Below are 113,630 nucleotides of genomic sequence, written 5' to 3'. Positions count from 1 at the left end.
ACTGGCCAACCAGGGCACCGAACAAGGCATGATCGGCAGCCGCGAAGAGCGCGAGGCGCTGATTGCCGACCATGCCGGCCAGGTACAACTGCCGCCCGTCGAAGTGGTCTGGTGGAATACCCGGGACAACCGCGTCGAGCGCACCAGCCTGCCGGCGCGCACCCTGACGGTGGCCGCCAACCCGCAGCTGGAAACCCCGGCCGACGCATCCGCCACCCCCACCACCGACGCCCTGCTGCAACCCCAGGCCCGCCTGTGGCCCTGGCAACTGGCTTGCGCCATCCTCGCCTTCACCACACTGCTGGGCTTCGGCCTGTGGTGGCGCGCGCGCCGACTGCCCGCAGTGATCCGCGCCGCGGTCGCCGGCCCCAGCGCGCGCACCCTGCTCGATGAACTGCGCCGCGCCTGCCAGGCCAACGACCCGCACGCCACCCGCCAGGCGCTGGACGCCTGGGCACGCCAGCAACCGGAGACCCTGGCGGACATGGCGGCGCGCTTCGTGCCGCTGTCCGACGCCCTGGACAGCCTCAATGGCGCGCTGTACAGCGACAGCGAAGGTGGCCGCAACTGGCAGGGCGAGGACCTCTGGCGCGCCGTGCGCAGCCTGCCGGGCGCCGATCCGGACGCCGCTCCCGCCACCGATCCGGGCAGCCTGCCGCCGCTCTACCCGCGCTGACGCAACGGCGGGGCTATGCTTGCTGGCGAGCCCCGCCAAGAGGCACCCAGATGCCCCGCGCCAGCCTTTGCGCCCTGTTCGTCGGCCTTTCGCTGACACTCACATCACGCGCCGAGCCCGCCCTGCCGCCGACACAGCCGCTGCAGGGGCCCGGCGGCTCGGCCTACAGCCACACCGACGTTCGCCAATGGCACTTCAACGCCGACGGCAACGAATACTGGGTCTTCACCCCTGCCCGCCCGCAGCCGCAAAGCGCGCCGCTGGTGGTCTTCACCCACGGCTGGAGCGTGATGCAACCGGACCTGTACCGCGCCTGGATCGAACACATCGTCCGCCGCGGCGCAATCATCATTTACCCGCGCTACCAGGCCAACCTGAAGACACCCGCCGCGGACTTCCTGCCCAATGCCGCCGACTCGGTGCGCCATGCCGTCCGCGACCTGCAGGCAGGAAGGCTCGGAGTGAAGCCGGAGCTTGCGCATGTGGCCTACCTCGGACACTCCGCCGGCGGCCTGATCGCCAGCGGGCTCGCCGCTTCCTGGCAGCGCCTGGACATCCCGAAGCCGCACGCGCTGATGGCGGTGGAACCAGGCAAGAGCAGTGGCCCGCGCTGGCGCCAGGTGCCGTTGGAGCCGCTGCTGAACATTCCCGCCGGAACCTTGCTGCTGGCCGTCTGTGGCGATGAGGACGAGCGCGTCGGCTGCGACGACGCACGGCGCATCTACCGGGAAAGCACCCAGGTCGCCGCGCGGGACAAGGACCTGCTGCTGTTGCGCAGCGACCGTCATGGCAGCCCGCCCCTGCTGGCCAACCACGCGGCGCCCAGCGCGCCACGCTTCGACCCGCGCTATCCGCCCAGCGACTCTTCCAGCTGGCTGCTCAATCGCGTGCAGGAACGGGTACGCCAGCGCCTCAAGCAGGGCCAGCCATCGGCCCACAACGCGCTGGCCACCGACGCACTGGACTGGTATGGCACCTGGAAACTGTTCGACGCCCTGTGCGACGCCGCCTTCTACGGCCAGGACCGCGACTACGCGCTGGGTGGCAAGCCGGCGCAGTTGTCGATGGGGCGCTGGAACGATGGGACGCCAGTGAAGGCGATCCAAAGGCTGTCGGCCCCCTGAAAACGCCACGCACCAATCGTCCGCTCAGTCCGGCTCGGAGCGGGAGAAACCGATCGCGGACGGAGTCCGCTCCTACCCAAGGTCATGCATCTGCGTAGGAGCGGACTCCGTCCGCGATGGATCCCCGGCAACTCCGAACCCGATTCGGAAAAAGGTTCAGCTACCGCTGTTCTCCATCACCGCGCCCTTGAACACCTCATCCAGCGGAACCTGATAGCCGATGGCGAGGCGGTTGGTCTCGTTGGCCATGGCCACCACCGCCAGCAGCTCGCCGAGCATCTCATCGTCCATCCCCGCCTTGCGCGCCGCCGCGCCGTGGGAGCCGATGCAGTAGTTGCAGTTGTTGGTGACGCTGACGGCGACGTAGATCAGCTCCTTCACCAGCGGGTCAAGTTGTCCCGGCCCCATCACCTCCTTGAGGCTTTCCCAGGTGCGCTTGAGGGTCTGCGGATGGTTGGCCAGGGCTTTCCAGAAGTTGTTCACCCAGTCGATCCTGCGGGTCGCCATGATGTCGTCGTAGACGGCACGGACCTCGGGGCTGGCGTCGGCGTATTCGATGAGCTGCAAGGACATGGGCACTCCTGGACCGGTTTCGGAATAAGAAAAGCAGGATTCGGAATTGGAAGATGGGGTTGGCGCTGGGGAAAGATAAGGCGCGCCATCCCATCCCCGTCAAGGAATCAGACACCATGCAACGCTTGCCCGCCCTGCTCTTCGCCGCCGCCCTGCTGCCCGTACTCACCGCTCCCGTCCAGGCCGCCCAGCCCGGCCTGTGGGACACCTACGCCAGCCTCAAGCAGCACGCCTGGGTTGACCTGACCCACGCCTTCGACGACGACACGCCGCACTGGAAAGGCTTCGAGCCCTTGGGCCGCAAAACGCTCTACAGCGTGGACAAGGACGGCTTCCAGGTGGAGCTGTACAGTCACGTCGGCCAGTGGGGCACCCACGTCGACCCGCCGGTGCATTTCCACAAGGGCCTGCGCAGCGTCGATCAGTTGGAGGTGAAGGAACAGTTCCTGCCACTGGTGGTGTTCGACGTCCATGAGCAGGTGGCGAAGAACCCCGACTACGTACTGACCCTGGCCGATGTGAAGGCTTGGGAAGCCAAGCATGGCCCGGTGCCCGAAGGCGCCTTCGCGGCGCTGCGCATCGACTGGTCCCAGCGCTGGCCGGACCAGGCGAAGATGCAGAACCAGGACGCCAAGGGCGTGGCCCACTATCCGGGCTGGAGCAAGGAGGCGCTGGTGTACCTCTACGAGACGCGCAAGATCACCGCGTCCGGCCATGAGACCACCGACACCGATCCCGGTCTGGCCACCACCAAGGACGACTACTCGCTGGAGTCCTACATCCTGGGCACCAACCACTACCAGATCGAACTGCTCGCCAACCTCGACAAGGTGCCCGAAGCCGGCGCGCTGGCGGTGGTGAGCTTCCCGAAGATCGCCCGCGGCACCGGCTTCCCGGCGCGGGTGTTCGCCATCCTGCCGTGATCCGGCACCTGTAGGAGCGCGCCATGCGCGCGATCGCGGGCATGGCCCGCTCCTACAGGGGAACCCGGCGGATCGAAGCCAATCGCGGACGAAGTCCGCTCCTACGCGATCTCATGCATCGTAGGAGCGGACTCCGTCCGCGATGGATCCCCGGCGGCTCCGAACCCTGATCCGGCACAATAAAAAAAACGCGGCCCGAAGGCCGCGTTTTTTTATTGCTTGAGAGCCGATCAGTGAACCAGGATCGACGCCTTCTTCTGCCGCACCTTCTCCGGGTTGATCAGGAAGCGCGCCAATGCCGGCAGCAGCCACAGCGCACCGAACATGTTCCAGAGGAGCATGAAGGTCAGCATCAGGCCCATGTCGGCCTGGAACTTGATCGCCGAGAAGATCCAGGTGGCGACGCCGATGGCCAGGCACAGGCCGGTGAACAGCACGGCCTTGCCGGTGGACTTCAGGGTCTCGTAGTAGGCCTCCTGCAGGGACAGGCCCTGGCGCAGGAAGGACTCCAGGCGGGTGTAGATGTAGATGCCGTAGTCCACGCCGATACCCACGCCCAATGCGATCACCGGCAGGGTCGCGACCTTCACGCCGATGCCCAGAGTTGCCATCAGCGCGTTGCCCAGCACCGAGGTGAGGATCAGCGGCAGCACGATGCACAGGGTGGCGGCGAAGGAGCGGAAGGTGATCAGGCACATCACCGCCACGCAGATGTACACCAGGATCAGGATGGTCAGCTCGGACTGCTTGATCACCTCGTTGGTGGCCGCCTCGATACCCGCGTTACCGGCAGCGAGCTTGAACTTCAGGTCGTCCTGGTTGTTGGCCTTGGCGAACTCCTGGACCACGCCGACCGCACGGTCGAGGGTCTCGGCCTTGTGGTCGTTGAGGAATACCAGCAGGGGCGCGAGCGAGCAGTTGCTGTTGAACAGGCCTTCGGCACGGCTGATGGAGTTGTTCAGCACGTCCTGGTTGCGCGACAGCGACTCCCACTTCAGGTTGCCCTCGTTCATGCCCTTGATCATCTGCTTGGAGACGGTGACCAGGGAGATGGCCGATTGCACGCCCTCGGTGTTTTCCAGGCGCCAGGCGAGTTCGTCGATGGCCGCCATGGTCTTGTGGGTGGAGCAGCCTTCGGCGGCGGATTCCACCATCACCACCAGCACGTCGGAGCTGGTCGAGTAGTTGCGGATGATGAAGTCGTTGTCCAGGTTGTAGCGCGAGTCCGGACGCAGTTCCGGCGCGCCCTGGTCGAGGTCGCCGATCTTCAGGTGATGGCCTTGCCACATGCCGCCGGCGAACATCACCAGGGCGATGACCACGGAAATGGGTGCCACTTTCGGACTGGCGAAGTTGGACAGCGCGCGCCAGAAGGGATGGTCGCGCACCGCGTCTTCCTTGCTGCGCTGCACCGCCTTCTTGCTGATGCCGATGTAGGAGATGGCAACCGGCAGCAGGATCAGGTTGGTGAACACGATCACCGCCACGCCGACCGAGGCGCCGATGGCCAGCTCACGGATCACGCCGATGTCGATCACCAGCAGGGTGATGAAGCCGACGGCGTCCGCGAGGATGGCGATCATGCCAGGCAGGAACAGCTGGCGGAAGGTACGGCGAGCGGCCAGCAGCGGGGTTTCCGCATCGCTGGACTGCAGGGCGATACCGTTGATCTTCTGCACGCCATGGGAAATACCGATGGCGAAGATCAGGAACGGCACCAGCATCGAGTACGGGTCCAGCCCGAAGCCGATGGTGTGCAGCAGGCCGAGCTGCCAGATCACCGCCACCAGGGTGGTGGAGAGCACGGCGATGGTCGAGCGCACGCACTTGGTGAACCACAGCAGCAGCACCAGGGTGATCACGAAGCAGATGCCGAAGAAGCCGACCACCAGCAGCAGGCCGTCGATCAGGTCGCCGACCTTCTTGGCGAAGCCGGTGATGTGCACCTTCACGTTGGGGTTCTGCAGCTGGTACTTGTCGCGGATCTTCTCTTCCAGCTCATGGGAGAACTGGCGGTAGTCCAGCTTCATCAACTTGCCCTGGTCCTTCGGGTCCGGATAGACCTCCAGCAGCGGCACGTCGACGATGCTCGACTTGAAGTTGTTGGCTACCAGGCGGCCGATCTGGCCGGACTTGAGCACGTTGTTGCGCAGCAGTTCCAGCGCCTTGGGCGAGCCGTCGTAGGTCTGCGGGATCACTTCGCCGCCGGCGAAGCCTTCCTCGGTCACCTCGGTCCAGCGCACGCTCGGGCTCCACAGCGACTTCATGCCGGAGCGGTCGACGCCGGGAATGTAGAAGACCTCGTCGTGGATCTTCTGCAGCGTCTCCATGTACTCCTTGGTGAAGATGTCGCCGTTCACCGCTTCCACCGAGATGCGCACGGTGTTGCCGAGGTTGGCCAGGTCGTTGCGGTGCTCCAGCATGTTCTGGATGAACGGATGCTGCAGCGGAATCATCTTCTCGAAGCTGGTGGACGGACGCACCTGGGTCGCCTGGTAGCCGAGGAAGATGGTCACCAGCAGGCAGGCGATGATCACGAACGGCCGGTGGGTGAAGATGATGCGTTCCAGGAAAGTCGCCTTGTCCTGTTGGTGTTTGCTCAGAGCGTTCATGCAGGCTCCCCGGCTTATTGTTGTTCTGTCAGCTCGGCGCCGGTCGCCGAAGCCAGGTGGATACCGCCCTGGCCGACCAGCACCAGGTTGCCGTTGCCGGCCGCGCTCACGCCGGCCAGGGACAGGCGGTCCGGACGGTTGACGACGCTGAAGCTCGCGCCGTCGTCCTTGCTTTCCAGCACGCTGCCGCCATGACCGACGATGACGATGGTGCCGTCATCCAGCAGGCTGCCTTCGGAGAGGCCGAACTCCAGCTCGCCGCCGTTGGCGGTGGGCAGGTTGACCTGCTGCCAGCTGTCGCCGAAGTCGGTGGTGCGGAACAGGTGGCCACGCAGGCCGTAGACCAGCGCGGTGCCGGCCTGACGGGTGCCGATGGTGCCGAACAGCGAGCCTTCGTACGGACCCTGGAGCTTTTCCCAGGTCTGGCCCCAGTCCTTGGAACGGAAGATGCTGCCCGCCTCGCCGACCACCAGCAGGCCGGAATCCTTCACCGCCGCGATGGCGTTGAGGTGGTACTGGTCCTCGTTGTCCAGGCGGTCGCTGGCGTCTTCCCAGTGCTGGCCGCCGTCGGTGGTTTCCAGCAACGCGCCGTAGGCGCCCACGGCCATGCCGTGGTTGTCGTCCTGGAACCAGATGTCCAGCAACGGCGCTTCGCGCTTGAGGTCTTCGAACTGGCGGGCCCAGGTGGTGCCGCCATCGGTGGTGACGAGAATCTGCGCGTCGTGGCCGACGGCCCAGCCCTTCTTGTCATTGAGGAAGAACACCGCGGTCAGCAGCTGGCGGGTCGGCACCTTGGCCTGGGTCCAGCTCTTGCCGGCGTCGTCGGAGTAAAGGATATGTCCGTGATCCCCCACCGCCACCAGGCGCTTGCCGGCCTGGGCGACGCCCAGCAACAGGCTGCTGGTGGCCTTGGCCGAGGGAATGGAGCTGGAGTCGCTGGCCGCCTCGGTCGCCGCGATGGCGGACAAGGGGGCGACGGACAGCATCAGCAGGGAAAGTGCGCCGAGCAGGGAAATCGATTTGCGCGACATCGGGACGGAGCGCGAAGTCTCCGACACGGACTGCTCGCTCGTAGTGCGCCACTGGGGCTCACGCATATGCCTTTACCTCTTTGTTCTTATTGCAGGCGGTATCGAGTGTGGTCGCTATATAGCCAGCCTTTGCCAGGGCTGACAATTAACGGCACGTTATCTTTTGTTAAGCGGCGGCGGCCTCATCCAAAAGGATGATTGCAGCTGGCCAGCAACGCTGTAAGGCGCGTCGCAGGCGGCTTGCAATGGGGAGAGTGGTAACACTTTCGCCCCGCCGCCGGTCGGATGCAGGCAAGAAAAAGCCCGCCAGGTGGCGGGCTTTTTCAAACGCGGGACGAACTCAGCGGGTGCCGCGACGACGCAGTGCGGAGGGGCTGAAGTAGGAATCGTCCGGCACCGCCTGGCTGAAGTCGATGGTGGTCGGCTCTTCGTTGTCCAGGTTCTGCACGTGGTAACGGCGGGCCTGGAGGTCGTGGAAGGTGTCCAGGGCGGTCCAAGTGGTGGGCAGCTCGTAGTAGTTCTTCAGGTACGCCAGCGATACGCGCCACAGCTCGCCACGGCCGTCGTACTGGTCGACCTCGGCGGCGCCCCAGCTGTCTTCGTCGAGGAACAGCACGCGCTTGGAATAGATGTGGCGCGCGCCCGGCTTCAGGGTGCCTTCGACGACCCACACGCGGTGCAGCTCGTAGCGGGTGTACTTGGGATTGAGGTGGCTGGGGGTCAGCAGGTCCTTGTACGTAACGTCCGGGCTGGAGACCTTGTAGTTGTTGTACGGGATATACATTTCCTTCTTGCCGATCAGCTTCCAGTCGTAGCGGTCCGGCGAGCCATTGAACATGTCGGTGTCGTCGGCGGTACGCAGGCCGTCGGCGGCGGCGATCGGGGTGTCGTAGGCCAGGTTCGGCGCACGGCGCACGCGGCGCTGGCCGGCGTTGTAGCCCCAGGCCTGGCGCGGTTCCTTCACCTGGTCCAGGGTCTCGTGCACCAGCGCGGCGCCACCGGCCAGGCGTGCCGGGCTCTTGGTGAAGGACAGGTAGTAGAACAGCAGGTTGTTCAGGTCGGCGAAGCTCTTGCCCTGGAGGTAGTACTTGAACAGCGCTTCCTGCTGCGAGGTCACCAGCGAATAGTCGCCGTTGCGCTGCACGGCCACTTCCGAGGCGCGGCGCACGACGAAGGTCCCGCGGTAGCGGGCGATGTGGTTCCACAGCGCTTCCACGCCGCTCTGCGGAATCGGGAACGGGATGCCACCGAAGGCATCGACGAAGCCGTTGCCGCCCTCGGCCAGCTTGGCGCTGGTGGCGTTCTTGAAGGTGTTGTCGTACACCCACTGCGGCGCCGAACCGCTGCGGCGGCTCGGGTACACCGGCATCTGGAAGGTGTCCGGGTAGGTGGCGAACAGCGCCAGGGTGCCCGGCGTCAGGTTGGCCTTGTACTGGTCCAGGTTGGCCTTGGTGATGGTGTACAGCGGCTTGTCCGCGGCGAACGGATCGATGTGGTGCTGGCCCGGCTTGTAGCCGGCCGGCGCCTGGGTGATGCCGCCAGTCCAGGCCGGGATGGTGCCGGCGGCGTTGCCGGCCTTTTCCGCGCCCAGCGGGGTCAGGGTCGACTGCAGCTTGGCCGCGTCCTGCGCGGAAACCGATGCCAGGGCACTGCCGGCGGACAGGGCAAGGGCCACCGCCGCGCCGATCAGGGTACGCATGTTGCGCATGGTGAATCTCCGTGAAATTCACGCGCCGGGCGTCTCGAACGTCCGGCGCATGCTTGTCGTTAGAAGGAGTACTTGACGTTGAAACCGACGTTGTCGCGGTCGCGGGCAGCGTTGTTCTGGCCGGCGCCATAGAACTCGGTGTACTGCAGCTCGGTTTCCAGGGCGTTCAGGTAGGTGGCCTTGACACCCAGGGTGTAGGCCTTGCGGCCTTCGATGAAGTTGCCGGTCTGGTAGGAGTTGCCTTCGAAGTCGTCCTTGTAGACGGCGTACGGCGAGACGTTCACGCCGGCAAACACGTCGTTCCAGGTACCCGAGAGCAACAGGGTGTAACCGTAGGAGTTGCGGTTGACCTGGTCGTCGCGGTCATAGCCGGAGACATAGGCGCCGTTGCCGCGGCCGGAGTAGTAGCGGGTGGTGCCATCGTAGGCGGTGTACTGCAGGCTGCTGCCGCGTAGTTGCTCGGAAGCCAGTTCCGCCACGCCCATCAGCGAGTCGAAGGACAGCTGCGGGCCGAAGTTGTAGATGGTACCCAGCGAGGTATTGAAGGCCTCGACGCGTTCGTAGTTGTGGATCTGGTCGTTGATCGCCACCGGACGGCCGCCGATGTTCACGGTCTTGCCGCTTGCCAGCCCCGGCGCCTGGACCAGCAGGTCGCCCAGCAGGTCGTTGGTGGTGGCTACGCCGATCGGCAGGTTCGGACGGTAGGCCACTTCGCCAAATACCGAGGCATCGCCCACGGTGGTGTTGAAGCTCAGGCCGTACATGCGGATGTTCTCGACGTACTCGCGACGGGCGTTGACCTGGTTGGCAACGTCCACCGCCGCCGCGCCGTTGACCAGCCCCAGCACCTGGCCGGCCATGGCGTTGCCGCTGCCGGCGGCGGCCATCAGCTGGTCGTAGGAGGAGAAGCCGCCCAGGCCCGCCAGCTGGTCCATGTCCAGACCGGCGTAGCTGCTGTTCAGGTCGGCGTAGATGGTCGGTTCCTTGGCGTGGTAATTGACGAAGTAGAAGCCGAACTCGGTAGAGTTCAGTTGCTCGGCAATGTAATGGAAGGACACGCCGAACTGGCCGTCGTCCTTGGCGTTGATGTCCTTGCCGACGTTGGCGACCTTGAACACGCCGTTGGAGTCCAGGTACTGGGTGCCCTGCAGGCCGCCGACATGGGCCGCCGAGAGCTGCGGATAGAGGCTCTGGAACAGTGGGTTGGCCAGCGCGTCGACCGTGGTGTAGGCAGTGTTGCCGCCATCGGCGAACAGGTCTGTCTCGGAGAAGTAGGTGCCGACCGGGTCGAGGCGGGTTTCCTTCCAGTTCCACTGGTAGAAGGTGTCCATCGACAGGTTATCGGTCAGGCCGACGTTGAAGCTCAGCGCCTCCACCGGCATCAGCACTTCTTTCAGTTCCGAGCCCGGCAGGCGGAACTTGGCGGCGTCCACCGGGTTGGTGGTGTTCACGCCGCCGCGATAGAAGAGGCCCTCGCCCCAGTTGAACACCTGGCGGCCCAGGCGCCCGGTCACCGGATGCTCGGCTACGTCCCAGTTGCCATAGAGATAGGCGTCGAGGATTTCCGCCCGGCTGCCGGCGACATCGCGGGTCTCGCTGGTGAAGTGGTCGTTGTTGGGATAGCTCTGGCTCGGCTGCGGCGGCTGGTTGTGGTCGTAGTAGTCGTTGCGCTTGTCCATGATCTGGGTGTCATAGAAAGCCGAGCCACGCACGAACATACCGTAGTTCTTGTAGGTCGCTTCCAGGTCGGACGTGACCTTGTACACCTCGGAAACCAGGCCGGTATCGAAGTTGCGGTTGCCGTCGTTGCCGTTGATGTCGTTGTTGCTCTTGTCCTGCCCCTGCACACGCCACAGGGTGCCGTAGGAAACCGTGGTATCCAGCGAACCGCTCACCTCGTTGTCGAGGAAGCTGAACTCGACGGCAGTGGCGGGAACCGACATCAGCAGCGGCAGTACGCCCGCCAGGGCAAAACCCGCGCGAGCGGGAGCGAAACGCAAGACGCGCTTGCGAACCGGGATTTCCATTAGGACTCACTCCATGGACTGATCATTCTGTAAGGGCGCCGCCACTGCGGGCAGTTCGCCTTGTCAGCCGTTACTCCACGGCCTTGTTGTCGTGCCCCCAAGGTGCTCGACAAGCCCCCTGACCCAATGGCCAGGCAAAGGCTAAGCGGGATCGGCCGGTGCAACGCCGATGCCAATTGCGGTAAATACGCTGGATTTGCTTACAAAAATTAAAGATATGGCCCGCTACTTTTTGTGACTGATCATCCACTGATCAAACCCACTGACCGATTGCGCCATCGGTCTCTCGAAATGGCGCGATCCGCCCCTGGAAGGCCCGACGCAGACAGGCCGGCACCCTGGCGCCAATTCATCCCAGCGATAAGGCGACTATCGTTTAATTTCGATAAGTAACAAAAAGGTGTTACCAGCCAATGCTGGTAACACCCTCAGCGAGACAGTAGGCGCCCCGGACGGGGCGCCGGCGGGAGGATCAGGCGAGGCTCTTGCTGACCACCTCGAAGACGTCGCTGGACAGCTCGCCGGACGCCAGGATGCGTTCCAGCTCGGCCTTCATCAGCGCCTGGCGCGCCGGTGCGTACTTGCGCCAGCGGGTCAGCGGGGTCAGCAGGCGCGAGGCGATCTGCGGGTTCAGTGCATTGAGCGTGATGATCTGGTCGGCCAGGAAGCGGTAGCCGGCGCCATCCACGCGGTGGAAGTTCACCGCGTTCTGGTTGGCGAAGGCGCCGATCAGCGCGCGGATCTTGTTCGGGTTCTTCAGGGTGAAGGCCGAATGCTGCATCAGCGCCTGCACGCGCTCCAGTCCGCCTGGCAGGGTGCAGCCGGCCTGGACGCTGAACCACTGGTCCATCACCAGCGGGTCATCCTTGAAGTAGTCGGCGAACATCGCCAGCGCTTCGGCCTTCTCGCTTTCGAAGGACGAGTTGACCAGCACGGCCAACGCGGTCAGGCGCTCGGTCATGTTGTCGCAATCCTTGTACTGCTCCTGGCAGGCCGCGAGCACCTCGGCCTTGCCGCTCTGCATGAGGTAGGACAGCGCGATGTTCTGCAGGCTGCGACGGGCGATGTGGGTCGCCTCGGCCACGTAGGCGGTCTCGCGGGACTGCTTGCGGTTGGCCTGGTAACGCTCCCACAGTTGCTCGTGCAGTACCGCGCCGATCTGCTGGCGGGCGAACTCGCGGGCAGCGTGGATGGCCTCGACATCCGCCACTTCGCTGATCTCGGTGAGATAGGCCTCGCTGGGCAGCGAGAGCATCTCGGCGACCATGGCCTGGTCCAGCCCGGTGTCCAGCAGCAGGGTGCGGAAAGCCGTGATCAGGCGCTGATCGAGCACCAGCTGCTCGCCACGCTGGTGCTGGCCGATCAGCTCCTGCAGGACCTGCACGGACAGCTGCTGGCCGGCTTCCCAGCGGTTGAAGCCGTCCTCGTCGTGCTGCATGAGGAACATCAGTTGGTCGCGGTCGTAGGGGAAGCTCAGCTTCACCGGCGCGGAGAAGCCGCGCAGCAGCGACGGCAGCGGCTTCTCGGCGAGGCCGACGAAGGTGAACGACTGCTCGGCCTCGGTGACCTGCAGCACGCGGTCGCTGCCGTGGGCGTGTTCTTCGCCCTGCAGGCGCAGCGGCAGGGCATTGCCCAGCTTGTCGATCAGGCCCATCTGCACCGGAATGACGAAGGGCTGCTTCTCGCTCTGCCCCGGCGTGGCCGGGCAGCTCTGGCGGAAGGTCAGGGTGTAGCTCTGCGCCGCGGCGTCGAAGCGCTCCTCCACCGCCAGGCGCGGGGTGCCGGACTGGCTGTACCAACGCTTGAACTGGGTCAGGTCGACGCCGTTGGCGTCCTCCATGGCCTTGACGAAGTCGTCGCAGGTCACGGCCTGGCCGTCATGACGCTCGAAGTACAGGTCGGTGCCCTTGCGGAAGCCATCGGCGCCCAGCAGGGTGTGGATCATGCGCACGACTTCCGAGCCCTTCTCGTAGACGGTCAGGGTGTAGAAGTTGGAAATCTCGATGAAGGAATCCGGGCGCACCGGGTGCGCCATCGGACCGGCGTCCTCGGCGAACTGGTTGGTGCGCAGGAAGGCCACGTCCTCGACGCGCTTGACGGTGCGCGAGTTCATGTCGGCGGAGAACTCGCTGTCGCGGAACACGGTGAAGCCTTCCTTGAGCGACAGCTGGAACCAGTCGCGGCAGGTTACGCGGTTGCCCGACCAGTTGTGGAAGTATTCGTGGGCCACCACGCCTTCGACGCGCTGGTGCGCGGCGTCGGTCGCCGTCTCGGCCTTGGCCAGCACGCAGCTGGAGTTGAAGATGTTGAGGCCCTTGTTCTCCATGGCGCCCATGTTGAAGTCGTTGACCGCGACGATCATGAAGATGTCCAGGTCGTACTCGCGGCCGTAGACCTTCTCATCCCAGCGCATCGAGTTCTTCAGGCTGTCCATGGCGTGCTGGACCTTGTCGATGTTCTCCGGCTCGACATAGATGCGCAGGGTGACTTCGCGCTCGCTCAGGGTGGTGAACTGGTCTTCCACGCACCAGAGGTCGCCGGCGACCAGGGCGAAGAGGTAAGCCGGTTTCTTGAACGGGTCCTGCCAGGTCGCCCAGTGGCGGCCGCCCTCTTCCGAACCGCTGGCCACCGGATTGCCGTTGGACAGGAGCACCGGGTACTTGTGCTGCTCGGCCGACAGCGTGGTGGTGAAGCTGCTCATCACGTCCGGGCGGTCGAGGTAGTAGGTGATCTTGCGGAAGCCTTCGGCCTCGCACTGGGTGCAGAACATCTTGCCGGACTTGTACAGGCCTTCCAGGGCGGTATTGCTTTCCGGGTGGATGCGCACGGTACTGTCGACGGTGAAGGTCTTCGCCGTCGGCTGCAGGGTCAGGTGGTTCTCGTCGAGCTGGTACTGGCCGGCTTCGAGGGTCTGGTCATCCAGCGCCACCGACAGCAGCTCCAGCTGCTGGCCGTCGAGCACCAGCGGCGGCAGGCCGTCGCCGCGCTCCGGGTTGCGGCGCATCACCAGCTGGGCGTGGACCAGGGTGTGGTCCTCGTACAGCTCGAAGGTCAGGTTGGTCTCGTCGATCAGGTACTCGGGCGCCTGATAATCCTTGAGGTAGATGACTTTCGGTTGCTCGGTACGCATGGCTTTGGGCCCCTTGAAAGGCGGCAGGCTGGATGGGCCGGCCGGAGGAATCTGGGTACTGACTCTAGCGAGCTAGAGCGAAGCAGGCGAGTCGGAACCGCATCTATCCCTAGATGCGGTTCCGGGCCGGAAATTCAATTCGGGTTCGATCAGAAGCTATTTACGATCTTGCGAGCTAGAGCCGTAGTAGGCGAAAAGTGCCCGAAGAGCGGAGTTTACGTGCTGTAAATGAGCATCTGAGGGCGCTTTTCAACGCCCTACGGCCGACGCGCAGCAGATCGTAAACAGGTTCTCAGGCGCTGATAGCAAGCTGATACGCCGTAAACTTGCGTACGTTGATCACGCCGGTATCGAAGATCAGGTACTGGCCCTTGATACCCTGCAGGGTACCCTCCACCACCGGCGTCTTGTCCAGATCGAAGCTGGTGATCTTGGCCAGGTAGGCCTCCACCGGATAGCTGATCTCGATGGGGTCCAGGTCGAGCACCGGCTGGATCGCCTGCAGGCCGAAGCGCTGTTGCAGGGCGACTATGCCCTCGGCACAGGTGTCGAACAGCTGCTCGCGGATGGCCACCAGGTCCAGCGGCTCGGCCTCACCCTTGAGCAACGCGCGCCAGTTGGTGCGGTCGGCGACCTGGCTGCGCAGCAGGTCCTCGACGAAGCCGGATTGCTGGCGGGTCGCCACGCGCATGATCGGCAGCGCCTGGCGCGCGCCCTGGTCGATCCAGCGGGTCGGCACCTGGGTGGCGCGGGTGATGCCCACCTTCACGCCCGAAGAGTTGGCCAGGTAGACCACGTGGTCGGTCATGCAGAAGCGCTCGCCCCACTCCGGCTCACGGCAGGAACCGTCCTCGTAGTGGCACTTCTCCGGGCTCATGATGCAGCTGTCGCACTGCGCCAGCTTGGTGAAGCAGGGATAGCAGTAGCCCTGGCTGAAGCTCTTCCTGGTCTTGCGTCCGCAGTGGCAGCAGTTGATCTCGCCCAGGTACTCCAGGCGCAGGGTCTTGCCGATCAGCGGGTTTACCGGGACTTCCGTCTCACCGAGGCGGAAGGCGTATTGCACGGGGCTTTCCAGGCGCGCCGACATCTTGTCCAGGGCGCCGCGTCCAAGCTCTACCATCAGAAAGCAGCCATCAATGCAGGGTATTGGTCGAGAACAGGATGTTCGGGATCGGCTCGGCGTGGGAGGCGCATTCCTGCGGACCCATGTAGCCGGTGCGCTGGTCCTCGGGCAGGTTCTTCAGCTCCCAGGCGATCACGGCCTGCAGCGACAGCTCCTTCTGCTCCTGGGACAGCTTGCGACCGTCGGGCCACTTGCCGATTTCCACGGCGAGCTTGAGGCTCTCGTAGAGCTTGGGGGTGATGTTCTGGATCATTTCGGCGAAGGACGACATGGGCCGGCTCCTGCTGGAGAAAACGAAGCCGGCATTCTACCGGGCCGGAAGCGTTGGCGCACGAACAGAGGTCAGGCGGTCGGTGAGCCCCTGCAGGCGCGCGCTCTGCGCGCCATTCGTGGGCATGGCCCACTCCTACAGGTCGAGACGCCGGGACACGCGCCCCTGTAGGAGCGCGCCATGCGCGCGACGCGTGGGCATCGCCCACGCCCGCAACCTCAATGTCCGGTGCGGCGCGCCAGCAAGCCGCCGATCAGGCCGCTCAGACAACCCGCCACCAGGCCGCCCACATGCGCGCCGTTGGCGATGGAGCCGAAACCGAGCAAGTCGATCACCCCGGACAGGCACACCAGCAGCCAGATCAGCATCATCGCCACCACGCCCTTGGGCAGCTGGTAGGCCGGGGTCGGCGCCATGCGCTGGAATATCCAGCAATGGCCGAGCAACCCGTAAAGCACGCCGGACAAGCCGCCGAACAGGCTCGACCCGCTGACGCCGAACTGCACGACATTGGAGATCAACCCGAAGCCCAGGCTCAGCCCCAGCAGCATCCAGGCACCCTGGCGGTACTCGATGCGCCGCCCGAGCTCCCAGTACCACATGCCGTTCATCGCCAGGTGCAGCCAGCCGAAGTGCAGCAGCATCGGTGAGAACAGCCGCCACCATTGCCCGGACGCCAGCGTCTCGGACAGCGGCACGAAGACCAGCTGGTCCTCGCTGACCATGCGGAAGTCCTGGAAGGTCAGCCAGCGCATGGTTTCCGGGTAGGTGCCGAGCAAAGTCACCGCGGCCACGATGCAGGTCACCAGCAGCACCGCGGTGGTCATCCAGCTCAGCTTCAACTGCTCCAGCAACCCCGGCCCACCGCGCCGGCGCTCAGCCTGCACGCTGAGCTGCGGGTCGCCTTGCGGATACCGTTCATACAGGGTGCGCACCTGTTCGGCCAACTGCGCATTGGGCACCCAGAGCACCTGCTCACCCGACTCCTCGCTGACCCGGAAGGGGACGTTCAGGCGCCGCAGCAGGGTGACGAACTCACCCAGGTCGACCGCCGCCGGCAGCCGTATCGCTTCCACCACACTCACGCATCGCCCTCCGGCCGCTTCACATCCACCCACACGAACTTGCTGCGCTCCAGACGGGTTTCATCGTCCAGCCGATAGGCCGCCAGCTTGCCGTACATCACCGCGCTGTAATCCAGGCACGCCAGGTTGGGCCGGATCGGCGACGGTGTGCCACGCCGCCAGTAGTGGCCGACGAACAGCAGCGGCTCGTCGGCGCCGTAGGTCAGCAGGCGCGACTTCTGCTCCTCGCTCAGGCGCTCGCTGGCGACTTCGTCGGGCAACCCGTCGGGCTGGAACACGATGTCGCCGTAGGTCTCCGGCTCGCGGTCCTCCGCCCAGAACTTGGTGCGGAAGAAGGCCCGGGTGAAGCCATCGCTGCCGGTCAGGGTCAGGCCGTTGGGCAGGCGCATGTCGGTACCACGCAGCAGGCGGTCGCAGGCCTGCTGGGCGAAGCTGCCGGGCTCCGCGGTGGCCTTGAGGAAGGCTTCGTCGATGCGGCCGTCGTGGAACTGCTGGCGCAGCGCGTCGATCACATCGTGGTCCCAGCAGGCGTGGACCATGCGGAAACGCCCGGCATCGAGAAACAGCGGCATGTCCTGGAACCAGCCAAGGAAATCGCGCCAGTCCGCTGGGTGGCCTTCGAACTGATCCAGGGTTTCCTTGATCAGCCGAGCGTGGCGCGGCGTGTGCTCGCGCACGTACTGGCGCCCGCTGCCCGGCGCGGCGGGCGTGGACCAGCCCAGCGCGTTGAATTCGTGGTTGCCCATGATGCACAGCGCCTCGCCGGCGGCGACCATGTCGTGCACCCGGTGCAGCGCTTCGCGGATGCGCGGCCCACGGTCGATGATGTCGCCGAGGAACAGCGCCTGTCGCCGGGCATGCCGCCAGACACCGCCCTGCAACCGGTAGCCGAGGCGCTCCAGTAGTACATCCAGGGTATTGGCGCAGCCGTGGATATCGCCGATCAGGTCAAAGCCACGCGAGGGGTCGAGTTCCATCACTCGCTGCTCCCGAGGCGGCTGCCCCAGCCCAGCTTGGTCCGGCAGACTTCGTAGTAGTTGTGGTCGATCGGATGGATCAGCCGCAGCTTCTGTGGCTTCTTGCTTACCGTGACGGTGTCGCCGGGGGCGCAGGTGAAGTGGTTCTGCCCGTCACAAGACACCTGCGGGTAGATCTGCATGTTCGGCGAGACGACGATCTTCAGCTCGCTGTTGCCGTCGACCACGATGGGCCGCCCGGACAGGGTATGCGGGTACATCGGCACCACGACGATGGCATCGAGCTTGGGATGCATGATCGGCCCGCCGGCGGACAGTGCGTAGGCGGTGGAGCCGGTCGGGGTGGCGACAATCAGGCCGTCGGCCTTCTGGCTGCAGACGAACTGGCCGTCGATGTGCAGCTCGAACTCGATCATCCGCGTCGACTTGCCGGGGTGCAGCACCACGTCGTTCAGCGCATCGCCCTGGCCGATGGACTCGCCGTGGCGGCGCACCTGGGCATCGAGCAGGAAGCGGCTCTCGACGATGTACTGGCCGCCGAGCACTTCGGCGACCTTGGTTTCCAGCTCGTCCGGGCGGATGTCGGTGAGGAAGCCGAGGCTGCCACGGTTGATCCCCAGCACCGGCACCTTGTGCCGCGCCAGGGCGCGCGCGGCGCCGAGCATGCTGCCGTCGCCGCCGACCACGATCACCAGGTCGCAGATTTCGCCCATGATCTTCCGGGAGCAGGTCTGCAGGCCGTGACCGGGCAGCACTTCGGAAATGGTGTCCTCGAGGATCACATGCAGATGGCGCTCGATGAGGAAGCGCTTCAGCCGACGGATGGTTTCCAGGACCTGGGTGCTGCCCAGGCGGCCGATGATGCCGATGTTGCGAAAGGGTTCCATGGGACTCCGGGCGGCTTTGCGGTGCGGGAATGACGGAATTATGGGCGAAACGCCGAAGCAGCGGCAAACCGCAGCGCTGTCTGAGCGGCTAGGCTAGGGGAATGAGCGCTCTTACCCCCCTGTTGGATGAACTCCTGATCGAGCTGCGCCAGCCGCAGGTCCGCGACCTGGCCTGGACGCTGCTCTCTCCGCCGCTGCTCAATTCCGGCAGCCCGGCCCTGCGCCACCCGCTGGCGGCCAGCCGCTGGCTCACCGAGCCTGAGCGGCTGGCCGACTGGCTGCGTGCACTGGAACGCTCGCCCGCGCACTTGCTGGAACAACTGGAAAGCACCCCGCACCAACGCCTGGGCCGCTACTACGAGCGCCTCTGGCAATACGCCCTGGAGCAGGCGCCCGACCTGCACCTGCTGGCCGCCAACCTGCCCGTGCGCGACAACGGCCACACCCTCGGCGAGCTGGACCTGCTGCTGGAAGACGACGACGGCCTGCATCACCTCGAACTGGCCATCAAGCTCTACCTCGGCCCCAGCGAAGACGGGCCGAACGCCTGGCTCGGCCCCGGCGCGGAGGACCACCTGCTGCGCAAGATCGAACACTTCTACCAGCACCAGTTGCCGCTCTCCGCCACGCCCGAAGGACTGCGCGTGGTTCGCGAATTCAGCGACGGCACACCCTCGGCAGGGCTCTGGCTCGGCGGCTACCTGTTCTACCCCTGGCCGGCGCGTTGCCCGCCGCCCGCCGGCGCCTGCGACCACCATCTGCACGGCCGCTGGCTGCACCGCCAGGAGTGGCCGCGCTATCAGGAGCAGCATCCGGAGGGCTGGCAGGTGCTGTCACGCAAACGCTGGCTGGCGCCAGCCGCCTGCGATGCCGATGGGCGCTGGACGGCCGCGCAGTTCGCCGACTGGCTGGCCCAACTGCCGGAGGACGGCTTCCCGCAATTGCTGGTCCGCCTGGCGTTCCAGGACGGGCGCTGGCGCGAACAGGAACGCCTGTTCCTGGTGGGCGACCGCTGGCCGCGGGTGCACAGTGGCTATTCGCGCTGAATGGCCAGCGCCTGGAGGCGCTCCTGCATCGCCCGGCGCCCCTGCAGACCGCCCGTATGGACAGCGACGATGCGGCTGCCCCGATCGATCCGCCCGGCCACCACTTCGTCACGCAGCGCCAGCAGCAGCTTGCCGGTGTACAGCGGCTCCAGCGGCACCCCGCACTCGGCTTCCGCATCCAGGATGAAGCGCGCCAATTCCGGGTCGATCCGCCCGAAACCGCCGCGGCTGGCATCGATCAACCGGTAGCCGGATATCTCGACGCCAGCCTCCGCCAATAGCCCGGGCACCTGCACCTCGACGCCATGCCCCGGCGGTACCGCCAGGGCGCCCACCACCGGGTGCGCGCCCTCCTCCCCCAGCACCAGGCCGGCCAGGGTGGTGCCGGTGCCGCAGGCGACCCACAGCTGCTGGTAGTCGCTCCAGCCAATGCCCGCCAACTGCTCGCGGGTCATTGCCACCATCGGCACACAACCTCGCGCACCAGGCAGACCGCCACCGCCCTCGCCCACCGGCAGCAGATCGGGGTGACGATCGCGCCAGGGCGCCCAGAAGCCCGGCTCATGCCGTTGGCGATAACCACCGTAGCCCAGCCAGTGCAGCTGCATGCCGAGCCGGCGCAGGTCGGCGACCGTGGGGTTGTCCTGCTCCTCGCCGCGCAGCAGCCCGACGGTGCGGAAACCGAAGCGGGCACCGGCCGCCGCCAGGGCATGAAGGTGATTGGAATGGGCTCCGCCCAGGCTCATCACGCCCTGGAGGCCAAGATCGGCAGCCTGCTTCAGGTAGGGCGCGAGCTTGAACCATTTGTTGCCGCAGATCAGCGCATCGACCTGATCCAGGCGCAACAGCGCCAGCTCGATGCCAGCGCGATCGAGCCAACTCAGGTGAACGGGTTGCAGCGGTGCGACGGGACGCCAGTCAGGGTACTGCAAGGCGCCCCGCTCAAGCCGTGGTGACGCTGCGCAGGCGGCCAGCGGTCTTGTGGCGCGCGCAGCAGTTGCTGTCGCCTTCGATGAAGCGCCCGGGCGTTTCCACGCGGTCGATCGGCAGGGCGCAGCGGTCGCCATTGGACAGCCGCCCCTCGCAGGTCGGCTGCTGGTAATGGGCCAACCACTGGCGGTACTGGTCTTCCGAGACGAAGCACTTGGCGGCGGCAAAGGCCATGGGGTTTTCCTGATAGCGGGTGACATCCGCCAGCGACAGCGTCAGGTGACCCGCGCCCGGGTGATAGACCACGAAGACCACACCCTGACCCGCCAGGCGCTCCAGCATCGAACTGTCCGCCGCCCCGGTCGACTGCGCCGCCAGTTCCTGGCGCAGGCTCTCGACGCTCTGCTGGAGTTCCTCCGCCTGCTCGCGCCATTGCGTGCTTTGCTGCTTCAGCAGGTCGAGCGCCTGCCGCAACCGCTCGGCGTCCTGGCGCTGCTTTTCGGCTTCCTGGTGCAGCGTCTGGTTTTCCTGTTGAAGCCGCCGGCTTTCCTGCTGAAGCTGCTGGTTCTCCTGCTGCAGCTGCTGGTCCAGCTCGTGGCGGTAACCCAGCTCTGCGTCGCGGACGGAAACCTGCTCCTGGTATCGAGCCTCCAGCGCGGCGATACGGGCCTTGGCCTCGTCCTCGATCTGCTGGCGCAATTGCTCCAGTTCGTCGCGGCCACTGGCCTCGATCTGCCGCAGCTGCTCCGTCAGTTCTTCACGGCCGCGCTGAAATCCGCTGACCTGCCCGTCCAGTTCACGACGCAGGTCGGCGTTGATGTCTTCTTCGCGCTTGAGCCCTTCGCGCAGTATCGAGACCTCGGCCTGCAGTACCTGGATCTGCTCCTGCGCATCGAGCTTCAGGCGGCTGAGTTCCTGTTCGTGCTGCTGGCTGATCTGCGACAGACGGAGCTCCTGCTGGTCGAGCAGCGCGGCAGTCTTCTGTTCGTGCTCCTGGAGCATTTCCCGCGCGAGCTTCTCGGCGGTTTCGCGGGACTCCTCCTCGGAAGGCGCATACCACTGGTGCTCGGCCGCCATCTGCAGGCGCTGGGGCTCGACGGCCGCCGGCTCTTCTTCCACCAGCACGCCGAGATTGTTGCGCTTCGCCGCGGCACGCAGCTTGGCCAGATGGCTGTCGTCGCCTTCGAACACCGGGTCCCACAGGTGCATCTGGTGCCAGGGCACCGGGCACTGGCTACGGCAGGCCAGGCGGATGGGGCCGGCGCCCAGGTCCGGGCCACGGCCGGCGCGATCGGCCAGGTTGCGCAGGGGCAGGTTCCAGCCGCGGTCGGCCTCACCGTTCTCGTCGAAGTCCAGGTAGAAAAACACCGCCGCCTTGACCATCAGGCGCGGGTTGATCAGCACATAGGCCAGTTGCACCTGCTGCTCGGCCAGGTCCGGCATCTGCACGACGTTATCGAGCAGCGCCTCGAATTCGGGGTAGAGCATTTCCTTGCAAACGCCACGGTCATTGAAGAAGACCACGGCTTCCACCATCTGAGGCTTCTTCTGCATGCTCATCGATTGACCTCTGGGCCTGTGCGGGAGGAAGTCTGGGAAATGATGCCGTAGGAAAGTGGCACCCTGATGGCAGGAATGCCCTGACATCCGGACCAGTCTAGGGGAAATAATGTCGCAGGCAATGTGACTGGGTTGGCACCCGACCTGCCGGTCAGGTCAGGCGGGTGAATGGCGAGACGAAACTGTGATGCAGTTTGTCATTCCGTAAAAAACGCAGGCCCCGGAGGAACGCTCCGGGGCCTGCGCTGCGGGGCTTTCGACTCAGAGTTCGGCGGCGAGGCGCGAGCCCTGATTGATGGCGCGCTTGGCGTCCAGCTCTGCGGCCACATCGGCACCGCCGATCAGGTGCACGCGCTGTCCGGCGGCGACCAGGCCGTCATGCAGTTCGCGCAGCGGCTCCTGGCCGGCGCAGACGACCACGGTGTCCACCGGCAGCACCTGCGGCTCGCCGCCGGCGACGCTGATGTGCAGGCCGTCGTTGTCGACCTTGAGGTATTCGACGCTGTTGAGCATCTGCACCTGCTTGTTCTTCAACCCGGTGCGGTGAATCCAGCCGGTGGTCTTGCCCAGGCCGTCGCCGACCTTGGACTTCTTGCGCTGCAGCAGGAATACCTGGCGCGCCGCCGCGTGCGGGTGCGGCTTGATGCCGGCAACGCCGCCTCGGGCTTCCAGGTTCTCGTCGATGCCCCACTCCTTCCAGAAGGCGTGGCGATCCAGACTGGTGGATTCGCCGTCGTGGGTGATGTACTCGGAGACGTCGAAGCCGATGCCGCCGGCGCCGATCACCGCCACTCGCTTGCCCACCGGCTTGCGCTCGAGAATGGCGTCCAGGTAGCTGATCACCTTGGCGTTCTCGATGCCCGGGATGGCCGGGGTGCGCGGCACGATACCGGTGGCGAGGATGATCTCGTCGAAGCCGCCCTTGGCCAGGTCGTCGACGCTGACGCGGGTGTTCAGGCGCAGGTCGACGCCGGTGGTCTCCAGCTTGCGCTTGAAGTAGCGCAGGGTCTCGTAGAACTCTTCCTTGCCCGGCACGCGCTTGGCCACGTTGAACTGGCCGCCGATCTCGCCGGCGGCATCGAACAGGGTCACCTCATGGCCACGCTCGGCGGCCACGGTGGCGGCGGACAGGCCGGCAGGGCCGGCGCCGACCACGGCGATCTTCTTCACGTGGGTGGTCGGGATATAGTTCAGCTCGGTCTCGTGGCAGGCGCGCGGGTTCACCAGGCAGCTGGTGAGCTTGCCGCCGAAGGTATGGTCCAGGCAGGCCTGGTTGCAGCCGATGCAGGTGTTGATTTCGTCGGCACGGCCTTCGGCGGCCTTGTTGACGAAATCCGGGTCGGCGAGGAACGGACGGGCCATGGAGACCATGTCGGCGTCGCCTTCGGCCAGCACCTGCTCGGCCACTTCCGGGGTATTGATGCGGTTGGTGGTGATCAGCGGAATGCCGATCTCGCCGCGCAGCTTGGCGGTGACCTTGGTGAAGGCCGCGCGCGGCACCTTGGTGGCGATGGTCGGGATACGCGCTTCGTGCCAGCCGATACCGGTGTTGATAAGGGTGGCGCCGGCCTGCTCAATGGCCTTGGCCAGCAGGACGATCTCGTCCCAGGTGCTGCCGCCTTCCACCAGATCGAGCATCGACAGGCGATAGATGATGATGAAGTTCGGACCCACGGCCTCGCGCACGCGGCGGACGATTTCCACCGGCAGGCGCATGCGATTCTCGTAGCTGCCGCCCCAGCGGTCGGTGCGGTGGTTGGTGTGGGCGACCAGGAACTGGTTGATGAAGTAGCCTTCCGAACCCATGATCTCGACGCCGTCGTAGCCGGCCATCTGGGCCAGGCTGGAGCAATTGACGAAGTCGGCGATCTGCTTCTCGATGCCCTCTTCATCCAGCTCACGCGGCTTGAACGGGTTGATCGGCGCCTGGATGGCGCTGGGCGCCACGGACTTGGGACTGTAGGCGTAACGACCGGCATGGAGGATCTGCATGCAGATCTTGCCGCCCGCCTCGTGCACCGCCTGGGTGACGACCTTGTGTTTCTCGGCCTCTTCCGGGGTACTCAGCTTGGCCGCGCCAGAATACACGCCGCCTTCCTCGTTCGGGCCGATGCCGCCGGTGACCATCAGGCCGACGCCGCCACGGGCGCGCTCGGCGAAGTAGGCCGCCATGCGCTCGAAGCCCTGCGGCTTTTCTTCCAGACCGGTGTGCATGGAGCCCATCAGGGTGCGGTTGCGCAGCGTGGTGAAACCCAGGTCCAGGGGGGCGAGCAGGTGCGGATAAGGGGCGGTCATACGTCCTCCAGCAGTCACGGTGGCGCCGCTCCCTCGGCGCGTTCGCTCAGGGAACGCGAGGCACGGGGCGCGGTCGGTATGGGGCAGACTCTAAGGAGCCACCCTGCCCCGCTCAATGATCAAAAGTAACAACTTACTGATCGCAGATGACACCGCGACTTGGCAACGCCCGGCCTAACCCCTACCCTGTGGGCATCTACCGAGTACTCGTTCCCCATGCGCAAGCTGATTTTCCTCATCCTGGTGATCCTGTTCGCCGGCTATGCCGGTTGGGCGGAGCGTCGCCCGGTGGGCCACTACCTCTCCGACCTGCGCAGCCAGGTCGCACTCAACCAGGGCGAGCCCTCCGAACGCGGCAACCTGCTGGGCGTGCAGCCGGAACTCTTCACCCAGGACTATCAGAGCGTCGAGCGCCTGCGCCTGAAATTCCACGCCTACCTGGCCAAGGCCCGTGACGAAGGGCTGATCAACCCGCGCACCGTGGTGGTCTTCCCCGAGCACATCGGCACCTGGCTGGTGGCCGCCGGCGAGAAGCCCGAGGTCTACCAGACCGAGCACCTGGCCGAAGCCATGGAGTGGATGGTTGCCAGCAATCCGCTGAAAGTGGCGCGCGGCTGGCTCGGCGCCAAGGCTGAAGACCGCATGGCCGATGCCCTGTTCCGCATGAAGGCGGTAGACATGGCCCACGACTACCAGACGCTGTTCGGCTCCCTGGCGAAGGAATTCGGCGTGACCATAGTCGCCGGCTCCATCGTGCTGCCCAACCCGCGTATCGTCGAAGGACAGATCCGCACGGGCAACGGCCGCCTCTACAACGTCAGCCAGGTCTTCGGCAGCGACGGCCTGCCGCTGGGCAAGCCGCAACGCAAGCTGTTCCCCATCGACGAAGAGAAACGCTTTACCCGTGGCGCCGACGCCGATGACCTGCAAGTGCTGCAGACACCCGCCGGGCGCCTGGGCGTGCTGATCTGCGCCGACAGCTGGTACCCGGCGGGCTATGCCGCGCTGGCGGCGAACAAGCCGGACTTCATCGTGGTGCCGGCCTTCCTCACCGGCAATGGCAACTGGAACAAGCCCTGGAAGGGCTACAACGGCGCCGCCACACCGAGCGACGTACAGCTCAAACCGGGCGAACTGAGCGAAGGCGAAGCCTGGGAACGACTGGCCCTGGCCGGACGCATCGGCGAAAGCGGCGCCCGTGCCGGCATCACCGTGTTCCTGCGCGGCCATCTCTGGGACCTGGGCAGCGACGGCCGCAGCCTGGTGGTCAGTGGCGACAGCCACACCCTGGCGCCGGACGGTCCCGGCGCTCGCCTGATCAATCTCTGGCTATGAGCCGTCCGACCATGCGTCTTGGCGATTTGTCCGTGGGCTTCGTCCACAGTCTCGCCGACGCACTGGCGGAAAGCGGCGTCGCACCGCAACCGCTGCTGGAACAATACGGACTGGATGCTGCACGCCTTGGCGAGCCCGGCGCGCGCCTGTCGATCCCGCGCTACATGCGCCTGGGGCACGCCGCCATCCAGCAGAGCGGCGACCCCGCCCTGGGCTTGCGCATGGGCCAGCTGAGCCGCCCCAGCCAGAGCGGCCTGGCCGGCGTCACTGCGGCGCAAGCACCCAACGTACGCGCTGCCGCCCGCGCACTGATCCGCTTCGAGACACTGTACGCGCACAACTACCGCGGCCAGAGCAGCTTCATCGAAGACGCCAGCGGCGCCTGGCTGCGCTTCTACTCCATCAGCCCGTACAACGCCTACAACCGCTTCGTGGTGGACTCGGTGCTGGCTGGCTGGGTGAGCATGCTTGGCAGCATCGGTGCGCACCCACTGCGCCCGGAGAAGGTCGAGATCGAGTATCCGGCGCCCGCCTGGGCTTCGCGCTTCGAGGAGATGCTGGGCTGCCCGGTGGAATTCGGCGCGGAGCACAACCAATTGCGCCTGGATCAGGCAGCGCTTGCGCGCAGCAACCCGGACCACTGCCCGAACACCTGGCGGCAATTGCTGGAAATCTGCGAGAAGGAACTGGAGCAGATGACCCGCACGCGCAGCCTGCGCGAGCGCGTCGCCCAACTGCTGGGACCGATGCTCAACGGTCGCGAACCGGACCTGGAGGAAGTCGCCGCGCGCCTGAAGCTGCCGACCTGGACGCTACGACGCAAGCTGGCCGAGGAAGGCACGCAGTTCCGCAGCATCCTCAATGACACCCGCCGCGACCTGGCGATGATCTACATCCGCGACACGGACCTCGCCTTTGGCGAGATCGCCTACCTGCTCGGCTTCGCCTCCGCGGAGGCCTTCCAGCGCGCGTTCAAGCGCTGGAGCGGGCAGACGCCGGGGGAGTTCCGCCGCGCCCAGCGCCACAGCGCCTGATCACATCTCCGTGGCGTCGTCGGCCGGCTCCGGCAGATCCTGTTCCACGGCGTGCAGTTCCAGCAGTTCTTCCTGATAGTCGTCCATTGGCTTTTCTCCTGACCGTTCGATCCGGTTTTAGCAAAGACCACGGATAAAAAGCTAGACGTCGAAAGTGAACGCGCTGTGACAGCGTCTTACAAAGCTTTTCGGACGGAAACGAAAAAGCCCTCAGGCATTGCTACCTGAGGGCTTTCGAATATGGCGCAGCGGACGGGACTCGAACCCGCGACCCCCGGCGTGACAGGCCGGTATTCTAACCGACTGAACTACCGCTGCGTGTCGGTTGGACTTGCGTCCGGTACAGCAACCTCCTTGCGCCTGGAGTGAGTCACTCGACAAGCCGGTTCGGGGTAGGAACCAAGGAGGGGGAAAATGGCGCAGCGGACGGGACTCGAACCCGCGACCCCCGGCGTGACAGGCCGGTATTCTAACCGACTGAACTACCGCTGCGCGTAACTTGCGAGAGTGGTGGGTGATGACGGGATCGAACCGCCGACCCTCTGCTTGTAAGGCAGATGCTCTCCCAGCTGAGCTAATCACCCTTCGTCTCGAAGTGGGGCGCATTCTACAGCCGACGAATCCTAAGTCAATGCCCTGATTGAACTTTTTTTCATTTTCCGCGAAAAAAGTTCGGCGCACTGTTACGACCTCGGTGCAGACCGGGGTTCGCGAGCAAGCTCGCTCCTACAGGTGTGGCACCTGCGCTCTTCTGTAGGAGCGAGCTTGCTCGCGAACAGCCCAACGCCCAAACCGTCCACCCACGCCGCAAAAGAAAAAAGGGCGACCCTCGGGCCGCCCTCCTCTTCCACGCCCGACACTCAGTCGAGGTAGATCATCTTGCGCGTCATGCCGCCGTCGATCATCAGCTCCTGGCCGGTGACGAAGCCGGCGCTGTCGCCGATCAGCCAGGATACCGCCGAGGCGACGTCCTCCACCGTGCCGACACGACCGACCAGGTGCTGATCATGGTCCAGTTCGGTCAACGGCTCGGCCTCGCGCTCGCGCAGGTCGCGGGCATCGATCCAACCGGGGGAAACCGCGTTGACGCGAATCTCCGGGCCCAGGCTGCTGGCCAGTGCATGGGTCAGCGACAGCAACCCACCCTTGCTTGCCGCGTAGGCTTCGGAGTTCGGCTCGGACTGGTGTGCACGGGTGGAGGCGATGTTCACGATGGAGCCATTGTGCGCGCGCAGATAAGGCGCGCAATGCTTGGCCAGCAGCATCGGACCGGTGAGATTCACCGCCAGGGCGCGGTTCCACTCGTTCAACCCCAGGCTTTCCAGCGCGCTGTTGTGCGGCCGGGCAATGGCGGCATTGCTGACCAGCGCATCGAGACGGCCATACAGGCCGATCACCTCGGCAATCGCCGCCGCCACCTGCCCTTCATTGGCCACGTCCAGCGCGATGAAGTTGGCGCGCTCGCCCAGTGCCGCGGCGACTTTCGGGCCGCGTTCACGGTCGATATCCGCCAGCACCACCTGCCAGCCCTCGGCGATCAGCCAGGCACTGATGCCCAGGCCGATGCCGTGCGCCGCCCCGGTAACCAGGACGACGCGCCCGTTGCCGAGGATGTCCGCCATGCTCACAGGGCCGCCAGGCCCCGCGCCAGGTCGGCCGTGATGTCGGCGACATCTTCCAGGCCCACGGCGACGCGGATCAGGTTGTCACGGATGCCGGCGTTCTCGCGCTCCTGCGGCGACAGGCGTCCGTGGGAGGTAGTGGCCGGGTGGGCGATGGTGGTCTTGGTGTCACCCAGGTTGGTGGTGATGGAGATCATCCGGGTGGCGTCGATGCAGCGCCAGGCCGCGGCCTTGTCGCCCTTCACCTCGAAGCTCACCACCGCACCGAAGCCCTTCTGCTGACGCTTGGCCAGTTCGTGCTGCGGATGGCTCGGCAGGCCCGCGTAGTACACGCGCTCCACGCCCGGCTGCTGCTCCAGCCACTCGGCAACCTGCTGGGCCGAGGCACTATGGGCCTGCATGCGCACGCGCAGGGTTTCCAGGCCCTTGATGAAGATCCAGGCGTTGAACGGGCTGAGGGTCGGGCCAGCGGTACGCAGGAAACCGACGACCGGCTCCATGTGCACGCGGCGACCGGCGACCACGCCGCCCATGGTACGGCCCTGGCCGTCGATGTACTTGGTCGCCGAGTGGATCACCACGTCCGCGCCCAGCTTCAGCGGCTGCTGCAGCGCCGGGGTGCAGAAGCAGTTATCCACCGCCAGCAGCGCGCCCTTGGCGTGGGCGATATCGGCCAGCGCGGCGATGTCCACCAGTTCGGCCAGCGGGTTGGACGGCGATTCGACGAAGAACAGCTTGGTGTTCGGCTTGCAGGCCGCTTCCCAGGCATTCAGATCACTCAGCGGCGGGTAGTCCACCTGGATGCCGAAGCGCTTGAAGTACTTCTCGAACAGGCTGATGGTCGAGCCGAACACGCTGCGCGAGACCAGCACGTGGTCGCCGGCGCTGCACAGGCTCATCACCAGGGAGAGGATGGCCGACATGCCGGTGGACGTGGCCACCGCCTGCTCGGCGCCTTCCAGCGCGGCGATGCGCTCCTCGAAGGTGCGCACCGTGGGGTTGGTGTAGCGCGAGTAGACGTTGCCCGGCACTTCACCGGCGAAACGCGCGGCCGCATCGGCGGCGCTGCGAAACACGTAGCTGGAGGTGGTGAACAGGCCTTCGCCGTGCTCTGCCTCCGGGGTGCGGCGCTGACCGGCGCGCACCGCGAGGGTGTCAAAGCCGACGCCCTCCAGGTCGCTGTCCAGCCGGCCGGCTTCCCATTCCTGAGCCATGCCCTGCTCTCCCTAATCGTTTGAATCAGTCGTTGTACAGATCGATGATGGCGCTGACCGCGGCACCCTTGCTCTTGGTCGCGTCGTTGCGCGCCTGGTCGATCTTGTTCAGATAGGCTTCGTCGACGTCGCCGGTGACGTATTCACCGTTGAACACGGCGCAGTCGAAGTGATCGATCTTGATCTTGCCGCCCTCGGTGGATTCGATCAGGTCCTGCAGGTCCTGATACACCAGCCAGTCGGCGCCGATCAGCTCGCAGACCTCTTCGGTGCTGCGGTTGTGGGCGATCAGCTCGTGGGCGCTCGGCATGTCGATGCCGTAGACGTTGGGGTAGCGCACCGCCGGGGCGGCGGAGCAGAAGTAGACGTTCTTCGCGCCGGCCTCGCGGGCCATCTGGATGATCTGCTTGCAGGTGGTGCCGCGAACGATGGAGTCGTCCACCAGCATCACGTTCTTGCCGCGGAATTCCAGCTCGATGGCATTGAGCTTCTGGCGTACCGATTTCTTGCGCGCTGCCTGGCCGGGCATGATGAAGGTACGGCCGATGTAGCGGTTCTTCACGAAGCCTTCGCGGAACTTCACGCCCAGGCGGTTGGCCAGTTCCAGCGCGGCGGTGCGGCTGGTGTCCGGGATCGGGATGACCACGTCGATGTCGTGGTCCGGACGCTCGCGGAGGATCTTGTCGGCCAGCTTCTCGCCCATGCGCAGGCGCGCCTTGTAGACCGAGATGCCATCCATGATGGAGTCCGGACGCGCCAGGTAGACGTGCTCGAAGATGCACGGCGCGTATTGCGGGTTGGCCGCACACTGGCGGGTGAACAGCTTGCCGTCTTCGGTGATGTACACCGCTTCGCCCGGCGCCAGGTCGCGGATCAGGGTGAAGCCGAGGACGTCCAGGGCCACGCTTTCCGAGGCGATCATGTATTCCACGCCGTTCTCGGTGTGACGCTGGCCGAAGACGATCGGGCGGATCGCATGGGGATCGCGGAAGCCGACGATGCCGTAGCCGGTGATCATCGCCACCACGGCGTAGCCGCCGACGCAACGGGCGTGGACGCCAGCAACCGCGGCGAACACGTCTTCCTCGGTGGGCTGCAGCTTGTTGCGCACCGCCAGCTCATGGGCGAACACGTTGAGCAGCACTTCCGAGTCGGAATTGGTGTTCACGTGGCGCAGGTCGGATTCGTAGATTTCCTTGGCCAGCTGCTCGACGTTGGTCAGGTTGCCGTTGTGCGCCAGGGTGATGCCATAGGGCGAGTTGACGTAGAACGGCTGCGCCTCGGCGGAGCTGGAGCTGCCCGCGGTGGGGTAGCGCACGTGGCCGATGCCGATCTTGCCGACCAGGCGCTGCATGTGACGCTGCTGGAAGACGTCACGGACCAGGCCGTTGTCCTTGCGCAGGTACAGGCGGTCATCCTGACAGGTGACGATCCCCGCAGCGTCCTGGCCACGATGCTGGAGAACGGTGAGCGCGTCATAGAGCGCCTGATTGACGTTCGACTTGCCCACGATACCGACGATGCCACACATGCGACGCAACCCCTAGTTGGTTTCAGGCTAAAACAATCCGTTACTCGGCAGTATCCACCGGACCTGCCGTTACGGCGACGGCTTCCCGTCGCCTCTACCCGCCCGTCACTGGGCCGGCAGCAAAGTACCCGCTCCGGACGGCGGAGCGATGGTAACGCCGGACATCCAGTGCCCGGCAAAGGTCAGAATGGTGTTCTTCGACCAATCGGCGACGATCAGGAAGTGTGGCAACAGCACCGATTGCTGCCACCACGGGTCCTGTTGCACCGGCGCCAGGCTCAGCAGGCCGACCAGCAGCACCACCAGCAGCACGCCACGGGCGCCACCGAACACCATGCCGAGCACGCGGTCGGTGCCGGACATGCCGGTCACCCGCACCAGCTCGCTGATGAGGAAATTGACAAGTGCGCCCAGCAACAGCGTGACGACGAAAAGAATGGCGCAAGCGGCGATGACGCGCCCCGAGGGCAACTGAATGTAGGGTGCGAGATGCTCGGCCAGGGCGCCGCCGAACATCCAGGCGACCGCACCGGCTACGATCCAGGTGACCAGCGACAGGGCTTCCTTGACGAAACCACGGCTCAAGCTGATCAGGCTGGAAATGACGATGATGCCGATCATCGTCCAATCGACCCAGGTAAATGCCACGTTGCGGCCCAGAAACGGAAAGGCCCCGCATTTTAGCAGAGGCCTTCGATTTAGAAGAGCCCCAGTTTGACATGGGGCTGATTGAGTCAGACTAACGAAGCAGTTCAGCCGCGTTCAGGCTGGAAACGCACCACGAAGCCATTGAGCTTTTGCTGCTTGCCCAGCTGGTCGCGCAGGCGGTCCGCCTCGGCGCGCTCGACCACCGGGCCGACGAACACCCGGTTCATGCCGTCGAAGCTGCGCACGTAGGCGTTGTAGCCCTGGCTGCGCAGCTGCTTCTGCAGTTCGTCGGCGCGGGCGCGGTTGGACAGGCTGGCCAGTTGCACCGACCAGCTCACCGGCAGGTTGCTGGCATCCAGGCGCTGTGCCGGAGCGGGCGCCGGGACTGGAGCCTGCGCCTTGGGCGCGGTATTGGCCTGGGCCGGCTGCGGCGCGGGAGCAGCGGGCTTGGGCGCGGGCGCTATCGGCTGGGCCGGGGCCGTCTGTACGGGGGCACTGGCGACAGGCGCCGACGGCGCAGGAGCGGTTGGCACGGGGGCGACTTCCGACTGCGCAGCAGCGTCGGCCTCTTCCGCCTGCGGCTCCGGCACCTCGGTGGGCTGCACCTCGACACTGGGCATGGCCGGCGGCTTGGGCATTACCGGCGCCTCGACCACGACCTGACGCATCTCGTCCTCGCGGGTAAACAGCATCGGCAGGAAGATGATGGCCAGCGCCAGCAGCACCAGCGCACCGACAACCCTCTGCTTGAGCCCCTTATCGAGCAAGGCCATGAATCACTCCCCTTATCCTTATCGAGCAGCCCTGACGAGCCACTCCAGGGCATCCGCCACGCTGTAGAACGAACCGAACACCAGAATCTCGTCGTCCGCCGACGACGCGTCGCACTGCGCTTCGAGCGCCGCAGCGATGTCCGCGTGACGACTGACGCTCGCGCCACGGGCACGCAGCGCAGCTTCCAGCTCTTCCGCCGGCCGACTGCGACCGGTGGGCAGCGGCGCGACGGCCCAATCCTGCACCAAGCCGAGCACGGGTTCCAGTACGCCGTCCAGATCCTTGTCCGCCAGCAGGCCGAATACCGCACGACGCACGCCCTTGGGCGGCGCCGCACGCAGGCGGCCGGCCAGGTACTGGGCCGCATGCGGATTGTGCCCCACATCCAGCAGCAGATGGCGCTCCTCGCCCCGCCAGTGCACGGTACGGCGATCCAGGCGCCCGGTCACGCGAGTACGTTGCAGAGCGGCGATCAGTTGCTCCGGCTGCCACGGCAGGTCCATGAGGGCATAGACCTGCAAGGCCAGCGCCGCGTTCTCCATCGGCAGATCGAGTGACGGCAGGTTATGCAAGGTCAGCGCTTCCCCGGCGGCATTGCGGCCGCGCCAGTGCCAGTCGCCCTCGCCCAGGGCCAGGTCGAAATCGCGACCGCGCAGCACCAGCGGCGAGCCCAGGCTGCGCGCCTGCTCCAGCAAGGGGGCCGGCGGCTCCAGGTCGCCACACACGGCTGGCTTGCCGGCGCGGAAGATCCCGGCCTTCTCGAAGGCCACGCTTTCGCGGGTATCACCCAGCCAGTCGGCGTGATCGATACCGATGCTGGTGACCACGGCGACGTCGGCGTCGACCAGATTCACCGCATCCAGGCGACCACCCAGGCCGACTTCCAGCACCACGGCATCGAGGCCCGCGCGCTCGAACAGCCAGAAGGCCGCGAGGGTGCCCATTTCGAAGTAGGTCAGGGAGATTTCGCCACGGGCCGCCTCGACGGCGGCGAAGGCTTCGCAGAGCGCCTCATCGCTGGCTTCGACGCCGTCGATGAGCACGCGCTCGTTATAGCGCAGCAGGTGCGGCGAGCTGTACACGCCGACGCGCAGGCCCTGCTCGCCGAGCAGGGCGGCGAGGAAGGCGCAGGTGGAACCCTTGCCGTTGGTGCCGGTGACGGTCACCACGCGGGGGGCGGGACGCCCCAGCCCAAGCCGGCCAGCTACCTCACGGGAGCGGTCCAGCCCCATGTCGATTGCCGTGGGGTGGAGTTGTTCGAGATAGCTGAGCCAGTCGGCAAGGGTACGTTGGATCATCCTGCGAGCGCGGTACTTGGAGTGTGGGTGAACTTGGCGAGCAGCTTGGCCAGACGCTCACGCATTTCGGAACGGTGCACGATCATGTCGATGGCGCCGTGTTCCAGCAGGAACTCGCTGCGCTGGAAGCCTTCGGGCAGCTTCTCGCGCACGGTCTGCTCGATCACGCGCGGGCCGGCGAAGCCGATCAGGGCGCGCGGCTCACCGACGATCACGTCGCCGAGCATCGCCAGGCTCGCGGATACGCCGCCGTAGACCGGGTCGGTCAGCACGGAGATGAACGGAATGCCTTCTTCGCGCAGGCGGGCCAAGGCGGCGGAGGTCTTGGCCATCTGCATCAGGGAGATCAGCGCTTCCTGCATGCGCGCACCACCCGAGGCGGAGAAGCAGATCATCGGGCAGCGATGTTCCAGCGCGTAGTTGGCGGCACGCACGAAGCGCTCGCCGACGATGGAACCCATGGAACCGCCCATGAAGGAGAACTCGAAGGCGCTGGCCACGACGGGCATGCCCATCAGCTTGCCGCTCATGGAGATCAGCGCATCCTTCTCGCCGGTGTCTTTCTGCGCGGCGACCAGGCGGTCCTTGTACTTCTTGCTGTCGCGGAACTTCAGGCGATCCACCGGCTCCAGCTCGGCACCGAGCTCTGCGCGACCCTCTTCATCGAGGAAGATGTCCAGGCGGGCACGGGCACCGATGCGCATGTGGTGATCGCACTTCGGGCAGACGTCCAGGGTCTTTTCCAGCTCGGGCCGGTACAGCACCGCTTCGCAGGACGGGCACTTGTGCCACAGGCCTTCCGGAACCGAGCTCTTCTTCGCCTCGGAACGCATGATGGAAGGGATCAGCTTGTCTACCAGCCAGTTGCTCATGCTCTCGTCTCCAGTGCAGGGGCACGGCCTGTCGCCATGCGCGTGTCCCTGAGCAAATTCATCGTCGCGGTTCCGGCCTCAGGACCCGAACCCCTCGCAAACACAGGCGCCGCCAAAAGCGTCGCCACGAATACACCACTCGATACGGGGCGTCAGTGACTTGCACCGACGACTCCCAGCGCTGCCAGGCAGCGATTGGGTAGTGGACGGCGGCAATCCGCACGTCGTCACATGAAGATTCCGCGTCACGCCACCGACCGGCACTGGGCGATGAAGTCACGGATCTTCTGCGCGTCCTTGATGCCCTTGCTGGCCTCGACACCGCCGCTGACGTCCACCGCATAAGGCCGCACCTGGGCGATGGCCTTGGCCACGTTCCCGGGCGTCAGCCCGCCCGCCAGGATCAGGGGCCGTTTCACATCCCTGGGTACCAGCGACCAGTCGAACGCCTGGCCGGTGCCGCCGGGAACGCCTTCCACGTAGGTGTCGAGCAGGAATCCGCTGGCCTGTGGATAGTTCGCGATCTGCGCCGCCACGTCGTCGCCCGGCTTCACGCGCAAGGCCTTGAGATAAGGCCGGTGCCAGCCGGAGCAGGCTTCGGGCGTTTCGTCGCCGTGGAACTGCAGGATGTCGAGCGGCACTGCGTCGAGGATATCCCCCAGTTCGCAGCGACTGGCATCGACGAACAGGCCGACCGTGCTGACGAAGGGCGGCAGCGCGGCGATGATCGCCCTCGCCTGCTGGACGCTGACCGCACGCGGGCTCCTGGCGTAGAACACCAGGCCGATCGCGTCGGCGCCCGCCTCGGCCGCGGCCAGGGCATCCTCGACTCGGGTAATACCGCAGATTTTGATGCGAACAGCGGACAAGATGCAGCAACCTTCAGGCAAGTGATCGATCGATGGTAGCAAATGCCCCTGGCATCGTCAGCCAAGGATATCGGGCAAACTTGAAAGGAAATGTGGCCCCAGGTAGCGCTCTGGCAACTCGAACTCTTCCGGGTACTCCACACGCACCAGATACAACCCGTACGGGTGCGCCGTAACGCCACCGGCGCGGCGGTCGCGCGCCGCCAGCACCTCCCCCGCCCACTCCACCGGGCGCTCACCGGCGCCGATGGTCATCAGCACGCCGGCGAAGTTGCGCACCATATGGTGCAGGAAGGCGTTGGCGCGGATATCCAGCACGATGAAGCGGCCATGCTCGATCACTTCCAGGTGATGCACGGTCTTCACCGGCGACTTGGCCTGGCACTGCACGGCGCGGAACGAGGTGAAGTCGTGGGTGCCGACCAGCGCCTTCGCTGCTTCGCGCATGCGCGAAACGTCCAGCGGGCGGTGGTTCCAGGTGACTTCCTCGGACTGGTGCGCCGGGCGGATCTGGTCGTTGTAGATCACATAGCGGTAACGCCGCGCCATGGCGGTGAAGCGCGCATGGAAATGCGCCGGCATCACCTTGGCCCAGGTCACGCTGATGTCGGCCGGCAGGTTGGCATTGCTGCCCATGATCCAGGCCTTCAGCGGACGCTCGACAGCGGTATCGAAATGCACGACCTGGCCGCTGGCATGCACGGCGGCATCGGTGCGCCCGGCACAGATGATCGACACGGGCTCGTCGGCCACTTTCGACAGGGCTTTCTCCAGGGCTGCCTGCACCGACGGCACGCCATCTTCCTGGCGTTGCCAGCCGCGATATCGGGCACCTTTGTATTCGACGCCCAGGGCAATCCTGGAAACGCCAGCGGCGGCCACTTCGGCCGCCGCTTGGGGTAGTGCTTCACTCATCTATCTGGAGCCTTCCGGCTCAGGCGATACGCCCGAGCAGTTCACGCGCTTCCTGCTGCTGGTTGTCGTTACCTTCGGCGAGCACTTCGTCGAGGATGTCGCGGGCGCCCTCGGTGTCGCCCATGTCGATGTAGGCACGCGCCAGGTCGAGCTTGGTGGCGGCCTCGTCGGCGCCGGAAAGGAAATCGAACTCGTCGTCTTCCTCGGCATTTTCGCCGGGTACGTCGAGATCATCCAGAGCAAAGTTCGCTTCCGGCTCCGCTTCCGGCGCCTTGGGTTCTTCAACGCCACCCGCCAGGCGATCCAGCTCCGCGCTCACCTCGTCGAGCTGGGCGGAGAAACTGTCGTCGGCCTTGATCGGCTCAGGCTCGTCGCCCGGCAGGGAAAGATCGAAGTCATCCGGCAGGTCGGCCAGGGACGGTGTGGCGCCGTGATCCTTGTCGAGGGAGAACTCCTCCGCACTGACACTGGACAGCGAGGTCGTGTCATCGTCCAGGCCCAGCAGGAAGTCCTCTTCCGGGGACGACGGAGCATCCTTCTCCAGATCAAGGCCGAAGTCGGCCAGGTCGTCGGACAGCGATACGTCCGCCGGCTTGGCGACCGGTTCCTCGTTCAGGTCGAGGTCGAAGGCGAAGTCGTCGTCCGCCTTGGCCGGCTCGGCGACAGGCGCGTCGAATGCCAGGTCGTCGTCCAGGTCGAAAGTGTCCAGCGACAGTTCGTCACCCTTGCTCTCGACCGGCGCCGGTGCCACAGGCTTGTCGGCATCCAGCTCGAGGTCATCCAGCGCCAGGTCGAAGGCGTCGTCGAGATCTCCCACCAGGGGAGCCGATTCGGCGACGGGTTCCGGCTGGGCCGGCGAATCCAGATGCAGATCGTCGAGACCGAAGCTGCCGAACTCCTCGGCAGCTGCCACGGCGGCGGCGCCCGCCGCACCGGCGGCAGCCAGCGCGACCATGCCCGGATAACGGGACTTCAGCTGCTCGACCTGGCCTTCGGCACCGCCCATCTCGCGCAATTCGTTTTCCTGACGGGCGAAACCTTCGCGGTCACCGATCTCGGCATACACCTCCATCAGCTTGAGACGCAGGTCGGCGCGCTGCGGCTCATCGTAGATGGCGCCCTGCAGGAGTTCGGCAGCCTGGTTGAAGCGGCCGTAGGCGATGTAGATATCCGCCTCAGCCAGGGCATCGCTGGTCTGCGCGGCAACACGTTCCGGAGCCGACGCCGCCGGAGCGGCCACTTCGGCAGCCTGCGGAACGTCGAGGGAGTCGAGGTCGCCATCACCCAGGTCGAGGTCACCGCCCAGGCCATGGTCGTCCGCGTCGGACGCGGCTTCCAGTTCCTCACGCTCCTTGGCGGCGCGGCGGCGGGAAATCACCATCAGCAGCACGAGCAGCGCCAGCACGGCGCTACCGCCGATGGCCCCCAGCCAGATCGGGTTGGCCAGGATTTCATCAATGAAGCTTTCCGAGACAGGCTCGACAGGAGCGGGTGCCGGAGCCGGTTTTGCCTCGGCCGGCTTGGCGGCCGCGGGTGCCGGAGCTGGAGCTGGAGCTGCAGGTGCGCTCGCCTCCGGAGCGACCGGTGCGGCAGGCGCCGCCGGCTCGCTCGACTGAGCTGGCGTTGCAGGCTGAGCCGGAGCAGCGGCTTGCTCCGAGGCTGCTGGCTGCGGAGCAGCAGGAGCAGCAGGAGCAGCAGAGGAAGCATCCGCCGCCGGCGCCTGGGTTGCGCCTTGCGGGGCATTGCCGAGTTGACTCTGCAGCTTCGCCAACTGGGCATCCTTCAGCTCGATGAGCTTCTGCAGCTTGTCTATCTGGCTTTTCAGGTCGCCCATGCGACTCTGCAGCTCTTCATTCTCGCGGCGAGTGGTATCCAGGCTTTCCTGGGTGACGGCCAGCTTGTCGGCAATGGCCTTACCGTCCTTGCTGCCCTTGTCGCCGCCCTTGGCCTTGCCGTTCTCGCCGGAGACCAGGCGCAGATTGTCCTTTTCCTCGGCCTGCGACGGCGCGGCGCCTGCGTTGGCGCGCGGCGTGGCATCCAGCTGACGGGCACCGCCGGTGGGCAGGCTGCGCCCTTCGCGCCAGGCGGTGTACTGCTGGGTCACTTCGGCGGCCGCATCGGGCTGGGTACGCGACTTGATCTGCTCCGCATCCGGCAGGCGCAGCACCTGGCCGCTCTTCAGACGGTTGATGTTGCCGCCAAGGAAGGCGTCGGGATTGAGGTCCTGGATCGCCAGCATGGTCTGCTGGACCGTAACGCTGTTGTTCGGACGCGCACGCGCTGCGATTTCCCACAGGGTGTCGTTGCGGCCGGTACGGTATTCGTTGCCTTCCAGACGACGCGAAGACGGTGCCGACGCAGCGGCTGGGCGCGGGGACGGCGCGGCGGCCGGACGCGGCGCGAGCGGAGCCGGTTGGCGGTAAACCGGCGCGGGCGCGGCCATGGGCGCGCGCGGCGCGGCAGCTGCGGCGGTCTGCGGGGAATACAGCGGCGGATCGAGCAGCACGGTGTACTCACGCAGCACACGGCCACTGGGCCAGAGCACCTCGACCAGGAAGTTCAGGTAGGGCTCCTGGACCGGGCGATCCGAGGTCACGCGAATGACGCTCTTGCCGTTCGGCTTGATGACCGGGGTGAACTTGAGGCCGGTGAGGAAGTACTGGCGATCGACGCCCGCCTTGTTGAACTCCTCCGGCGACGCCAGCTTCGGCACCACCTCGCCCTGGGCAAGATCACGGACTTCGACCAGGTCGATCTCGGCATCCAACGGCTGGTTCAGAGCCGAACGCAGGTGGATGTCACCCAACCCCAGTGCATGCGCCATGCCCGTGGTCAATGCCGAAGCAGCCGCGATTGCCTGCACCAGTTTACGAAGCCGGATCATATTTTAATCCCTTGTTTTAATAGCTTTTTCTGGATTAGAGCGAAGTCTATTAGGTTGTCGCTGCCCATGATGCCCGGCGTTTTCACGTCTGGAATCCCCCCTGTCAGCGCCAATCCCAGCCAGTATTGTCAAGCTAGAATACTTCTTCAAATATTCGGTAAGTATCTTTTACAGATAGTGTTTTATCAACAATTCGCCCAAGTTCACAGCATTCAGCGCTGCGCCTTTTCGTACATTATCTGACGCAATCCACAAATTCAGTTTGCACGGATTTGTCAGACCGGGACGCAGGCGACCGACATAAACAGTATCCTGCCCCTGCGCATCACCGATCACAGTCGGATAATCGTCTTCGACCCGCTCGATGCCGGGAGCATCGTCCAGGGCCGCCTGCACAGCTCCGAGCGAAACCGGTGCGGCGCTGGTGATCGACAGCATCAGCGCATCGCCGAAGAACACCGGCGCCATGGCACAGGTGACATCCAGCGCGCCGTCCAGCCCGGGGAAGAGTGCGATCAGCTCCGCCGCCATGCGCCGCTCCAGTGCCGAATGGCCCTGCTCATCCACCGCACCGACCTGGGCCAGCATGTTGAAGGCGTATTGCCGATCGACGAGCCGGGGCTCCAGCGGGCGAGCGTTGAGCAACTCGGCGGTCTGCCGGGCCAGTTCCTGAACCCCCTCGCGCCCCAGCACCGAAGCGGAAAGGCAGGCGGTGACGCTCAACTGGCGAACCTCAAGCACGTCTCGCAGCGCGGCGAGCACTTCGGCGACTTCCGCCGCCGGCGCACAGGGCGCCGCGATTTGCGCCGGCAAGCTGACCTGCTCCAGCGCCTCGCCGTTGGCCGCCGGCAGGACGACCGGGGACTGCCCGGCCAGCGCCGCGCCGCTCAGGTCGATCACACTGCAACCGGCCGCCAGCGCTTGGGTGGAACACTCACGGGCGGCATCGGCGGTGATGGAGAGGAAGGCCAGACGGACTTTGGCGAAGTCGAAATCGGACAACTTGCCGACGCGCACATTGCGCCCACGGTATGCCACCGATTTTCCGGCGGATTCGCCGGTGGCCAGCAGATACAGGGTGCCTACGGGAAAGTCCCGCTCTTCCAGCAGTTCGACCAGTGCCTCGCCCACAAGTCCGGTGGCGCCTACTACGGCGATGTCGATGGTTTCAGGCATCCAGTGTCTCGCGATATCAGGGAAGTAAACTGCGCTGCACTTTACTTGCCCCCCAACGGCGAGGCAATCGAGTGCCTCGCCGCCCATCGCTGCAGGATGGACTATGGGTGCGGAGTGCTTTCCGAAGTCTGGGCAGCCACGATGGACTCACCTTGTACTGGAGCGGGAGCCGCACCCGGCGCCGCGGGCGGAGCAGCCTTCGCGGAGGCGCCGGCCGGTTTCCCAGCCCGGTCCTGCTCCGCCAGCCGAGCAATCAGGCTGGCGATCTGCGCGTCCTTCAGTTCGACCAGCTTGTTGAGCTTCTCCATCTGGCTCTGCAGGTCGGCGATCCGGCTGCGCATTTCATCGCCTTCACGGCGGGCGCTGTCGAGTCCTTCCTGCAGCACGGCGAGCTGCTCGGCATCGGCCTTGTCCTTCTGGTTGGCCGCGCGCCCCGACACCAGGCGAAGGTTATCGCGAGCCTCGGCGCTGACGGGCGCAGCGCCCGCCTCGGTTCTTTTCGTCGCGTCCATCTGCCGGGCTTGTGGCAGGGCGACCTGGCGGCGTGCACGCCATTCGCCGTTCTGCGCCTCGATATGCGCCACGGCCTGCGCATGACTCCGCGCCCGCACCTGTTGCTCATCAGGCAGGCGCAGCACCTGGCCAACCTTCAGACTGTTGGCATTGCCATCGACGAAGGCGTCCGGATTCATCTGCTGGATCGCCGCCATGGTCTGCATCACCGACACGCTGGAGGACGGGCGATTGCGCGAGGCGATATCCCACAGGGCATCGTTGCGCTGGATGCGATAGCTGTCCGACGGCGCCGATGCCACTGACGGCAGCGCTACAGGCGCTGGCGCAGCCTGGCGGACAGGCTCGGTAACCGGACGGGTTACAAGGGCCGCTGGCGGGTTCACCGGCGTTGCAACGTAGCTCGGCGGGTCGAGCAGCAGCGTGAACTCACGCACCAGGCGCCCCTGCGGCCACACCACCTGCAGCACGAAGTTGACGTAGGGTTCCTGGATCGGGCGCTGCGACGTGACATGGATGACACCACGGCCATTCCTGCCGATGTCCGAACTGAAGCGCAGGCCGGTCACCAGCTGACTGCGGTCGACACCCAGGCGGTCGAAGTCCTGTTGGGAGGCGAGGCTGACCACCACCTCCTGCGCATTCAGGTCGCCCACGCCGCGCAGCTCGATGTTCGCCGACAGGGTCTGCCCAAGGACCGCCCGCGATGAAATCTCGCCCAGCTCCAGAGCACCGGCCGTGCCCGGCAGGAAGGCCGAGGCAATGGCCGCCGCCAACAAGAATCCGTGAATCCGAGACATCCTCTCCCCCGCAGCAAGTATCCGATTGGCCGGCGCGAAGAAGGCGCGCCGAAACCTGGGCTGCGAGGATAGCGACTGGTATCAGGCTGCTTTTCCGGGTCCGTCACAGAACACCGCGAAATCAAGGGAGAACCCCGCTGACACCGCGAACTTCGCACGTTTTTGTGCGCAAGATCACTTGCCGCAGAAAGCACGACGCCGGCACAAGGCCGGCGTCGTGGGGATCACAGCGAACGGATCAACGTTCGAGCAGGATGCGCAGCATGCGGCGCAGCGGCTCGGCGGCCCCCCAAAGCAGTTGGTCGCCGACGGTGAAGGCGCCCAGGTACTGCGAGCCCATGTTGAGCTTGCGCAGACGGCCGACCGGAACGTTCAGGGTGCCGGTGACGGCCGCCGGAGTCAGTTCGCGCATGCTGATCTCGCGCTGATTGGGAACCAGCTTGACCCAGGGGTTGTGCTGGCTGATCAGGCCTTCGATGTCGGCCATCGGCACATCCTTGTTCAGCTTGATGGTCAGCGCCTGGCTGTGGCAGCGCATGGCGCCGATGCGCACGCAGATGCCGTCCACCGGGATCGGGCTCTTGAAGCGGCCGAGGATCTTGTTGGTTTCCGCCTGGCCTTTCCACTCTTCGCGGCTCTGGCCATTGGGCAGTTCCTTGTCGATCCACGGAATCAGGCTACCAGCCAGCGGTGCGCCGAAGTTCTCGGTCGGCATCGCGTCGCTGCGGATGGCCTCGGCGACCTTGCGGTCGATGTCGAGGATGGCGCTGGACGGGTTGGCCAGGTCGTCGGCAACGGAGGCGTTGATCGCACCCATCTGCTTGATCAGCTCGCGCATGTTCTGCGCGCCGGCGCCGGAGGCCGCCTGGTAGGTCATGGCGCTCATCCACTCGACCAGGCCGGCTTCGAACAGGCCGCCCAGAGCCATCAGCATCAGGCTGACGGTGCAGTTGCCGCCGATGTAGTTCTTGGTGCCGGCGTCCAGCGACTGGTCGATGACCTTGCGGTTCACCGGGTCGAGGACGATCACCGCGTCATCCTGCATGCGCAGGCTGGAAGCGGCGTCGATCCAGTAACCCTGCCAGCCCGCTTCGCGCAGCTTGGGGAAGACTTCGTTGGTGTAGTCGCCGCCCTGGCAGGTCAGGATGACGTCGAGGGTTTTCAGTTCCTCGATGCTGTAGGCGTCTTTCAGAGGGGCAATGTCCTTGCCAATGGACGGACCTTCGCCACCCACGTTGGAGGTGGTGAAGAACACCGGCTCGATCAGGTCGAAGTCCCGCTCTTCCAGCATCCGCTGCATGAGCACCGAACCGACCATGCCACGCCAACCGATCAGACCTACACGCTTCATCGCTACTACACCTTCAAATATTTAGAGGGCCGTCGCTCCCGTTTCCTGCAAGGGGCCGGGAGCGAGCGAGCCGGAGAGATTACAGATTCCGCAGAGCCGCGACTACCGCATCGCCCATTTCGCGGGTACCGACCTTGGTGCAGCCTTCGGACCAGATGTCGCCGGTGCGCAGGCCCTGGTCCAGGACCAGGCTCACAGCCTTCTCGATGGCGTCGGCAGCGGCGCCCTCGTTGAAGGTGTAACGCAGCATCATCGAGACCGAGAGGATGGTCGCCAGCGGGTTGGCGATGCCTTTGCCGGCGATGTCCGGTGCGGAACCGTGGCACGGCTCGTACATGCCCTTGTTGTTCGAATCCAGAGATGCAGAAGGCAGCATGCCGATGGAGCCGGTGAGCATGGAAGCCTCATCCGACAGGATGTCGCCGAACATGTTGTCGGTGACCATCACGTCGAACTGCTTGGGCGCGCGGACCAGCTGCATGGCGGCATTGTCGACGTACATGTGCGACAGCTCGACGTCCGGGTAGTCCTTGGCGACCTCCTCGACCACTTCACGCCACAGCTGGCTGGAGGCCAGAACGTTGGCCTTGTCCACCGAGCACAGTTTCTTGCCACGCACGCTGGCCATGTCGAAGCCGACACGGGCGATGCGGCGGATTTCGCTCTCGCTGTACGGCAGGGTGTCGTACGCCTGGCGCTCGCCGTTCTCCAGCACGCGCTGCTCGCGGGGCGAGCCGAAGTAGATGCCGCCGGTCAGTTCGCGGACGATCAGGATGTCCAGGCCGGCAACCACTTCCGGCTTCAGGCTGGAAGCGCCAGCCAGTTGCGGATAGAGGATGGCCGGGCGCAGGTTGCCGAACAGGCCCAGTTGCGAACGGAGCTTGAGCAGGCCGCGCTCGGGGCGGATGTCACGCTCGATCTTGTCCCACTTCGGGCCGCCCACGGCGCCCAGCAGGATGGCGTCGGACTTGCGCGCGCGCTCCAGGGTCTCGTCGGCCAGCGGCACGCCGTACTTGTCGATGGCGGCGCCACCCAGGTCGTCGTGGGTCAGTTCGAAGCCCAGCTGGAACTTGTCGCTGGCCAGCTCCAGGACCTTGATCGCCTCGGCCATGATCTCCGGGCCGATACCGTCGCCGGGCAGAACCAGAATCTGTTTGCTCATCGCTTATATCCTTTGGCAAATAACGTATCGCCCCGGGCGGCTCGCACCACCCGGAGCGCTCAAGAAAGTGTTCAGCGCTCCGCCCAGAGCACCAGCACGTCGGTGCTGAAGGAGCCCTCGGCGTCGATCTCGAAATACTCGCGCACCTCATCGCCCACCGAAAGCTGCAGGGCACGAATGGCCTGGCGCATCACTTCGGGGGTGCGCATGCGCTCGACCCAGGAGGTGAACTCCAGGCGCAGGCGCTGGCATTTGGCAGCGGTGACCGCAAGCCCCGCCTCGCCGACCAGACGCGCCCACTCCGACGGGGAGTAGTCACGCACATGACTGGTGTCGCGCAGGACTTCGACAGTCTGCAGATGGGTGTCCAGCAGAGGCAAGCCCGGCGCCGCCACATCGATGAAGCAGGCCACGCCACCCGGCTTGAGCACCCGGCGCACTTCGCGCAGCGCCTGGCCGACGTCCCGCCAGTGGTGCGCAGAATAGCGGCTGAAGACGAAGTCGAACTCGCCATCCGCGAACGGCAATTGCTCGGCAGCGCCACAGCGGGTGGAGATGTTGCCCAGGCCACGCTCGGCGGCGGCCGAGGCCACCACGTCGAGCATCTGCTGGGACAGGTCATAAGCCACCACCTCGCCGGCCAGCGGCGCGACATTGAAGCTCACGTGCCCTGCCCCGCAACCCAGGTCCAGCACACGGGCACCGGTGGTCGCCGACAGTCGCTCGCGCAGTTGGGCGAATTCCTCGCCCTGGGCGTGTACGGCACTGGTCAGGTAAGCGTTGGCCTGGGCGCCGAACTGGCGCTGGACCACGTGCTCGTGGCGACTCTCGGTCATGGTGCTCTCCTTGATGGGTGATGCGACGCCAATCAGGCGTCGCGGAACAACCAGGGCTGGTTCTTCTTGTAGCCGGCTTCGAAACTGCGGATGGCGTCGGCGTCCTGCAGGGTCAGGCCGATGTCATCCAGGCCGTTGAGCAGGCAGTGCTTGCGGAACGCGTCCACTTCGAAGCTGTACTGCTTGCCGTCCGGACGGGTGACGGTTTGCGCGGCGAGGTCGACGGTCAGCTGGTAACCCTCGGTGGCTTCGCACTGGGCAAACAGCTCGTCCATCTCTTCATCTTTCAGGATGATCGGCAGCAGGCCGTTCTTGAAGCTGTTGTTGAAGAAGATGTCGGCGAAGCTCGGCGCGATCACGGCGCGGAAGCCGTACTCGTCCAGCGCCCACGGCGCGTGCTCGCGGGAGGAGCCGCAGCCGAAGTTCTCGCGGGCCAGGAGCACGCTGGCGCCCTGGTAGCGCGGGAAGTTGAGGACGAAGTCCTGGTTCACCGGGCGCTTGGAGTTGTCCTGGTTCGGCTGGCCGACGTCGAGGTAGCGCCATTCGTCGAACAGGTTCGGGCCGAAGCCGGTGCGCTTGATCGACTTGAGGAATTGCTTGGGGATGATCTGGTCGGTGTCGACGTTGGCGCGGTCGAGCGGCGCGACGAGGCCGGTGTGCTGAGTAAAGGCTTTCATTTATAGGTCTCCTCAGGCCTGCATCAATTCACGTACGTCGATGAAACGACCGGTCACGGCAGCCGCGGCGGCCATTGCCGGGCTCACCAGGTGGGTACGACCACCCGCGCCCTGGCGGCCTTCGAAGTTACGGTTGGAGGTGGAAGCGCAATGCTCGCCGCTCTCCAGGCGATCCGGGTTCATCGCCAGGCACATGGAGCAACCCGGCTCACGCCATTCGAAGCCGGCTTCGATGAAGATCTTGTCCAGGCCTTCCTGTTCGGCCTGGGCTTTCACCAGGCCCGAGCCCGGCACGACCAGCGCCTGCTTGACGGTGGAAGCGACCTTGCGGCCCTTGGCCACGGCGGCGGCGGCGCGCAGGTCTTCGATGCGCGAGTTGGTGCAGGAACCGATGAACACGCGGTCCAGCTGGATGTCGGTGATCGCCTGGTTGGCGTTCAGGCCCATGTACTTCAGTGCGCGGACGATGGAATCGCGCTTGACCGGGTCGGCTTCCACGGCCGGGTCCGGCACATTCTGGTCGACGGCCAGGACCATCTCCGGGGAAGTACCCCAGCTGACCTGCGGCTTGATGTCCTCGGCACGCAGCTCGACGATAGTGTCGAAATGCGCATCGGCGTCGGAAACCAGGTCGCTCCAGGCTTCCACGGCCTTGTCCCAGTCGCTGCCTTGCGGCGCGAAAGGACGGCCCTTCACGTATTCGATGGTCTTCTCGTCGCACGCCACCATGCCGACGCGGGCGCCCGCTTCGATGGACATGTTGCAGATAGTCATGCGGCCTTCCATGGACAGGTCGCGGATGGCGCTGCCGGCGAACTCCAGGGCATGGCCGTTGCCGCCCGCGGTGCCGATCTTGCCGATCACCGCGAGGACGATGTCCTTGGCGGTCACGCCGAAGGGCAGTTTGCCTTCCACGCGGACCTGCATGTTCTTCATCTTCTTGGCGACCAGGCACTGGGTGGCGAGCACGTGCTCCACCTCGGAGGTGCCGATGCCATGGGCCAGCGCGCCAAAGGCGCCGTGGGTCGAGGTGTGCGAGTCGCCGCAGACCACGGTCATTCCCGGCAGAGTCGCGCCCTGCTCCGGGCCGACCACGTGGACGATGCCCTGGCGGACGTCGTTCATCTTGAATTCGAGGATGCCGAAGTCATCGCAGTTCTCGTCCAGGGTCATCACCTGGATGCGCGACACTTCGTCGGCAATGGCGTCGATGCCGCCCTTGCGCTCGGCCTGGGTAGTCGGCACGTTGTGGTCCGGGGTCGCGATGTTCGCGTCGATGCGCCACGGCTTGCGGCCGGCCAGGCGCAGGCCTTCGAAGGCCTGCGGGGAGGTCACTTCGTGGAGGATGTGGCGATCGATATAGATGAGCGACGAACCATCGTCACGGCGCTTCACCTCGTGCATTTCCCAGAGTTTGTCGTAGAGCGTCTTGCCGGCCATCAGAGAATCCTCATCAGCGTATTTCTATGCCCCTCGGGCTTGTGGGGATGATGCTATGGAATGGCGACGAATAACTCAAATTCATATTTTTTATCCGAAGGATTCCCACAAGGAATACGGTGCGTTATAAAAGTCAGGCGCCGCTTCCAGAGCGCAGGGAGTCGACATGGACCTGACCAGCCTCAACACCTTCCTCGCCATTGCCGAATCCGGCAGCTTCTCCGAAGCCGGCGAGCGCCTGCACCTGACGCAGCCCGCCATCAGCAAGCGCATCGCCGCCCTGGAAAACCAGCTGGGCGTGCGCCTGTTCGACCGTGTCGGCCGCGAGGTCACCCTGACCGAATCCGGCCGCGCCCTGCTGCCGCGGGCCTACCAGATACTCAATGTACTGGACGACACCCGCCGCGCCCTGACCAACCTCAACGGCGAGGTGAGTGGCCGCCTGGTCCTGGCCACCAGTCACCACATCGGCCTGCACCGCCTGCCGCCGCTGCTGCGGGCCTTCACCAAGGCCCATCCGCAGGTGGCGCTGGACATCCAGTTCTGCGATTCGGAAGTCGCCTATGAAGAGATCCTGCATGGCCGCGCCGAGCTGGCGGTGATCACCCTCGCCCCGGAAACCGCCGAACCGGTGCGCGCCGTGCCGGTGTGGGACGACCCGCTGGACTTCGTCGCCGCCCCCGAGCACCCGCTGTCGGTGCAGGGTCCGGTATTCCTCGCCGACGTGGCGCGACACCCGGCGGTGTTCCCCGGCGGCAACACCTTCACCCACCACATCGTGCGGCGCATGTTCGAGGCCGAGGGCCTGACGCCGAACATCGGCATGAGCACCAACTACATGGAGACCATCAAGATGATGGTCTCCATCGGCCTGGCCTGGAGCGTCCTGCCGCGCACCATGCTCGACGACAGCGTGGTCCGCCTGCCGCTGCAGGACATCCAGCTCAGCCGCCAGCTGGGCTACATCCTGCATACCGAGCGCACGCTGTCCAACGCCGCGCGGGCCTTCATGCGCCTGCTCGACGCCCAGGCGGCCGGGCTTGCACCTGCCGCGGCCTAGCCTCTATTGTTCTGGCATAACTAGAAGAACAAGGGGCCCGAATGCCCGTCCGCACGCCACTTCGCCACCGCCTCCCGGGCGGAATCGGCTTATTGTCGGAGAGCGATGCATGACCCGACACGCCTCCTTCTCCGCGCCCGAATCCGAAGGCCAGGACCAGTACGCCAAGGCTTTCCATACCGGCCCCGACGCCATGGTCATCACCGACCGGGACAGCGGGCGCTTCCGCGAGATCAACGCCAGCTTCACCGAGCGCTTCGGCTGGAGCCGCGACGAGGCCATCGGCCAGACCTCCCTGCAACTGGGCATCTGGCGCAGCCTGGACGAACGCCAGCGGATGCTCGATACCATCGATGCCGAGCAGCGCATCGACGGTTTCGAAGTCACCCTCCTCACCCGCGAGGGCGAAGAACGCAGCGCCCGTGTCTACGGCTGCCAGATCGAACTGCAGGGCCATATCTGCCTGGTCCTCACCATCCGTGACATCACCCGCCTGCGCGCCCAGGAACAGGCCCTGCGCGACAGCCAGGAGCGTCTCGACCTGGCGCTGGACTCCGCGCAGCTGGGCATCTGGGACTGGGACATTTCCTCCGGGAGGATCTACGGCTCCCCCCGCGCCGCCGAACTCCACGAACTGCCGGCGCGGGACTTCCATGGCCCCTTCGGCGAGTTCTTCGCCTGCGTCGACGACGCCGACCGCCGGCGCATGCGCCAGGCCTACGCGCGCCTGGCCAAGGGACCGGACAACGACTACCAGTTCACCTACCGCGCCCAGCTCAAATCCGGCGAGGTGCGCTACCTGGAGAGCCGCGCCCGGCTCTACCGCAACGCCGACGGCAAGCCACTGCGCATGGCCGGCACCCTGCTCGACATCACCGAGCAGGTGGTGCGCGAACGCAACCTGGAAGCCTCCGAGGAAAAGTTCGCCAGCCTGTTCCAGGGCAGCCCCGACCCGATCTGCGTGACGCGGGTGCGCGACGGCGAGTTCATCGAGATCAACCCGAGCTTCTGCAGCACCTTCGGCTGGCGGGCCGAGGAAATCATCGGCCAGTCGTCGCACCTGATCGCCTTCTGGGCGGACAACCAGCTTCGCGAGCGGCTGTTCGAGCAACTGATGCGCGACCACTCGCTGCAGAACATCGAGGTGCAGTTCCTCACCCGCGAGGGCCGACCCATCACCTGCATGGTCGCCAGCCGACTGATCTGGGTCGATCGCCAGCTGTGCATCCTCTCCACCTTCCGCGACGTCACTGGCCGCCTGCAGGCAGAGGCGGAGCTGAAGGCCAGCCAGGAGAAATTCTACAAGGCGTTCCACTCCAGCCCCGACGCCATCACCATCACCGAGCGCAACAGCGGCCGCTACATCGAAGTCAACGAAGGCTTCCATCGCCTGACCGGCTTCCGCCCCGACGAGGTCACCGGACGTACGTCGGTGGAACTCAACATCTGGGGTGATCCGGAGGAGCGGACCAAGCTGCTGGCGGCACTCGACCGCGATGGCTATGTACATCACATGGAAATGCGCGGCCGGCATCGCGACGGCCAGATCAAAACGGTGGATGTCTCGGTCGAACCCATCGACCTGGGCGGGACCCCCTGCCTGCTGCTGACCGCCCGCGACACCAGCGAACTGCGCGAGGCGGAAGCACGCATCCAGCACCTCGCCTACCACGACGCCCTGACCGACCTGCCCAACCGCGCCCTGCTGATGGACCGCCTCAAGCAGCAGATCGCCCTGCTGCAACGCCACGCGCTGCGCGGCGCGCTGCTGTTCCTCGACCTGGACCACTTCAAGCACATCAACGATTCACTGGGACACTCGGTGGGCGATGCCATCCTGCAGATGGTCACCGCGCGCCTGGAAGCCAGCGTGCGCCAGGAAGACACGGTGGCCCGGCTGGGCGGCGACGAATTCGTGATCCTGCTGACCGGCATCGACGGCAGCCGTCTGGAGACCGCACGCCGCGTGCGCCAGCTCGCCGAAAAGCTGCGCGACCTGCTGGCCGAGCCCATGCTGCTGGACGGCCACCGCCTGCAGATCACCCCGAGCATCGGCATCGCCCTGATACCCGACGACGGCGCGACCCCCGAAGACCTGCTCAAGCGCGCGGACATCGCCATGTACCGCGCCAAGGACGCCGGCCGCAACACCGTGCAGCTGTTCCACGCCTCCATGCAGAAGGCCGCCAGCGAGCGCCTGCGCCTGGAAAGCGGCCTGCGCATGGCCATCGCTCGCCGTGAATTCAGCCTGCACTACCAGCCGCAGATCGACTCCCGCGGCGCGCACATCGTCGGCGCCGAAGCCCTGTTGCGCTGGGAACACCCGACGCAAGGCCCGCAATCGCCGGCCAGCTTCATCCGCGTACTGGAAGACAGCGGGCTGATCGTCGAAGTGGGCCGCTGGGTCATCGAGGAAGCCTGCCGCACCTGTGCACGCCTGCTCGCCGAAGGACGGATAGACCCCGAGGACTTCTGCCTCAGCGTCAACATCAGCCCCCGGCAGTTCCGCCAGAACGATTTCGTCGAGCGTGTCCTCGACAGCCTGCACAGGGCCAAGCTGCCCGCGCGCCTGCTGAAGCTGGAGATCACCGAAGGGATAGTCATCCAGCAACTGGAAGACACCATCGCGCGCATGCAGCGCCTGCGCGAAGCTGGCGTGCGCTTCGCCATGGACGATTTCGGCACCGGCTACTCCTCGCTCACCTACTTGAAGCGCCTGCCAGTGGACAGCCTGAAGATCGACCAGAGTTTCGTGCGCGATGCGCCAAACGACAGCAACGACGCCGAAATCGTCCGCGCCATCATCGCCATGGGCCACAGCCTGGGCCTGGAACTGATCGCCGAAGGTGTGGAAACCCCGGAGCAGCTGGCCCTGCTGGAAGAACAGGGTTGCCACCTGTACCAGGGCTACCTGTTCAGCCGGCCGGTGCCGCTGGAAGCCTTCATCGACCTGCTGCCACCCCGCTTCTCCTGAGGCGCTGCGCCCGGTCAGCCGGCCGGGCGCAACTCCGACATCACCACCATCACCTGCGCCTCATCCGCCTCACCGTCATTCAGGTAGAGGTGGCCGACGCTGCTGTCGAAGTAAGCCGTCTCACGCGGGCCGATGCTCACCGACTCGCCCGTCTCGAACTGGATGCGCACGCGTCCGGACACCACCAGGGCGAATTCCTGGCCGGGATGACGGACGAAATCGTCGAACTCCCCCACTTCGCGGGCGAAGATGCGCGCGTACAGCGGAGTCATGCTGCGCTGCGGGAAGTCACCGGCGATCGGATAGTACTCATAGCCCCCGGTGTCGTAGCCGGCGGCCTCATCGACGCGGGTCTTCACGAAGGTTTTCAGCCCGGACTGGGCGCCGACCGACGGTTGCGGGCGGAACAACTGGGCGATATCCACCTGCAGCGCGCGGGCCGCCGCCGCCAGCTTGTCATAGCTCACCGCGACCTGTGCCAGCTCCATCTTCGACAGCGTGGAAACCGCCACGCCAGACAGGTCGGAGAGCTGCTTCAAGGTCAGTTTCCGTTGCTTGCGCACCGCCCTCAGGCGCGCGCCGACTTCGTTCCGATCCAGTTGCTGCGGCTTGGGCTGGGCTTGGGCGGTTTCGCTCATGAGACATCTCGAAAGTGAATGCGGAAAGTTTACCGGGCCTTGCCTTGGCCGCAAAAATTCTCATATCTTAGATTTCTCACATAAGAGAAAACCTGCAGAAGGTCCTTGCCGTGAATCCATTCGACATCGTCATCATCGGCGCCGGCATCGCTGGCGCATCCCTCGCCTACCGGCTGAGCGAAACCCATCGGGTACTGGTGCTGGAGCGCGAAGAGCAGCCCGGCTACCACTCCACCGGACGCTCCGCCGCCATGTTCATGGAGGCTTACGGCACCCCGCAGATCCAGGCGCTGACTCGCGCCAGCCGGGCCTTCTACGAAAACCCGCCGGCCGGTTTCAGCGAGCACCCGATCCTCACCCCGCGCGGCTGCCTGTATGTCGGCGGTCCGGAGCAGGTCAACCTGCTCAAACAGGCAGAAGCCACACCCGGCGTGCAGCGCATCAGCACCGAACAGGCGCTGGAATTCCTCCCGTACCTGCGCGCCGACGCCATCGCCGGTGCGCTGTACGAACCCGATGCACGCGATCTCGATGTGCACGCACTGCACCAGGGCTACCTGCGTGGCCTGCGGCAGCGCGATGGCGAATTGCGCTGCAACCGCGAGCTGCTGTCGGCCCGGCACGAAGACGGCCTGTGGACGCTGGAGCTCAGCCAGGGCGAGACCGTGCAGGCCGGGCAACTGGTGAACGCCGCAGGCGCCTGGGCCGATCACGTGGCCGAACGCTGCGGCATCCGGCCGGTCGGCCTGCAGCCCTGCCGCCGCACCGCCTTCACCTTCCCGGTCCCGGACGGCGTGGACATCAGCCGCTGGCCGACGGTGATCGGCATCGACGAGAGCTTCTACTTCAAGCCCGACGCCGGCCAGCTGCTCGGCTCGCCCGCCAACGCCGACCCGGTACAGGCGCAGGACGTGCAGCCCGAAGAGCTGGACATCGCCCTGGGCGTATACCACATCGAAGAGCACACCACCCTGACGATCCGTCGCCCCAGCCACAGCTGGGCCGGCCTGCGCTCCTTCGTTGCCGACGGCGACCTGGTGATCGGCCATGACGAACAGAACCCGGCGTTCTTCTGGCTGGCCGCCCAGGGCGGCTATGGCATCCAGTCGGCCGATGGCGTATCGCGCCTGGCACAGTCGCTGCTGCTCGGCCAACCGCTTCCCGAATCCCTGCGCCAGGAAGGCGTGGATCCCCTGCGCCTGAGCCCGGCGCGCTTGCGTTGAGTCCCACCGGAGGCACTCCCATGAGCGATATCCAGCGTTATCCCAGCACCCTGCCCTTCCCCTTTTCCCGCGCCGTCAAGGCCGGCGGTTTCCTGTTCCTTTCCGGGCAGATCCCGATGACCGCCGATGGCCAGGTGGTAAAGGGCGACATCCAGACCCAGACCGAAGCGGTGATGACCCGCATCGCCGAGAGCCTGGAAGCCTGCGGCGCGAACTACTCCCAGGTGGTGAAGGCCACCGTGTGGCTGTCGGACATGGCGCATTTCGCCGGCTTCAACGAGGTCTACAAGCGCTACTTCGAGCAGGGCCTGCCGGTGCGTTCCTGCGTGGCCTCTGCCCTGGCGCTGGGCGTGGACGTCGAAGTGGAAGTCCAGGCGTTCGTCGGCGCAGCGTGATCCTTCCTCCGGCCTCGTCACAGGCGGGGCCACCCCCATAACAACAATAGGGTTTCGATCATGAAAACCAGTCTCAAGCTCGGTGGTGCCTACATAGGCCTGGTGGTCGGCGTCGGTTTCGCCTCGGGCCAGGAAATTCTCCAGTTCTTCGGCAGCTTCGGCATCATGGGCCTGGCCGGCGCAGTGGTGGCACTGGCGCTGTTCGCCTTCCTGCTGATGAACCTCTACCAGATCGGCAGCCGCCTGCAGACCCAGTCGCACAAGGAAGCCATGGAGTTCATCTGCGGCAAGCCGCTGGGCCGCGTCGTCGACCTGATGCTGACCTTCTTCCTGTTCGGCACCATGGTGGTCATGTTCGCCGGCGCCAACTCCTCCTTCGAGCAGCAACTGGGCATCGGCCACAATATCGGCGGCATCGTGCTGGGCGTGCTGACCATCATCACCGTGTGTCTGGGCCTGAAGCGGGTGATCACCCTGATGAGCCTGATCACCCCGGTGCTGATGATCATCGTGGCGATCATCGCCATCTATGCCCTGACGCACATCCACAAGCCGCTGGCCGAGCTGGAACAGATCGCCCTCGCCCTGCCGCACCCGGCGCCCAACTGGCTGCTCAGCGCCTTCCTCTATGTCTCCTACAACGTCGCCGCCACCGCGGCTGCCGTGGTGGTGATGGGCAGCAGCGTGCCGCACCTGCGCAAGGCAGGGCTGGGCGGCGTGATCGGCGGGGCTGGCGTCGGCGTGCTGATCCTGGTCATGGCCCTGGTGATGCTGGTGCAGATCGACGTGATCGGCGGCAGCGCCATCCCCACCCTGCTGCTGAGCAACCAGATCGCCCCCGGGTTCGGCGACGTGATGCTCGCACTGCTGCTGGTGAAGCTGTACTGCACCACCAGCGGCTTCGCCTACACCCTGGCCGCGCGTTGCGCCGCCTATGGCATGCCGTTCCGCGTCGCTGCAGTGGCCGCGGTGGTACTCGCGTTCATCGGTAGCCAGGTCGGCTTCGTCAAGCTGGTGGGGATCGTCTACCCGATCATGGGCTACCTGGGCTTCGTGCTGATGGTGGCCATCGTCATCGCCTGGTGGCGCAATCGCTCGGCGCCGATGCCGGAGCGGCAGAGCGCCTGATCCTGCACTCAGGAAAAAAGCGCAAACGAAAACGCCCGTCTCTTGCGAGACGGGCGTTCTGCTTTGCGGCTACGGCTCGGTCAGTGCCGAGGCGATGCTCAGCCTTCGATGGCCGGGCGCTGGCCGTTGATGGCGATCCGCTTGGGCTTGGCTTCTTCCGGAACGATGCGCACCAGTTCGATGCTCAGCAGGCCGTTCTTCAGCGACGCGCCCTGGACCTCGATGTGGTCGGCCAGGCGGAAGGACAGCTTGAAGGCACGCTGGGCGATGCCCTGGTGCAGGTAGGTGACGCTCTCGGAAGCCTTTTCGCGCTTGCCGCCGTTGACGGTCAGCACGCCGCGCTCCACTTGCAGTTCCAGGTCTTCCTCCTGCAGTCCGGCGGCGGCGATGACGATGCGGTAGTTATCGTCACCATGCTTCTCGACGTTGTAGGGCGGATAGGAACTGCCGCTTTCACTGCGCAGGGCGGACTCGAACAGATCGTTGAAACGATCGAAACCGACGGACTGGCGGAACAGCGGGGCGAGGGAAAGGACGTTGCTCATGGCGAATCTCCTGAATATTTCAGCAAGGTATGATCTGGAGCCTGATGTCAGAACTCCGGTGCGGGACCCGTCTTCGGCTTCCCGCAGGAACATAGATAGGGACGGCAGAATCCATTTCAAGCCCCCTTCGCAACAGGACGTTTTTCCATGAACAAGGTCATGCTGATCACTGGCGCCAGCCGCGGCATTGGCGCCGCCACCGCGCTGCTCGCCGCCGAACGCGGCTTCACCGTGGCGATCAACTACCGCCGCGAGCGCGAAGCAGCCGAGGCGTTGGTCGCTCAGATCACGGCGGCCGGTGCAAAGGCCCGCGCCTTTGCCGCCGATGTGGCGAACGAGGACGACGTGCTGCGACTGTTCCGTGAGGTGGACGACGCCTTCGGCCGCCTCGACGTGCTGGTCAACAACGCCGGCATCCTGGAACGTCAGATGCGCCTGGAAGACATGGATGTGGCGCGCCTGCAGCGGGTGTTCGCGGTGAACGTCACCGGCACCTTCCTCTGCTGCCGCGAGGCGGTGAAGCGCATGGCGCGCACGCATGGCGGCAGCGGCGGGAGCATCGTCAACGTCTCGTCCATGGCCTCGCGCCTGGGCTCGCCCAACGAGTACATCGACTACGCGGCAGCCAAGGGCGCGGTGGACAGCCTGACCGTCGGCCTGGCCAAGGAAGTGGCGAGCGAAGACATCCGCGTCAATGCCGTGCGGCCGGGGCTGATCAGGACGGAAATACACGCCAGCGGCGGCGAGCCGGGGCGCGTGGAGCGACTGCAATCGGCGATTCCCCTGGGCCGGGGCGGCGAGGCAGAGGAAGTGGCGCGGGCGATCCTGTTCCTCGCCTCGGATGAGTCCAGCTACAGCACCGGCAGCTTCATCGATGTCAGCGGCGGACGCTGATTCAAAATCGTGACGCACGCTTTTGTAGGAGCGAGCTTGCTCGCGAACCGCCCAACGACGGCGATTCGGGGTGAACTGCATTCGCGAGCAAGCTCGCTCCTACGAAGAGCAGATCAGGCGGCGACTTCGATCTCGACCTGCAGCATCCGGTCCAGCACCTCGCAGTCATTCTCCCGACGCACCTGGGCGAACAATTCCACCGCTTCGGGATAACTGCGCGTGAGCATCCCCAGCCACTGTTTCAGGCGCCCCGGCGCGTAACGCGGGGCCAGTTTGCGCCGGGCCTGGCGCCAGAAGTCGTCGAGCAGCACGCGCACTTCCGACCAGTGCATCGGCACCACTTCGCGGCCGTCACGCCAGGCAGCGATCTGCCGCGCGAGGTCGGGCCGGGAAACCAGCCCGCGCCCGAGCATGATGTCCGCCACGCCACTGATGGAACGGCAGCGGTGGTAATCCTCCAGGGTCCAGACTTCGCCGTTGGCGAATACCGGCACCTTCACCGCATCGGCCACTTTTGCCACCCACTCCCAGTGTGCCGGCGGCTTGTAGCCGTCCGCCTTGGTTCGCGCATGCACCACCACGTGGGCGGAACCTGCATCGGCCAGGGCGCGGGCGCAATCGATGGCGCCATCCGGGCTGTCGTAGCCCAGGCGCATCTTCGAAGTCACGGGAATCTGTGCGGGTACGGCGCGACGCACGGCCTCGATGATGCTGAACATCAGCTCGGGCTCCTTGAGCAGCACCGCGCCGCCACGGGAGCGGTTCACCGTCTTGGCCGGGCAACCGAAGTTCAGGTCGATCACCGGAGCGCCCAGCTCACAGGCCTGCACGGCATTCTCGGCCAGCAATTGCGGATCGGAGCCGAGCAACTGCACACGCATCGGCACGCCGGCGCGTGTACGGCTGCCGTGCGCCAGTTCCGGGGCGAGCGCGAGGAAGGACGACGGCGGCAGCAGCCGGTCGTTGATGCGGATGAATTCGGTGACGCACCAGTCGATGCCGCCGACGCGGGTCAGCACATCGCGGAGGATGTCATCTACCAGCCCTTCCATCGGTGCTAGGGCGATCTGCACGACGAGTGAGTCTCGGGCAATTGCGGGGCCGCGGATTGTAGGGAATGCGCTGCGCCGGGAAAAGCGCGGCGCGACGGATCACGCGCCGGCAGCGACGGCTTCCGGCGACAGCAAGGCGCGGCCATAACCCTCGATGAACTCCGCCGGCATGCGCTTGGGCTTGCCGGTGGACAGCTCGATGCAGACGAAGGTGGTCTGCGCGCGCAGCAGGGTCACGGCGTCTTCCGGGCGCACCAGCTGGAAGTGACGGGTCATCTTCAGGCGCTGATCGGATTCGACGATCCAGGTCGCCAGCTGCAACTGGTCGCCTTCGTAGGCGGCCGCCAGGTAATCCACCTCATGGCGCACCACGGCCATGGCGCGGTCCAGCCGACGGTACTCGGCCAGGTCCAGCCCCAGCCGCTGCGAGTGGCGCCAGGCACAGCGCTCCAGCCAACTGACGTAGACGGCGTTGTTGGCATGGCCGAGGCCGTCGATGTCCTCGGGCATGACCTCGATGTCGATGACAAACGGATCGGGCAACTGCCAACTCATGAGGAATGCTCCAGGCTTGCGGCCAGCTCGTGGGCTTCGATGGCCAGTTGAGTGATCTGGTCCCAGGCACGGGCGCGCACCAGGCTCGGCGGCGCGATCCAGGTGCCGCCGACACAGGCGACGTTGGGCAGGCGCAGGACGTTGAGCAGGTTTTCCTGGGTGATGCCGCCGGTCGGGCAGAAACGAATGCCGGTGAAGGGCTCCTTCAGGCTCTTGAGCATGCGGATCGCGGCATTGCCGTCGGCGGGGAACAGCTTCAGCGAGCGGTAGCCGTACTCCAGCGCCACCAGCACCTCCGAAGGCGTCATCACGCCGGGCAGGAACGGCAGCTTCGCATCGTCGGCGGCGGCCACCAGACGCGGCGTGCAGCCAGGGCTGATGGCGAACTGCGCGCCAGCGTCACGGGCTTCCTGGAATTGCTCGGTATGGATCAGGGTACCGGCGCCCAGGATCATCTCCGGCAGCTCGCGACGGATTTCCGCAAGGGCATCCAGCGCCTGCGGCGTACGCAGGGTCACTTCCAGCACGCGCACCCCGCCGTCATACAGCGCGCGGGCAAGATCGCCCGCCAGCGCCACATCCTCGATCACCAATACCGGCATGACCGGGCGCGCCTGCTGCAGCACCCAATCCAGCGAAAGATTCATGCGTTTCCCCCAATCGGCCACCCGCATGCGCAAGACCTCGCGCCCAGGCCGGGGCAGCCGGAAATGCCCGGAAGTCTACGCCAGGCCGCGAAGCCTGACGACCCGCAACGGGCCATCATGAAGCGAAAACGGCGGCCTGCGGCCGCCGTTATCAGGATGCTGAATGACTCAGGATGCCAAGGCCAGCGCCAGCGGCTCCTCGACGCCCTCCAGCAATTCCAGCACGGCCTCCGCCAGCGCAGCATCGGCCAGCACGCGGTGGTGCCCGCCGCTCGGCAGCCGCAGCAGCCGGCTGCCCGGCCAGGCATCGTGGATTGCGACGGATTCCGTCACCCGCACCTGGCGGTCATCCTCGGCGTGCACCACCAGACCAGGCATACCCAGCTCATAGCGCGCCACATCCAGCTGCTTCGCGGGAATGCCCGCCTGCTGCTCGACCTGACGGATGAAGCTCGAACGCGCCTGCGGCGGCAGACCGACATAGTTGGCGAAGCCACGCAGCACGGTCAGCACCTTGCTCGGCGCGGCGACGGTCACCAGGGTTTCGGTGCGCAGGCCCATCTGGGTCGCCAGCAATGCACTGGCGCCGCCCATGGAGTGGCCGATCACTGCGCGAAGCGGCGGCAGTTCACTGGCGGCTTCCAGCAGAGCGCGGGCGAACAGCACCACGTCAGCCTCGTTCCCCGGCGAGCGGCCATGGGCCGGAGCATCCAGGGCGATCACACCGTAGCCGGCGCCCACCAGCTTCTCGATCAACGCAGCGAATTGGGTCGGCCGCCCTCCCCAACCGTGCATCAGCAGCACCACCGGCCCTTCGCCCCAGCGCAGCGCGGACAGGCCGAAGCGCAGGGTGATGCGCTCGGAACTGGCCAGCAACGGCAATTCCCAATCGCGCGGCGGCAACTCGGTGGGCGTCATGAACAGCTGACGCATGCGTCCCGCCGCCCACTGCGGCGCAACACGGCCCAGGGTGGCGTTGATTCCACGAACCCAGTTCAGACTGTTCATTTTCCGTACCTCCTCAGATCACCGCTTTCTTCGCGGCACGCAGGACACGATCGGACAGGTCGCCCTTGCCCAGGGCACGGGCCAGCGCCAATCCGCCAATCATCAGGGCCATGTCGCTGAGCACCAGATCGACTTCCTCCGGCCGCCCGGCGAGGCTCGCCACCATCAGTTCCACATGTTCTTCCAGCGCCTCGCGGAAACCTTCCGGCAGGTGCGCCACTTCGCTCAGGGAACTGGGGATCGGGCAGCCTTCGTCTTCGGTGTCGCGATGCTTGCGCGACAGGTAGAACTGCGCCGCCAGTGCCCGGCGCTCGGCAAAACTCGTTTGCGGATCGAACATCTTCAGGCCGACCCGGCGCTTGCTCAGCAACTGGCGGAACGCCTCCAGCATCAGCGCATCCTTACTCTCGAAATGCGCATAGAAGCCGCCCACGGTCAGCCCCGCCGCCGCCATCACCTCGCCCACACTGGGATCGACCGGGCCGCGCTTGAGCAGCGCACTGGTGGCGGCGGAAAGAATGCGTTCGCGGGTCTGGGCTTTCTTGTCGCTCATGGCTGGCTTCTCGCTCGGACAAAATATTATGGAGAGAATATTATTCTCATAATAAAAATCAGCAAGCCGAAAGCGCGACCACTGGTCGGGAGAAAATTCTTCAGGAGGGAGAAAAACAAAAGGGCCACTGAAAGTCTCAGTGGCCCTATAGGCATCGCAGAGCGATAAAAATGGCGTCCCCTAGGGGACTCGAACCCCTGTTACCGCCGTGAAAGGGCGGTGTCCTAGGCCACTAGACGAAGGGGACATATCCTTCGAAGAAACCCACCTCATGGTGGATTCTGGCTTCATCCCGAATGGGAAATTGGTGGAGCTAGACGGGATCGAACCGTCGACCTCTTGCATGCCATGCAAGCGCTCTCCCAGCTGAGCTATAGCCCCAGATGACTCTGGCTGACGATGCGAGCGCATCGTCGCTGGATAGTGGCGTCCCCTAGGGGACTCGAACCCCTGTTACCGCCGTGAAAGGGCGGTGTCCTAGGCCACTAGACGAAGGGGACGCAAAACCTTCGATTTCGGCTTCGTCCGGACCGACGAAGCTTACTGGTAATTTGGTGGAGCTAGACGGGATCGAACCGTCGACCTCTTGCATGCCATGCAAGCGCTCTCCCAGCTGAGCTATAGCCCCAAAGTACCGCTGGATCTACCGTTCCGCTTCACCCTGTCATTCAGTTCGTCGCTGGAACGGGGCGCATCTTAGGGGCGAGGCGACACCCTGTCAACAACATTTTTTCAGATTTCTTATTTTTTTCTCCCAAAGAACAATCACTTATGTGCCAGCCCCGAATCCAGGCCAACGGAATCAGCAGCTCGCCTGCTCTCCTCCAGCCACGCCAAACGGGTTGCGCAGACATGAAAAAGGCCGGGCGCCTGACGGCGGCCGGCCTTCTCCAGTGTAGGAAAGATATTAGGCGCCGATGGCGTCGCGAATCTTTTCCCACTCCTTGGCTTCTTTCTTCGACGCACCGCCCAGCAGCTCCAGGGCCTGGCGCAGCCGGTAGCGCGACAGATCGGCGCCGAGGATTTCCATGGCATCGAGCACCGACACCGAGCTGGCCTGGCCGGTGATGGCCGGGAACATCAGCGGCATTACGTCACGCAGCTTGAGGCCCAGGTGCTCGGCCACGGCCTGGATGGTCGCGGTGATCTTGTCCTTTTCCCACTGGCGCAGCGCTTCCAGCTTCCACAGCACCAGTTGCAGCACCTGGCGAACCTGGGTGGCGTCGAGCTTCTTGTGCTCGAACAGCTTGGCGTCCAACTGCACGCCGCCACTGAAGAAGAAGCCGGCCAGTGGAGCGATCTGGCTGAAGTTCTCCACGCGGCCTTGCACGTGCGGGGCGATCTTCATCAGGTACTCGGGGTTGAGTGCCCACTTCTGCACTTCCTTGGCGAAGTCCTCCACCGACAGCTCGCGAATCCACTGGCCGTTCAGCCAGGAGAGCTTCTCGATGTCGAAGATCGGGCCGCCCAGGGACACGCGGGACAGGTCGAAGTGCTCGATCATTTCCGCCAGGCTGAACTTCTCACGCTCGTCGGGCATGGACCAGCCCATGCGGCCGAGGTAGTTCAGCAGCGCCTGGGGCAGCAGGCCCATGCGCTCGTAGAAGGTGATGGAAGTCGGGTTCTTGCGCTTGGACAGCTTGCTCTTGTCCGGATTGCGCAGCAACGGCATGTAGCACAGTACCGGCTGTGCCCAGCCGAAGTACTCGTACAGCTTGATCAGCTTGGGCGCCGAGGGCAGCCACTCTTCGCCACGCAGGACGTGGGTGATGCCCATCAGGTGGTCGTCGACCACGTTGGCAAGGAAGTAGGTGGGCAGGCCGTCGGCCTTCATCAGCACCTGCATGTCCATGCGATCCCACGGGATTTCCACGTCGCCGCGGAGCATGTCCGGTACCACACAGACGCCCTCGGTCGGAACCTTCATGCGCACCACGTGGGATTCGCCGGCGGCGATGCGCTTGGCCGACTCTTCCTTGCTCAGGTGCATGCAGTGGCCGTCGTAGCGCGGGGTTTCCTTGCGCGCCTGCTGCTCGGCACGCAGCGTGTCGAGGCGTTCGGCGGAGCAGAAGCAGGGGAAGGCATGGCCTTTCTCGACCAGTTCGTCGCTGTACTGCTTATAGATGGCGCCACGTTCGCTCTGCCGGTACGGGCCGTGCGGACCACCGACGTCCGGGCCCTCGTCCCACTCGATGCCCAACCAGCGCAGCGCGTCGAAGATCTGCTGTTCCGATTCGCGGGTCGAGCGCACCTGGTCGGTATCCTCGATGCGCAGGATGAACTGACCGCCGTGCTGACGGGCGAAACAGAGGTTGAACAGCGCGATGTAGGCGGTGCCGACGTGCGGGTCACCGGTGGGGGACGGCGCGATACGGGTGCGGACAGTGGTCATGAAGGCTCTCATGTGAATCGGTGAGGACAGCGCGGGCCACGGCACGCGCTCATGGACGCGATGTTATCAGGCGGGCCGCCCCCGGCTCCAGCCAACGCTCCGCATCGATCGGCAGGTTGTTGATCAGGAAGTCGAGGAAAGCCTTCACCTTCATCGCCTGGAAACGCCGCGACGGGTAGACCGCGTAGAGCTCGCCAACCGGCAGCTGCACCTGCGGCAAGACCCGCACCAGGCTGCCGCTGGCCAGTTGCTCGTCGACGATCAGCTCCGGCAGCGAGGCGATCCCGGCACCGGCCAGCACCGCTTCGCGGGCGAAGGTGATGTTGTTGCACGACAGCACCCGGTGGCAGGGAATGCTTTCGCCGCTCAGCGGCCAGTAGCGCTGGGAATCAGCCTGCAGCAGCACGGCACGGTGGCTGGCCAGGTCCTCGACCTGTTGCGGCTGGCCGTGCAGCTTCAGGTACTCAGGACTGGCGCACAGGCATCGATTGGTAATCAGCATGCGCCGGGCGATCAGGGTGGAGTCTTCCGGCTGGCCGACCATGATGACGATATCCACGCCCTCCTCCAGCGGATCGACAGTGCGCGAGGTCAGCTCGACCTCGGCGCTGATCTGTGGATAAAGACGCATGAAATCGCCCAGCACCTTGCCCAGGTACATCTGCCCGAACTCGATGGGCGCGCTGATGCGCAGCAATCCCGACGGCGCCTGTTGCAGTTGCATCACCGCCTGCTCGGCCTCGGCGAAGTCGTGCATGATCTGCCGGCAGCGCTCGTAGTAGGCCTGCCCCACTTCGGTCAGGCGCAACTTGCGGGTGGTGCGGTTGAGCAGCCGCACGCCGAGGCGCTCTTCGAGCAGGACGATGCGCCGGCTCACCGTGGACTTCTGCATGCCCAGGCTCTGCGCGGCCTGGGTGAAACTGTGCAGCTCCACGACGCGGGTGAAGATCAGCGCATCATCCAGCCCCATGATTGTTCCCTATAAGCAACAAAGTTTCCGAAGTGTAGCGGCTACGTGCCGCCACGGAACACTGTTACATTGGCAAACATTTTTCCGTCAACCAAACGCTCGTTTAACTATGCCTGCCCAACTGCAACGCCGCCTGACCGTGTTCCTCGTCATCCTCGTGGTGGTCTCCCTCGCCTTCCTGGCGCGCTGGTATTTCATCGGCCGCTTCGTCGAGACGACCGACAACGCCTACGTGCAGGGCGAAATCACTCGCATCGCCAGCCAGCTCGGCGCGCGCGTCGACGAGGTGCTGGTGCAGGACAACCAGCACGTGGAAAAAGGCCAGTTGCTGGTGAAGCTCGAAGCCGACGATTTCAAGCTCGCCCTGGAGCGCGCCAAGGCCACCCTGGCCACCCGCGAGGCCGAGCTGGAGCAGGCACGCAGCAAGCTCAAGGGGCAGTCGAGCAACATCGCCGCCAGCGAAGCCGACGTGAACGCCAGCCAGGCCACCCTCGGCCGTGCCGAGGTCGACCTGGGCCGCGCCCAGGCGCTGCGCGGGCCGGGCTATGTCTCGGAGGAGCGCGTCACCACCCTCACCGCCGATTCCCGCGTCGCCCGCTCGCAAGTGGCCAAGGCCCAGGCCGACCTGCAAGCCCAGCGCGTGCAACGCGACACCCTGAGCACCGACGTCCAGCGCCTGCAGGCGCAGATCGAAAGCGCCCGCACCGATGTCGCCCAGGCCGAACTCAACCTGGCCCGTACCGAAATCCGCGCGCCGGTAACCGGCCTGGTCGGTCAGCGCAACGCCCGCATTGGCCAGTACGTGCAGGTCGGCACCCAGCTGCTGTCGCTGGTGCCGGACGACGGCATCTGGATCCAGGCCAACTTCAAGGAAACCCAGATCGGCAAGATGCGCCCGGGGCAGAAGGCGCGGCTGGTGTTCGACTCCTTCCCCGACACCCCCATCGACGGCGAAGTGCAGAGCCTGTTCGCCGCCTCCGGCGCGCAGTTCAGCCTGCTGCCGCCGGACAACGCCACCGGTAACTTCACCAAGGTGGTGCAGCGCATCCCGGTAAAAATCACCTTCGTCGACGACAACCCGCTCAAGGGCCTGATCCGCCCGGGCATGTCGGTCGATGCCGAGGTCGAGTTGCGTGTCCGCTGATGCCCTGATGCGGCCGGTCGGGGAACCGACCCGCCGCGACTGGATCGCCGTATTCAGCGCCATGCTCGGCGCCTTCATGGCGGTCCTCGATATCCAGATCACCAACTCCTCGCTGAAGGACATCCAGGGCGCGCTGGCCGCCACTCTGGAAGAAGGCTCGTGGATTTCCACGTCCTACCTGGTGGCGGAAATCATCATGATCCCCCTCACCGCCTGGCTGGTGCAGCTGCTCTCGGCACGCCGGCTGGCCTGGATGATTTCCATCGGCTTCCTGTTTTCCTCGCTGCTCTGCTCCTTCGCCTGGAACCTGGAGAGCATGATCGTGTTCCGCGCCATGCAGGGCTTCACCGGCGGCGCACTGATTCCCCTGGCCTTCACCCTGGCGCTGATCAAGCTACCCGAACACCATCGCCCCAAGGGCATGGCGCTGTTCGCCATCACCGCCACCTTCGCGCCCTCCATCGGCCCGACCCTGGGCGGCTGGCTGACCGAGAACTTCGGCTGGGAATACATCTTCTACATCAACATCCCGCCGGGCCTGCTGATGATCGCCGGCCTGCTCTACGGGCTGGAGAAGAAACCGCCGCACTGGGAGCTGCTGAAAAGCACCGACTACGCCGGCATCGTCACCATGGCCATCGGCCTGGGTTGCCTGCAGGTGTTCCTGGAAGAAGGCCACCGCAAGGACTGGCTGGAGTCCAACCTGATCGTCGGCCTGGGCAGCATCGCCCTGGTCAGCCTGATCCTCTTCGTGATTCTGCAGACTTCGCGGCCCAACCCGCTGATCAACCTGGGCATCCTGCGCAACCGCAACTTCGGCCTGTCGAGCATTTCCAGCATCGGCCTGGGTATGGGGCTGTACGGGTCTATCTACGTGCTGCCGCTGTATCTCGCGCAGATCCAGGGCTACAACGCCATGCAGATCGGCGAGGTGATCATGTGGATGGGTGTACCGCAGCTGTTCCTCATCCCGCTGATTCCCAAGCTGATGAAGATCATCGAGCCTCGCCTGCTCTGCGCCCTGGGTTTCGGCCTGTTCGGCCTGGCGAGCTTCTGCTCCGGCGTGCTCAACCCGGACTTCGCCGGGCCGCAGTTCAACCAGATCCAGCTATTGCGCGCCCTCGGCCAGCCGATGGTGATGGTCACCATTTCGCTGATCGCCACCGTCTACCTGCAACCGCAGGATGCCGGTTCAGCTTCCAGCCTGTTCAACATCCTGCGCAACCTCGGCGGCGCCATCGGCATCGCCCTGCTGGCGACCCTGATCGATAGCCGTGCCAAGGTCTACTACGACTACCTGCGCGAAGCGGTGGTGCCGGTGAATGGCGCGGTGGACGAGCGCCTGGCGCAGTTGACGGCACAACTGGGCACGCAGCAGGCGGCACTGGGCAAGATCAGCGAGATCGTCCACCAACAGGCGGCGATCATGGCCTATAACGATGCCTTCCACGCCATCGGCATCGTGCTGGCGGTGAGCATGGTGGCGGTGCTGATGACCCGTTCGTTGCCGGCGGGCGTGGGTGCTGGCGCGGGAGCCGGGGCGCACTGAGCGACCCATTCGACCCCGCTTCGGAGCCAGCCCCAAAGCCCCTCACCCCAGCCCTCTCCCAGAGGGAGAGGGAGCCGTTCGGCATCAGTCGCAAAACGGAGTTAGCCGGCGAGCACCAGACTGCCAGCCCACTCCGGACAGTCCCCTCTCCCTCCGGGAGAGGGTTAGGGTGAGGGCCAGAATTGGCACAGGCTCATCGGGGCGGCAGTCGCTCAGCCCATCGCCACCATCCGATCCCGCAACTTGCCGATCTCGTCGCGCACCCCGGCCGCGGCCTCGAACTCCAGGTCACGGGCCAACTGGTACATGCGCTCTTCCAGCTGCTTGATGCGCTTGGCGATCTCGTCCGGCGTACGCAGCTCGTTCTCGTAGCGACCGCTCTCCTCCGCCACCTTCGCCAGGCTGCGGCGCTTGCCCTTGGCGCCCGGCACCACGGCGCCTTCGAGGATGTCCTTGATGTCCTTCTTCACGCCCTTGGGCACGATGCCATGCTTGGCGTTGAACTCCAGCTGCTTGGTACGACGTCGTTCGGTCTCGTTGATCGCTCGCTGCATCGAACCGGTGATGTTGTCGGCGTAGAGGATTGCCTTGCCGTGCAGGTTGCGCGCGGCGCGGCCGATGGTCTGGATCAGCGAGCGCTCGGAACGCAGGAATCCTTCCTTGTCCGCATCGAGGATCGCCACCAGCGCCACCTCCGGCATATCCAGGCCCTCACGCAGCAGGTTGATCCCCACCAGTACGTCGAAGGTGCCGGTACGCAGGTCGCGGATGATCTCCACCCGCTCCACAGTGTCGATGTCGGAGTGCAGATAACGCACCCGCACGTCGTGATCGCCCAGGTAGTCGGTAAGGTCCTCAGCCATGCGCTTGGTCAGGGTGGTGACCAGCACGCGCTGATCCTCGGCCACACGCAGGCGGATTTCCGAGAGCAGGTCGTCCACCTGGGTGGTCGCCGGGCGGATTTCCACTTCCGGGTCGACCAGGCCGGTCGGTCGCACCACCTGCTCGATCACCCGGCCAGCATGCTGGTCCTCGTAAGGGCCCGGGGTTGCCGAGACAAAGATGGTCTGCGGACTGATCGCTTCCCATTCCTCGAAGCGCAGCGGACGGTTGTCCAGCGCCGAGGGCAGGCGGAAGCCATATTCCACCAGGGTTTCCTTGCGCGAGCGGTCGCCCTTGTACATGGCGCCGACCTGGGGAACGCTGACGTGGGATTCGTCGATCACCAGCAGGGCGTTGGCCGGCAGGTAGTCGTAAAGGGTCGGCGGCGGCTCGCCGGGGCCACGCCCGGAGAGGTAGCGCGAGTAGTTCTCGATGCCGTTGCAGTAGCCCAGTTCGAGGATCATCTCCAGGTCGAAGCGGGTGCGCTGCTCCAGGCGCTGGGCTTCCACCAGCTTGTTGTTGGTGCGCAGGTAGTCCAGGCGCTGCTTGAGCTCGGCCTTGATGTGCTCCACCGCCTCCAGCAGCGTTTCCCGCGGGGTCACGTAGTGACTCTTGGGATAGAAGGTGAAGCGCGGCAGCTTGGTGATGACTTCGCCAGTCAGCGGGTCGAAGGCGGCGATGTTCTCCACCTCGTCGTCGAACAGCTCGACGCGGATCGCCTCCAGGTCCGATTCCGCCGGGAAGATGTCGATGACGTCGCCGCGCACGCGGAAGGTAGCGCGGGCGAAGTCCATGTCGTTGCGGGTGTACTGCAGGCTGGTCAGGCGGCGCAGCAGCTCGCGCTGGTCCATTTTGTCGCCGCGATCCAGGTGCAGCACCATCTTCAGGTAGGACGCCGGGTCGCCCAGGCCGTAGATCGACGACACGGTGCAGACGATGATGGCGTCCTCGCGCTCCAGCAGCGCCTTGGTCGCCGACAGGCGCATCTGCTCGATGTGGTCGTTGATCGAGGAATCCTTCTCGATATAGGTATCGGAGGACGGCACGTAGGCTTCGGGCTGGTAGTAGTCGTAGTAGGAGACGAAATACTCCACCGCGTTGTTCGGGAAGAAAGTCTTGAACTCGCCATAGAGCTGCGCGGCCAGGGTCTTGTTTGGCGCCAGGACCATGGTCGGGCGCTGCACCTGGGCGATGACGTTGGCGATGCTGAAGGTCTTGCCGGAGCCGGTCACCCCCAGCAGCGTCTGATGCGACAGGCCCGCTTCCAGCCCTTCCACCATCTGTCGGATGGCTTCGGGCTGGTCGCCGGCGGGCTTGAAGCGCGAATCCAGCTGGAATAACGACATGGGAACCTCGCATTGGCGTGTGACGCTTCGGTCGCCAAAGCGTCATACCAGTCGAAAAGCACGCGCGATAACTCGCCGCCTGCCACAGAGGCCTATATAATACCGGCCCGTCGACGCAACCCCCAGCGCCGTGAGCGGGGGTTGCAATTGCACTTCACTCCCGCCTTAGAGCTGCTGCCAAAATGAGTCTGTTCTCCGCTGTCGAAATGGCCCCCCGTGACCCCATCCTGGGCCTGAACGAAGCTTTCAACGCTGATACCCGTCCGGGCAAGATCAACCTGGGCGTAGGCGTTTACTACAACGAGGAAGGCCGTCTCCCGTTGCTGCGCGCCGTGCAGGCCGCGGAGAAAGCCCGCATCGAGGCCCACGCTCCGCGCGGCTACCTGCCGATCGAAGGCATCGCCGCCTACGATTCGGGCGTGCAGAAGCTGCTGTTCGGTGCTGACTCCGAACTGCTGGCCGAAGGCCGCGTCGTGACCACCCAGGCCGTCGGCGGTACTGGCGCACTGAAGACCGGTGCCGACTTCCTCAAGCGCCTGCTGCCCAACGCTACCGTCGCCATCAGCGACCCGAGCTGGGAAAACCACCGCGCCCTGTTCGAGGCTGCCGGCTTCCCGGTGCAGAACTACCGTTACTACGACGCCGCCACCAACGGCGTGAACCGTGCCGGCCTGCTGGAAGACCTGAACGCCCTGCCCTCGCAGTCCATCGTTGTGCTGCACGCGTGCTGCCACAACCCGACCGGCGTCGACCTGACCATGGACGACTGGAAGCAGGTCCTGGACGTGCTCAAGGCCAAGGGCCACGTGCCGTTCCTCGACATCGCCTACCAGGGCTTCGGTGATGGCATCGACGAAGACGCCGCCGCTGTGCGCCTGTTCGCCAAGTCGGGCCTGAACTTCTTCGTGTCCAGCTCCTTCTCCAAGTCGTTCTCGCTGTATGGCGAGCGCGTCGGCGCCCTGTCGGTCGTGACCAACAGCCGCGAGGAATCGACCCGTGTCCTGTCCCAGGTCAAGCGCGTGATCCGCACCAACTACTCCAACCCGCCGACCCACGGCGCCAGCGTCGTCGCTTCCGTGCTGAACAGCCCGGAACTGCGCGCTGTATGGGAAGAAGAGCTGGGCGAAATGCGCACCCGTATCCGCGCCATGCGCGTCGCCATGGTCGAGCAACTGGCCGCCCTGGGCGCCAAGCGTGACTTCGGCTTCGTTGCCCAGCAGCGCGGCATGTTCTCCTACTCCGGCCTGACCGCCGAGCAGGTCGAGCGCCTGAAGAACGAGTTCGGCATCTATGCCGTGGGCACCGGCCGCATCTGCGTCGCCGCGCTGAACAACGGCAACCTGGACACCGTGACCCGCGCCATCGTCCAGGTGCTGTAAAAAATTAAGGGGAAGTCATCGGAGCGATGTTGACTTCCCCTTTTTAATCAGTAAGATACGCCCCGTTGTTCCGCGATAGCTCAGTCGGTAGAGCAAATGACTGTTAATCATTGGGTCCCTGGTTCGAGTCCAGGTCGCGGAGCCAAAATTCAAAGCCCTCGGCACATGCCGGGGGCTTTTTCTTTGTGCCGCGAAAAACCAGCAGGCATCACCCGCCCTGGTGCACATCTCATAAAAAAGCCGGTCATCGACCGGCTTTCTTTCCCCGACAAGGCTCAGAGCGAAATCCTGTCCCGATTCTTGTCCAGGGTTCCCTTGCCAATGCCCTTCACTTCCAGAAGCTGATCGACGCTCGTGAACGGACCGTTGGTCGTACGGTAATCGATGATCGCCTGGGCCTTGACCTTGCCGATCCCCTTCAGCGACTTCTGCAGCTCTTCCACAGTCGCGGAATTGATGTTCACGGTCTCGGCTTGAGCGACCGGCGCCTTGCTGGCGGGAGCACTGGACTCGACGGCCGGAGCGGCAGCCGGCTCAGCCTTGGTGGCAGCACTGGCGACACCAGCGAAGGAAAGGCTGACCAGCAGGATCATGCTTGCAACGGAAAGCAGACTCTTCTTCATGAATCATTCCTTGATGAATCAGGTTTCTAGGCGGGCACCATTGCGCCGCCCAAAAAACATATCGTCAGGAATGCCCGTAAAAATGTCGGTTTAAAGAGTCGGCAGCAGATTCCGCCACAGCCGACAGATCGCAAGGAAACAACTGACGACGTTCGCAGATGCGGCTCTTCCGCCGCCTGCTAAGAGCCCCCAATCAGGGCTCCATTCGCCGATGCTGGTGGATGAGATCAACGATGTCACCCTCCGGGGAATAGCCATTGACCGTTTCACGCAGCAACTGGCGTACCCGCGCGTAGTTGCCCTGCTCGACCGCCCTGAGCAAGTCGGCCAGCACCAGCTTGAAACCCTCCCAAGGCATCAGCTCTTCGTTGGCCTTCATGATCATCGGATGCTCGGTGGCACTGACGTCATCGCCGATCAGCAACTCCTCATACAGCTTCTCACCCGGCCGCAGCCCACTGAACTCGATGGAGATATCGCCATGAGGCGTACGCTCCGAGCGCACGCTCAGTCCGGACAGGTGAATCATCCGCTCGGCCAGCTCGAGAATCTTCACCGGCTGCCCCATGTCGAGCACGAACACGTCGCCACCGCATCCCATCGAGCCAGCCTGGATCACCAACTGTGCGGCTTCGGGAATCGTCATGAAGTAGCGGGTGATGTTCGGATGGGTAACCGTCACCGGCCCGCCGCGCTTGATCTGCTCGCGGAACAGCGGAATCACCGAACCGGACGAGCCCAGCACGTTGCCGAAGCGAACCATGGTGAAGCGGGTCTTGTTGACCTGATGCACACCAGACTTGTCACCAAACAGCACCGGCGCCGGCTCCTGGCTCAGAGCCTGCAGGATCATTTCCGCCAACCGCTTTGTGCCACCCATGACATTGGTCGGCCGTACCGCCTTGTCGGTGGAGATCAGCACGAAACTCTGGACCCCGGCCTGCACCGCCACCTGGGCCGTATGCAGAGTGCCGAGTACGTTGTTGAGCACACCTTCGGAAATGTTGTGCTCGACGATCGGCACATGCTTGTAGGCCGCGGCGTGGTAGACGGTGACTACCTTCCAGGTCCGCATGACTTCGAGCAGCCGCTCGGGGCTGCGCACGGATCCCAGGATCGGCACCAGCTGAACCGGCAGGGACTCGCGCTTGATGCGCATATCCAGTTCCTGGTGCACGCGATAGAGGTTGTACTCACTGTGCTCGAACAGGACCAGCACCGTCGGCGAGGAGGCCAGTATCTGGCGGCAGAGCTCCGAGCCTATGGAGCCACCCGCCCCCGTCACCATGACCGCCTGGCCACGGATGCCATGCTCGAACAACTCCTTGCGCGGCTCGACCGCATCCCGCCCGAGCAGGTCGGAGATGTCCACCTCCTGGATATCATCCACGCGCACCCGTCCGTTGGCCAGGTCAATGAAACCCGGAACACTGCGCACGTGCAGCGGATAGGGCTCCAACAAGCCCAGGATTTCACGGCGGCGCGCACGCGAAGCGGACGGAATGGCCAGCAGCACTTCCTGTGCGCCGGTCTCCTCGATCAGTTGCTGGATATGCTTGGGCTTGTACACGCGAAGACCAGCAATAATCCGGTTGGCTATCTCGTCGTCGTCATCGATGAACGCCACCGGGCGCATGGCCCGCCCCAGGCGCAAGGCGGCAACCAACTGGTTACCCGCCGAACCGGCCCCATACACGACCACCTTCGGCAAGCCGTCCTGCTTGTTGAAGAAGGGCACGGCCTGCACGGCACTGTACCAGTCCCCCATGAAGTACTGGCGCATGGCCAGGCGCAGACCGCCCACCATCAGCAGGCTGAGCCACCAGTAATTGAATACCAGAGAACGGGGAACCGCCTCCACGACCGAACGATTCCAGTACACCACCAACGACAGCAATAGCGCAGACAGCGTCACTGCCTTCCAGATGGCGATCAGCGCGTCGTTACCGAGGTAGCGCATCACCGCGCGGTACATGCCGAAACGGATGAACAGCGGAAACGCCACCAAGGGCGCAGCAACGAACAACCAGCTGTGTACGCGCAGCGGATACATCAGGTCCTCTGTCCCCAGGCGGACGATGAACGCCATCCAGAGCGAGAACCAGACCAGAGTGATGTCAGTGGCGACCTGCAAGAGTCGCTTGTACCGTCGCGGAAGCCTCAGCAGGCGTTCTCGGAGCATTGGTGCTTGTCCTTCATCCAGAGCAGGGATAACGCTTCCCCCCGCTACATTGACCACCATTTCCAATGGAGTTCAGCTCACATCCTGATCATCCGGACGACCTGCACCCAGACGAGCCACGACAAGCACCAAAAACTCCGAGCAAAATCAGCCAATTTCGCACCTTCGGCGGTGATACCCAGCCCGCTCGGAGCGCCCCGATAAATCCTCTGTGGCGGGCACTCCGTGCAAAAGTGCGCGCTGGGGGAATTCCATATCAGCCCCCCCTGATCGCCACCGCGCAGATCAATGGAAGCCACATCGTCGCGCTCGCGCCGACCAGCCCGCAACCGAATGCACCTGCCAGGCAGGCACTGATAATCTCCAGACGGGCGATACTATCGATGCCACCCATGAAGTTGTTCAGATCTGGTAGCCCGACCGAGAATATTAAGGCTAGCAGATCTCCCGCCACACTCTGGCCAGATCCCGGAAAGCCAGAAAAAAGCGGTCTTATGGCCGCAACAGGCAATGGCAGCCGCCCTTGCGGGGCGCCCCTCAGAGTGGCGAAATTGGCTTTGGCACCTAGCCCGTAGAGCAGCGATAGCATCGTACTACCGACAGTTCAAGACCGGTCTCCTCGGGCCAACTGCGCTCCCTCCATTTCGTGCCAGGACTGGCCGCAAGACTTCTGCGGGAGGCCGTGATCAAGTCGGCGCGGTACCGCACTCCCCGCCCCACGCACAAACGCGCCTCGATCTGTAAAGCCTGACGCCCTTGGCGTCATCCAGAGTATCGTGCGAACCCCTGCTTAAAGAGGTGCAATAACCGGCCGCAGCGCATTCCAGGCATGGCAACTCGGGCACTGCCAGTGCAGCTCCCGCCCGGCGAAACCGCAGCGACTGCAGCGATAACGCGGCATTGTCCTATACAAGCCGATGATTACTGGGGCAATTTTTTCAATGGCGGACGGATTGACACCCGCCGTGCCAAGCGCCCCCAGGAACTCGCCAACGCCTTGCCAGGACGGGCGCTGCTCGACACGCCGCAACAAACTGTCACGCCAGTGCGTGGAGACATTGTCATCCTCGGTCTCGGCCAGGACTGCCAGGATCAGCGGTGGGACCTCTTCGGACTCCGCCAGGTTGCGCAGGAACTCTCGAATCAGCGGCACACCCAGGCAATCGTAGCGGCGCAACAGCGGCACGATCTCCCCCACGAAAGCCTTGGCGTCCCGTGCCACCTCGCCCATGGTGGCGACGGCCGCGGGATAATCCTGCCGCCAGAGTTCGCAATCCAGGCGCATCAGCAGCGCCCGCACGCAATGGCGATCTACCCGGCGAGCCTCGCGCAGAAGCTCCTGCATTCCGCTGCGGTCACCGCCGCGCCCCTTCTCCTGGGCCAGTTCGCAGTAGTAGTTGGCCAGCGCCGCGATCAGCTCGGGGCGACTGGGCACCAGTCGGGCCGCCAGTTCGATCGCCCGGGACCAGTTTTTCTCCCGCTCACAGATCAATCGTTGTTCGTCGAGCGCTTCCAGCGAAATCGGCTCGCCCTGCAGGTGGACCAACTGGTCCAGCAACTCTTCGGCACTGCCGAGCAAGCCACCGGCGATGAAGTCTCGCGCCAGTTCAAGGCGAACCTGGGAGGCCAGCGAAATATCCTCGCCAGCACGCCCCAGGAGGTCCTGGTGAATATGAATGGCTTTTTCGATGTCACCGCGCCGGCGGAACAGATTGCCAACATGCAGATGGCTTTCCAGCGTTTCCGGACTCAGCACCAGCCCCTGGGAGAGGCTTTCCAGCGCATCGTCGGAGTGGCGCTCCAGCAGGTTGTGCATGCTGTGGATGCGCGAACGCAGGTCATTGCCTTCGCGGGAGACGGGCTGGAAACGCGAACAGCGCCCCATCCACCAGCCGATGGCCAGAGCGCAGAAGAAGAACAGCGTGGCAATGACGCTAGGCATGATCCGTCAGCGACTTGTCACGCAGCGCGTCGTTCTCCTTGCGGAAGCGGGTGATTTCGGAGCGCATGCCGGCCATGCGGACGCGCGCCCTGGCGCGGACAGGAATGCCCATCAGCAGGCCAATCAGCCCGCCCAGGATGAAGGCCAGGGAAACGAACACCACCAGCGGCCATTGCGGCGACTGCCAGCCCAGGAAGGTCAGTTGCGCCGGCTGGAGGTTCTCCAGGACGAAAACCACGACCACGGCGGCCAGTACGACCAGCGCCAGGATGAACAGGAAACGCTTTACCCGAAGCATGGAAACTCCTTCAAAACGGATACCCCGGGGGCTCACTCGGGTTCGTTGACGCGGTCTCGCAGCTCCTTGCCGGGCTTGAAGTGCGGAACGAACTTGCCATCCAGGCGCACGGACTCGCCGGTCTTCGGATTACGGCCGGTGCGCGGGGCGCGATAATGCAACGAGAAACTACCGAAACCCCGGATTTCGATGCGATCCCCCGTCGCCAGAGCCTGGGACATTTGCTCAAGCATGGTCTTGATCGCCAGCTCCACATCCTTTGCGGAAAGCTGCCCCTGATGGGTGACGATTCTCTCGATCAACTCCGACTTGGTCATGGTTTTCCCTTCTTTTTCAAGCGGCTAGATCAGCTCAAGGTTCTTTTAGCATGCTGATCAGACTTTGAACAGCCCGAAGGGAGAGGATGTGATTTACCCCTGCCGGGTCATTATCGGGAATAAAAAATGGCCGACCTCCGGGGGAAGGAGGTCGGCCACGGTCGCACCCAGGAGCGAAAGGGTGCGCAAGGTAAAGCGGGATCAGGCGACGGCGGCGAGCTGGGCCTTGGCCTTGGACAGGCCCTTCTCGGCGAACTCGGCCCCCATGTTCAGGCCCTCGGCATGGATGAAGGTGACGTCGTGGATGCCGACGAAGCCCAGCGCCTGGCGCAGGTAGGGTTCCTGATGGTCCAGCGCACCACCGGCGTAGACGCCGCCGCGGCTGGTCAGCACGAAGGCGCGCTTGCCGGTCAGCAGGCCCTGCGGGCCGGTCTCGGTGTACTTGAAGGTGACTCCGGCACGCAGTACATGGTCCAGCCAGGATTTCAGGGTGCTGGGGATGGCGAAGTTGTACATCGGCGCGGCCAGTACCAGCACGTCGGCGGCTTGCAGTTCGGCGGTCAGCAGGTTGGAACGTTGCAGCGCGGAACGTTCGATCTCGGACTGTTCCAGCTCGGGCTTCATCCAGCCGCCCAGCAGGTTGGCATCCAGGTGCGGCACCTGCTCGACGGCCAGGTCGCGAACCTGGATCTCGTCCGCCGGGTGGGCGGCCTGCCATTGGGCGATGAATTCGCGGGTCAGCTGACGGGATACGGAACCTTGCTGGCGGGCACTGCTTTCGATAACCAGAACGCGGGACATGGATTCGACCTCCATCGGTCAGTGACTTGTCGATGGAGTGAATCCTAGAGATGGATAACTCGATAAAAAAGCGGAAATAATCGCTATTAACTATCGAATAAATTGATTTTCAGCTGAACTGCTTCTAGTCTTGGACGGATAAAGAAGGCTCTCAGGCCGGCGTACAGGTGAGCTTGATGCGCAGCTTGATGACCGAGCGGCTGAAGCTGGTGGCCATGTTCGCGTCCTTGCCCGGCTCCACGGTGGCCTTGCGCACATGGGGTGTTTCCGGCCCGTTGACGAACACGGCGGTGCAGGTCACCGGCTGTTGGCCGTTGTTACGCAGCAGGATCGCCCCCATCCGGTCACCGATGTCCTGGGTGTCATAGCTGACCTCTGTGCCATTGAGCTTCTTCTCGACCTCGATGGGATAAGCCAGGGCGGTCAACGGCAGCAGAGCCAGTACGGCACAGCAGATTTTTTTCATGGCGGTCTCTTGTTGGTTTTCTCCGGACCGCCAGATTAGACAAGAGGAAGCGAGGATGAAAGCGCCCCGCGTTACCCTGGATCAGTGGCGAACCCTGCAAGCCGTGGTCGATCACGGTGGCTTCGCCCAGGCGGCGGAAGCCATGCACCGTTCGCAATCGTCGATCAGCTACACCGTGGCGCGCATGCAGGAACAGCTCGGCGTGCCGCTGCTGCGCATCGACGGACGCAAGGCGGTGCTCACCGAGGCCGGCGAGGTGCTGCTGCGGCGCTCCCGCCAACTGGTGAAATCCGCCGGCCAGCTGGAAGAGCTGGCCCACCACATGGAACAAGGCTGGGAGCCGGAAGTTCGCCTGGTGGTCGATGCCGCCTACCCCACCGTGCGCCTGGTCCGCGCCCTCTCCGCCTTCATGCCGCAAAGCCGCGGTTGCCGCGTGCTGCTGCGCGAGGAAGTGCTCTCCGGCGTGGAAGAAGCCCTGGTGCAGGGCCATGCGGACCTGGCCATCAGCGGCCTGAACATCGCCGGCCACCTGGGCGCCGATCTGAGCGTGGTGGACTTCGTCGCGGTCGCCCACCCCGACCACCCGCTGCACCGCCTGCAGCGCGAGGTCACTCACCAGGATCTGGAAACCCAGATGCAGGTGGTGATCCGCGACTCCGGCCGCCTGCAGCCGCGCGACGTCGGCTGGCTCGGCGCCGAGCAACGCTGGACGGTGGGCAGCCTGGCCACCGCAGCCACCTTCGTCAGCAATGGCCTGGGCTTCGCCTGGCTGCCGCGGCACATGATCGAGCGCGAGCTCAAGGACGGCGTGCTCAAACCGCTGCCGCTGACCCAGGGCGGCGTGCGCGAGAGCCGCTTCTACCTCTACCCGAACAAGGAGAAGCCGCTGGGTCCGGCCACGCAGATTCTCGTCGAGCTACTGACCACCTTTGCCAGCGTCCCGCTGGACGCGCACTTCGCCGCCCCCGAGAGCCCGGCCTGAGGACAGGCCCCAGAGACCAAGCAAGGAGCCCGTCATGCCCTTCTTCGACCACGCCGGCCACCGCCTGCATTATGAGGAAAGCGGATTCGGCACCCCGGTGCTGCTGGTGCACGGCCTCGGCTCCAGCACCCGCGACTGGGAATACCAGGTGCCGGAACTGGAAAAACGCCACCGGGTGATCGCCCTCGACGTGCGCGGCCACGGCCAGTCGGACAAACCGCGGGAACGCTACAGCATCGGCGCCTTCGCCGAAGACGTGATCGCCCTGCTCGACCACTTGCATCTGGGCCGCGTGCATCTGGTGGGCATCAGCATGGGCGGCATGATCGGCTTCGAACTGGCCACCCGCTGGCCGGAACGGCTGAACAGCCTGACCATCGTCAACAGCGCGCCGGAGGTGAAACCCCGAACCCTGCGCGAATACCTGGAAGTGGCGCGCCGCCTGTTCCTCGCCCACGTGCTGGGCCTGGACACCGTGGGCAAGGCGCTGGCCAAGCTGCTGTTCCCCAAGCCCGAACAGGCCGACCTGCGCCAGAAGATCCAGCAGCGCTGGCCGCAGAACGACAAACGCGCTTACCTTTCCAGCCTGCACGCCATCATCGGCTGGGGTGTGCAGGAGCGCCTGGCGCGCATAACCTGTCCCACGCTGGTGATCAGCGCCGACCGCGACTACACACCCGTCTCACTGAAACAGGCCTACGTCGGAAACCTGCCCAACGCTCGCCTGGTGGTGATCGAGGATTCGCGGCACGCTACCCCGCTGGACCAACCGGAACGCTTCAACACCACCCTGCTCGACTTCCTCGAGCAGGTCGACCATCCCTAGAACCTAACGGAAACATCCGCCAAATGACTCTGTTCAAACGCTTCCTGCTCGCTGCCTGCTCCCTGGTCCTGGCCGGTTCCGCCTTCGCCGCCGACGCCAACAAGCCGCACGTGCTGCTGTCCACCACCCAGGGTGAAATCGAAATCGAGCTGTATGCCGACAAGGCCCCCATTTCTGTGAAGAACTACCTGTCCTACGTCGACAGCGGCTTCTACAACGGAACCATCTTCCACCGCGTGATTCCCAACTTCATGATCCAGGGCGGCGGCTTCACCGAAGCCATGAAGGAAAAAGACACCCAGGCACCGATCAAGAACGAAGCCGACAACGGCCTGCTCAACGAGCGCGGCACCCTGGCCATGGCCCGCACCAGTGCAGTGGACTCGGCGACCAGCCAGTTCTTCATCAACCTGACCGGCAACGACTTCCTCAACCACGGCAATCGCGACTTCGGCTACGCCGTGTTCGGCAAGGTCGTACGCGGCATGGGCGTGGTCGACCAGATCGCCCAGGTCCAGACCGGCAGCCACGGCATGTTCCAGGACGTCCCGAAAACCCCGGTCGTCATCCTCTCCGCCAAGCGTCTGTAAGTTTCCACGATTACGGCTGACGGAGGCCCTGTTCAGCGGGTCCAGGACGGACCCGCTACCAACCCGAGAAGAATCATGCTTTACCGTCGTTTCGAACGTCTGATCGACCCCTTCCGCGACGTCCCCGAGCGCATGCCGCCGTCCGACGTCATCCGCTTCTACGTCTATTACCTGCGCCAGGTCTGGCCGGTGTTCCTCGCCCTGCTCTTCGTCGGCCTGATCGTCGCGCTGATCGAAGTCGCGCTGTTCAGCTACCTGGGGCGCATCGTCGACCTCGCGCAAGGCACCGCCCCCACCAACTTCTTCGCCCTGCACGGCCGTGAACTGATCTGGATGGCCGTGGTAGCGCTGGTCCTGCGCCCGCTGTTCAACGGCCTGCACGACATGCTGGTACACCAGAGCATCAACCCCAGCATGACCAACCTGATTCGCTGGCAGAACCACCGCTACGTGCTCAAGCAGAGCCTGGGCTTCTTCCAGAACGACTTCGCCGGGCGCATCGCCCAGCGCATCATGCAGACCGGCAACTCCCTGCGCGACTCCGCCGTGCAGGTGGTGGACGCCATCTGGCACGTGGTCATCTACACCATCAGCGCCCTGGTACTGTTCGCCGAGGCCGACTGGCGCCTGATGATCCCGCTGGTGCTCTGGGTGATCGGCTACGTCGGCGCCCTCGGCTACTTCGTGCCCCAGGTGAAGCGCCGCTCGGTGGCCGCGTCCGATTCCCGCTCGAAACTCATGGGCCGCATCGTCGACGGCTACACCAACATCACCACCCTCAAGCTGTTCGCCCACACCCGCCAGGAAGAGGACTACGCCCGCGAGGCCATCGACGACCAGACCCGCAAGGCCCAGCGCGCCGGGCGCGTGGTGACCTCCATGGACGTCACCATCACCATCTTCAATGGCCTGCTGATCGCCGGCACCACGGGCCTCGCCCTGTGGCTGTGGACCCAGTCGCTGATCTCGGTGGGCGCCATCGCCCTGGCCACCGGCCTGGTCATCCGCATCAACAACATGTCCGGCTGGATCATGTGGGTGGTCGGCGGCATCTTCGAGAACGTCGGCCAGGTGCAGGACGGCATGCAGACCATCGCCCTGCCCCGCCAGGTGATCGACAAACCCGACGCCCGGCCACTGGTGGTAAACCGTGGCGAGGTGCGTTTCGAGCAGGTGTCGTTCAGCTACGGCAAGGGCGGCGGCCTGATCGACGGCCTCGACCTGGTGGTGCGCCCCGGCGAGAAGATCGGCCTGGTCGGCCCCTCCGGCGCCGGCAAGTCCACCCTGGTCAACCTGCTACTGCGCCTGTATGACCTGGAAGGCGGGCGCATCCTGATCGACGACCAGGACATCGCCGGGGTGACCCAGGAAAGCCTGCGCGCGCAGATCGGCATGGTCACCCAGGACACTTCGCTGCTGCACCGTTCGATCCGTTCCAACCTGCTCTACGGTCGCCCGGATGCCGGCGAGAACGAACTGCAGGACGCCATCCAGAAGGCTCGCGCTTCGGAGTTCATCCCGCAGCTGAGCGATGCCGAAGGGCGCACCGGCCTCGACGCCCACGTCGGCGAGCGCGGCGTGAAGCTCTCCGGCGGCCAGCGCCAGCGCATCGCGATCACCCGCGTGCTGCTCAAGGATGCGCCGATCCTGATCCTCGACGAGGCCACCTCGGCGCTGGACTCGGAAGTGGAAGCGGCGATCCAGGAAAGCCTGGAGACCCTGATGCAGGGTAAGACGGTGATCGCCATCGCTCACCGCCTGTCCACCATCGCGCGCATGGATCGCCTGGTGGTGCTAGAGCACGGGCGCATCGTCGAGAGCGGCAGCCATGCCGAGTTGCTGGCCCATGGCGGGCTGTACGCGCGGTTGTGGCGGCACCAGACGGGTGGGTTCGTCGGGGTGGATTGAGTCGCGAGCCGTTCGCGACTCTGCTCGGCGCCGGAACTCCCCTGTAGGAGCGCCCCATGGGCGCTATCGCGGGCATGGCCCGCTCCTACGGTTACCTGGAGCTGCGGCTCTCGTAGGAGCGGAGCTTCTCCGCGATCACCGCGAGAGCGGTGCCTGCCCTAAACACCGGCCTATCGGCCGGATCGCGGATAAAATCCGCTCCTACGAAAAGCCATCCCCATAAAAAAGCCCGGCGCAAGGCCGGGCACGTCCAGATCAGGACAGCTCAGTGTGTGTCCAGCAGCGCCAGCGCCTCGCGGCTCAGGCGTTCGACCGTGGCCCAGTCGCCGCTGTCGATGGCGGCCTTGGGCAGCATCCAGCTGCCGCCCACGCACATCACGTTGGCCAGCCGGTAGTAGTCATTCAGGTTGTCCGGGCCTACGCCGCCGGTGGGGCAGAACCGCACCTCCGGGAACGGCCCGCCGAAGGCCTTGAGCGCTTCCACGCCGCCGCAGACCTTGGCCGGGAACAGCTTGAAGCGGCGCAGCCCATGGCGGTACGCGGCCATGATTTCCGACGCGGTGGCCACACCTGGCAGCAGCGGCACAGGGCGGCCAACGGCGTATTGCAGCAACTCGTCGGTGCAGCCCGGCGTGACGATGAACTTCGCCCCCGCCTCTTCCGCCTGGCGGAAGGTCTGCGGATCGAGCACGGTGCCGGCGCCGACCAGCAGCTCCGGGCGTTGTTCGCTCAACTGGCGGATCGCGGTGAGCCCCAGCGACGTCCGCAACGTGACTTCCAGGACGGTGATCCCGCCAGCGGCAAGGGCATCCGCCATGGGCAGGATGTCCGCCTCGCGGTCGATGGTGATCACCGGCAGGATGCGTGCACGCTGCGCCAGGGCATCGATCTGCTGGATGTGTTGTTCAGACATTGCGGTAACTCCGTGCCTCAGGGGCACCAGTGGATCGAAAGAGGCGCGCGCAGGAACGCGTTGACCGGCATGCGCAGGTCGTCGTTGTCACTGAGCGCCTGGCTCAGGGTGGCCAGCTTGGCCTCGCCCTGGATCGCCAGGATCTGCATCCGCGCGCCCTGCAGCACGGCGCGGGTCAGGGTCAGGCGCTGACGGGGCACGCTCGGTGCCCACATCGGCAGGCAGCGGCGCGTGCTCGCGGGGTCCAGCGCTTCGGCCAGCCCTGGGCTGCCGGGGAACAACGACGCCGTGTGGCCATCGTCGCCCATGCCCAGCACCAGCACGTCGATGGGCAGGCTCAGCTCATGCAGGAATCGGTCAGCCTTGTCCGCCGCCTCGTCCAGCGAGGCCGCCGGCTGATAGAGACCGATGAAGTGCGCCCTGGCCGCCGCGCCCTTGAGCAGATGACGGCGCAGCAGGCCGGCGTTGCTGTCCGGGTGCGATTCGGGCACCCAGCGCTCGTCGGCCAGGCTGACGGACACCTTCGACCAGTCCAGCTCGGCGCCGCTCAGCGCTTCGAGGAAGGCCACCGGGCTGCGCCCGCCGGACACCACCAGCAGCGCGTGACCACGCGCGTTCAGCGCCTCGCGCAGGGCATCGGCTACCGCTTCGGCCAGGCCGAGAGCCTGCTCGGCGGCGTTGTTCCAGGTCGTCCAGGCCATGCCTTCAGCCAGTTTCGGTTCAGTGATCGCCATACCAGTCCCTCCCGTCGCGCGCGATCAGGGCAACAGCCGCCTGCGGTCCCCAACTGCCCGCCGGGTACGGCTTGGGCTGTTCGCCCAGACGTCCCCAGCCGGCGATCAGGTGGTCACACCATTTCCAGGCGAATTCCACCTCGTCCTTGCGTACGAACAGGTACTGATTGCCTTGCATGACTTCCAGCAGCAGTCGCTCGTAGGCATCCGGCGTACGGGCGGTGTGGAAGGTCTCGGAGAAATTCAGTTGCAGCGGGCCGGTGCGCAGTTGCATGCCCTTGCCCAGGCCCTGGTCCTTGGTCATCACCTGCAGGGAAATGCCCTCGTCCGGCTGCAGGCGGATGATCAGGCGGTTGCTGATCAGCGAGCGCTGCTCCGGGGCGAAGATGTAGTGCGGCGGTTCCTTGAAGTGGATGACGATCTGCGACAGCTTCTGCGGCATGCGCTTGCCCGTGCGCAGGTAGAACGGCACGCCGGACCAGCGCCAGTTGCGGATGTCCACGCGCAGCGCGACGAAGGTCTCGGCATCGCTGTTGGGGTTGGCGTTCTCCTCGGCGAGGTAGCCGGGCACCGCCTTGCCGTCGATGAAACCGGCGGTGTACTGCCCGCGCACCACGCGGGTGGCCAGCTGCTCCGGCGCGATGGGCTCTAGCGCGCGCAGCACCTTCACCTTCTCGTCGCGGATGCTGTCGGCGGTCAGGTCAGCCGGCGGGTCCATGGCGATCAGGCAGAGCAGCTGCAGCAAATGGTTCTGCACCATGTCGCGCAGTTGGCCGGCCTTGTCGAAGTAGCCCCAGCGGCCTTCGATCCCGACCTTCTCGGCCACGGTGATTTCCACGTGGGAAATGTTGTTCTGGTTCCACTGGGTCTCGAACAGGCTGTTGGCGAAGCGCAGTGCAATGAGGTTCTGCACCGTCTCCTTGCCCAGGTAGTGGTCGATCCGGTAGATGCGGTTTTCCGGGAAGAAGCGCGCTACCGCGTCGTTCACCGCGCGGGACGACTCCAGGTCGTGGCCGATGGGCTTCTCCAGCACCACCCGGGTGCGCTCGGCGAGGCCGACGGCAGCGAGGTTCTCGCAGATACCACCGAACACCGAAGCGGCGGTGGCGAAGTAGGCCACCAGGGTTCGTTCCTCACCGACCTGTTCGGCCAGCGCCGCATAGGAACCGGCATCGAGGAAATCCATGTTCAGGTGAGTCAGGCGTGCGCGAAAGCGCGTCCACACCGATTCATCCCACTCCTTCGCCGGCACCGCCAGGCGCAGGCGTTGTTCGACGATGGCCAGCGGGGCTTCGCCTGCGCCCTCATCACGGGCCAGGGTGAGAATACGGGTATCGCCGTGCAGCAGGCTCTCGCGATCGAGCTGGTACAGCGCGGGGAGCAGCTTGCGCAGGGCGAGATCACCCAGTGCGCCGAACAGCGCCAGGGTGCAGGGCAGAACGCGGACATCAGGCATTTGTTGTTACCAACCAAATTTTGAACGATAGTTAGCCTTCCACGCCGGCATTAAGACAAATATGTAGTAATTAAACAACATATTTTTGCCGTTTCGCGCCGTTGTTGGTCGCCTGCCGGCCTGACGTTAGGATAGCGCCGCTGGCCGCCCCTACCCGGCCAACCGTCGATTGCCCAAGGAGCACGGATGAAAAACCTGCTGGAGCAGATCCAGAGCCGTCTGGAACAGCTGAACAAGGCCGAGCGCAAGGTCGCCGAAGTGATACTGCGCGACCCGCAGCAGGCCACGCGCTTCAGCATCGCCGCGCTGGCCCAGGCGTCCAGCGTCAGCGAACCGACGGTGAACCGCTTCTGCCGCTCCTTCGGCATGAGCGGCTATCCGGAACTGAAGATCCAGCTGGCCCAGAGCCTGGCCAGCGGCGCGGCCTTCGTCGCCCAGGCAGTGGCCGAGAACGACGGGCCCGAGGCCTACACGCGGAAGATCTTCAGCAGCACCATTGCCTCGCTGGACAGCGCCTACAAACTGCTCGACCCGAAGGTGATCGACCGCGCCGTGGACCTGCTGATCCAGGCCCGGCAGATCCACTTCTTCGGGCTCGGCGCGTCAAGCTCGGTGGCGCTGGACGCGCAGCACAAGTTCTTCCGCTTCAACCTGGCGGTGTCGGCCCACAGCGACGTGCTGATGCAACGGATGATCGCCTCGGTGGCGCACACCGGCGACCTGTTCGTGGTGATTTCCTACACCGGCCGCACCCGCGAGCTGGTGGAGGTGGCGCACCTGGCGCGGCAGAACGGCGCCTCGGTGCTCGGCCTGACCGCCGCCGATTCGCCGCTGGCCCGTGCCAGCACCCTGAGCCTGGACATCCCGCTGCCGGAAGACACCGACATCTACATGCCGATGACCTCGCGGATCATCCAGCTCACCGTGCTCGACGTGCTCGCCACCGGCGTGACCCTGCGCCGCGGCGTGGATTTCCAGCCGCACCTGCGGCGGATCAAGGAGAGCCTGGTGCCGACGCGCTACCAGCTCGATGAGGAAGATTGAGGGAAATGCAGCTTTCGTAGGAGCGGAGCTTCTCCGCGATGCTCTAGTGCAAGGCTGAACGATTCGCGGACAAGGTCCGCTACGAGCCCCCTGCGACCGAGCAGCCCACTCCTACACCAGCAGGATCAAAAGTGGAGTCGGCCACCGCTTTTTGTAGGAGCGAGCTTGCTCGCGAACAGCCCTAGCCTCAGAGCCGCCGGGAAATCGGTTCGCGAGCAAGCTCGCTCCTACAGCCCGGCCCATCCACGAAGCTCAGACGATCAGACCAACCCGGCCCGCAGGTTCAGCAGCATCCGCTCGCCCTGCGCCAGGATCAGCCCACCCGCGCGATAGCCGGCAGCGCCGATACACAGGAAACGATCCGCCTCGGCCGCCGCCACCTGCTCCACCACGCGGCTGCCGGGGTGCCAGATGACGCTGCCTGCGCCGACGTTCTTGTCGATGCGCAGGCGACGCTGCCAACCGGCATCTTCCAGCACCAGAGCGCCCGTGTTGTAGAGCACCTGCTTGACCGCCCCGCGCGGAGCCCAGGTATTGGGCAGGCCGCTGGCCTTGCCGTCCAGCTCCATGCCGTGGACCATCGAGCGGCGCAGCGAGCCCACGCGCCAGTATGGCTGCAGGGCAAAGCTGAACAGGCAGTCGCTGTCGTCTTCGTGATAGCTGGAGAGTTCGATATCCAGGTCCTGGCCCAGGCGCGCCTCCAGGCGCACGTGCCAGTCCTCGACGTCCAGTTGCCAGCTGACCACCACCTTGCTGTCGTCAGCCCAGGCATCGAGCATCCTCCACTCGCGCTGGCGCGCCCAGCCGTGCTGAGGCCAGTCGGGCTCGACCGGGTGGCTGCCGAACCAGGGCCAGCAGACCGGGATGCCGCCACGGATGGGCGCCGTGCTCAGGCTCGGCCACTGGCTGGAACACCACAGCAGCGGGCGCGCGCCGCGGGGCTGGAAGTGCAGCAATTGCGCGCCCTGGCGGCTGAATACCGCCTGGCACTGCGGATGATCGATCAGCAGCAGGTCGCGACGCTGGAAGCGCACCCAGTCGAAGGGGCGCTTGGCCCGCATGGAATGAAAAAAGCGCTGCAGCGGATGCTCGAGCATTATCCGGATGTCCTGATCCAATCCCTGCCCGGACACTCCGGGGCGTAAAGAGGCTGTAGTTTCACTACATTCGATGAAAGGCGGCGATTCTACCCGCAAAGCCTAGTCACGCGCAGCGTCCACGCCAACGAAAAGCTCTCCGCACCGCCCGTTCAGCTCAGGACTTGGCCCTCAGAGCCTGCTCTAACGCCACACCGGCACCGAACAGGCCCGGATGCTCTGCCATCATCACCCACACCGGTACCTGCTCCAGGTATGGCCCGCTGGTCTTGCCGCGTGCCGCGAAGGCTGCGGCGAAACCGCTGCGCTGGAAGCGTTCGAGGAAGCGCGGAACGATACCGCCGGTGATGTACACACCACCCAGCGCTCCCACCGTCAGCGCCGCGTTGCCGGCGACCCGCGCCAGCCACAGGAAGAAATGTTCGAGCACCGCGTCGGCGTAGGCATCGCCGCTCATGGCGCGTTCACCGATCTGCGCCGCAGTGGCGCATTGCGGCTCGACGCCATCGATCTGGCAACTCATGCGGTAGAGGTTTTCCAGGCCGCTGCCGGATAGCACGCGCTCGGCCGAAACATGCCCGTACTTCTCGCGCAGCAATTGCCAGAGAGCGAAATCCCGCTCGGAGGTCACCGGCAGGTCGACGTGCCCGCCCTCGCAGGGCAACACCTCCCAACCGCCGGCCGGCAGCGGCATCAGGCTGGCGACGCCCAGGCCGGTGCCGGGGCCGATGATCAGTTTCGCCCGGCCCTCCAGCGCGTTGCCGGGGCGCACCTGCACCAGGTGCTCTTCCGAGAGTCGCGACGCCGCCCAGGCCATGGTGCTGAAGTCATTGACCAGCAGCAGATGCCTCAGGCCCAGTGCGGCGCGAAAGGCGTCGCGCTTGATCACCCAGTGATTGTTGGTGAAGCGGAAGTCGCCAGCGCCCACCGGCCCGGCGCAGGCCAGGCAGACGTTGTGGATGGCGGAGAGTGGCTGGCCGATGCGCTGCAGGTAGTCGCGTACCGCGTCTTCCGGACGCTGGTAGTCGGCGCAGGCCAGGACCTGGATGGATTCGAGGACTTCACCGCGCCACAGGGCGAAGCGGGCATTGGTGCCACCAATGTCGCCGACCAGGGCGAAAGCATTCTGGGCGTTGCTGGAATTCATGGCGAGCTCGGCCTGGAAGTTGTGAGAAAGGGCTCATGCCAGCATAGGACATCGACCCGGGCCCACCCGCGCGACGGTCACTCCATCGCGCGGGCGCGCGTCTCAGATCGAGCCGTTGAGTTCGGCGGTGAAGCTGCAGGCCCCCTGCTCCGCCGGGCTGAAGGCCTGGCGCATGAAGGCGAAGAGCTCCCGGCCCATGCCAAGGTTATCGATGACCGGGGTTTCCACCAGCGGACGGGCCTCCCATTCCGCCGCGTCCACCAGCACGCGCAGCTCGCCGGTGGTGCCGTCGACGCGCACCACGTCGCCGTCGCGCAGCTTGGCCAGCGGGCCGCCGTTGAGCGCCTCCGGGGACACGTGGATCGCCGCCGGCACCTTGCCGGACGCGCCGGACATGCGCCCGTCGGTCACCAGCGCCACCTTGAAGCCACGGTCCTGCAACACGCCAAGGAAGGGCGTGAGCTTGTGCAGTTCCGGCATACCGTTGGCGCGCGGGCCCTGGAAGCGCACCACGGCGACCAGGTCGCGCTCCAGCTCGCCAGCCTTGAAGGCCGCGGCCAGACTCGACTGGTCGTGGAAGATACGCACCGGCGCCTCGACGATCTGGTGCTCCAGCGCCACGGCGGACACCTTCATCACGCCACGGCCGAGGTTGCCTTCCATCAGGCGTAGGCCGCCTTCGGGGGAGAACGGCTTGTCGATGGGGCGCAGGATGTTCTCGTCCAGGCTCGCCGCCGGACCTTCGCGCCAGACCAGCTTGCCGTCTTCGAGGAAAGGCTCCTGCACGTAACGGCGCAGGCCCTTGCCGACCACGGTCTGCACGTCTTCATGCAGCAGGCCCCCATCGAGCAGCTGGCGGATCAGGAAGGACATGCCGCCCGCCGCCTGGAAGTGGTTGATGTCGGCCTGGCCGTTGGGATAGATGCGCGCCAGGGTCGGCACCACCTCGGAGAGATCGGCCATATCCTGCCAGGTCAGCTGGATGCCAGCGGCCTGGGCGATGGCCAACAGGTGCAGGGTGTGGTTGGTCGAGCCACCGGTGGCCAGCAGCGCCACCACGGAGTTGACCATGGCCTTCTCGTCGACGATCTCCGCCATGGGCACGAACTGGCCGTTTTCCGGCGTCAGGCGCGCGGCCTGGCGGGCGGCTTCGCGGGTCAGCTCGTCGCGCAGCGGGGTGTTCGGGTTGACGAAGGAAGCGCCCGGCAGGTGCAGGCCCATCACTTCCACCAGCAGCTGGTTGGTGTTGGCGGTGCCGTAGAAGGTGCAGGTGCCCGGCGCGTGATAGGAAGCCATTTCCGAGGCCAGCAGCTCCTCGCGGGTCGCCTTGCCTTCGGCGAACAGCTGGCGCACCGCGGCCTTCTCCTTGTTGGAGATGCCGGTGGGCATGGGGCCGGCGGGCACGAACACCACCGGCAGGTGGCCGAAGCGCAGCGAGCCGATCAGCAGGCCGGGGACGATCTTGTCGCACACGCCCAGGCACAGCGCGGCGTCGAACATGTTGTGGGACAGCGCGATGGCGGTGCCCATGGCGATCACATCGCGGCTGGCCAGGGACAGCTCCATCCCCGGCTCGCCCTGGGTGACGCCGTCGCACATGGCCGGCACGCCGCCGGCGAACTGGCCGACCGAGCCGATCTGCCGCAGGGCGTCCTTGATCAGCTCCGGGAAGCGTTCCAGCGGCTGGTGCGCGGAGAGCATGTCGTTGTAGGCGGAGACGATGGCGACGTTGGCCTGGTTCATCAGCCGCAGCGCCTGTTTGTCCGACTCGCCGCAGGCCGCGACGCCGTGGGCGAGGTTGCCGCAGGGCAGCGTGCCGCGATGCGGGCCCTTGGTGGCGGCTGCCTTGACCAGATCAAGGTAGCGCTGTCGCGTGGCCGCGCTACGAGCCTGGATGCGCTGGGTGACTTCGAGCACGCGAGGGTGCATGGCAGCATTCTCCTACAGACTATCAGTTGTTGTTTTTACAACATAATCTTCGAATAAAGCGTGATTACTTTTCTTCGAAGCGGAAATTTAATGTTTTTTACCACAACAAAAGAAAAGAGACGACATCCATGACTATACGCCTGGCGAGCAATGGATTCGGCCGCATCGGTCGGAACGTACTCCGCGCGCTCTACTTGGGGCCGTATCGGGACTGAGGTTCTTCGGCCGCCGGAGCTTGCTCGCGAACAGCCAGAGCACAATAGCAACGGCGCATAACGCTTCGCGTTATGCGCCCCACGCACTAGAATCCGCCGTCCACCTGCATCCGCCGCCCCCCATGCTCGCCCTCAAGCTCACCCTGGTTCCGCTGTTCCTGCTGCTGATCTCGCTCTCCGGCCGCTGGTGGGGGCCCGCCGTCGCCGGCTGCCTCGCCACCCTGCCCGCCATCACCGGGCCGATCCTCTACCTGATCACAATCGAGCACGGCCGCGACTTCGGCGCCCAGGCCGCGTTGCTCGCGCTGGCGGCGATCTTCGCCTCGGAGGCGTTCAACTTCACCTACGCCTGGACCTGCCGGCGCCACACGTGGCCGCTGGCGCTGAGCGGCGCGATGCTGGCCTGGCTGGTCGCCGCCTGGGGGCTGACGCAACTGCCGGTCCTGCCCGCCTGGGCACTGGGCGCTGCGGCGTTGGGCACGCTGACCAGCCAGTTGTTCATGCCGCGCGCGGAACTGCCGGCCGTCATCTCGCCCATCGGACGCTTCGAGCTGGGCCTGCGCATGTTTGCCGGTGCCGTGCTGACGCTCTCCGTCACCGCCCTCGCCGGCTGGGCCGGGCCGAGTTGGAGCGGCCTGCTGGCGGTGTTCCCGCTGCTCTCCATCGTGCTCTGCGTATCGTCCCAGCGACTCAATGGCTCAGGCTTCGTCATCGTCCTGCTGCGCGGCATGGTGACCGGACGGCCGGCCTTCGGCGCCTTCTGCCTGTGGCTGGCGTTGCGCCTGCCGGAGGTCGATACCCTGCAGAGCTTCGCCGAAGCGGCGCTGCTGTCGGTGCTGGTGCAAGGCGCGTTGCGCTGGATGATCGGGCGCCGGGCCAGAAAGCTGGCGAACCCGGCGGCCTGAAAAAGAAAAACGCCACGGCTCGATGAGCCGTGGCGTTTTCGTTTGAAGCGCGAGTGACGTTCAGAGCAGCGTGAAGCTCTGCTCCTTCACATTGTCCGAATCCAGGCCGACATAGACCTTGAACTCGCCCGGTTCAGAGGCGTAGCGCAGCTGGCTGTCGTAGAAGCGCAGGTCTTCCTCGCGGATCGGGAACTGCACCACTTTCGACTCGCCCGGCTGCAGCATGATCTTGCTGAAGCCCTTGAGCTCCTTCACCGGACGGCTGATCGAAGCGGCGACGTCGCGCAGGTAGAGCTGCACGGTGGTTTCGCCGGCAACCTTACCGGTGTTCTTCACGGTCACGCTGGCGGTCAACTGGTCGCCCTTCTTCAGCTTGCTGCCTGACATCTTCACGTCCGAGACGCTGAAGTCGGTGTAGCTCAGGCCATAGCCGAAGGGATACAGCGGGCCGTTCTGCGAATCGAAGTAGCGCGAGGTGTACTTGTTCGGGTGCTCGTGGTCGAACGGGCGGCCGGTGTTCAGGTGGTTGTAGTAGATCGGCACCTGGCCCACCGAACGCGGGAAGGTCATGCTCAGCTTGCCGGCCGGGTTGTAGTCGCCGAACAGCACGTCGGCGATGGCGTTGCCACCTTCGGTACCGCTGAACCAGGTTTCCAGGATGGCGTCGGCATTGGCGCTTTCCCAGCGCAGGTCCAGCGGGCGGCCGTTCATCAGCACCAGCACCAGCGGCTTGCCAGTGGCCTTGAGCGCCTTGAGCAGCTCGACCTGGCTCTGCGCGATGTGCAGGTTGGTCTTGCTCGACGCCTCGTGGGCCATGCCCTGGGCCTCGCCGACCACGGCCACCACCACGTCGGCCTGCTGGGCCTTGGCCACGGCCTCGTCGATCATCTCTCTCGGGCTGCGGGAGTCGACGCTGACGTCCTCGTTGTACTCGTTGAGGTACTTGATGATCTCCGCATCGTCGGTGACGTTGGCACCCTTGGCATAGAGCAGCGCAGCCTTGCCGCGGGTCGCGGTGCCCATGCCCTGGAGCACGGTCACCGCCTGGAAGGCCTTGCCGGCGGCGGACCAGCTGCCCATCACGTCGCGCTTGCTGTCGGCCAGCGGGCCGACCAGGGCGATCACGCCGTCACGCTTGAGCGGCAGCACGCCGTTCTGGTTCTTCAGCAGGACCATGCCCTTGCGCGCGATCTCGCGGGCGTCGGCGCGGTGCAGGCGCTCCTCGGCGTCGGTATCCACCGGGTCCTTGCCCTGCAGGTAGCGGTACGGGTCCTGGAACAGGCCCATGTCCCACTTGGCGGCGAGCACGTCACGGCAGGCGCGGTCGATCTCGGCCTGGCTGATCAGCCCGGCCTTGAGCAGCTCGGGCATGTGCTTGCCGTAGAGATCGTCGTTCATGTTCATTTCGACGCCGGCGTTGATCGCCAGGCGGGTGGCGTCGCGCTCGTTGGCGGCCACGCCGTGCTTGATCAGCTCGCCCACCGCGCCGTGGTCGCTGAGGGTCAGGCCCTTGTAGCCCCACTGGCCGCGCAGCAAGTCCTGCAGCAGCCACTTGTTGGCGGTGGCGGGCACGCCGTTGATGCTGTTCAGCGAGACCATCACCGCACCGGCGCCGGCATCGATGGCCGCACGGTACGGCGGCAGGTAGTCCTGGAACATGCGCTGCGGGCTCATGTCCACGGTGTTGTAGTCGCGGCCGCCTTCGCCGGCGCCATACAGGGCGAAGTGCTTGACCCCGGCCATGATGGTTTCCGGCTGGTCCAGGCCCTTGCCCTGGTAGCCCTTGACCACGGCGGCGGCGACCTTGCTGGTCAGCCAGGCGTCTTCGCCGAAGCCTTCGGAGACACGGCCCCAGCGCGGGTCGCGGGCGATGTCGACGGTGGGCGAATAGGTCAGGTTGAGGCCGTCGGCGCTGGCCTCGATGGCCGAGACGCGGGCGCTGCGCTCGATGGAGGCAAGGTCCCAGCTCGCCGCCAGGCCCAGGCCGATGGGGAACACGGTGCGATGGCCGTGGACCACGTCATAGGCGAAGAACAGCGGGATCTTCAGCCGGCTCTTCATCGCCGCATCCTGCAGGTCGCGAATGCCCGGACGCACCACGGTGTTGAACACCGCGCCGGTGGTGCCGGCGGCGATCTCTTCCAGCAGCACCGGCTTGGGATGGTCGGGACCGACGCTGACCAGGCGCAGCTGGCCGATCTTCTCTTCCTGTGTCATGCGCTGCATCAGGCTGTCGATGAAGGCATCCTTCGACTGACCAGGCAGCGGCACGGCGGGTGCGGCGGCGGGCGCCTGGGCGGCGGAAAGCGAAGCGCTATTGAGGCCCAGCAGAAGGCCGAGCCAGCAGATACGGCTGATTGGAGTTGTTTTCATATGGGTACTCAGCAGCCTGCGCGAAGCGCCGGGCCACTGTGGATTGTTATCGAGGGTCGTCGAAGGGACGGGGATTCCGGCGGCTCCCCCGGGTGTCGCCGCCAGCGCCGTTCGAACGCGGCACATAAGGTCGTCGCGCCGAAGGCGGAAGTCAATCACCGAACGGCTGGAAACCGCCGGTGAAAAGATGGGAAGCAGGACCTCAATGGTCGCGATTGCGCGCGTTGAACTCCATTTCCTCGAGCATCGCCTCGCGCAGGGCACGCTCCTCGTCCCACTCCTCTTCGGCCTCGGCAACCGGCGGCGTGGCGGCCGGCGCGGGCTCAGGTGCCGCGGGCTCGTCAGTGTCTTCCGGCGCCGAGTCCTGCGGCGGGACCTCAGGCAAGCCGAACACGCCGCTGAAGTCGGCATCGACGCCATTGTCCTCGGCATCCGCCGGGGGCAGGTCGATGAGGTCGTCGAAGTCGGTCTTCAGGCCCTGCTCCATTTCGTCCAGCTCGGCGAGCAGGCTGCGGAAGCTGGTCTCCTCCGGCTTTTCCTCCGGCGGCGCGGGCTCCGGTTCCTCTCCGGCATCGCGCAGCGCCTGGTCGGCCAGCGCCTGCAACGACGGTGGAACGTAGTCCTCGTCGTACTCCTCGGGCCCCGGCAGGCTGACCGTCGGCGCCATGTCCTCGAGGATCGGCTGCGGCTCGGGCTCCATCAGCTTCAGCTCGGCCAGCGGCGGCAGTTCTTCCAGGCTCTTCAGGTTGAAGTAGTCGAGGAAGGTCCGGGTGGTGGCGAGCATGGCCGGGCGACCGGGGACTTCGCGGTAGCCGACGATGCGGATCCACTCGCGCTCCATCAGTGTCTTGACGATCTGGGTGTTCACCGCGACGCCACGGATTTCCTCGATCTCGCCCCGGGTGATCGGCTGGCGGTAGGCGATCAGCGCCAGGGTCTCCAGCAGCGCACGGGAATAGCGCTGCGGGCGCTCTTCCCAGAGGCGGCCGACCCAGGGAGCGAGCTTCTCGCGAACCTGCAGGCGGTAGCCGGTGGCCACTTCCTTGAGCTCGAAGGCCCGACCGGCGCAGGACAGCGACAGCACCGCCAGCGCATCGCGGAACTGCTGCGGCTCGGGCCGTTCGACCTCCTCGAACAGCTCACCGAGGCGCTCCAGCGACAGCGGCTTGCCGGCCGCCAGGAGGATGCCTTCGAGCAGGGTCGCCAGTTCTTTGGGGTCGGACAGGTTCATCGAGTCGCTCAGTGGGTCAGCCGAAACGGGTGAAGGCCGGGTGATAGGCCACCTCGCCGCGCACCGCCTGGGCCTGCGCCGTCAGGCGCAAGCATTGGCAGTACGGGGCGGGAATGCCGGGGAATACCAGGGTGTCGTCGGCAACGAAGCCGAAGCGCGCATAGTAAGCCGGATCGCCCACCAGCACACAGCCGGCCACACCTTCAGCGCGCAGCTGCTCCAGGCAGGACTGCGCCAGTGCGGCGCCGATGCCGGCCTTCTGCCGGGCCGGCAGCACCGCCAGCGGCCCCAGGCCCAGCCAGCCGATGGACTGACCGTCGATGGTCACCGCCGAGGCGGCCAGGTAGCCAACCACTTCGCCGGCGTCTTCGGCCACCAGCGCCAGGCTGAGTGCGCCTTCCTCGCGCAGGGCCCGCACCAGCAGATGCTCGGTCTGCCGGCTGTGCGGATGGTCGGCGAAGGCCGCGCGCAGCAGCGCGTCGATGGCGGCGTGGTCGCCAGGTTGCTCAGAGCGAATCTTCAAGTTCATCGAGTGTTGGCTCCGGAGGCTCCGCCTCCTCGGGTTCGAAGGCGCCCTCACCTTCGTCCTGTGCGGCTTCGGCGGCGGGCGCACCTTCCGTGGTCTCGGTCCGGGCGCGCACATGGATCGGCGCGAAGGCTGCGTTCTGCACCAGTTCCACCAATTGCTCCTTTACCAGCTCCAGAACGGCCATGAAGGTCACCACCACGCCAAGCTTGCCCTCTTCGACCCGGAACAGGCTGATGAAGGGCACGAAGCCCTCGCCCTTCAGGCGTTCGAGGATTTCGCTCATGCGCTCGCGGGTGGAGAGCATCTCGCGGGTGACCTGGTGGCTCTCGAACAGGTCGGCGCGGCGCAGCACCTCGGCCATGCACAGCATCAGCTCCTGCATGTCGACGTCGGGCAGCAGCTTGCGCGCCCGTGCGTCAGGCGCGGCAACGCTGGGCAGGATGATGTCGCGGCCCAGGCGCGGCAGGGTGTCGAGGTCCTCGGCGGCCTTCTTGAAGCGCTCGTACTCCTGCAGGCGGCGGATCAGCTCGGCGCGCGGGTCATCCTCTTCTTCCTCGGCCTCGGCCGAGCGCGGCAGCAGCATGCGCGACTTGATCTCGGCGAGCATGGCGGCCATCACCAGGTACTCGGCGGCCAGTTCCAGGCGCACCGATTTCATCAGCTCGACATAACCCATGTACTGGCGGGTGATTTCCGCCACCGGGATGTCGAGGATGTTGATGTTCTGCTTGCGGATCAGGTAGAGCAGCAGGTCGAGCGGGCCTTCGAAGGCTTCGAGGAAGACTTCCAGGGCGTCCGGCGGGATGTACAGGTCCTGCGGCAGCTCGGTCAGGGCCTCGCCGTAGACCAGCGCCAACTGTACCGGTGCGCGGTATTCGGTGGCGCTGGAAGGATCGTCCGGCTCGGTCAGGTCACTCATCGGCCACTCGTCAGGCTCTTGGGGGAGATATGGGCGGCATTATCCCTGCTTTTGCCGGCCGTGGGTGGGGGAAATGGCGGAAGGGATGGGGGGATGGACGTACCGGCGTACAACCGCGAACGGTTGTACGCCCTACGGTCGCCGCTCAGCGATACGACAACCCCATGGCATGCCGCACCTCCACCAGCGTCTCGCGGGCAGTTTCGCGGGCGTGCTCGGCGCCCTCGGCGAGGATGCTGCGCACCAGTTCGGGGTTGTCCTCGTAGTCCAGCGCGCGCTCCTGGATCGGCGCCAGTTCCTGCTGGATCGCCTCGATCAGCGGCCGCTTGCAGTCCAGGCAGCCAATGCCGGCACTGCGGCAGCCTTCCTGCACCCACTGCTGGCAACCGGAGTCGGAATAGATCAGATGCCACTGCCACACCGGGCAAAGATCCGGATTACCGGGATCGTTACGGTGCACCCGCGCGGGGTCGGTGGGCATCCGCGCGATCTTTTCCTCCACCTCCGCCGGGCTGTCGCGCAGGGCGATGGTGTTGCCGTGGGACTTGGACATCTTGTGGCCATCCAGCCCCGGCATCTTCGGTTCATGACTGACCAGGGTCTGGGGTTCGGGCAACAGCAGCCGGCTGCTGCCTTCCAGGTAGCCGAACAGTCGCTCGCGGTCGCCCAGGGTCAGGCTCTGCTGCTCCTTGAGCAGCGCCCGCGCGGTTTCCAGTGCTTCGCTATCCCCCTGCTCCTGCCAGGTGCGGCGCAGGCTGGAGTAGAGCTTGCCGGTCTTCTTGCCCAGGCGGCCGATGGCGGTCTGCACCCGCTCCTCGAAGTCATCCTCGCCGCCGTACAGGTGGTTGAAGCGGCGGGCGATCTCACGGCTGAACTCGACGTGGGCGAACTGATCGGAGCCTACCGGCACCCAGCCGGCGCGGTAGATCAGGATGTCTGCCGCCTGCAGCAGCGGATAGCCGAGGAAGCCGTAGGTGGAGAGGTCCTTGTGGCTGAGCTTTTCCTGCAGTTCCTTGTAGGTCGGCACCCGCTCCAGCCAGGACAGCGGACAGATCATCGACAGCAGCAGGTGCAGTTCGGCGTGCTCGGGCACCTGGGACTGGATGAACATCGTCGCCGCGCTGGGGCTGACGCCCACGGCCAGCCAGTCGATGGCCATGTCACGCACATGCTGGCGGATGCTTTCGGTCTCGTCGTACTCGGTGGTCAGGGCATGCCAGTCGACGATGGAGAAGAAACACTCATATTCGTGCTGCAGCTTCACCCAGTTCTGCAGCACGCCGTGGTAATGCCCCAGGTGCAGGCGCCCGGTGGGGCGCATGCCGGACAGCACGCGGCGTTGGGAATCGACGCTGGCCAAAGATCAACCTCGCGGAGTCATCGGACGAAGTGCGCAGTATAGGCGCAGGGTCCGTTCAGGAACTGCTGCGCGTCGGGCCCGATGCGTTGAGCGGGCCCGCAAGCTCGTGAAACGCCCTCAGGCATTGACCATGAAGGGTTCCGGATCGCCACAGCCGACGCGCACCACCACCGGGTCCTCGTCGGTCAGGGCGATCACCGTGGAGGCCTCGCCGCCGCCGTAACCGCCATCGATGATCAGGTCGACCTGGTGCTGCAGCAGGTCGCGCATCTCGTACGGGTCGTTCAGCGGCTCGGTCTGCCCCGGCAGGATCAGGCTGACGCTCATCAGCGGCTCACCCAGTTCCTCCAGCAGCGCCAGGGCAATGGGGCAGGCCGGCACGCGCAGGCCAATGGTGCGGCGCTTGGGGTGCAGCAGCATGCGCGGCACTTCGCGGGTGGCGTTGAGGATGAAGGTGTAGGGGCCGGGGGTGTGCGCCTTGAGCAGGCGGAACAGGCCGGTATCAACCTTGGCGTAGAGCCCCAGCTCCGAGAGGTCGCGGCAGACCAGGGTGAAGTTGTGCTTGTCGTCCAGCCGGCGGATGTGGCGGATGCGCTCCACCGCCGACTTTTCACCGATCCGGCAACCCAACGCATAGGAGGAGTCGGTGGGATAGACGATCACGCCACCCTGGCGGACGATCTCCACCGCCTGCTTGATCAGGCGCGACTGGGGGTTCTCCGGGTGGACCTGAAAGAACTGGCTCATTGAGTCTCCTTGTTCCCTAGGGCGTTGTCCGCACTGGCGAAACGCGGCCAGAGCGGTGGCAGATCGTCCGGCACCGCGCGGTACAGGCCCAGTTCGGACCAGTCGCTGGGGCCGTGGAAATCGCTGCCGGCGGTGACCATCAGGCCGAACTCGCGGGCGAGGATGCTGAGCACGCCGACCTGCTCCGCCGGCTGCGGGCCATTGACCACCTCGATGGCATGGCCACCGGCGGCGATGAAGTCGGCCACCAGCTTGCGCCGCTTGGTCCGCGTGAAATCGTACTGGTAGGGATGCGCCAGGCTGATCCAGGCGCCGGCATCACGCAGGGTGCCGACCGCGTCGGCCAGCGAAGGCCAGTGCTGTTTGACGTCGCCCAGCTTGCCGGCGCCCAGCCACTTGCGGAAGGCTTCGGCGCGGTCCTTGACGTAGCCCTGGCGCAGCAGGAATTCGGCGAAGTGCGGGCGCGCCGGGGCGTTCTCGCTGTCGCCCAGCTCGCCCTGCACCGCCCGCGCGCCCTCGAAGGCACCGGGCATGCCCTTGGCGTCCAGGCGCCGGCCGATTTCTTCGGCGCGGGTCCAGCGGGCGCGGTGCAGGTCGTCCAGCGCCTTGACCAGCGACTCGGCGAGCGGATCGAAGCCATAGCCCAGCACATGGATGGTCGCCCCGCCCCAAGTGCACGACAGCTCCACCCCATCGACCAGCTCCATGCCCAGCTGACGTGCGGCTTCGCGGGCCTCGGGGAGGCCGTCGAGGGTGTCGTGGTCGGTCAGCGCCAGCACGTGCACGCCACGCCCATGGGCGCGCTCGACCAGGGCCGTCGGGCTGAGTAGTCCGTCGGACGCGGTGCTGTGGCAGTGCAGGTCAACTCGCATGCAGGGGTTCCGTAGGCTGGGGGCGGTTTATTTCTGTATAGACGCTTATGCGCGCCCGCTCTGCCGGTAATCGATTGAAACCATGCGCGGGTGCGGCGTTGGGCGGATGAGGCTTTCAGTTCACCGGCAGGTTGGTATTATGCCGGCTCTACCAGGCTCTGGCTGACGTAATGAAGCAATTCATCGATTTCATCCCCCTCATTCTGTTCTTCCTCGTCTACAAGCTCGACCCGCGCAACGTCGAATTCGCCGGCCAGAGCTTCTCGGTTGGCGGCATCTACAGCGCCACCGCCATGCTCATCGCGGCCTCCGTGGTGGTCTACGGCGCCCTGCTGATCAAGCAGCGCAAGCTCGACAAGGGCCAGTGGGTCACCCTCGCCGCCTGCCTGCTGTTCGGCGGCATGACCCTGGCGTTCCACAGCGAAACCTTCCTCAAATGGAAGGCGCCGGTGGTGAACTGGCTGTTCGCCCTGGCCTTCGCCGGCAGCCACTTCATCGGCGGCCAGCCACTGATCCAGCGGATCATGGGCCACGCGGTGCACCTCACCGATTCCCTCTGGGCGAAGCTGAATATCGCCTGGGTGCTGTTCTTCCTGATCTGCGGCTGTGTCCAGCTGTTCGTCGCCTTCACCTTCCAGAGCATCTGGGTGGACTTCAAGGTGTTCGGCAGCCTGGGCATGACCCTGCTGTTCCTGATCGGCCAGGGCGTGTTCCTGGCCCGCCACATGCACGATGAACCTACCGGCGAAAAACCCAAGGACTGACATGCTCTACGCGATCATTGCCCGTGACATCACCGCTTCCCAAGAACGCCGCCTGGCCACCCGCCCCGCGCACATCGCCCGCCTGGAGCAACTGAAGGAAGAAGGCCGCCTGGTACTGGCCGGCCCACACCCGGCCATCGACAGCAACGACCCGGGCGCCGCCGGCTTCACCGGCAGCCTGATCGTCGCCGAGTTCGAGTCCCTGGCCGCCGCGCAGGCCTGGGCCGATGCAGACCCCTACCGCGCCGCCGGCGTCTATGCCGAAGTCGTGGTCAAGCCGTTCAAGAAAGTCCTGCCGTAACCGCGCGCCTGTAGCAGCCCCGCGGCACGGATGTTCGCGGGGAACAGCAGCCGGACACCGCCGGGATGGCCGTGAACGGCGGACCATCATCGAACAAGGAGTCCCGATGCGCCGTCTGCCCCTGCTCGCCTGTCTCGCCCTGCCCCTGGCCGTCCAGGCCGAAGACCCCGCTCCGGAACAGCCTCCGGCCGCCGCTGTCGAAGTCATCGACGCCGCCAGCACCAGCGCTCACAGCGACCTCGAACGCCGACTGGCCGAGAGCGAGCAGCAACGCCAGGCGCTGGCCGCCCAACTGGCCGCGCAATCCACCGATCAGGACAATCGCCAGGACGAAGCCGTCATCGGCCGCCTGCGCCAGGAAAACCAGCGCCTGAAGCTGCAACTGCGCGAAGCCCAGTCGCAACAGCCGCCGCGCCTGCTGAACGAGCAGCAGACCTGGTACGCCGTCGGTGGTGCCACCGCCGTACTGGCCTTCCTGCTCGGCGCGCTGAGCCGTGGCAGCCGCCGCCGGCAACGCCGCGAATGGATCAACTGAAAGAACCGATTTCATGAGTGAACTGCTGCTGATCGACGACGACCGCGAGCTCTGCGAGCTGCTCGCCACCTGGCTGGTCCAGGAAGGCTTCAGCATCCGCGCTGCCCACGACGGCGCGCAGGCCCGCGCCGCGCTGGCCAGCCGCGCCCCGGATGCGGTCGTGCTCGACGTGATGCTGCCCGACGGCAGCGGGCTGGAACTGCTAAAGCAATTGCGCGGCGAACACCCGGACCTGCCGGTGCTGATGCTCTCCGCCCGTGGCGAACCGCTGGACCGCATCCTCGGCCTGGAACTGGGCGCCGACGACTACCTGGCCAAGCCCTGCGACCCGCGCGAACTCACCGCCCGCCTGCGCGCCGTGCTGCGCCGCAGCCACCCGGCGCAACCCAGCGCGCAGCTGGAGCTGGGCGATCTCGCGCTGAACCTCACACGCGGCGTGGCGAGCATCGGCGCCCAGGAAATCAGCCTCACCCTCTCCGAGAGCCGCATCCTCGAAGCCCTGCTGCGCCAGCCGGGCGAGCCGCTGGACAAGCAGGCCCTCGCGCAACTGGCGCTGGGCCGCAAGCTGACCCTATACGACCGCAGCCTCGACATGCACGTCAGCAACCTGCGCAAGAAGCTCGGCGGCCACCCCGACGGCCGCCCGCGCATCCTCGCCCTGCGCGGCCGCGGGTATTTCTACGCGCCCTGAAACGCCCGGACCAGGCGCCCTGAGCCGCCCCGGCGCAAGCTTTCGTAAAGTTCGTAGCGGGGCTTCACGTAATCTTTACCGAAGCTTTACCTGTGGCTGACTGCCCTTGACCTTGCCGACCCTAGACTGGGCCCATCCGGTAACGACCGGTCCCTGAAAGGAGAAACACCATGCGCAAGACCCTGACCGCCCTGCTGATCGCCGCCGCACTGCCGACCGTCGCACTGGCGGCCACTCCCGCGCCGACCGACGCCCCGCCGCCGGCCCCGTACATGAAAGACCATGGCCACGGCATGATGCGCGGCGAACGCGGCGGCATGTTCCGCGAACTGAACCTGACCCAGGACCAGCGCCAGCAGATCGGCAAGCTGATGGGCGACTCGATGAAGAATCGCCACGAGATCACCGAGAAATACTGGAACAAGCTGCCCGAGGCCGATCGCAAGGCCATGCAGGAAGAGCTCAAGGCCAACCGCGAGAAGTCCGAAGCCAGCATCCGCGGCCTGCTGACGCCCGACCAGCAGAAGAAGTTCGACGAACTGAAACAGCAGCGCGAACAGCGCCACGCCGAATGGGCCAAGTCCCAGAAAGGCACCACGACCAACTGATCGCCCAGTAAAGGCACAGGCGCCGGGATCATCCCGGCGTCCTGCCGTCAGTGGCGCGCCAAGAGCCTGCTCGCGATCTCGCGAGCTAGAGCAGAACAAGGCAAAAACAGGCGAGGACGCGGAGTTTACGAGCTGTAAATGAGCAGTCTGAGCCTGTTTTTAACGCAGTTATGCCGACGCGCAGCAGATCGCGAACAGGCTCTTATGGATATCCCATGCGGCTGAACAGGAAAACCATGCGCTCACTCTTCTGGCGGATCCTCGCCGCCTTCTGGCTCGCCCTGCTGCTGGTGGCCGGACTGTCGATCCTGCTGGGCCGCGCCCTCAACCAGGACACCTGGGTCATCGCCCGCTATCCCGGGCTGCATGACCTCGCCAAACAATGGACACTGCTCTACGAAACCCAGGGGCCGGAAGCCGCCCAGGGGATGCTGGACGCGCGTCGCAAGCAGTACGAACTCTCGGTGCAGGTCCTCGACGAGAGCGGCCAGCGCCTGGTCAACGGCACCTACCTGCCGCGTCCGCCCCGGCCCGGCGGCGCCTTCGACCGGGAAAGCCTGCCACGCTTCCCCTGGCGCCAACTGAGCCAGGAATACGTCAGCCCGCGTACCGAACAGACCTACCTGTTCATCTACCGAATCCCACACCCGGCGCTGCAGGCCTGGCACCGTGGCAGCCTCCTGTGGCCCCTCAGTGCGCTGGGCATCGCCCTGGTGGTGCTGACCGTGTTCAGCCTGCTGCTGACGCTCTCCATCACCCGCCCGCTGAACCGCCTGCGCCGCGCCGTGCATGACCTCGGCCAGACCACCTACCAACAGGACAGCCTCGCCCGCCTGTCGCGCCGTGGCGACGAACTGGGCGTACTGGCGCGCGACTTCAACCGCATGGGCGCCCGCCTGCAACGCCTGATCAGCAGCCAGCGCCAGTTGCTGCGCGATGTCTCCCACGAGTTGCGCTCGCCGCTGGCACGTCTGCGCATCGCGCTGGCCCTGGCCGAGCGCGCCGACCCGGAGCAACGCGCCGCCATGTGGCCGCGCCTGGAGCAGGAGTGCGATCGCCTGGAAGCCCTGATCGGCGAAATCCTCGCCCTCGCCCGACTCGACGCGGAACCCGGCCCGGCCAGCCGGATCGCCCTGCTGCCGCTGCTCGAACGCCTGCGCGACGACGCCCAGCTGCTCTACCCGGAGCAGCAGATCCAACTGGACATCGCACCGGAGCTCGCGCTCGACGGCTGGCCAGACATGCTCGAACGCGCCCTCGACAACCTGCTGCGCAACGCCCTGCGCTTCAATCCCGCCGGGCGGCCACTGGAAGTGCACGCCGAGGCCGAGGGCGAACGCCTGCACATCCACGTGCGCGACCACGGCCCCGGCGCCGACGCGGAGCATCTGGCGCAGCTGGGCGAACCCTTCTTCCGTGCGCCCAACCAGAGCAGCCCCGGTCATGGCCTGGGCCTGGCCATCGCCCGCCGCGCCATCGAACGCCACGGCGGTCGGCTGCGCCTGGGCAACCATCCCGACGGCGGCTTCCAGGCCAGCATCGACCTGCCGTTGCACCGGCCGGCCGCCTGAGCGACACCCCTTTTCCGGAGAACCCGCATGAGCCTTCCCGCACAGGCCGCCCTGTACCCACGCGCCCCGCTGCCACCCGTTGCGCGCCCCTTCGGCGCGCCGCCGGACGACCCGCAGAGCCTGGTACTGGCGGTGGAACTGGCGCGCCTGGCCACGCAGTGGCGCGAGCGCTGGCCCGGCCTGCGCCTGAACCTACCGCAATCGGGCACCTGGCCACTGGAAAGCTGGCCCGAGGCCCTGCGCGGAGCACTGGATGCGCTGTTGCAGGCCGCGCTGCAACGACGGCCGAACGCCGCGCTGGAGCTGACGCTCAGCTCAACGCGGGGACTCGTGAGAGTGGATCTGCAGGGCCACGACCCGCAGGCGCGGGCCTGGCTGCCGGACGCCCTGCGCCCGGCTCAGCGCCTTGCCGCGTGGCAGGGCGGACGCCTGCTCTGGCGCGCCCACGGCAAGGGCTGGAAGATTCGCCTGGGGCTGCCGCTCAGCCCTGCCAGGCAGTAACGAAGGCGGCCGGATCGAGCGGCGTCGGGCGGCGCAGCTCACCGATCGGCGTGCCCAGGTAGATGAAGCCGACGATGCGCTCGTTGGCTGCCAGCCCCAATCCTTCACGCACGAACGGATCGAAGGCCATGGCGCCGGTGCGCCACATCGCGCCCAGCCCCTGCGCATAGGCGGCCTCGACGATGCCGTAGGCGGCACAGCCAGCGGCCAGCCACTGCTCGATTTCCGGCACCTTGGGGTGCTCCTGCAGGCGCGCTACGGCGACCACCAGGGTCGGTGCACGCATCGGCATGGCGCGGGCCTTGTCCAGCGCCTCGGGCGCCGCGTCGGGTTGCCCGGCCTGCAAGGCACGGGCGAACAATTCGCCCAGGCGTACGCGCGCATCCCCTTCCACGGTCAGGAAGCGCCAGGGGCGCAGCTGGCCGTGATCCGGCGCGCGCAGGGCGGCGCGGAACAGGCCGTCCAGCTGTTCGGCGGACGGCGCCGGCTCACCCAGGCGAGCGTGGGATACACGGTTGTGCAACGCGACGAGAGCCTCCATGGGCCACCTCCAGACAAACTCGAAAGGCGCCATTGTAGACGCAAAGGGTTCGCATCTGCCCAGCGCTCGCTGCGCCGTCAGAGCCTGTTCAAGGACTCGTCGAGCGCAACTCAGGCAAGGCAAAAGCAGGCGAAAAAGCGCAGTTTACAAGTTGTAAATGAGCATTTTGAGTCTGCTTTTAACGCAGCATGAGTAAGCGCAGACAGACATTGAATAGGCTCTCAGGCTACCCGGTCCGGCGACAGCGTAGGCATCACCGGCGGCGTCAGCGGTGGCAGGCCATAGGCGGCGCGGGCGGCGTCGCAGTTGGGGTTGTGGACGCCATCGGTCCAGGAGGCTTCGAATTCCCGGCAGGTCGAGGAGCGCTGCTCGTACATCGTGCAGCGCACGCCGCAACCGACGTCGCCAAGCAGGCCGACGCAGCGCACCGGGCGCACCTCGGTGCCGCGCATGGCGACCCTGTATGGGCTGACCTGGACGACCTGATCATCCGGGACGACGCCACCGGCGGATTGGCACTCGCCGAAATAGAAGGACACACGGAAATGCGCGCAGCAGGCGCCGCAATTCAGACACGGATTGTTATTGGACATGGATGCGAATGCACCAGAGAAACCGGCGAGCGCCGGCGGGCTGCGCAAGATTCTATCCATCCCGTTGCGCTTGTGAAGAGGGCAGATTCACTCGGTTTACACTTGCCCGACGGCAGGTAGAATGGCCGGTTCACCGACACCCGAGCTCCGCCGCATGGCCCTGCCGACACTACGCACCCTTGGATTCATCATCGGCATCTTCGTGATCACCCTGGCGGTCGCCATGCTGATCCCAATGGCCACCCTGCTCTATTACGGGCGCGGCAGCGAACTGCATCCCTACATCTGGTCCGCGATCATCACCTTCACCTGCGGGCTGGGCATGGTCCTCCCCGGCCGCCCGGAGCAGGTGCACCTGCGCCCGCGGGACATGTACATGCTCACGGTGTCGAGCTGGGTGATCGTCTGCTTCTTCTCCGCCCTGCCCTTCATGTTCGCCCGGCACATCAGCTTCACCGACGCGATCTTCGAGAGCATGTCCGGCATCACCGCCACCGGCTCCACCGTGCTCAGCGGGCTGGACAGCATGTCGCCGGGCATCCTGATCTGGCGCTCGCTGCTGCACTGGCTGGGCGGCATCGGCTTCATCGGCATGGCGGTGGCGATCCTGCCGATGCTGCGCATCGGCGGCATGCGCCTGTTCCAGACCGAATCCTCGGACCGCTCCGACAAGGTCATGCCGCGCTCGCACATGGTGGCCAAGTACATCGTCGGGGTGTACGTCGGCATCACCATCGCCGGCGCACTGGCGCTGTGGTGGGCCGGCATGGGCCTGTTCGACGCGGTGAACCACGCCATGTCGGCGATCTCCACCGGCGGTTTCTCCACCTCCGACCAGTCGCTGGCCAAGTGGCACCAGCCAGCGGTGCACTGGGTGGCGGTGGTGATCATGATCCTGGGCAGCATGCCCTTCGCGCTCTACGTGGCCACCCTGCGCGGTCACCGCAAGGCACTGCTCAAGGACCACCAGGTCCACGGTTTCCTCGGCCTGCTGCTGTTCACCTGGCTGGTGATGGGCACCTGGTACTCGGTGAACTCCGACCTCGCCTGGTTCGACGCCTTCCGCATCGTCGCGGTGAACGTCACCTCGGTGGTCACCACCACCGGCTTCGCCCTGGGCGACTACAGCCTATGGGGGCACTTCTCGATCATGCTGTTCTTCTACCTGGGCTTCATCGGCGGCTGCTCCGGCTCCACCGCCGGCGGCATCAAGATCTTCCGTTTCCAGGTGGCCTTCACCCTGCTGCGCGCTAGCCTCTACCAGCTGATCCACCCACGCGCGGTGATCAAGCAGAGCTACAACGGCCACCGCCTGGACGAGGAAATCGTCCGCTCGATCCTGACCTTTTCGTTCTTCTTCGGCGGCACCGTCGGCATGCTGGCGCTGGGGCTGTCGTTCCTCGGCCTGGACTGGATGACGGCGCTGACCGGCGCCGCCAGCACCGTGGCCGGCGTGGGGCCAGGCATGGGGCCGATCATCGGCCCGTCGGGCAACTTCGCACCGCTGCCGGATGCCGCCAAATGGCTGCTCAGCGCCGGGATGCTGTTCGGTCGCCTGGAGATCATCACCGTGCTGGTGCTGTTCACGCCGGCGTTCTGGCGGCATTGAGTCCGGCGGAATTCCCTCGCGGGCATGGCCCGCTCCTGGAAAAGCCACGCGACGGCCGATAATGCCTGTAGGAGCGAGCTTGCTCGCGAACGCGTTTCCCGGCGACACCGGCATCAAGCTGTTCGCGAGCAAGCTCGCTCCTACGAAGAGCCGCCGGAGCGTTGTGCCCGCTTACAACCCTTCCCGATACTCCCCCGGCGTCTTCCCGAACCAACGGCGGAACGCCCGGAAGAAATTGCTCGGCTCGGAAAAACCCAGCAGGTAGGCGATCTCCAGCAAGGTCATGCGCGGCGTGGCCAGGTACTGCTGGGCCAGCTCGCGGCGGGTGTCGTCGAGCAGTTGCTGGTAGCTGGTGCCCTCCTCCTGCAAGCGCCGCTGCAAGGTGCGCTCGGACAGGTGCAGCGCCTGCGCCACGCTCTCGCGCCGGGGCTCGCCCTGGGGCAGCAGGCGGCACAGCACCTGGCGGGTCTGGTGGCTGAAGCGGCTGCTGACGAAGCGCGCCAGGTACTCCCCGGCGAAGCGGTCATGCAGGCGCGCCAATTCCTCGTTCGCGGTCGGCAACGGCGCAGCCATGTCTTCGTGGGAGAACAGCATGGCGCAGTGCGTATGGCCGAACATCAACGGCGCCTGGAACAGCTCGCGGTAGGGCCCGGCATCCTGCGGCGGCTCGCCCGCCAGGTGGACTTCCAGGGGTTTGATCGGACGCCCGGTGATCCAGCGCAACATGCTGATCAGGCTGGCCAGCGAGCATTCGGCGCTCTGCCTGGGCACCGGCAGGCGATCGCCGTGCACCACGATGCGGTACAGGCAGCCTTCGGGCAGGCGGCGGAAGGTCAGGTCGGCGCCCTCGGCGATGATCCGCTGGTAGCGCTCCAGGCGCTCGAAACCCTCGCCGAGGTTGCGGCTGGACATCAGCGCATAGCCCACCACCGGGAACGCCGGGGTGTGCACGCGGGCGATGTTGAGGCCGATGGCCGGGTTGCCGGACAGCTCCACCGCGCGGTTCCACAGGCGGCTCATGGCATCCTGAGGATAGCGCGCGTCGGGGTCGTCGAGAGCGGTGTAGTCCAGCCCCAGTTCGGCGAACAACGCCCTGCTGTCCAGACCTTCCAGTTCCAGCGACCGGACGATCCCCCGCACCCAGCTCGACAGGGTTGTACGCTCAGGCATGCTCGATTCTTCTAGTTATGCTGATGACTCGCGCCAGCGGCGCGGCGTAGCGGGATACTAAACTGGCTCCCCATGTCATCCGCAAGTCCGCCGGCCCGCACCTACACTGGGCCACCACAACAACAGGAGGTGCGCCATGAGCACCCGGACCGCCGATCGATTCCAGAGCTTTGCCGAGTTCTACCCCTACTACCTGCAGGAACACAGCAACCCAACGTGTCGCCGCCTGCACTACGTGGGCAGCCTGCTGGTGCTGTCGCTGCTCGGCTACGCCATCGTCAGCGGGCAATGGTTGTGGCTGCTGGCCTTGCCGCTGGCCGGCTACGGCTTCGCCTGGGTCGGGCATTTCGTGTTCGAGAAGAACCGCCCGGCCACCTTCAAGTACCCGCTGTGGTCCTTCATGGGCGACTGGGTGATGCTCAAGGACGCCTTCACCGGGCGTATTCGCTTCTGAGCCTCCGGCGCGGGCATTGAGCCTTCAGCGCGCGGCGTTGCGCTGGCCCGTGCGCTCGAACAGCATCGCCTGCACTTCGCCGCCGGCATGCTGCGCCACTCGCCGCCAGTTGGCCGGAACGTCGGGAATCTCTTCGTCGTTGTAGCGGCTCATGACCAGCCAGACCCGGCCCTCGTCCTGCGGCAGGTCGGCCAGGCGATCGACGAAGGAATGCCGCCGGTCGTCGATCAGCGAGCCGAAGCCGTAGAGGGTCGGCCGCCCGGACGAGCCATCCTCCGCCGGCGCGGTATACAGCAAGGGCTGGCTGCCGGTGTGGTTGTAGTAACGGAAGGCCAGGTACCAGAGGATGTCGTCCACCACGATGCGGTCGCCGCCTCGATAGTGCGTGTTGACGTAGGCGACCATGCCGTCGAACTGCTCGTCCGGGTCGGCCTCGTAGAGACGCCCCAGGCCCATGCATTCCAGGCCCAGCAGGGTCACCAGCAATACCGCGCCCAACACCCGGCGCGACGCCAGCAGGCGGTCCAGCCCCAGGGCCAGGAGCAGCGGCAGGCCGAGGGCGAAGGCGGTCAGGTAGCGCTCGACGAACACCGACGAGACGAACGACATGCCGTACAGCATCAGCAGCGGCAATCCGCAGTAGAGCGCCGCCAGCATCCCGACGCGCAGGCGGCTGCGGTCGCGGCGCAGCACCAGCAGCATTACCGCCACCAGTAGCACCGGCAGGCCCAGCAGCAAGGGCCAGGGCAGCTCGTTGCCATCCGATTGCGCCAGCCACTGCCAGAGCATCGAGGGCACCGACAGAGCATCCACGGGCGGCTCCCAGCCCACATCGCCGCCCGCCACCAGGTCGGCCATGTGCCGGGCCAGGTCGAGCATACCCGGAAGCCACGGCAGGAACAGCGCGGCCACGGCCAGATTGGCCAGCCACCAGTCGCGCCGCCGCAGCGGGCGGTCCGGCAGCGTCGCCAGCCAGAGCCAGTGCACCAGCAGCCCGAACACGCTGAAGTAATGGGTGTAGAACGCCGCCGTCATCAGCAGCGCGTACGCCACCAGGTAACGCCGCCGCTCCGTGTCCAGCCAGTAGAACAGGGCCAGGGTCGCCGCCAGCAGCCAACACCCCAGCAGCGAATACATGCGCACTTCCTGGCTGTAGCGCACCGCCGTGGGCAGCAGCGCCAGCAGCAAGGTGGCGAGGAAGGCCGCGCGGCAGCTGGCGAGCCGCCAGGCCAGCCAGCCGCCGAGGAACACCGCCAGCGAGCCGAACACCGCGCTCAGCAGGCGCAGCGCCAGCACGCCCTCGCCCAGCACCTGCACCCATAGGTGCAGCAGGAAGAAGTACAGCGGCGGGTGCACGTCGTGGGCGGCGTGATGCCAGAGTTCCAACGGCGAATAGAGGGCCAGGAGCAGGCTGGAGCTTTCATCGCCCCAGATCGCCGATGCGGTCAGCTCGTGAAGGCGCAGGACAGTGGCGAGCACCAGCAGTGGCACAAACCACCATTGGCGCAACAAAGCGGGCAGATTCGGCGGCTCGCGGGACGACATCGCAGTCTCATCGAAAAGAGGTTCCTGTCGCTGAGTGTAAGCCAGCCTCGGCCCGGTTACCGACGGATCAGCAACTCCCGCGCCCGCGCCTGGTCTTCCGCCGCCAGCTCCACCAGCCACTCCACCTCGCCGGCGATCAGGGCGCCCACCGGCACACCCTCGCGGTAGAGCACCCGGTTGCCCGCCAATGCTGGCACCTTGCGCCCCGGCAGCAGGGTGCCGGACAGGTTCAGCGGGTCCACCGCCGAGACCACCACCCACTCACCGCTGGGCTCGCGGCGACGCACCTCGCGCAGCAGGCCGACGGCCTCTGGGAGGGCGAACTGCTCGCCGGTGAGCCCGGCGACGAAGCGTCCACCACGGATTTCCCCGCGCGCTTCCAGACGGTGATAGACCCGCAGCAAGTCGCGCCATGGCGGCAGCCAGTCGGCCTCGCGGTCGAGCAGGCGCCAGCAGACCACGCCATAGCGGCGCAGCAGGGTCATGGCGACGTGTTCCAGGGTTTCCGCCGGCAACCGTGCGCCCGGCTCCAGCGTGGCCCGACGCAACAACGCCCAGCGCCCGGCATCGGCCATGCCGAACAATGGCGTGCGCGAGCGCCGTTGCGGCTGGCGCCGCGCGGCCGGCATCAGCAGTGCACGCAGGCCGGCGAAGCTGTCGGCATTCACCCGCCCGGCCGCCACCAGTTCACCCAGCACGGTTTCCAGCTCGGTGCGCAGCAGGTGGCTGTCGCTGGCCAGTTCGTCGAAGAAGGACGCGCCGTGCTCCTTGAGCACCTCCAGCACCTTGTTGGCCTTGGCGGACAGCTCGGCATCCGGCTGCGCCGCGCTCAGAGAACTCCACAGTGCCATCTGCGCGCGCGGCAGCAGGACGATGGGCGTGCTCTTGAGCGGCCCGCCGCGGCCACGCACCGAACCCCGGCTCGGCAGGCGCGCCCAGACCAGCCGGCCAGCACGGCACAGGTCGTCCAGCCAGTTGATCCCATAGTCGGCCACCCGCGCCGGCAGGATGTCACTCTCCCAGGCGCCGGCGGCTGCCTGGAAGCCCTCCAGCTGGCTGAGCACGCCGGCCAGGGACTCCGCGCCGCGCACCCGCGAGCCACTGGAAACCCGCTGCCAGTCGAACAGGAAGCGCATGAAATCGGCGCGCGGCACCGGCTCGATCTCCCGGCGCAGGCGCTTGACCGTGTAGCGATGGATGCGCGCCAGCAGGTGGCGCTCGCACCACTCGTCCTCGCTCGCGCCCGGCACGAAGCGTCCGCGCAGCACATAGCCCTCGCGCTCCAGGCTGGCCAGGGCAAAACCGACATCGCCGGCGGAGATGCCCAGGTCCTCGGCCAGCTCGCGTTGCAGACGGGGGCCGAAGCCGGTGAGCCGTGCACGGACCAGTTCGACTTGCGCCTCATCCGCCGCACAGGCTTCGCGCAATGCGGGCGGCAGGTCCAGAACCGGCGTCATCGCCGCCTGCGGGTGCAACGCCTGCCACTGGCTGAGTCGCTCCGCCGCCACCCAAACCTCTCCACCCGGCAATGACAGGCGTGTCGCCCTGCCCGCCTCGGCCAGCGACTTGAGCAGCTGGGGCCAACCTTCGTTGGCCTGCGCCTCGCTGTCGCGGATGCCGCCCAGGCCGGTCAGCGCCTCGTGCATCTCGTCGGCATCGCGGGCTTCCGGCCAGGCTTCGGCGCGCACCGCGGCAATGGCTTCCGCATCCAGCGCGCCCAGGTCGTCGGCGCTTTCCGGATCGGTCCAGCGGCGGCTCTGCACGGCCTGGGTCCGACGTTCCTCCAGCGGCGCGTCGTCGAGGAAGGCGTAGGGGCTGGCCGTCAGCACTTCCGCCGCCAGCGGCGAAGGTGCCGGCAGGTCGCGCGCCAGCAGCGTTACCTCGCCGCGCTCCATGCGCCGCAGCAGGGCCAGCCAGCCTTCGCTGTCCATGGCCTCGTGCAGACAGTCATCGAGGGTCTGCGCCACCAGTGGGTGATCAGGTATCTCGCGCTCGCCGACGATGTTCTCCAGGCAGGCCACCTGATCGGGGAACACCGAGGCGAGCAGGTCCTCGCTGCGCATGCGTTGCAACTGCGGGGCAACCTTGCGCCCGCCGCTGTAGCGCGGCAGGGCCAGCGCGGTGGTGGCGTTCCAGCGCCAGCGCACGCCGAACAGCGGCGCATCGAGCAGCGCCTGGATCAGCACCTGTTCGGCGCTGTTGGAGTGCAGATAGCGCCAGACTTCCTCCAGCGGGAAGCTGTGGCTGGTGGACAGCGACAGGATGATGGCGTTTTCGGTGGCGGCGGCCTGCAATTCGAAATTGAAGGTACGGCAGAAGCGCTTGCGCAGCGCCAGGCCCCAGGCGCGATTGAGACGGCTGCCGTAGGGCGAATGGATGACCAGCTGCATGCCGCCGGATTCATCGAAGAAGCGTTCGAGGATCAGCGTCTTCTGGGTCGGCAGCGCACCGAGGGCATGACGGGCCCGGGCCAGGTATTCCACCAGTTGGCGTGCCGCGCCTTCGTCCAGCGCCAGTTCGTCCTGCAGCCAGCCGATGGCCCGGGCCAGGGGCTCTGCATCACCCTCGCCCTGCGCCAGCAGCTCATCCAGCCGGGCGCGCAGGCGCGCGACGCTGAACGACAATTCATCGCTGCGGCCGGGCGCTTCGCCGAGCCAGAAGGGAATGTTCGGTGGCTGGCCTTGGGCATCCTCGACGCGCACCCGGCCCGGCTCGATGCGCAGGATGCGGTAGGAAATATTGCCCAGCTGGAACACGTCGCCGGCCAGGCTTTCCACCGCGAAATCCTCGTTCACCGTGCCCACCGTCAGCCCCTGGGGCTCCAGCAGCACGGCGTAATCACCGGTGTCGGGAATGGTGCCGCCGGAGGTGACCGCCGTCAGCTTGGCTCCGCGCCGCCCACGCAGGCGCTGGTGCACAACGTCGCGGTGCAGGTAGGCGCCGCGCTGGCCGATGCGGCTGGTGTAGCCCTCGGCCAGGGTGCGCAGCAGCGCGTCGAAGTGTTCACGGGGGAGATCGGCATAGGGTTGGGCGGCGGTGAACAGCTCGAACAGTTCCGCCTCGCCCCACTCCCGGCAGGCCACTTCGGCGACGATCTGCTGCGCCAGCACGTCCAGCGGCGCGCGCGGGATCGTCAGCGCGTCCAGCTCGTCGCGGCGCACGCTGTCGAGCAGCGCCACGCACTCGATCAGGTCGTCCCGCGAGGCCGGGAACAGCCGCCCCTTGGGCGTGCCGCCGACGCTGTGCCCGGAGCGCCCGACGCGTTGCAGGAAGGCGGCGATGGAACGCGGCGAACCGAGTTGGCAGACCAGTTCGACGTCACCGATATCGATGCCCAGCTCCAGCGAAGCAGTCGCCACCAGCACCCGCAGCTGGCCGGCCTTGAGCCGCCGCTCGGCGCCCAGGCGCAGCTCCTTCGACAGGCTGCCGTGGTGCGCCGCCACCCAGCCGGCGCCGATGCGCTCGGCCAGGTGCCGGGTGACCCGCTCGGCCTGGCGCCGGGTGTTGACGAATACCAGGGTGGTGCGGTGTTCCTTGGCCAGCTCGGCGAGGCGGTCGTAGACCTTGTCCCAGACGTCGTGGGACATCACCGCTTCCAGCAGCGCCGGCGGTACTTCCAGGTTCAGGTCGCGCTGGCGGCTGTAACCGATGTCGATGATCCGGCAAGCCGCCCGTTGCCCCACCAGGAACGCCGCCACCGCCGAGAGGGGCTTCTGCGTGGCGGACAGGCCAATGCGCACCAGCGGCGCCTCGCACAGCGCCTGCAGACGCTCCAGCGACAGCGCCAGATGGCTGCCGCGCTTGCTCGCCGCCAGCGCATGGATTTCGTCGACGATCACGCTACGCGCCCCGGCCAGCATGGCGCGGCCGGAATCGGAGCCGAGCAGCACGTAGAGCGATTCCGGGGTGGTCACCAGGATGTGCGGCACCTGCCGGCGCATCGCTTCGCGCTCGCTGGAGGTGGTGTCGCCGGTGCGCACGGCGGTGCGGATGTCCACCTCCGGCAACCCCATCTCGCCCAGCACGGCGCGGATGCCGGCCAGCGGTTCCTCAAGGTTGATGCGGATGTCGTTGGACAGCGCCTTGAGCGGCGAGACGTAGACCACCGTGGTGCGGTCCGGCAGCTCGCCGCCGTTGCCCAGCCCCTCGCGCACCAGCGCATCGATGGCCGCGAGGAAGGCGGTGAGCGTCTTGCCCGAGCCGGTGGGCGCGGCCACCAGGGTCGATTCGCCGGCCTGGATCGCCGGCCACGCCAGGGCCTGCGCCTGGGTCGGCGCGGGAAAGTGGGCGCGGAACCAGGCGGCCACCGCCGGGTGGAAGGCGGCCAGCACGTCCCGGTTGCGGGGAGAGAGCGAGGTGGAAGTCATGGCCTCACTATGGTGGCGCGCGATGCCCGTCACAAGGACCGCCGATCGTGGCTCGCCGGCCGTCGCGCTTCCCGCTACGCTGCGCAGAACGGCATCCGGACACACCGACATGAGCGAAAAAGACCGCGACTGGTACTGGCAGCAGGTCAAGCAACAGAACCAGAAGCAAGCCGAGCAGGAGGAACGCCAACGGCGCAACTGGCGCCAGTGGGTCAGGCCGCTGCTGTGGCTGCTCATCCCGCTGCTGCTCATCGCCGTGGGTACGGCGCTCTGGCGCGACCCCGCCAGCCAGCACTGGCTGCAGGAGCGCTGGGCACTGCTGCAAAGCCGACTGGGCCTGGCGCCCACGACGGAGACCGCCGCCCCTGCCCCTTCGCGCTACAGCGACAGCCCGCGCACGCTGGCGCAGTGCATCAAGCCTGGCAATGTGATCGACGATGAAGTGCGGGCGTGTGTGAAGGGGTATCGGCCGAAGACCTGGTGAGTCGCGCCGGCCTGCTCTGTAGGAGCGGACTCCGTCCGCGATGTTCTAGCTCTTTGGTGGGGAGAATAACGCCTAAAGCGTTATCCGCCGTCTTGATCGGTGTTTTTGCGCCGCTTCAGTGTGTGCTGAAAGATCTTGTTTCGCCCCCTCGGGCGAGTCACTTTTCTCAAACGCCAGAAAAGTAACCAAAAGGGCTCGTCCCGACATCCGGCCCCGGCTTCGCCGGG

At 65.7% G+C, this 113,630-nt stretch carries 97 protein-coding genes, 8 tRNA genes and 1 pseudogene (1 of these 106 running past the window's edge); 33 read left to right on the top strand and 73 right to left on the bottom strand.

From position 1 onward, the window contains the following. Nucleotides 1–676: the final stretch of a BatD family protein gene (locus J5M67_RS05670; RefSeq protein WP_207884344.1), read on the top strand. 974 nt of this gene lie to the left of the window's left edge; 676 of the gene's 1,650 nt are visible here — the last part of the coding sequence; the start codon falls outside the window, past its left edge; its stop codon occupies nucleotides 674–676. Nucleotides 677–726: 50 nt separating this feature from the next. After that, on the top strand, nucleotides 727–1,800 hold the full coding sequence (locus J5M67_RS05665; RefSeq protein ID WP_243434519.1) for an alpha/beta hydrolase fold domain-containing protein: 1,074 nt from the start codon (nucleotides 727–729) through the stop codon (nucleotides 1,798–1,800). Between the two features lie 156 nt (nucleotides 1,801–1,956). Here J5M67_RS05665 and J5M67_RS05660 read toward each other — a convergent pair whose 3' ends face one another. After that, complete coding sequence (locus tag J5M67_RS05660) at nucleotides 1,957–2,373, bottom strand: carboxymuconolactone decarboxylase family protein (RefSeq protein ID WP_207884343.1); 417 nt, start codon at nucleotides 2,371–2,373, stop codon at nucleotides 1,957–1,959. A gap of 116 nt (nucleotides 2,374–2,489) precedes the next feature. On the opposite strand from J5M67_RS05660, the gene J5M67_RS05655 reads away from it, so the two are divergent. Then, nucleotides 2,490–3,296: a cyclase family protein gene (locus tag J5M67_RS05655; RefSeq protein WP_207884342.1), complete on the top strand. Its 807-nt coding sequence runs from the start codon at nucleotides 2,490–2,492 to the stop codon at nucleotides 3,294–3,296. A 230-nt stretch (nucleotides 3,297–3,526) separates the two neighbouring features. Here J5M67_RS05655 and J5M67_RS05650 read toward each other — a convergent pair whose 3' ends face one another. The 10 genes from J5M67_RS05650 to J5M67_RS05605 form a co-directional block, all read right to left on the bottom strand. Further along, nucleotides 3,527–5,908 carry an RND family transporter gene (locus J5M67_RS05650; RefSeq protein ID WP_207884341.1) on the bottom strand — a complete coding sequence of 794 codons (2,382 nt, stop codon included), beginning with the start codon at nucleotides 5,906–5,908 and terminating at the stop codon, nucleotides 3,527–3,529. Between the two features lie 14 nt (nucleotides 5,909–5,922). Further along, nucleotides 5,923–7,005: a YCF48-related protein gene (locus J5M67_RS05645; RefSeq protein WP_207884340.1), complete on the bottom strand. Its 1,083-nt coding sequence runs from the start codon at nucleotides 7,003–7,005 to the stop codon at nucleotides 5,923–5,925. A gap of 274 nt (nucleotides 7,006–7,279) precedes the next feature. Next, entirely contained in the window at nucleotides 7,280–8,647 is a 1,368-nt protein-coding gene (locus J5M67_RS05640) for a DUF1329 domain-containing protein (protein WP_207884339.1), read from the bottom strand. A gap of 59 nt (nucleotides 8,648–8,706) precedes the next feature. Next, entirely contained in the window at nucleotides 8,707–10,674 is a 1,968-nt protein-coding gene (locus tag J5M67_RS05635) for a DUF1302 domain-containing protein (protein WP_207884338.1), read from the bottom strand. Nucleotides 10,675–11,146: 472 nt separating this feature from the next. Continuing rightward, nucleotides 11,147–13,804 (bottom strand): aminopeptidase N, encoded by a 2,658-nt coding sequence (gene pepN / locus J5M67_RS05630; RefSeq protein WP_207884337.1) that lies wholly within the window; start codon nucleotides 13,802–13,804, stop codon nucleotides 11,147–11,149. Between the two features lie 292 nt (nucleotides 13,805–14,096). Continuing rightward, nucleotides 14,097–14,924, bottom strand: coding sequence for a DUF2797 domain-containing protein (locus J5M67_RS05625; protein WP_207884336.1), 828 nt, complete (start codon nucleotides 14,922–14,924; stop codon nucleotides 14,097–14,099). Between the two features lie 13 nt (nucleotides 14,925–14,937). Beyond that, nucleotides 14,938–15,198, bottom strand: a complete 261-nt coding sequence (locus J5M67_RS05620; protein WP_207884335.1) for a YeaC family protein — start codon at nucleotides 15,196–15,198, stop codon at nucleotides 14,938–14,940. A 218-nt stretch (nucleotides 15,199–15,416) separates the two neighbouring features. Then, nucleotides 15,417–16,283 carry a rhomboid family intramembrane serine protease gene (locus tag J5M67_RS05615; protein ID WP_207884334.1) on the bottom strand — a complete coding sequence of 289 codons (867 nt, stop codon included), beginning with the start codon at nucleotides 16,281–16,283 and terminating at the stop codon, nucleotides 15,417–15,419. After that, on the bottom strand, nucleotides 16,280–17,260 hold the full coding sequence (locus J5M67_RS05610) for a metallophosphoesterase (RefSeq protein ID WP_207884333.1): 981 nt from the start codon (nucleotides 17,258–17,260) through the stop codon (nucleotides 16,280–16,282). The genes J5M67_RS05615 and J5M67_RS05610 overlap by 4 nt, the downstream gene beginning before the upstream one ends. Next, a complete protein-coding gene (locus J5M67_RS05605; protein WP_152224645.1) occupies nucleotides 17,260–18,147 on the bottom strand; it encodes an NAD(+) kinase in 888 nt (295 codons plus the stop codon). Before J5M67_RS05605 ends, J5M67_RS05610 begins: the two co-directional genes overlap by 1 nt. Nucleotides 18,148–18,248: 101 nt before the next feature. Between J5M67_RS05605 and J5M67_RS05600 the strand changes: the two genes are divergently transcribed. Continuing rightward, nucleotides 18,249–19,193 carry a DUF1853 family protein gene (locus J5M67_RS05600; RefSeq protein WP_207884332.1) on the top strand — a complete coding sequence of 315 codons (945 nt, stop codon included), beginning with the start codon at nucleotides 18,249–18,251 and terminating at the stop codon, nucleotides 19,191–19,193. Here J5M67_RS05600 and J5M67_RS05595 read toward each other — a convergent pair. From J5M67_RS05595 to J5M67_RS05585, 3 genes are all read right to left on the bottom strand, one after another. Beyond that, nucleotides 19,181–20,092 carry a 1-aminocyclopropane-1-carboxylate deaminase/D-cysteine desulfhydrase gene (locus J5M67_RS05595; RefSeq protein WP_243434528.1) on the bottom strand — a complete coding sequence of 304 codons (912 nt, stop codon included), beginning with the start codon at nucleotides 20,090–20,092 and terminating at the stop codon, nucleotides 19,181–19,183. The two genes, J5M67_RS05600 and J5M67_RS05595, sit on opposite strands and share 13 nt — an antisense overlap. A gap of 43 nt (nucleotides 20,093–20,135) precedes the next feature. Further along, nucleotides 20,136–21,683 (bottom strand): chromosome partitioning protein ParA, encoded by a 1,548-nt coding sequence (locus J5M67_RS05590; protein ID WP_207884330.1) that lies wholly within the window; start codon nucleotides 21,681–21,683, stop codon nucleotides 20,136–20,138. Nucleotides 21,684–21,944: 261 nt separating this feature from the next. After that, entirely contained in the window at nucleotides 21,945–23,978 is a 2,034-nt protein-coding gene (locus J5M67_RS05585; protein WP_207884329.1) for an NADPH-dependent 2,4-dienoyl-CoA reductase, read from the bottom strand. A 216-nt stretch (nucleotides 23,979–24,194) separates the two neighbouring features. On the opposite strand from J5M67_RS05585, the gene J5M67_RS05580 reads away from it, so the two are divergent. Further along, the gene (locus J5M67_RS05580) at nucleotides 24,195–25,313 is read left to right on the top strand and encodes a carbon-nitrogen hydrolase family protein (protein WP_207884328.1); all 1,119 of its coding nucleotides are present in this window, start codon (nucleotides 24,195–24,197) and stop codon (nucleotides 25,311–25,313) included. Continuing rightward, a complete protein-coding gene (locus J5M67_RS05575; protein WP_207884327.1) occupies nucleotides 25,310–26,347 on the top strand; it encodes an AraC family transcriptional regulator in 1,038 nt (345 codons plus the stop codon). The genes J5M67_RS05580 and J5M67_RS05575 overlap by 4 nt, the downstream gene beginning before the upstream one ends. Before the next feature lie 241 nt (nucleotides 26,348–26,588). Here J5M67_RS05575 and J5M67_RS05570 read toward each other — a convergent pair. The 20 genes from J5M67_RS05570 to leuC all read right to left on the bottom strand — a co-directional run bounded on the left by J5M67_RS05570 (nucleotide 26,589) and on the right by leuC (nucleotide 46,929). Then, nucleotides 26,589–26,665 (bottom strand) — tRNA-Asp (locus tag J5M67_RS05570). A gap of 97 nt (nucleotides 26,666–26,762) precedes the next feature. Further along, nucleotides 26,763–26,839 (bottom strand) — tRNA-Asp (locus J5M67_RS05565). A gap of 16 nt (nucleotides 26,840–26,855) precedes the next feature. Beyond that, nucleotides 26,856–26,931 (bottom strand) — tRNA-Val (locus J5M67_RS05560). 276 nt (nucleotides 26,932–27,207) lie between these two features. Further along, a complete protein-coding gene (locus tag J5M67_RS05555) occupies nucleotides 27,208–27,975 on the bottom strand; it encodes an SDR family oxidoreductase (protein ID WP_207884326.1) in 768 nt (255 codons plus the stop codon). Then, nucleotides 27,972–29,183 carry an O-succinylhomoserine sulfhydrylase gene (locus J5M67_RS05550; RefSeq protein ID WP_207884325.1) on the bottom strand — a complete coding sequence of 404 codons (1,212 nt, stop codon included), beginning with the start codon at nucleotides 29,181–29,183 and terminating at the stop codon, nucleotides 27,972–27,974. Before J5M67_RS05550 ends, J5M67_RS05555 begins: the two co-directional genes overlap by 4 nt. A 25-nt stretch (nucleotides 29,184–29,208) precedes the next feature. Further along, complete coding sequence (purF, locus tag J5M67_RS05545; RefSeq protein WP_207884324.1) at nucleotides 29,209–30,714, bottom strand: amidophosphoribosyltransferase; 1,506 nt, start codon at nucleotides 30,712–30,714, stop codon at nucleotides 29,209–29,211. A 105-nt stretch (nucleotides 30,715–30,819) separates the two neighbouring features. Then, nucleotides 30,820–31,362 (bottom strand): CvpA family protein, encoded by a 543-nt coding sequence (locus tag J5M67_RS05540; RefSeq protein WP_207884323.1) that lies wholly within the window; start codon nucleotides 31,360–31,362, stop codon nucleotides 30,820–30,822. A 104-nt stretch (nucleotides 31,363–31,466) separates the two neighbouring features. Beyond that, nucleotides 31,467–32,135: an SPOR domain-containing protein gene (locus J5M67_RS05535; RefSeq protein ID WP_207884322.1), complete on the bottom strand. Its 669-nt coding sequence runs from the start codon at nucleotides 32,133–32,135 to the stop codon at nucleotides 31,467–31,469. Nucleotides 32,136–32,153: 18 nt separating this feature from the next. Continuing rightward, nucleotides 32,154–33,434, bottom strand: coding sequence for a bifunctional tetrahydrofolate synthase/dihydrofolate synthase (folC, locus tag J5M67_RS05530; RefSeq protein ID WP_207884321.1), 1,281 nt, complete (start codon nucleotides 33,432–33,434; stop codon nucleotides 32,154–32,156). Further along, nucleotides 33,431–34,306 carry an acetyl-CoA carboxylase, carboxyltransferase subunit beta gene (gene accD / locus J5M67_RS05525; RefSeq protein WP_207884320.1) on the bottom strand — a complete coding sequence of 292 codons (876 nt, stop codon included), beginning with the start codon at nucleotides 34,304–34,306 and terminating at the stop codon, nucleotides 33,431–33,433. The genes folC and accD overlap by 4 nt, the downstream gene beginning before the upstream one ends. Nucleotides 34,307–34,551: 245 nt before the next feature. Continuing rightward, nucleotides 34,552–35,175 (bottom strand): phosphoribosylanthranilate isomerase, encoded by a 624-nt coding sequence (locus tag J5M67_RS05520; protein WP_207884319.1) that lies wholly within the window; start codon nucleotides 35,173–35,175, stop codon nucleotides 34,552–34,554. Between the two features lie 57 nt (nucleotides 35,176–35,232). Beyond that, entirely contained in the window at nucleotides 35,233–36,090 is an 858-nt protein-coding gene (truA, locus tag J5M67_RS05515) for a tRNA pseudouridine(38-40) synthase TruA (RefSeq protein WP_207884318.1), read from the bottom strand. 19 nt (nucleotides 36,091–36,109) lie between these two features. After that, nucleotides 36,110–38,974: a FimV family protein gene (locus tag J5M67_RS05510; RefSeq protein WP_207884317.1), complete on the bottom strand. Its 2,865-nt coding sequence runs from the start codon at nucleotides 38,972–38,974 to the stop codon at nucleotides 36,110–36,112. A 168-nt stretch (nucleotides 38,975–39,142) separates the two neighbouring features. Further along, complete coding sequence (locus tag J5M67_RS05505; protein WP_207884316.1) at nucleotides 39,143–40,150, bottom strand: aspartate-semialdehyde dehydrogenase; 1,008 nt, start codon at nucleotides 40,148–40,150, stop codon at nucleotides 39,143–39,145. A gap of 101 nt (nucleotides 40,151–40,251) precedes the next feature. Beyond that, nucleotides 40,252–41,439: a FimV family protein gene (locus J5M67_RS05500; RefSeq protein ID WP_207884315.1), complete on the bottom strand. Its 1,188-nt coding sequence runs from the start codon at nucleotides 41,437–41,439 to the stop codon at nucleotides 40,252–40,254. 262 nt (nucleotides 41,440–41,701) lie between these two features. Further along, complete coding sequence (gene asd / locus J5M67_RS05495; protein ID WP_207884314.1) at nucleotides 41,702–42,814, bottom strand: aspartate-semialdehyde dehydrogenase; 1,113 nt, start codon at nucleotides 42,812–42,814, stop codon at nucleotides 41,702–41,704. 79 nt (nucleotides 42,815–42,893) lie between these two features. Further along, the gene (leuB, locus tag J5M67_RS05490) at nucleotides 42,894–43,976 is read right to left on the bottom strand and encodes a 3-isopropylmalate dehydrogenase (protein ID WP_207884313.1); all 1,083 of its coding nucleotides are present in this window, start codon (nucleotides 43,974–43,976) and stop codon (nucleotides 42,894–42,896) included. A gap of 71 nt (nucleotides 43,977–44,047) precedes the next feature. After that, nucleotides 44,048–44,812 carry a class I SAM-dependent methyltransferase gene (locus J5M67_RS05485; RefSeq protein ID WP_207884312.1) on the bottom strand — a complete coding sequence of 255 codons (765 nt, stop codon included), beginning with the start codon at nucleotides 44,810–44,812 and terminating at the stop codon, nucleotides 44,048–44,050. Between the two features lie 32 nt (nucleotides 44,813–44,844). Then, complete coding sequence (leuD, locus tag J5M67_RS05480; protein WP_207884311.1) at nucleotides 44,845–45,489, bottom strand: 3-isopropylmalate dehydratase small subunit; 645 nt, start codon at nucleotides 45,487–45,489, stop codon at nucleotides 44,845–44,847. Nucleotides 45,490–45,501: 12 nt separating this feature from the next. Beyond that, entirely contained in the window at nucleotides 45,502–46,929 is a 1,428-nt protein-coding gene (leuC, locus tag J5M67_RS05475; RefSeq protein WP_207884310.1) for a 3-isopropylmalate dehydratase large subunit, read from the bottom strand. Nucleotides 46,930–47,095: 166 nt separating this feature from the next. On the opposite strand from leuC, the gene J5M67_RS05470 reads away from it, so the two are divergent. Together J5M67_RS05470 and J5M67_RS05465 are read left to right on the top strand one after the other, a co-directional pair. Beyond that, nucleotides 47,096–47,989, top strand: coding sequence for a LysR family transcriptional regulator (locus J5M67_RS05470; protein WP_207884309.1), 894 nt, complete (start codon nucleotides 47,096–47,098; stop codon nucleotides 47,987–47,989). Nucleotides 47,990–48,098: 109 nt separating this feature from the next. Next, on the top strand, nucleotides 48,099–50,963 hold the full coding sequence (locus tag J5M67_RS05465; protein ID WP_207884308.1) for an EAL domain-containing protein: 2,865 nt from the start codon (nucleotides 48,099–48,101) through the stop codon (nucleotides 50,961–50,963). Nucleotides 50,964–50,977: 14 nt separating this feature from the next. Here J5M67_RS05465 and J5M67_RS05460 read toward each other — a convergent pair whose 3' ends face one another. Beyond that, nucleotides 50,978–51,601: a helix-turn-helix domain-containing protein gene (locus J5M67_RS05460; protein ID WP_207884307.1), complete on the bottom strand. Its 624-nt coding sequence runs from the start codon at nucleotides 51,599–51,601 to the stop codon at nucleotides 50,978–50,980. 110 nt (nucleotides 51,602–51,711) lie between these two features. On the opposite strand from J5M67_RS05460, the gene J5M67_RS05455 reads away from it, so the two are divergent. Genes J5M67_RS05455 through J5M67_RS05445 form a run of 3 tightly spaced genes read left to right on the top strand, consistent with a single transcriptional unit; the run spans nucleotide 51,712 to nucleotide 54,347 of the window. Beyond that, entirely contained in the window at nucleotides 51,712–52,824 is a 1,113-nt protein-coding gene (locus tag J5M67_RS05455; protein ID WP_207884306.1) for an FAD-binding oxidoreductase, read from the top strand. A gap of 20 nt (nucleotides 52,825–52,844) precedes the next feature. Beyond that, nucleotides 52,845–53,219, top strand: coding sequence for a RidA family protein (locus tag J5M67_RS05450; RefSeq protein WP_207884304.1), 375 nt, complete (start codon nucleotides 52,845–52,847; stop codon nucleotides 53,217–53,219). 60 nt (nucleotides 53,220–53,279) lie between these two features. Then, nucleotides 53,280–54,347 carry a hypothetical protein gene (locus J5M67_RS05445; RefSeq protein ID WP_207884302.1) on the top strand — a complete coding sequence of 356 codons (1,068 nt, stop codon included), beginning with the start codon at nucleotides 53,280–53,282 and terminating at the stop codon, nucleotides 54,345–54,347. 98 nt (nucleotides 54,348–54,445) lie between these two features. On the opposite strand, the gene J5M67_RS05440 is transcribed toward J5M67_RS05445, so the two are convergent. Then, nucleotides 54,446–54,892: an Hsp20 family protein gene (locus J5M67_RS05440; RefSeq protein ID WP_207884300.1), complete on the bottom strand. Its 447-nt coding sequence runs from the start codon at nucleotides 54,890–54,892 to the stop codon at nucleotides 54,446–54,448. A 147-nt stretch (nucleotides 54,893–55,039) separates the two neighbouring features. Here J5M67_RS05440 and J5M67_RS05435 point away from each other — a divergent pair, with 147 nt between their 5' ends. Further along, a complete protein-coding gene (locus J5M67_RS05435) occupies nucleotides 55,040–55,786 on the top strand; it encodes an SDR family oxidoreductase (RefSeq protein WP_207884299.1) in 747 nt (248 codons plus the stop codon). Nucleotides 55,787–55,899: 113 nt separating this feature from the next. Here J5M67_RS05435 and J5M67_RS05430 read toward each other — a convergent pair whose 3' ends face one another. The 11 genes from J5M67_RS05430 to J5M67_RS05380 all read right to left on the bottom strand — a co-directional run bounded on the left by J5M67_RS05430 (nucleotide 55,900) and on the right by J5M67_RS05380 (nucleotide 62,963). After that, entirely contained in the window at nucleotides 55,900–56,859 is a 960-nt protein-coding gene (locus J5M67_RS05430; protein WP_207884297.1) for a tRNA-dihydrouridine synthase, read from the bottom strand. 78 nt (nucleotides 56,860–56,937) lie between these two features. Next, nucleotides 56,938–57,393, bottom strand: a complete 456-nt coding sequence (locus J5M67_RS05425) for a thioesterase family protein (RefSeq protein ID WP_207884295.1) — start codon at nucleotides 57,391–57,393, stop codon at nucleotides 56,938–56,940. Beyond that, on the bottom strand, nucleotides 57,390–58,040 hold the full coding sequence (locus tag J5M67_RS05420) for a bifunctional 4-hydroxy-2-oxoglutarate aldolase/2-dehydro-3-deoxy-phosphogluconate aldolase (protein WP_207884293.1): 651 nt from the start codon (nucleotides 58,038–58,040) through the stop codon (nucleotides 57,390–57,392). The genes J5M67_RS05425 and J5M67_RS05420 overlap by 4 nt, the downstream gene beginning before the upstream one ends. Before the next feature lie 168 nt (nucleotides 58,041–58,208). Then, the gene (locus J5M67_RS05415; protein ID WP_207884291.1) at nucleotides 58,209–59,048 is read right to left on the bottom strand and encodes an alpha/beta fold hydrolase; all 840 of its coding nucleotides are present in this window, start codon (nucleotides 59,046–59,048) and stop codon (nucleotides 58,209–58,211) included. Between the two features lie 13 nt (nucleotides 59,049–59,061). Further along, nucleotides 59,062–59,601 (bottom strand): TetR/AcrR family transcriptional regulator, encoded by a 540-nt coding sequence (locus J5M67_RS05410; protein WP_207884289.1) that lies wholly within the window; start codon nucleotides 59,599–59,601, stop codon nucleotides 59,062–59,064. Between the two features lie 171 nt (nucleotides 59,602–59,772). Next, a tRNA-Glu gene (locus J5M67_RS05405) sits at nucleotides 59,773–59,848 on the bottom strand. Between the two features lie 58 nt (nucleotides 59,849–59,906). Then, a tRNA-Ala gene (locus J5M67_RS05400) sits at nucleotides 59,907–59,982 on the bottom strand. A gap of 43 nt (nucleotides 59,983–60,025) precedes the next feature. Continuing rightward, a tRNA-Glu gene (locus tag J5M67_RS05395) sits at nucleotides 60,026–60,101 on the bottom strand. Between the two features lie 52 nt (nucleotides 60,102–60,153). Further along, a tRNA-Ala gene (locus J5M67_RS05390) sits at nucleotides 60,154–60,229 on the bottom strand. Nucleotides 60,230–60,508: 279 nt separating this feature from the next. Beyond that, nucleotides 60,509–61,993 carry a glutamate--tRNA ligase gene (gene gltX, locus J5M67_RS05385; RefSeq protein WP_207884287.1) on the bottom strand — a complete coding sequence of 495 codons (1,485 nt, stop codon included), beginning with the start codon at nucleotides 61,991–61,993 and terminating at the stop codon, nucleotides 60,509–60,511. A 49-nt stretch (nucleotides 61,994–62,042) separates the two neighbouring features. Next, nucleotides 62,043–62,963, bottom strand: coding sequence for a LysR family transcriptional regulator (locus J5M67_RS05380; RefSeq protein ID WP_207884284.1), 921 nt, complete (start codon nucleotides 62,961–62,963; stop codon nucleotides 62,043–62,045). 109 nt (nucleotides 62,964–63,072) lie between these two features. On the opposite strand from J5M67_RS05380, the gene J5M67_RS05375 reads away from it, so the two are divergent. Continuing rightward, nucleotides 63,073–64,107: an HlyD family secretion protein gene (locus J5M67_RS05375; RefSeq protein ID WP_207884282.1), complete on the top strand. Its 1,035-nt coding sequence runs from the start codon at nucleotides 63,073–63,075 to the stop codon at nucleotides 64,105–64,107. Between the two features lie 7 nt (nucleotides 64,108–64,114). Beyond that, the gene (locus tag J5M67_RS05370; protein ID WP_207884496.1) at nucleotides 64,115–65,656 is read left to right on the top strand and encodes an MDR family MFS transporter; all 1,542 of its coding nucleotides are present in this window, start codon (nucleotides 64,115–64,117) and stop codon (nucleotides 65,654–65,656) included. Nucleotides 65,657–65,868: 212 nt separating this feature from the next. Here the strand turns inward: J5M67_RS05370 and uvrB are convergent, their stop codons facing one another. Beyond that, entirely contained in the window at nucleotides 65,869–67,884 is a 2,016-nt protein-coding gene (uvrB, locus tag J5M67_RS05365; RefSeq protein ID WP_207884280.1) for an excinuclease ABC subunit UvrB, read from the bottom strand. Between the two features lie 182 nt (nucleotides 67,885–68,066). Here uvrB and J5M67_RS05360 point away from each other — a divergent pair, with 182 nt between their 5' ends. Together J5M67_RS05360 and J5M67_RS05355 are read left to right on the top strand one after the other, a co-directional pair. Further along, nucleotides 68,067–69,263 (top strand): amino acid aminotransferase, encoded by a 1,197-nt coding sequence (locus J5M67_RS05360; protein ID WP_207884277.1) that lies wholly within the window; start codon nucleotides 68,067–68,069, stop codon nucleotides 69,261–69,263. Nucleotides 69,264–69,332: 69 nt separating this feature from the next. Continuing rightward, nucleotides 69,333–69,408, top strand: a tRNA-Asn gene (locus tag J5M67_RS05355). A gap of 130 nt (nucleotides 69,409–69,538) precedes the next feature. Here the strand turns inward: J5M67_RS05355 and J5M67_RS05350 are convergent. The 7 genes from J5M67_RS05350 to J5M67_RS05320 form a co-directional block, all read right to left on the bottom strand. Then, the gene (locus J5M67_RS05350; protein WP_207884275.1) at nucleotides 69,539–69,886 is read right to left on the bottom strand and encodes a helix-hairpin-helix domain-containing protein; all 348 of its coding nucleotides are present in this window, start codon (nucleotides 69,884–69,886) and stop codon (nucleotides 69,539–69,541) included. A 193-nt stretch (nucleotides 69,887–70,079) separates the two neighbouring features. After that, nucleotides 70,080–72,068 carry a nucleoside-diphosphate sugar epimerase/dehydratase gene (locus J5M67_RS05345; protein ID WP_207884273.1) on the bottom strand — a complete coding sequence of 663 codons (1,989 nt, stop codon included), beginning with the start codon at nucleotides 72,066–72,068 and terminating at the stop codon, nucleotides 70,080–70,082. 790 nt (nucleotides 72,069–72,858) lie between these two features. Then, a complete protein-coding gene (locus J5M67_RS05340) occupies nucleotides 72,859–74,010 on the bottom strand; it encodes a tetratricopeptide repeat protein (protein ID WP_207884270.1) in 1,152 nt (383 codons plus the stop codon). Continuing rightward, complete coding sequence (locus tag J5M67_RS05335) at nucleotides 74,003–74,308, bottom strand: lipopolysaccharide assembly protein LapA domain-containing protein (RefSeq protein WP_207884263.1); 306 nt, start codon at nucleotides 74,306–74,308, stop codon at nucleotides 74,003–74,005. The genes J5M67_RS05340 and J5M67_RS05335 overlap by 8 nt, the downstream gene beginning before the upstream one ends. 32 nt (nucleotides 74,309–74,340) lie before the next feature. Then, the gene (ihfB, locus tag J5M67_RS05330; RefSeq protein WP_015478091.1) at nucleotides 74,341–74,625 is read right to left on the bottom strand and encodes an integration host factor subunit beta; all 285 of its coding nucleotides are present in this window, start codon (nucleotides 74,623–74,625) and stop codon (nucleotides 74,341–74,343) included. Nucleotides 74,626–74,826: 201 nt separating this feature from the next. Next, nucleotides 74,827–75,426: an FMN-dependent NADH-azoreductase gene (locus tag J5M67_RS05325; protein ID WP_207884261.1), complete on the bottom strand. Its 600-nt coding sequence runs from the start codon at nucleotides 75,424–75,426 to the stop codon at nucleotides 74,827–74,829. Between the two features lie 151 nt (nucleotides 75,427–75,577). Continuing rightward, entirely contained in the window at nucleotides 75,578–75,892 is a 315-nt protein-coding gene (locus tag J5M67_RS05320) for a 3-phosphoglycerate kinase (RefSeq protein ID WP_207884258.1), read from the bottom strand. A gap of 55 nt (nucleotides 75,893–75,947) precedes the next feature. On the opposite strand from J5M67_RS05320, the gene J5M67_RS05315 reads away from it, so the two are divergent. The 4 genes from J5M67_RS05315 (at nucleotide 75,948) to J5M67_RS05300 (ending at nucleotide 80,198) form a co-directional block, all read left to right on the top strand. Then, nucleotides 75,948–76,874 carry a LysR family transcriptional regulator gene (locus J5M67_RS05315; RefSeq protein ID WP_207884256.1) on the top strand — a complete coding sequence of 309 codons (927 nt, stop codon included), beginning with the start codon at nucleotides 75,948–75,950 and terminating at the stop codon, nucleotides 76,872–76,874. Nucleotides 76,875–76,908: 34 nt separating this feature from the next. Next, nucleotides 76,909–77,700 (top strand): alpha/beta fold hydrolase, encoded by a 792-nt coding sequence (locus J5M67_RS05310; RefSeq protein WP_207884254.1) that lies wholly within the window; start codon nucleotides 76,909–76,911, stop codon nucleotides 77,698–77,700. 29 nt (nucleotides 77,701–77,729) lie between these two features. Further along, nucleotides 77,730–78,290 carry a peptidylprolyl isomerase gene (locus tag J5M67_RS05305; RefSeq protein WP_243434525.1) on the top strand — a complete coding sequence of 187 codons (561 nt, stop codon included), beginning with the start codon at nucleotides 77,730–77,732 and terminating at the stop codon, nucleotides 78,288–78,290. Between the two features lie 75 nt (nucleotides 78,291–78,365). Continuing rightward, complete coding sequence (locus J5M67_RS05300; protein ID WP_207884250.1) at nucleotides 78,366–80,198, top strand: ABC transporter ATP-binding protein; 1,833 nt, start codon at nucleotides 78,366–78,368, stop codon at nucleotides 80,196–80,198. A gap of 265 nt (nucleotides 80,199–80,463) precedes the next feature. Here J5M67_RS05300 and J5M67_RS05295 read toward each other — a convergent pair whose 3' ends face one another. The 3 genes from J5M67_RS05295 to zwf are packed head-to-tail and all read right to left on the bottom strand — an operon-like array spanning nucleotide 80,464 to nucleotide 83,301. After that, on the bottom strand, nucleotides 80,464–81,111 hold the full coding sequence (locus J5M67_RS05295) for a bifunctional 4-hydroxy-2-oxoglutarate aldolase/2-dehydro-3-deoxy-phosphogluconate aldolase (protein WP_207884248.1): 648 nt from the start codon (nucleotides 81,109–81,111) through the stop codon (nucleotides 80,464–80,466). 17 nt (nucleotides 81,112–81,128) lie between these two features. Continuing rightward, entirely contained in the window at nucleotides 81,129–81,845 is a 717-nt protein-coding gene (pgl, locus tag J5M67_RS05290; protein ID WP_207884246.1) for a 6-phosphogluconolactonase, read from the bottom strand. Further along, a complete protein-coding gene (gene zwf / locus J5M67_RS05285) occupies nucleotides 81,832–83,301 on the bottom strand; it encodes a glucose-6-phosphate dehydrogenase (protein WP_207884244.1) in 1,470 nt (489 codons plus the stop codon). Before zwf ends, pgl begins: the two co-directional genes overlap by 14 nt. Nucleotides 83,302–83,487: 186 nt before the next feature. Here zwf and J5M67_RS05280 point away from each other — a divergent pair, with 186 nt between their 5' ends. Next, the gene (locus J5M67_RS05280) at nucleotides 83,488–84,345 is read left to right on the top strand and encodes a MurR/RpiR family transcriptional regulator (protein ID WP_207884242.1); all 858 of its coding nucleotides are present in this window, start codon (nucleotides 83,488–83,490) and stop codon (nucleotides 84,343–84,345) included. A gap of 260 nt (nucleotides 84,346–84,605) precedes the next feature. Here the strand turns inward: J5M67_RS05280 and J5M67_RS05275 are convergent, their stop codons facing one another. The 3 genes from J5M67_RS05275 to edd form a co-directional block, all read right to left on the bottom strand. Further along, complete coding sequence (locus tag J5M67_RS05275) at nucleotides 84,606–85,442, bottom strand: D-hexose-6-phosphate mutarotase (protein ID WP_207884240.1); 837 nt, start codon at nucleotides 85,440–85,442, stop codon at nucleotides 84,606–84,608. Between the two features lie 157 nt (nucleotides 85,443–85,599). After that, complete coding sequence (locus J5M67_RS05270) at nucleotides 85,600–86,589, bottom strand: glucokinase (protein ID WP_207884238.1); 990 nt, start codon at nucleotides 86,587–86,589, stop codon at nucleotides 85,600–85,602. A gap of 102 nt (nucleotides 86,590–86,691) precedes the next feature. Continuing rightward, a complete protein-coding gene (edd, locus tag J5M67_RS05265) occupies nucleotides 86,692–88,518 on the bottom strand; it encodes a phosphogluconate dehydratase (RefSeq protein ID WP_207884236.1) in 1,827 nt (608 codons plus the stop codon). Between the two features lie 128 nt (nucleotides 88,519–88,646). Between edd and J5M67_RS29545 the strand changes: the two are divergent. Beyond that, a pseudogene (locus J5M67_RS29545) lies at nucleotides 88,647–88,727 on the top strand (hypothetical protein); the annotation flags it as partial. A 128-nt stretch (nucleotides 88,728–88,855) separates the two neighbouring features. Beyond that, nucleotides 88,856–89,638 carry a hypothetical protein gene (locus J5M67_RS05260; RefSeq protein WP_207884234.1) on the top strand — a complete coding sequence of 261 codons (783 nt, stop codon included), beginning with the start codon at nucleotides 88,856–88,858 and terminating at the stop codon, nucleotides 89,636–89,638. Nucleotides 89,639–89,698: 60 nt separating this feature from the next. Here the strand turns inward: J5M67_RS05260 and bglX are convergent, their stop codons facing one another. The 7 genes from bglX to J5M67_RS05225 all read right to left on the bottom strand — a co-directional run bounded on the left by bglX (nucleotide 89,699) and on the right by J5M67_RS05225 (nucleotide 97,669). Then, nucleotides 89,699–91,996: a beta-glucosidase BglX gene (gene bglX / locus J5M67_RS05255; protein WP_368735921.1), complete on the bottom strand. Its 2,298-nt coding sequence runs from the start codon at nucleotides 91,994–91,996 to the stop codon at nucleotides 89,699–89,701. Nucleotides 91,997–92,213: 217 nt separating this feature from the next. Further along, on the bottom strand, nucleotides 92,214–93,242 hold the full coding sequence (gene scpB / locus J5M67_RS05250; protein WP_207884232.1) for an SMC-Scp complex subunit ScpB: 1,029 nt from the start codon (nucleotides 93,240–93,242) through the stop codon (nucleotides 92,214–92,216). A 16-nt stretch (nucleotides 93,243–93,258) separates the two neighbouring features. Continuing rightward, on the bottom strand, nucleotides 93,259–93,771 hold the full coding sequence (locus J5M67_RS05245) for a GNAT family N-acetyltransferase (RefSeq protein ID WP_207884228.1): 513 nt from the start codon (nucleotides 93,769–93,771) through the stop codon (nucleotides 93,259–93,261). Next, nucleotides 93,749–94,561: a ScpA family protein gene (locus J5M67_RS05240; protein WP_243434524.1), complete on the bottom strand. Its 813-nt coding sequence runs from the start codon at nucleotides 94,559–94,561 to the stop codon at nucleotides 93,749–93,751. The genes J5M67_RS05245 and J5M67_RS05240 overlap by 23 nt, the downstream gene beginning before the upstream one ends. A gap of 274 nt (nucleotides 94,562–94,835) precedes the next feature. Next, nucleotides 94,836–96,050, bottom strand: a complete 1,215-nt coding sequence (locus J5M67_RS05235; RefSeq protein WP_207884224.1) for a tryptophan--tRNA ligase — start codon at nucleotides 96,048–96,050, stop codon at nucleotides 94,836–94,838. A 117-nt stretch (nucleotides 96,051–96,167) separates the two neighbouring features. Continuing rightward, complete coding sequence (locus J5M67_RS05230; protein WP_207884222.1) at nucleotides 96,168–96,797, bottom strand: L-threonylcarbamoyladenylate synthase; 630 nt, start codon at nucleotides 96,795–96,797, stop codon at nucleotides 96,168–96,170. Beyond that, nucleotides 96,794–97,669 (bottom strand): PHP domain-containing protein, encoded by an 876-nt coding sequence (locus J5M67_RS05225; protein WP_207884213.1) that lies wholly within the window; start codon nucleotides 97,667–97,669, stop codon nucleotides 96,794–96,796. The genes J5M67_RS05230 and J5M67_RS05225 overlap by 4 nt, the downstream gene beginning before the upstream one ends. A gap of 170 nt (nucleotides 97,670–97,839) precedes the next feature. Here J5M67_RS05225 and J5M67_RS05220 point away from each other — a divergent pair, with 170 nt between their 5' ends. The 7 genes from J5M67_RS05220 (at nucleotide 97,840) to J5M67_RS05190 (ending at nucleotide 102,640) form a co-directional block, all read left to right on the top strand. Further along, complete coding sequence (locus J5M67_RS05220; protein WP_207884211.1) at nucleotides 97,840–98,433, top strand: septation protein A; 594 nt, start codon at nucleotides 97,840–97,842, stop codon at nucleotides 98,431–98,433. A 1-nt stretch (nucleotide 98,434) separates the two neighbouring features. Next, nucleotides 98,435–98,734 (top strand): YciI family protein, encoded by a 300-nt coding sequence (locus J5M67_RS05215; protein ID WP_015478115.1) that lies wholly within the window; start codon nucleotides 98,435–98,437, stop codon nucleotides 98,732–98,734. Between the two features lie 106 nt (nucleotides 98,735–98,840). After that, nucleotides 98,841–99,269 carry a translation initiation factor 2 (IF-2, GTPase) gene (locus tag J5M67_RS05210; RefSeq protein ID WP_207884209.1) on the top strand — a complete coding sequence of 143 codons (429 nt, stop codon included), beginning with the start codon at nucleotides 98,841–98,843 and terminating at the stop codon, nucleotides 99,267–99,269. Between the two features lie 13 nt (nucleotides 99,270–99,282). Further along, the gene (locus J5M67_RS05205; protein WP_207884207.1) at nucleotides 99,283–99,960 is read left to right on the top strand and encodes a response regulator transcription factor; all 678 of its coding nucleotides are present in this window, start codon (nucleotides 99,283–99,285) and stop codon (nucleotides 99,958–99,960) included. Nucleotides 99,961–100,130: 170 nt separating this feature from the next. Beyond that, on the top strand, nucleotides 100,131–100,568 hold the full coding sequence (locus J5M67_RS05200; RefSeq protein ID WP_207884205.1) for a Spy/CpxP family protein refolding chaperone: 438 nt from the start codon (nucleotides 100,131–100,133) through the stop codon (nucleotides 100,566–100,568). Between the two features lie 236 nt (nucleotides 100,569–100,804). Then, the gene (locus J5M67_RS05195) at nucleotides 100,805–102,139 is read left to right on the top strand and encodes a cell wall metabolism sensor histidine kinase WalK (protein WP_207884197.1); all 1,335 of its coding nucleotides are present in this window, start codon (nucleotides 100,805–100,807) and stop codon (nucleotides 102,137–102,139) included. Between the two features lie 27 nt (nucleotides 102,140–102,166). Then, nucleotides 102,167–102,640 carry a hypothetical protein gene (locus tag J5M67_RS05190; RefSeq protein ID WP_207884195.1) on the top strand — a complete coding sequence of 158 codons (474 nt, stop codon included), beginning with the start codon at nucleotides 102,167–102,169 and terminating at the stop codon, nucleotides 102,638–102,640. Here J5M67_RS05190 and J5M67_RS05185 read toward each other — a convergent pair. Both J5M67_RS05185 and J5M67_RS05180 read right to left on the bottom strand, forming a co-directional pair. Next, nucleotides 102,621–103,181: a nitroreductase family protein gene (locus tag J5M67_RS05185; RefSeq protein ID WP_207884193.1), complete on the bottom strand. Its 561-nt coding sequence runs from the start codon at nucleotides 103,179–103,181 to the stop codon at nucleotides 102,621–102,623. The two genes, J5M67_RS05190 and J5M67_RS05185, sit on opposite strands and share 20 nt — an antisense overlap. Nucleotides 103,182–103,402: 221 nt before the next feature. Next, complete coding sequence (locus J5M67_RS05180) at nucleotides 103,403–103,774, bottom strand: YkgJ family cysteine cluster protein (protein ID WP_207884190.1); 372 nt, start codon at nucleotides 103,772–103,774, stop codon at nucleotides 103,403–103,405. A 154-nt stretch (nucleotides 103,775–103,928) separates the two neighbouring features. Here J5M67_RS05180 and J5M67_RS05175 point away from each other — a divergent pair, with 154 nt between their 5' ends. Beyond that, the gene (locus J5M67_RS05175) at nucleotides 103,929–105,383 is read left to right on the top strand and encodes a TrkH family potassium uptake protein (protein ID WP_207884188.1); all 1,455 of its coding nucleotides are present in this window, start codon (nucleotides 103,929–103,931) and stop codon (nucleotides 105,381–105,383) included. A gap of 171 nt (nucleotides 105,384–105,554) precedes the next feature. On the opposite strand, the gene J5M67_RS05170 is transcribed toward J5M67_RS05175, so the two are convergent. Then, complete coding sequence (locus tag J5M67_RS05170; RefSeq protein WP_207884186.1) at nucleotides 105,555–106,553, bottom strand: AraC family transcriptional regulator; 999 nt, start codon at nucleotides 106,551–106,553, stop codon at nucleotides 105,555–105,557. Nucleotides 106,554–106,689: 136 nt separating this feature from the next. Here J5M67_RS05170 and J5M67_RS05165 point away from each other — a divergent pair, with 136 nt between their 5' ends. Beyond that, a complete protein-coding gene (locus tag J5M67_RS05165; protein ID WP_207884184.1) occupies nucleotides 106,690–107,007 on the top strand; it encodes an Mpo1-like protein in 318 nt (105 codons plus the stop codon). 24 nt (nucleotides 107,008–107,031) lie between these two features. On the opposite strand, the gene J5M67_RS05160 is transcribed toward J5M67_RS05165, so the two are convergent. Further along, entirely contained in the window at nucleotides 107,032–108,552 is a 1,521-nt protein-coding gene (locus J5M67_RS05160; RefSeq protein ID WP_207884182.1) for a glycosyltransferase family 39 protein, read from the bottom strand. Between the two features lie 56 nt (nucleotides 108,553–108,608). Beyond that, nucleotides 108,609–112,919: a DEAD/DEAH box helicase gene (locus J5M67_RS05155; RefSeq protein ID WP_207884181.1), complete on the bottom strand. Its 4,311-nt coding sequence runs from the start codon at nucleotides 112,917–112,919 to the stop codon at nucleotides 108,609–108,611. A 109-nt stretch (nucleotides 112,920–113,028) separates the two neighbouring features. Here J5M67_RS05155 and J5M67_RS05150 point away from each other — a divergent pair, with 109 nt between their 5' ends. Continuing rightward, nucleotides 113,029–113,403 carry a hypothetical protein gene (locus J5M67_RS05150; protein ID WP_207884177.1) on the top strand — a complete coding sequence of 125 codons (375 nt, stop codon included), beginning with the start codon at nucleotides 113,029–113,031 and terminating at the stop codon, nucleotides 113,401–113,403. Nucleotides 113,404–113,630: the final 227 nt, after the last annotated feature.

The organism is Pseudomonas sp. 30_B, assembly GCF_017491605.1.
Taxonomy (GTDB): domain Bacteria; phylum Pseudomonadota; class Gammaproteobacteria; order Pseudomonadales; family Pseudomonadaceae; genus Pseudomonas.
This window is presented reverse-complemented; position numbering and strand designations above follow the sequence as displayed.

Coding starts and splice junctions, on each gene's coding strand:
- J5M67_RS05665 (WP_243434519.1), top strand. CDS start 727: ATGCCCCGCGCCAGCCTTTGCGCCCTGTTCGTCGGCCTTTCGCTGACA.
- J5M67_RS05660 (WP_207884343.1), bottom strand. CDS start 2,373: ATGTCCTTGCAGCTCATCGAATACGCCGACGCCAGCCCCGAGGTCCGT.
- J5M67_RS05655 (WP_207884342.1), top strand. CDS start 2,490: ATGCAACGCTTGCCCGCCCTGCTCTTCGCCGCCGCCCTGCTGCCCGTA.
- J5M67_RS05650 (WP_207884341.1), bottom strand. CDS start 5,908: ATGAACGCTCTGAGCAAACACCAACAGGACAAGGCGACTTTCCTGGAA.
- J5M67_RS05645 (WP_207884340.1), bottom strand. CDS start 7,005: ATGCGTGAGCCCCAGTGGCGCACTACGAGCGAGCAGTCCGTGTCGGAG.
- J5M67_RS05640 (WP_207884339.1), bottom strand. CDS start 8,647: ATGCGCAACATGCGTACCCTGATCGGCGCGGCGGTGGCCCTTGCCCTG.
- J5M67_RS05635 (WP_207884338.1), bottom strand. CDS start 10,674: ATGGAAATCCCGGTTCGCAAGCGCGTCTTGCGTTTCGCTCCCGCTCGC.
- pepN (WP_207884337.1), bottom strand. CDS start 13,804: ATGCGTACCGAGCAACCGAAAGTCATCTACCTCAAGGATTATCAGGCG.
- J5M67_RS05625 (WP_207884336.1), bottom strand. CDS start 14,924: ATGGTAGAGCTTGGACGCGGCGCCCTGGACAAGATGTCGGCGCGCCTG.
- J5M67_RS05620 (WP_207884335.1), bottom strand. CDS start 15,198: ATGTCGTCCTTCGCCGAAATGATCCAGAACATCACCCCCAAGCTCTAC.
- J5M67_RS05610 (WP_207884333.1), bottom strand. CDS start 17,260: ATGGAACTCGACCCCTCGCGTGGCTTTGACCTGATCGGCGATATCCAC.
- J5M67_RS05605 (WP_152224645.1), bottom strand. CDS start 18,147: ATGGAACCCTTTCGCAACATCGGCATCATCGGCCGCCTGGGCAGCACC.
- J5M67_RS05600 (WP_207884332.1), top strand. CDS start 18,249: ATGAGCGCTCTTACCCCCCTGTTGGATGAACTCCTGATCGAGCTGCGC.
- J5M67_RS05590 (WP_207884330.1), bottom strand. CDS start 21,683: ATGAGCATGCAGAAGAAGCCTCAGATGGTGGAAGCCGTGGTCTTCTTC.
- J5M67_RS05585 (WP_207884329.1), bottom strand. CDS start 23,978: ATGACCGCCCCTTATCCGCACCTGCTCGCCCCCCTGGACCTGGGTTTC.
- J5M67_RS05580 (WP_207884328.1), top strand. CDS start 24,195: ATGCGCAAGCTGATTTTCCTCATCCTGGTGATCCTGTTCGCCGGCTAT.
- J5M67_RS05575 (WP_207884327.1), top strand. CDS start 25,310: ATGAGCCGTCCGACCATGCGTCTTGGCGATTTGTCCGTGGGCTTCGTC.
- J5M67_RS05550 (WP_207884325.1), bottom strand. CDS start 29,183: ATGGCTCAGGAATGGGAAGCCGGCCGGCTGGACAGCGACCTGGAGGGC.
- purF (WP_207884324.1), bottom strand. CDS start 30,714: ATGTGTGGCATCGTCGGTATCGTGGGCAAGTCGAACGTCAATCAGGCG.
- J5M67_RS05535 (WP_207884322.1), bottom strand. CDS start 32,135: ATGGCCTTGCTCGATAAGGGGCTCAAGCAGAGGGTTGTCGGTGCGCTG.
- folC (WP_207884321.1), bottom strand. CDS start 33,434: ATGATCCAACGTACCCTTGCCGACTGGCTCAGCTATCTCGAACAACTC.
- accD (WP_207884320.1), bottom strand. CDS start 34,306: ATGAGCAACTGGCTGGTAGACAAGCTGATCCCTTCCATCATGCGTTCC.
- truA (WP_207884318.1), bottom strand. CDS start 36,090: ATGAGTGAAGCACTACCCCAAGCGGCGGCCGAAGTGGCCGCCGCTGGC.
- J5M67_RS05510 (WP_207884317.1), bottom strand. CDS start 38,974: ATGATCCGGCTTCGTAAACTGGTGCAGGCAATCGCGGCTGCTTCGGCA.
- J5M67_RS05505 (WP_207884316.1), bottom strand. CDS start 40,150: ATGCCTGAAACCATCGACATCGCCGTAGTAGGCGCCACCGGACTTGTG.
- asd (WP_207884314.1), bottom strand. CDS start 42,814: ATGAAGCGTGTAGGTCTGATCGGTTGGCGTGGCATGGTCGGTTCGGTG.
- leuB (WP_207884313.1), bottom strand. CDS start 43,976: ATGAGCAAACAGATTCTGGTTCTGCCCGGCGACGGTATCGGCCCGGAG.
- J5M67_RS05485 (WP_207884312.1), bottom strand. CDS start 44,812: ATGACCGAGAGTCGCCACGAGCACGTGGTCCAGCGCCAGTTCGGCGCC.
- leuD (WP_207884311.1), bottom strand. CDS start 45,489: ATGAAAGCCTTTACTCAGCACACCGGCCTCGTCGCGCCGCTCGACCGC.
- leuC (WP_207884310.1), bottom strand. CDS start 46,929: ATGGCCGGCAAGACGCTCTACGACAAACTCTGGGAAATGCACGAGGTG.
- J5M67_RS05470 (WP_207884309.1), top strand. CDS start 47,096: ATGGACCTGACCAGCCTCAACACCTTCCTCGCCATTGCCGAATCCGGC.
- J5M67_RS05465 (WP_207884308.1), top strand. CDS start 48,099: ATGACCCGACACGCCTCCTTCTCCGCGCCCGAATCCGAAGGCCAGGAC.
- J5M67_RS05460 (WP_207884307.1), bottom strand. CDS start 51,601: ATGAGCGAAACCGCCCAAGCCCAGCCCAAGCCGCAGCAACTGGATCGG.
- J5M67_RS05450 (WP_207884304.1), top strand. CDS start 52,845: ATGAGCGATATCCAGCGTTATCCCAGCACCCTGCCCTTCCCCTTTTCC.
- J5M67_RS05445 (WP_207884302.1), top strand. CDS start 53,280: ATGAAAACCAGTCTCAAGCTCGGTGGTGCCTACATAGGCCTGGTGGTC.
- J5M67_RS05440 (WP_207884300.1), bottom strand. CDS start 54,892: ATGAGCAACGTCCTTTCCCTCGCCCCGCTGTTCCGCCAGTCCGTCGGT.
- J5M67_RS05435 (WP_207884299.1), top strand. CDS start 55,040: ATGAACAAGGTCATGCTGATCACTGGCGCCAGCCGCGGCATTGGCGCC.
- J5M67_RS05425 (WP_207884295.1), bottom strand. CDS start 57,393: ATGAGTTGGCAGTTGCCCGATCCGTTTGTCATCGACATCGAGGTCATG.
- J5M67_RS05420 (WP_207884293.1), bottom strand. CDS start 58,040: ATGAATCTTTCGCTGGATTGGGTGCTGCAGCAGGCGCGCCCGGTCATG.
- J5M67_RS05415 (WP_207884291.1), bottom strand. CDS start 59,048: ATGAACAGTCTGAACTGGGTTCGTGGAATCAACGCCACCCTGGGCCGT.
- J5M67_RS05410 (WP_207884289.1), bottom strand. CDS start 59,601: ATGAGCGACAAGAAAGCCCAGACCCGCGAACGCATTCTTTCCGCCGCC.
- gltX (WP_207884287.1), bottom strand. CDS start 61,993: ATGACCACTGTCCGCACCCGTATCGCGCCGTCCCCCACCGGTGACCCG.
- J5M67_RS05380 (WP_207884284.1), bottom strand. CDS start 62,963: ATGGGGCTGGATGATGCGCTGATCTTCACCCGCGTCGTGGAGCTGCAC.
- J5M67_RS05375 (WP_207884282.1), top strand. CDS start 63,073: ATGCCTGCCCAACTGCAACGCCGCCTGACCGTGTTCCTCGTCATCCTC.
- J5M67_RS05370 (WP_207884496.1), top strand. CDS start 64,115: ATGCGGCCGGTCGGGGAACCGACCCGCCGCGACTGGATCGCCGTATTC.
- uvrB (WP_207884280.1), bottom strand. CDS start 67,884: ATGTCGTTATTCCAGCTGGATTCGCGCTTCAAGCCCGCCGGCGACCAG.
- J5M67_RS05360 (WP_207884277.1), top strand. CDS start 68,067: ATGAGTCTGTTCTCCGCTGTCGAAATGGCCCCCCGTGACCCCATCCTG.
- J5M67_RS05350 (WP_207884275.1), bottom strand. CDS start 69,886: ATGAAGAAGAGTCTGCTTTCCGTTGCAAGCATGATCCTGCTGGTCAGC.
- J5M67_RS05345 (WP_207884273.1), bottom strand. CDS start 72,068: ATGCTCCGAGAACGCCTGCTGAGGCTTCCGCGACGGTACAAGCGACTC.
- J5M67_RS05340 (WP_207884270.1), bottom strand. CDS start 74,010: ATGCCTAGCGTCATTGCCACGCTGTTCTTCTTCTGCGCTCTGGCCATC.
- J5M67_RS05335 (WP_207884263.1), bottom strand. CDS start 74,308: ATGCTTCGGGTAAAGCGTTTCCTGTTCATCCTGGCGCTGGTCGTACTG.
- ihfB (WP_015478091.1), bottom strand. CDS start 74,625: ATGACCAAGTCGGAGTTGATCGAGAGAATCGTCACCCATCAGGGGCAG.
- J5M67_RS05325 (WP_207884261.1), bottom strand. CDS start 75,426: ATGTCCCGCGTTCTGGTTATCGAAAGCAGTGCCCGCCAGCAAGGTTCC.
- J5M67_RS05320 (WP_207884258.1), bottom strand. CDS start 75,892: ATGAAAAAAATCTGCTGTGCCGTACTGGCTCTGCTGCCGTTGACCGCC.
- J5M67_RS05315 (WP_207884256.1), top strand. CDS start 75,948: ATGAAAGCGCCCCGCGTTACCCTGGATCAGTGGCGAACCCTGCAAGCC.
- J5M67_RS05310 (WP_207884254.1), top strand. CDS start 76,909: ATGCCCTTCTTCGACCACGCCGGCCACCGCCTGCATTATGAGGAAAGC.
- J5M67_RS05300 (WP_207884250.1), top strand. CDS start 78,366: ATGCTTTACCGTCGTTTCGAACGTCTGATCGACCCCTTCCGCGACGTC.
- J5M67_RS05295 (WP_207884248.1), bottom strand. CDS start 81,111: ATGTCTGAACAACACATCCAGCAGATCGATGCCCTGGCGCAGCGTGCA.
- pgl (WP_207884246.1), bottom strand. CDS start 81,845: ATGGCGATCACTGAACCGAAACTGGCTGAAGGCATGGCCTGGACGACC.
- zwf (WP_207884244.1), bottom strand. CDS start 83,301: ATGCCTGATGTCCGCGTTCTGCCCTGCACCCTGGCGCTGTTCGGCGCA.
- J5M67_RS05280 (WP_207884242.1), top strand. CDS start 83,488: ATGAAAAACCTGCTGGAGCAGATCCAGAGCCGTCTGGAACAGCTGAAC.
- J5M67_RS05275 (WP_207884240.1), bottom strand. CDS start 85,442: ATGCTCGAGCATCCGCTGCAGCGCTTTTTTCATTCCATGCGGGCCAAG.
- J5M67_RS05270 (WP_207884238.1), bottom strand. CDS start 86,589: ATGAATTCCAGCAACGCCCAGAATGCTTTCGCCCTGGTCGGCGACATT.
- edd (WP_207884236.1), bottom strand. CDS start 88,518: ATGCACCCTCGCGTGCTCGAAGTCACCCAGCGCATCCAGGCTCGTAGC.
- J5M67_RS05260 (WP_207884234.1), top strand. CDS start 88,856: ATGCTCGCCCTCAAGCTCACCCTGGTTCCGCTGTTCCTGCTGCTGATC.
- scpB (WP_207884232.1), bottom strand. CDS start 93,242: ATGAACCTGTCCGACCCCAAAGAACTGGCGACCCTGCTCGAAGGCATC.
- J5M67_RS05245 (WP_207884228.1), bottom strand. CDS start 93,771: ATGAACTTGAAGATTCGCTCTGAGCAACCTGGCGACCACGCCGCCATC.
- J5M67_RS05230 (WP_207884222.1), bottom strand. CDS start 96,797: ATGAGCCAGTTCTTTCAGGTCCACCCGGAGAACCCCCAGTCGCGCCTG.
- J5M67_RS05225 (WP_207884213.1), bottom strand. CDS start 97,669: ATGCGAGTTGACCTGCACTGCCACAGCACCGCGTCCGACGGACTACTC.
- J5M67_RS05220 (WP_207884211.1), top strand. CDS start 97,840: ATGAAGCAATTCATCGATTTCATCCCCCTCATTCTGTTCTTCCTCGTC.
- J5M67_RS05215 (WP_015478115.1), top strand. CDS start 98,435: ATGCTCTACGCGATCATTGCCCGTGACATCACCGCTTCCCAAGAACGC.
- J5M67_RS05210 (WP_207884209.1), top strand. CDS start 98,841: ATGCGCCGTCTGCCCCTGCTCGCCTGTCTCGCCCTGCCCCTGGCCGTC.
- J5M67_RS05205 (WP_207884207.1), top strand. CDS start 99,283: ATGAGTGAACTGCTGCTGATCGACGACGACCGCGAGCTCTGCGAGCTG.
- J5M67_RS05200 (WP_207884205.1), top strand. CDS start 100,131: ATGCGCAAGACCCTGACCGCCCTGCTGATCGCCGCCGCACTGCCGACC.
- J5M67_RS05195 (WP_207884197.1), top strand. CDS start 100,805: ATGCGCTCACTCTTCTGGCGGATCCTCGCCGCCTTCTGGCTCGCCCTG.
- J5M67_RS05190 (WP_207884195.1), top strand. CDS start 102,167: ATGAGCCTTCCCGCACAGGCCGCCCTGTACCCACGCGCCCCGCTGCCA.
- J5M67_RS05185 (WP_207884193.1), bottom strand. CDS start 103,181: ATGGAGGCTCTCGTCGCGTTGCACAACCGTGTATCCCACGCTCGCCTG.
- J5M67_RS05180 (WP_207884190.1), bottom strand. CDS start 103,774: ATGTCCAATAACAATCCGTGTCTGAATTGCGGCGCCTGCTGCGCGCAT.
- J5M67_RS05175 (WP_207884188.1), top strand. CDS start 103,929: ATGGCCCTGCCGACACTACGCACCCTTGGATTCATCATCGGCATCTTC.
- J5M67_RS05170 (WP_207884186.1), bottom strand. CDS start 106,553: ATGCCTGAGCGTACAACCCTGTCGAGCTGGGTGCGGGGGATCGTCCGG.
- J5M67_RS05165 (WP_207884184.1), top strand. CDS start 106,690: ATGAGCACCCGGACCGCCGATCGATTCCAGAGCTTTGCCGAGTTCTAC.
- J5M67_RS05160 (WP_207884182.1), bottom strand. CDS start 108,552: ATGTCGTCCCGCGAGCCGCCGAATCTGCCCGCTTTGTTGCGCCAATGG.
- J5M67_RS05155 (WP_207884181.1), bottom strand. CDS start 112,919: ATGACTTCCACCTCGCTCTCTCCCCGCAACCGGGACGTGCTGGCCGCC.
- J5M67_RS05150 (WP_207884177.1), top strand. CDS start 113,029: ATGAGCGAAAAAGACCGCGACTGGTACTGGCAGCAGGTCAAGCAACAG.